The organism is Paeniglutamicibacter quisquiliarum, from assembly GCF_019084045.1.
Taxonomy (GTDB): domain Bacteria; phylum Actinomycetota; class Actinomycetes; order Actinomycetales; family Micrococcaceae; genus Paeniglutamicibacter; species Paeniglutamicibacter quisquiliarum.
Genome location: NZ_JAHRED010000001.1, coordinates 111890 through 227232, shown reverse-complemented (window position 1 = coordinate 227232; position 115343 = coordinate 111890). Strand labels below are relative to the sequence as shown.

At 62.6% G+C, this 115343-nt stretch carries 101 protein-coding genes (2 of these 101 running past the window's edge); 51 read left to right on the top strand and 50 right to left on the bottom strand.

Annotated elements, in window-relative coordinates:
- Together KRR55_RS01030 and KRR55_RS01025 are read right to left on the bottom strand one after the other, a co-directional pair.
- Positions 1-469 carry the beginning of an LLM class flavin-dependent oxidoreductase gene (locus tag KRR55_RS01030; protein WP_217387184.1) on the bottom strand. The gene continues 566 nt to the left of window position 1, outside the view, so 469 of the gene's 1035 nt are visible here — the first part of the coding sequence; the start codon lies at positions 467-469; its stop codon lies off the left edge, out of view.
- Positions 466-1116, bottom strand: coding sequence for an alpha/beta hydrolase (locus KRR55_RS01025; protein WP_217387183.1), 651 nt, complete (start codon positions 1114-1116; stop codon positions 466-468). The genes KRR55_RS01030 and KRR55_RS01025 overlap by 4 nt, the downstream gene beginning before the upstream one ends.
- 522 nt (positions 1117-1638) lie before the next feature.
- Here KRR55_RS01025 and KRR55_RS01020 point away from each other — a divergent pair.
- Positions 1639-2250, top strand: a complete 612-nt coding sequence (locus KRR55_RS01020; RefSeq protein WP_254455722.1) for a cysteine hydrolase family protein — start codon at positions 1639-1641, stop codon at positions 2248-2250.
- Positions 2251-2320: 70 nt separating this feature from the next.
- On the opposite strand, the gene KRR55_RS01015 is transcribed toward KRR55_RS01020, so the two are convergent.
- Positions 2321-2578 (bottom strand): IclR family transcriptional regulator, encoded by a 258-nt coding sequence (locus KRR55_RS01015; RefSeq protein ID WP_217387182.1) that lies wholly within the window; start codon positions 2576-2578, stop codon positions 2321-2323.
- Between the two features lie 279 nt (positions 2579-2857).
- On the opposite strand from KRR55_RS01015, the gene KRR55_RS01010 reads away from it, so the two are divergent.
- Positions 2858-4588 (top strand): nuclease-related domain-containing DEAD/DEAH box helicase, encoded by a 1731-nt coding sequence (locus tag KRR55_RS01010; protein ID WP_217387181.1) that lies wholly within the window; start codon positions 2858-2860, stop codon positions 4586-4588.
- 277 nt (positions 4589-4865) lie between these two features.
- Complete coding sequence (locus tag KRR55_RS01005; RefSeq protein ID WP_217387180.1) at positions 4866-6446, top strand: SIR2 family NAD-dependent protein deacylase; 1581 nt, start codon at positions 4866-4868, stop codon at positions 6444-6446.
- 318 nt (positions 6447-6764) lie between these two features.
- Here the strand turns inward: KRR55_RS01005 and KRR55_RS20715 are convergent, their stop codons facing one another.
- The 5 genes from KRR55_RS20715 to KRR55_RS20710 all read right to left on the bottom strand — a co-directional run bounded on the left by KRR55_RS20715 (position 6765) and on the right by KRR55_RS20710 (position 13836).
- Positions 6765-7106 carry an IclR family transcriptional regulator domain-containing protein gene (locus KRR55_RS20715; protein ID WP_418888819.1) on the bottom strand — a complete coding sequence of 114 codons (342 nt, stop codon included), beginning with the start codon at positions 7104-7106 and terminating at the stop codon, positions 6765-6767.
- 476 nt (positions 7107-7582) lie between these two features.
- Positions 7583-8152: a hypothetical protein gene (locus KRR55_RS00995; protein WP_217387178.1), complete on the bottom strand. Its 570-nt coding sequence runs from the start codon at positions 8150-8152 to the stop codon at positions 7583-7585.
- A 437-nt stretch (positions 8153-8589) separates the two neighbouring features.
- Positions 8590-11742 carry a DEAD/DEAH box helicase gene (locus tag KRR55_RS00990; protein WP_217387177.1) on the bottom strand — a complete coding sequence of 1051 codons (3153 nt, stop codon included), beginning with the start codon at positions 11740-11742 and terminating at the stop codon, positions 8590-8592.
- A gap of 375 nt (positions 11743-12117) precedes the next feature.
- Complete coding sequence (locus KRR55_RS00985) at positions 12118-13311, bottom strand: hypothetical protein (protein WP_217387176.1); 1194 nt, start codon at positions 13309-13311, stop codon at positions 12118-12120.
- Between the two features lie 237 nt (positions 13312-13548).
- A complete protein-coding gene (locus KRR55_RS20710) occupies positions 13549-13836 on the bottom strand; it encodes a DUF262 domain-containing protein (RefSeq protein ID WP_418888823.1) in 288 nt (95 codons plus the stop codon).
- Between the two features lie 293 nt (positions 13837-14129).
- Between KRR55_RS20710 and KRR55_RS00975 the strand changes: the two genes are divergently transcribed.
- The 3 genes from KRR55_RS00975 to KRR55_RS00965 all read left to right on the top strand — a co-directional run bounded on the left by KRR55_RS00975 (position 14130) and on the right by KRR55_RS00965 (position 18550).
- Entirely contained in the window at positions 14130-14951 is an 822-nt protein-coding gene (locus KRR55_RS00975; RefSeq protein ID WP_217387174.1) for a hypothetical protein, read from the top strand.
- A gap of 67 nt (positions 14952-15018) precedes the next feature.
- A complete protein-coding gene (locus KRR55_RS00970; RefSeq protein ID WP_217387173.1) occupies positions 15019-15333 on the top strand; it encodes a hypothetical protein in 315 nt (104 codons plus the stop codon).
- 304 nt (positions 15334-15637) lie between these two features.
- Positions 15638-18550 carry an ATP-dependent helicase gene (locus KRR55_RS00965; RefSeq protein ID WP_217387172.1) on the top strand — a complete coding sequence of 971 codons (2913 nt, stop codon included), beginning with the start codon at positions 15638-15640 and terminating at the stop codon, positions 18548-18550.
- Between the two features lie 28 nt (positions 18551-18578).
- On the opposite strand, the gene KRR55_RS00960 is transcribed toward KRR55_RS00965, so the two are convergent.
- The 10 genes from KRR55_RS00960 to KRR55_RS00915 form a co-directional block, all read right to left on the bottom strand.
- Positions 18579-21170, bottom strand: a complete 2592-nt coding sequence (locus tag KRR55_RS00960) for a DEAD/DEAH box helicase (RefSeq protein ID WP_217387171.1) — start codon at positions 21168-21170, stop codon at positions 18579-18581.
- A complete protein-coding gene (locus tag KRR55_RS00955) occupies positions 21167-23290 on the bottom strand; it encodes a site-specific DNA-methyltransferase (protein ID WP_217387170.1) in 2124 nt (707 codons plus the stop codon). Before KRR55_RS00955 ends, KRR55_RS00960 begins: the two co-directional genes overlap by 4 nt.
- Before the next feature lie 54 nt (positions 23291-23344).
- Complete coding sequence (locus tag KRR55_RS00950; protein ID WP_217387169.1) at positions 23345-24868, bottom strand: AAA family ATPase; 1524 nt, start codon at positions 24866-24868, stop codon at positions 23345-23347.
- Positions 24868-27420, bottom strand: coding sequence for a hypothetical protein (locus tag KRR55_RS00945; RefSeq protein ID WP_217387168.1), 2553 nt, complete (start codon positions 27418-27420; stop codon positions 24868-24870). The genes KRR55_RS00950 and KRR55_RS00945 overlap by 1 nt, the downstream gene beginning before the upstream one ends.
- 445 nt (positions 27421-27865) lie before the next feature.
- Positions 27866-28897 carry an L-idonate 5-dehydrogenase gene (locus KRR55_RS00940; RefSeq protein WP_217387167.1) on the bottom strand — a complete coding sequence of 344 codons (1032 nt, stop codon included), beginning with the start codon at positions 28895-28897 and terminating at the stop codon, positions 27866-27868.
- Positions 28898-28955: 58 nt separating this feature from the next.
- Positions 28956-29915, bottom strand: coding sequence for a sugar kinase (locus KRR55_RS00935; protein ID WP_217387166.1), 960 nt, complete (start codon positions 29913-29915; stop codon positions 28956-28958).
- Complete coding sequence (locus KRR55_RS00930) at positions 29912-30577, bottom strand: bifunctional 4-hydroxy-2-oxoglutarate aldolase/2-dehydro-3-deoxy-phosphogluconate aldolase (RefSeq protein WP_217387165.1); 666 nt, start codon at positions 30575-30577, stop codon at positions 29912-29914. The genes KRR55_RS00935 and KRR55_RS00930 overlap by 4 nt, the downstream gene beginning before the upstream one ends.
- Positions 30574-31350: a glucose 1-dehydrogenase gene (locus tag KRR55_RS00925; protein WP_217387164.1), complete on the bottom strand. Its 777-nt coding sequence runs from the start codon at positions 31348-31350 to the stop codon at positions 30574-30576. The genes KRR55_RS00930 and KRR55_RS00925 overlap by 4 nt, the downstream gene beginning before the upstream one ends.
- A 10-nt stretch (positions 31351-31360) precedes the next feature.
- A complete protein-coding gene (locus KRR55_RS00920) occupies positions 31361-32338 on the bottom strand; it encodes a C-terminal binding protein (RefSeq protein WP_254455720.1) in 978 nt (325 codons plus the stop codon).
- Complete coding sequence (locus tag KRR55_RS00915; protein ID WP_217387163.1) at positions 32335-33714, bottom strand: MFS transporter; 1380 nt, start codon at positions 33712-33714, stop codon at positions 32335-32337. Before KRR55_RS00915 ends, KRR55_RS00920 begins: the two co-directional genes overlap by 4 nt.
- 157 nt (positions 33715-33871) lie before the next feature.
- Here KRR55_RS00915 and KRR55_RS00910 point away from each other — a divergent pair, with 157 nt between their 5' ends.
- The 5 genes from KRR55_RS00910 (at position 33872) to KRR55_RS00890 (ending at position 38647) form a co-directional block, all read left to right on the top strand.
- Positions 33872-34639 carry an IclR family transcriptional regulator gene (locus KRR55_RS00910; protein ID WP_217387162.1) on the top strand — a complete coding sequence of 256 codons (768 nt, stop codon included), beginning with the start codon at positions 33872-33874 and terminating at the stop codon, positions 34637-34639.
- A 523-nt stretch (positions 34640-35162) separates the two neighbouring features.
- Entirely contained in the window at positions 35163-36401 is a 1239-nt protein-coding gene (locus KRR55_RS00905; protein ID WP_217387161.1) for an ammonium transporter, read from the top strand.
- 43 nt (positions 36402-36444) lie between these two features.
- A complete protein-coding gene (locus KRR55_RS00900) occupies positions 36445-36792 on the top strand; it encodes a P-II family nitrogen regulator (RefSeq protein WP_217387160.1) in 348 nt (115 codons plus the stop codon).
- Positions 36793-36927: 135 nt separating this feature from the next.
- Complete coding sequence (locus tag KRR55_RS00895) at positions 36928-38058, top strand: tyramine oxidase subunit B (RefSeq protein WP_217387159.1); 1131 nt, start codon at positions 36928-36930, stop codon at positions 38056-38058.
- A 250-nt stretch (positions 38059-38308) separates the two neighbouring features.
- Complete coding sequence (locus tag KRR55_RS00890; protein WP_254455719.1) at positions 38309-38647, top strand: hypothetical protein; 339 nt, start codon at positions 38309-38311, stop codon at positions 38645-38647.
- Between the two features lie 352 nt (positions 38648-38999).
- Here the strand turns inward: KRR55_RS00890 and KRR55_RS00885 are convergent, their stop codons facing one another.
- Positions 39000-40235 carry an allantoate amidohydrolase gene (locus KRR55_RS00885; protein ID WP_418888818.1) on the bottom strand — a complete coding sequence of 412 codons (1236 nt, stop codon included), beginning with the start codon at positions 40233-40235 and terminating at the stop codon, positions 39000-39002.
- Between the two features lie 53 nt (positions 40236-40288).
- Positions 40289-41458 (bottom strand): FAD-dependent oxidoreductase, encoded by a 1170-nt coding sequence (locus tag KRR55_RS00880; protein WP_217387158.1) that lies wholly within the window; start codon positions 41456-41458, stop codon positions 40289-40291.
- Positions 41459-41586: 128 nt separating this feature from the next.
- On the opposite strand from KRR55_RS00880, the gene KRR55_RS00875 reads away from it, so the two are divergent.
- A complete protein-coding gene (locus tag KRR55_RS00875) occupies positions 41587-42504 on the top strand; it encodes a LysR family transcriptional regulator (RefSeq protein WP_217387157.1) in 918 nt (305 codons plus the stop codon).
- Between the two features lie 59 nt (positions 42505-42563).
- On the opposite strand, the gene KRR55_RS20470 is transcribed toward KRR55_RS00875, so the two are convergent.
- The 6 genes from KRR55_RS20470 to KRR55_RS00850 all read right to left on the bottom strand — a co-directional run bounded on the left by KRR55_RS20470 (position 42564) and on the right by KRR55_RS00850 (position 47498).
- A complete protein-coding gene (locus KRR55_RS20470; protein WP_256449102.1) occupies positions 42564-42695 on the bottom strand; it encodes a hypothetical protein in 132 nt (43 codons plus the stop codon).
- 457 nt (positions 42696-43152) lie between these two features.
- Complete coding sequence (locus tag KRR55_RS00870; protein WP_217387156.1) at positions 43153-44475, bottom strand: flavin monoamine oxidase family protein; 1323 nt, start codon at positions 44473-44475, stop codon at positions 43153-43155.
- 105 nt (positions 44476-44580) lie between these two features.
- Positions 44581-45423, bottom strand: a complete 843-nt coding sequence (locus KRR55_RS00865) for a substrate-binding periplasmic protein (protein WP_217387155.1) — start codon at positions 45421-45423, stop codon at positions 44581-44583.
- Between the two features lie 31 nt (positions 45424-45454).
- Positions 45455-46096, bottom strand: coding sequence for an amino acid ABC transporter permease (locus KRR55_RS00860; protein ID WP_254455784.1), 642 nt, complete (start codon positions 46094-46096; stop codon positions 45455-45457).
- Positions 46097-46098: 2 nt separating this feature from the next.
- The gene (locus tag KRR55_RS00855) at positions 46099-46737 is read right to left on the bottom strand and encodes an amino acid ABC transporter permease (RefSeq protein ID WP_217387153.1); all 639 of its coding nucleotides are present in this window, start codon (positions 46735-46737) and stop codon (positions 46099-46101) included.
- Positions 46734-47498, bottom strand: coding sequence for an amino acid ABC transporter ATP-binding protein (locus KRR55_RS00850; RefSeq protein WP_217387152.1), 765 nt, complete (start codon positions 47496-47498; stop codon positions 46734-46736). The genes KRR55_RS00855 and KRR55_RS00850 overlap by 4 nt, the downstream gene beginning before the upstream one ends.
- A gap of 473 nt (positions 47499-47971) precedes the next feature.
- On the opposite strand from KRR55_RS00850, the gene KRR55_RS00845 reads away from it, so the two are divergent.
- The 6 genes from KRR55_RS00845 to KRR55_RS00820 all read left to right on the top strand — a co-directional run bounded on the left by KRR55_RS00845 (position 47972) and on the right by KRR55_RS00820 (position 54223).
- Positions 47972-48883 (top strand): proline dehydrogenase family protein, encoded by a 912-nt coding sequence (locus tag KRR55_RS00845; protein ID WP_217387151.1) that lies wholly within the window; start codon positions 47972-47974, stop codon positions 48881-48883.
- An 87-nt stretch (positions 48884-48970) separates the two neighbouring features.
- Positions 48971-49645: a GntR family transcriptional regulator gene (locus KRR55_RS00840; RefSeq protein WP_217387150.1), complete on the top strand. Its 675-nt coding sequence runs from the start codon at positions 48971-48973 to the stop codon at positions 49643-49645.
- Positions 49646-49737: 92 nt separating this feature from the next.
- Complete coding sequence (gene pruA, locus KRR55_RS00835) at positions 49738-51384, top strand: L-glutamate gamma-semialdehyde dehydrogenase (RefSeq protein ID WP_336245003.1); 1647 nt, start codon at positions 49738-49740, stop codon at positions 51382-51384.
- A gap of 11 nt (positions 51385-51395) precedes the next feature.
- Positions 51396-51866, top strand: coding sequence for an aconitase X swivel domain-containing protein (locus KRR55_RS00830; RefSeq protein ID WP_217387149.1), 471 nt, complete (start codon positions 51396-51398; stop codon positions 51864-51866).
- Positions 51863-53131 (top strand): aconitase X, encoded by a 1269-nt coding sequence (locus tag KRR55_RS00825; RefSeq protein ID WP_217387148.1) that lies wholly within the window; start codon positions 51863-51865, stop codon positions 53129-53131. The genes KRR55_RS00830 and KRR55_RS00825 overlap by 4 nt, the downstream gene beginning before the upstream one ends.
- A 48-nt stretch (positions 53132-53179) precedes the next feature.
- Positions 53180-54223 (top strand): Ldh family oxidoreductase, encoded by a 1044-nt coding sequence (locus KRR55_RS00820; RefSeq protein WP_217387147.1) that lies wholly within the window; start codon positions 53180-53182, stop codon positions 54221-54223.
- Between the two features lie 24 nt (positions 54224-54247).
- On the opposite strand, the gene KRR55_RS00815 is transcribed toward KRR55_RS00820, so the two are convergent.
- From KRR55_RS00815 to KRR55_RS00800, 4 genes are all read right to left on the bottom strand, one after another.
- Positions 54248-55054, bottom strand: a complete 807-nt coding sequence (locus KRR55_RS00815) for an MBL fold metallo-hydrolase (RefSeq protein ID WP_254455718.1) — start codon at positions 55052-55054, stop codon at positions 54248-54250.
- Positions 55055-55120: 66 nt separating this feature from the next.
- Positions 55121-55984 carry an AraC family transcriptional regulator gene (locus KRR55_RS00810; protein ID WP_217387145.1) on the bottom strand — a complete coding sequence of 288 codons (864 nt, stop codon included), beginning with the start codon at positions 55982-55984 and terminating at the stop codon, positions 55121-55123.
- Positions 55985-56239: 255 nt separating this feature from the next.
- Positions 56240-57313, bottom strand: coding sequence for an alkene reductase (locus KRR55_RS00805; RefSeq protein ID WP_217387144.1), 1074 nt, complete (start codon positions 57311-57313; stop codon positions 56240-56242).
- Positions 57314-57560: 247 nt separating this feature from the next.
- Positions 57561-57755, bottom strand: coding sequence for a VOC family protein (locus KRR55_RS00800; protein ID WP_217387143.1), 195 nt, complete (start codon positions 57753-57755; stop codon positions 57561-57563).
- A 111-nt stretch (positions 57756-57866) separates the two neighbouring features.
- On the opposite strand from KRR55_RS00800, the gene KRR55_RS00795 reads away from it, so the two are divergent.
- On the top strand, positions 57867-59075 hold the full coding sequence (locus KRR55_RS00795) for a Fic family protein (protein ID WP_217387142.1): 1209 nt from the start codon (positions 57867-57869) through the stop codon (positions 59073-59075).
- A 158-nt stretch (positions 59076-59233) separates the two neighbouring features.
- Here the strand turns inward: KRR55_RS00795 and KRR55_RS00790 are convergent, their stop codons facing one another.
- Positions 59234-59623 (bottom strand): VOC family protein, encoded by a 390-nt coding sequence (locus KRR55_RS00790; RefSeq protein WP_217387141.1) that lies wholly within the window; start codon positions 59621-59623, stop codon positions 59234-59236.
- 357 nt (positions 59624-59980) lie between these two features.
- Here KRR55_RS00790 and KRR55_RS00785 point away from each other — a divergent pair, with 357 nt between their 5' ends.
- From KRR55_RS00785 to KRR55_RS00750, 8 genes are read left to right on the top strand one after another with little or no spacing between them, the layout of a single operon-like run.
- Positions 59981-61702 (top strand): hypothetical protein, encoded by a 1722-nt coding sequence (locus KRR55_RS00785; protein WP_217387140.1) that lies wholly within the window; start codon positions 59981-59983, stop codon positions 61700-61702.
- Positions 61702-62460 carry an IclR family transcriptional regulator gene (locus KRR55_RS00780; protein ID WP_217387139.1) on the top strand — a complete coding sequence of 253 codons (759 nt, stop codon included), beginning with the start codon at positions 61702-61704 and terminating at the stop codon, positions 62458-62460. The genes KRR55_RS00785 and KRR55_RS00780 overlap by 1 nt, the downstream gene beginning before the upstream one ends.
- On the top strand, positions 62457-63140 hold the full coding sequence (locus KRR55_RS00775; RefSeq protein WP_217387138.1) for a hypothetical protein: 684 nt from the start codon (positions 62457-62459) through the stop codon (positions 63138-63140). The genes KRR55_RS00780 and KRR55_RS00775 overlap by 4 nt, the downstream gene beginning before the upstream one ends.
- 9 nt (positions 63141-63149) lie before the next feature.
- Positions 63150-64109: a dipeptidase gene (locus tag KRR55_RS00770; RefSeq protein WP_217387137.1), complete on the top strand. Its 960-nt coding sequence runs from the start codon at positions 63150-63152 to the stop codon at positions 64107-64109.
- Positions 64109-64942 (top strand): ABC transporter ATP-binding protein, encoded by an 834-nt coding sequence (locus KRR55_RS00765; RefSeq protein WP_217387136.1) that lies wholly within the window; start codon positions 64109-64111, stop codon positions 64940-64942. Before KRR55_RS00770 ends, KRR55_RS00765 begins: the two co-directional genes overlap by 1 nt.
- Complete coding sequence (locus KRR55_RS00760; RefSeq protein WP_217387135.1) at positions 64939-65790, top strand: ABC transporter permease; 852 nt, start codon at positions 64939-64941, stop codon at positions 65788-65790. Before KRR55_RS00765 ends, KRR55_RS00760 begins: the two co-directional genes overlap by 4 nt.
- Positions 65791-65803: 13 nt before the next feature.
- Positions 65804-66898 (top strand): ABC transporter substrate-binding protein, encoded by a 1095-nt coding sequence (locus tag KRR55_RS00755; RefSeq protein WP_217387134.1) that lies wholly within the window; start codon positions 65804-65806, stop codon positions 66896-66898.
- Positions 66899-66933: 35 nt separating this feature from the next.
- Positions 66934-67245: a RidA family protein gene (locus tag KRR55_RS00750; RefSeq protein WP_217387133.1), complete on the top strand. Its 312-nt coding sequence runs from the start codon at positions 66934-66936 to the stop codon at positions 67243-67245.
- Here the strand turns inward: KRR55_RS00750 and KRR55_RS00745 are convergent.
- The 6 genes from KRR55_RS00745 to KRR55_RS00720 form a co-directional block, all read right to left on the bottom strand.
- A complete protein-coding gene (locus KRR55_RS00745) occupies positions 67242-67850 on the bottom strand; it encodes a histidine phosphatase family protein (protein WP_217387132.1) in 609 nt (202 codons plus the stop codon). The two genes, KRR55_RS00750 and KRR55_RS00745, sit on opposite strands and share 4 nt — an antisense overlap.
- On the bottom strand, positions 67847-68977 hold the full coding sequence (locus KRR55_RS00740) for an ABC transporter ATP-binding protein (RefSeq protein WP_217387131.1): 1131 nt from the start codon (positions 68975-68977) through the stop codon (positions 67847-67849). The genes KRR55_RS00745 and KRR55_RS00740 overlap by 4 nt, the downstream gene beginning before the upstream one ends.
- Before the next feature lie 23 nt (positions 68978-69000).
- Complete coding sequence (locus tag KRR55_RS00735; protein WP_217387130.1) at positions 69001-70734, bottom strand: ABC transporter permease; 1734 nt, start codon at positions 70732-70734, stop codon at positions 69001-69003.
- An 8-nt stretch (positions 70735-70742) separates the two neighbouring features.
- Positions 70743-71753 (bottom strand): ABC transporter substrate-binding protein, encoded by a 1011-nt coding sequence (locus tag KRR55_RS00730; RefSeq protein WP_217387129.1) that lies wholly within the window; start codon positions 71751-71753, stop codon positions 70743-70745.
- 70 nt (positions 71754-71823) lie between these two features.
- Positions 71824-72657 (bottom strand): metallophosphoesterase, encoded by an 834-nt coding sequence (locus KRR55_RS00725; protein ID WP_217387128.1) that lies wholly within the window; start codon positions 72655-72657, stop codon positions 71824-71826.
- The gene (locus KRR55_RS00720; protein ID WP_217387127.1) at positions 72654-73385 is read right to left on the bottom strand and encodes a tyrosine-protein phosphatase; all 732 of its coding nucleotides are present in this window, start codon (positions 73383-73385) and stop codon (positions 72654-72656) included. The genes KRR55_RS00725 and KRR55_RS00720 overlap by 4 nt, the downstream gene beginning before the upstream one ends.
- 233 nt (positions 73386-73618) lie before the next feature.
- Here KRR55_RS00720 and KRR55_RS00715 point away from each other — a divergent pair, with 233 nt between their 5' ends.
- Positions 73619-74566: a CHAD domain-containing protein gene (locus tag KRR55_RS00715; RefSeq protein WP_217387126.1), complete on the top strand. Its 948-nt coding sequence runs from the start codon at positions 73619-73621 to the stop codon at positions 74564-74566.
- 140 nt (positions 74567-74706) lie between these two features.
- Positions 74707-75321, top strand: a complete 615-nt coding sequence (locus KRR55_RS00710; RefSeq protein WP_217387125.1) for a TMEM175 family protein — start codon at positions 74707-74709, stop codon at positions 75319-75321.
- Between the two features lie 11 nt (positions 75322-75332).
- Here KRR55_RS00710 and KRR55_RS00705 read toward each other — a convergent pair whose 3' ends face one another.
- The gene (locus KRR55_RS00705) at positions 75333-76775 is read right to left on the bottom strand and encodes an MFS transporter (protein WP_217387124.1); all 1443 of its coding nucleotides are present in this window, start codon (positions 76773-76775) and stop codon (positions 75333-75335) included.
- A 348-nt stretch (positions 76776-77123) separates the two neighbouring features.
- Here KRR55_RS00705 and KRR55_RS00700 point away from each other — a divergent pair, with 348 nt between their 5' ends.
- The 5 genes from KRR55_RS00700 to KRR55_RS00680 all read left to right on the top strand — a co-directional run bounded on the left by KRR55_RS00700 (position 77124) and on the right by KRR55_RS00680 (position 82344).
- On the top strand, positions 77124-78182 hold the full coding sequence (locus KRR55_RS00700; protein WP_217387123.1) for a LacI family DNA-binding transcriptional regulator: 1059 nt from the start codon (positions 77124-77126) through the stop codon (positions 78180-78182).
- A 114-nt stretch (positions 78183-78296) separates the two neighbouring features.
- Positions 78297-79592 carry an MFS transporter gene (locus KRR55_RS00695; protein ID WP_254455717.1) on the top strand — a complete coding sequence of 432 codons (1296 nt, stop codon included), beginning with the start codon at positions 78297-78299 and terminating at the stop codon, positions 79590-79592.
- A 33-nt stretch (positions 79593-79625) separates the two neighbouring features.
- Positions 79626-80405, top strand: a complete 780-nt coding sequence (locus KRR55_RS00690; RefSeq protein WP_217387121.1) for an SDR family oxidoreductase — start codon at positions 79626-79628, stop codon at positions 80403-80405.
- A gap of 18 nt (positions 80406-80423) precedes the next feature.
- The gene (gene kce, locus KRR55_RS00685) at positions 80424-81356 is read left to right on the top strand and encodes a 3,5-dioxohexanoate:acetyl-CoA acetone transferase (RefSeq protein ID WP_217387120.1); all 933 of its coding nucleotides are present in this window, start codon (positions 80424-80426) and stop codon (positions 81354-81356) included.
- A 10-nt stretch (positions 81357-81366) separates the two neighbouring features.
- Entirely contained in the window at positions 81367-82344 is a 978-nt protein-coding gene (locus KRR55_RS00680) for a glycerate kinase (RefSeq protein WP_217387119.1), read from the top strand.
- A gap of 10 nt (positions 82345-82354) precedes the next feature.
- Here KRR55_RS00680 and KRR55_RS00675 read toward each other — a convergent pair whose 3' ends face one another.
- Positions 82355-83143, bottom strand: coding sequence for an IclR family transcriptional regulator (locus KRR55_RS00675; protein ID WP_418888817.1), 789 nt, complete (start codon positions 83141-83143; stop codon positions 82355-82357).
- A gap of 151 nt (positions 83144-83294) precedes the next feature.
- On the opposite strand from KRR55_RS00675, the gene KRR55_RS00670 reads away from it, so the two are divergent.
- Genes KRR55_RS00670 through KRR55_RS00660 form a run of 3 tightly spaced genes read left to right on the top strand, consistent with a single transcriptional unit; the run spans position 83295 to position 85821 of the window.
- Positions 83295-83999 (top strand): CoA transferase subunit A, encoded by a 705-nt coding sequence (locus tag KRR55_RS00670; protein ID WP_217387117.1) that lies wholly within the window; start codon positions 83295-83297, stop codon positions 83997-83999.
- Positions 84000-84004: 5 nt separating this feature from the next.
- Positions 84005-84655 (top strand): CoA transferase subunit B, encoded by a 651-nt coding sequence (locus tag KRR55_RS00665; protein ID WP_217387116.1) that lies wholly within the window; start codon positions 84005-84007, stop codon positions 84653-84655.
- A complete protein-coding gene (locus KRR55_RS00660; RefSeq protein WP_217387115.1) occupies positions 84652-85821 on the top strand; it encodes an acetyl-CoA C-acyltransferase in 1170 nt (389 codons plus the stop codon). Before KRR55_RS00665 ends, KRR55_RS00660 begins: the two co-directional genes overlap by 4 nt.
- Positions 85822-85951: 130 nt before the next feature.
- Here the strand turns inward: KRR55_RS00660 and KRR55_RS00655 are convergent, their stop codons facing one another.
- From KRR55_RS00655 to KRR55_RS00645, 3 genes are all read right to left on the bottom strand, one after another.
- Positions 85952-87160, bottom strand: a complete 1209-nt coding sequence (locus tag KRR55_RS00655) for an amidohydrolase (protein ID WP_217387114.1) — start codon at positions 87158-87160, stop codon at positions 85952-85954.
- Between the two features lie 66 nt (positions 87161-87226).
- Positions 87227-87949 (bottom strand): hypothetical protein, encoded by a 723-nt coding sequence (locus KRR55_RS00650; RefSeq protein ID WP_217387113.1) that lies wholly within the window; start codon positions 87947-87949, stop codon positions 87227-87229.
- A gap of 36 nt (positions 87950-87985) precedes the next feature.
- On the bottom strand, positions 87986-88708 hold the full coding sequence (locus KRR55_RS00645; RefSeq protein ID WP_254455716.1) for a DUF5058 family protein: 723 nt from the start codon (positions 88706-88708) through the stop codon (positions 87986-87988).
- Between the two features lie 299 nt (positions 88709-89007).
- Between KRR55_RS00645 and KRR55_RS00640 the strand changes: the two genes are divergently transcribed.
- Positions 89008-90432, top strand: a complete 1425-nt coding sequence (locus tag KRR55_RS00640) for an amidase (protein WP_217387651.1) — start codon at positions 89008-89010, stop codon at positions 90430-90432.
- Between the two features lie 141 nt (positions 90433-90573).
- Positions 90574-91536 carry an Lrp/AsnC family transcriptional regulator gene (locus KRR55_RS00635; protein WP_217387111.1) on the top strand — a complete coding sequence of 321 codons (963 nt, stop codon included), beginning with the start codon at positions 90574-90576 and terminating at the stop codon, positions 91534-91536.
- Between the two features lie 80 nt (positions 91537-91616).
- Here KRR55_RS00635 and KRR55_RS00630 read toward each other — a convergent pair whose 3' ends face one another.
- Both KRR55_RS00630 and KRR55_RS00625 read right to left on the bottom strand, forming a co-directional pair.
- Positions 91617-91922: an XRE family transcriptional regulator gene (locus KRR55_RS00630; protein ID WP_217387110.1), complete on the bottom strand. Its 306-nt coding sequence runs from the start codon at positions 91920-91922 to the stop codon at positions 91617-91619.
- A gap of 5 nt (positions 91923-91927) precedes the next feature.
- Complete coding sequence (locus tag KRR55_RS00625; protein WP_254455776.1) at positions 91928-92239, bottom strand: type II toxin-antitoxin system RelE/ParE family toxin; 312 nt, start codon at positions 92237-92239, stop codon at positions 91928-91930.
- Positions 92240-92506: 267 nt separating this feature from the next.
- Here KRR55_RS00625 and KRR55_RS00620 point away from each other — a divergent pair, with 267 nt between their 5' ends.
- Genes KRR55_RS00620 through KRR55_RS00605 form a run of 4 tightly spaced genes read left to right on the top strand, consistent with a single transcriptional unit; the run spans position 92507 to position 97665 of the window.
- Positions 92507-93157 carry a TetR/AcrR family transcriptional regulator gene (locus tag KRR55_RS00620; RefSeq protein WP_217387108.1) on the top strand — a complete coding sequence of 217 codons (651 nt, stop codon included), beginning with the start codon at positions 92507-92509 and terminating at the stop codon, positions 93155-93157.
- Between the two features lie 39 nt (positions 93158-93196).
- Positions 93197-94807, top strand: coding sequence for a carboxyl transferase domain-containing protein (locus KRR55_RS00615; protein ID WP_217387107.1), 1611 nt, complete (start codon positions 93197-93199; stop codon positions 94805-94807).
- 6 nt (positions 94808-94813) lie between these two features.
- On the top strand, positions 94814-96850 hold the full coding sequence (locus tag KRR55_RS00610; RefSeq protein WP_217387106.1) for an acetyl/propionyl/methylcrotonyl-CoA carboxylase subunit alpha: 2037 nt from the start codon (positions 94814-94816) through the stop codon (positions 96848-96850).
- On the top strand, positions 96847-97665 hold the full coding sequence (locus tag KRR55_RS00605) for an HpcH/HpaI aldolase/citrate lyase family protein (RefSeq protein WP_217387105.1): 819 nt from the start codon (positions 96847-96849) through the stop codon (positions 97663-97665). The genes KRR55_RS00610 and KRR55_RS00605 overlap by 4 nt, the downstream gene beginning before the upstream one ends.
- Positions 97666-97732: 67 nt before the next feature.
- Here KRR55_RS00605 and KRR55_RS00600 read toward each other — a convergent pair whose 3' ends face one another.
- Positions 97733-98749: an Lrp/AsnC family transcriptional regulator gene (locus KRR55_RS00600; protein WP_217387104.1), complete on the bottom strand. Its 1017-nt coding sequence runs from the start codon at positions 98747-98749 to the stop codon at positions 97733-97735.
- A gap of 128 nt (positions 98750-98877) precedes the next feature.
- Between KRR55_RS00600 and KRR55_RS00595 the strand changes: the two genes are divergently transcribed.
- The 6 genes from KRR55_RS00595 to KRR55_RS00570 all read left to right on the top strand — a co-directional run bounded on the left by KRR55_RS00595 (position 98878) and on the right by KRR55_RS00570 (position 106999).
- A complete protein-coding gene (locus KRR55_RS00595; protein ID WP_217387103.1) occupies positions 98878-100209 on the top strand; it encodes an MFS transporter in 1332 nt (443 codons plus the stop codon).
- A complete protein-coding gene (locus KRR55_RS20605; protein WP_217387102.1) occupies positions 100206-101699 on the top strand; it encodes a M81 family metallopeptidase in 1494 nt (497 codons plus the stop codon). The genes KRR55_RS00595 and KRR55_RS20605 overlap by 4 nt, the downstream gene beginning before the upstream one ends.
- A 71-nt stretch (positions 101700-101770) precedes the next feature.
- Positions 101771-103144 carry a D-serine ammonia-lyase gene (locus KRR55_RS00585; RefSeq protein WP_254455715.1) on the top strand — a complete coding sequence of 458 codons (1374 nt, stop codon included), beginning with the start codon at positions 101771-101773 and terminating at the stop codon, positions 103142-103144.
- A gap of 29 nt (positions 103145-103173) precedes the next feature.
- Positions 103174-103566 (top strand): VOC family protein, encoded by a 393-nt coding sequence (locus tag KRR55_RS00580; protein ID WP_217387101.1) that lies wholly within the window; start codon positions 103174-103176, stop codon positions 103564-103566.
- Between the two features lie 84 nt (positions 103567-103650).
- Entirely contained in the window at positions 103651-105819 is a 2169-nt protein-coding gene (locus KRR55_RS00575; protein ID WP_217387100.1) for an AAA family ATPase, read from the top strand.
- Between the two features lie 4 nt (positions 105820-105823).
- Entirely contained in the window at positions 105824-106999 is a 1176-nt protein-coding gene (locus KRR55_RS00570; protein WP_217387099.1) for an McrC family protein, read from the top strand.
- A 121-nt stretch (positions 107000-107120) separates the two neighbouring features.
- On the opposite strand, the gene KRR55_RS00565 is transcribed toward KRR55_RS00570, so the two are convergent.
- From KRR55_RS00565 to mmsB, 4 genes are all read right to left on the bottom strand, one after another.
- Complete coding sequence (locus KRR55_RS00565) at positions 107121-108329, bottom strand: glycerophosphodiester phosphodiesterase family protein (RefSeq protein ID WP_217387098.1); 1209 nt, start codon at positions 108327-108329, stop codon at positions 107121-107123.
- A gap of 174 nt (positions 108330-108503) precedes the next feature.
- On the bottom strand, positions 108504-109505 hold the full coding sequence (locus KRR55_RS00560; protein ID WP_217387097.1) for a quinone oxidoreductase family protein: 1002 nt from the start codon (positions 109503-109505) through the stop codon (positions 108504-108506).
- 118 nt (positions 109506-109623) lie between these two features.
- Entirely contained in the window at positions 109624-111132 is a 1509-nt protein-coding gene (locus KRR55_RS00555) for a CoA-acylating methylmalonate-semialdehyde dehydrogenase (protein WP_217387096.1), read from the bottom strand.
- Positions 111133-111134: 2 nt separating this feature from the next.
- Positions 111135-112055 (bottom strand): 3-hydroxyisobutyrate dehydrogenase, encoded by a 921-nt coding sequence (gene mmsB / locus KRR55_RS00550; protein WP_217387095.1) that lies wholly within the window; start codon positions 112053-112055, stop codon positions 111135-111137.
- 132 nt (positions 112056-112187) lie between these two features.
- Between mmsB and KRR55_RS00545 the strand changes: the two genes are divergently transcribed.
- Complete coding sequence (locus tag KRR55_RS00545; RefSeq protein ID WP_217387094.1) at positions 112188-113066, top strand: LysR family transcriptional regulator; 879 nt, start codon at positions 112188-112190, stop codon at positions 113064-113066.
- 83 nt (positions 113067-113149) lie between these two features.
- On the opposite strand, the gene KRR55_RS00540 is transcribed toward KRR55_RS00545, so the two are convergent.
- The gene (locus KRR55_RS00540) at positions 113150-114580 is read right to left on the bottom strand and encodes an MFS transporter (RefSeq protein ID WP_217387649.1); all 1431 of its coding nucleotides are present in this window, start codon (positions 114578-114580) and stop codon (positions 113150-113152) included.
- A gap of 196 nt (positions 114581-114776) precedes the next feature.
- On the opposite strand from KRR55_RS00540, the gene KRR55_RS00535 reads away from it, so the two are divergent.
- Positions 114777-115343 carry the 5' portion of an FAD-dependent oxidoreductase gene (locus tag KRR55_RS00535; protein ID WP_217387093.1) on the top strand. It continues 612 nt past the right edge of the window, so only the first 567 of its 1179 coding nucleotides appear in the window; its start codon is at positions 114777-114779; its stop codon lies off the right edge, out of view.

Below are 115343 nucleotides of genomic sequence, written 5' to 3'. Positions count from 1 at the left end.
TCCACGTGACCGGGTTTTCGTCGCGGATTTTCAGCAGCAGCTCGAGCCGGTCATCGAAGTACTCGTCGTAGTGCTGCAGGTCCTGGCCGAAGAGCGGAAAAGACTCCAGGTAGGCGCCGCGCCCCGCAGTGAGCTCGGCCCGTCCGGAGCTGATCAAATCCAGCGTCGCGAAGTCCTCGAACACGCGCACCGGGTCCGCACTGGAGAGCACCGTGACGGTGCTGGTCAGGCGGATGTTCTTGGTTTGCGCGGCGGCGGCGGCAAGCACGACCGGCGGGGAGGAGACCGCAAAGTCCTCGCGGTGATGCTCCCCCACGCCAAAGACGTCGAGTCCGGCCTCGTCAGCCACCCGGGCCCATTCGAGAATGTCGCGCATGCGCGTGGCGGCGTCGATCGGCTTGCCGGCCGCATCGCGGGTGAGCTCGCCGAAGGTGAAGATTCCGATCTCGAACGGGTTGGCGGAACTCATGCGCCGGAGACCACCTCGGCGCCGATGTGGGCGGTGATGAAGTCGCGGACGTCGTCGAGCTCAGCGGCGTTGATGCCGTGGGCCAGTCCCGGGTAGACCTTCTCAACGAGAGCGGAGTGGGCCGGAAGGAATTCGGTGGTGCGGGTGATCGCGACCGGGGCAATGACCCGATCCTCGGACCCGCGGCCCCAGAACACGGCCGGAAGGTTTTCGCGCAGGTCCTCGTCGCCGGGCTGGGTCGCACCGAGGACGAATCCACCGAGGATCACCGGGGCGATCACGCGCTCGGGGCGGGTGCGCAGCAGTTGGCTGGCCATGAGCCCGCCCTGGGAGAAACCGATCGGCACGATGCGGGTGGCCGGGTCGACGTTTTCATCGATCCAGGCCCAGATGGCGGCGGTTGCCGCCTCTACCGGGGCAGCATCCGGGGCGCCCGGAGTGGTGATCTCGAACCAAGCGGCCCCGCCGTTGCCGAGCTCAAGCGGAGCACGCAAGGAGGCCCAGGGAAGGTCTAGCCCGAGTGCCGGGGCCAGTCCGCTGAGGTCCTGTTCGTTGGAACCGAAGCCGTGCAGAAAGAGCACGACCCCGTCGGGAACGTCGTTGGTGGTCCATCCGGTCGAGCGTACGTCGCGCAGTGTGGTGGTCATTCGGGGATCGGTTCCTTTGGTTGTGGGATCCGGGAGCCAAGTTGTGCCTCGGTTACCCAGCGCATCGGCGGGAGGTATGGAACGGCAGCCACCGATCACAGGGACGGTCGCGGAAAGTTCTCCTGTTCCAGCATACACTTATTGCTTGTAGCTTCAAGTGTTAAATGCGACTCTACCGCACGGGTTCCCGGTTTCCCCCAAGGCAACGAACGCCACCGAGAACGTTGTCGCCGGGGCGTTCCACAGGCAAGCAATGAACTAAGGAACAAACTCCGGAACCCATGCGCCGAAATGCTGGCGCTCCCGAATGACACCCCGCTAATCTTGGTCCCACATGGACTCTCCGGGCGCGATACGGTCATGTTCGGTTATCGCAGTTGAACGTATCAGCCAGACCGCGGCGGAGTACCAAGATGAGCGCGACGCAGTACAGAACGCGAGGAAGAGTCACCGCTCGTCGTTGTATTACCCGGTTTTCAAACTAGCTAAATCCGTCATCTCAACATTGAAGGAAACGCGAAAATGAAACTTGATCCACGCAGAACTGCCTTGATCGCCCTCCACGGCCAGGGTGACATCATCGGCGCAAACGGAGCATTCGCCGACTTCTTCCATGCGGAGATCGTCCGCCGTGGTGTCGTCAACAAGATTTCCGCCCTGCTGACTGTTGCACGGGATGCCGACGCAACGGTCATCTACACCAAAATCGTCTTCAAACCGGATTACAGCGACCTGAATACCAACTCGCCGCTACTCCAGATCGTCCAGCAAAAAGGAAGTCTCCAGGAGGGATCCGATCTCACCGAAATCATTGAAGCGCTGACCCCGGCCGGCAGCGACCTCGTGGTGACCAATCAGCGGGTCGGCGGATTCTCCCCGGAGCTGGTCAGCATCCTTGAGGACCGTGGGATCGATACGCTGCTCATCGCCGGTGTCGCGACCAACATATCCGTGGAGAGCACCGCGCGGGCGGCTTCGGACCACGGATATCGGGTGGTCGTCGTGGAAGACGCGTGTTCCGCGGCCACTCCCGAGGCTCATGCAGCAAGCATCGAATCGCTTGGACTTCTTACTTCCATCACCACCTCCAACGAACTTCACTGGGCACCGGTGGAAGAGCCCATCGAAGCCTAGAACGGTTGGACCATTGGGTGCCCCGGCGTGCCAAATCGCATATGAGGACACTGCGTCCACCGCGAGGCCTTTAGCAGTTGAGCTCGTTGCGAATTCCCCGGCAGGTAGCCAGCAAATTGGAAATCACGTCGGGGCGTTGCAATGCCTCGGCGCGGGATATCGGGGCGCTCAAGGACAGGGCCAGAACACGTGGACGATTCAATTGACCCACCGCCGCGCCGACGGCGCCAAGGTCCGGTTCAGTCAGCCCGAAATTCAAGGCGTAGCCCAGTTCCCGATCCCGCAGCAATCTTCCTTGCACCTTGGCCGCCGGCACGGGCGGCAGCATGCCACCGGCGCGTTGTGTTGCCCGCCCTTGTAAACCTGAACCACCGCCGATTTGTAAAAGTGAGCCAAAGCCGGCTGCCCGCCAGATGACGTGTGGGCCGGCAAGATCGTTCCAGTTCAGTCAACGAGTCGCTATGGCCGCGGACCATCGACCATGACTACTCAAGATTCGGACGCACCTTCGTCATTCGAGTGGGTAACAATGGGCAGAAAGAGACGCACAAGGCCAACGCGATCGTAGGATTCGCTTGTAGCTACTATCCGAAGAAACCTAATCAATATGTCTAGTCTCGAGGGTTCCGTGGTCCATTGCATTCCCGAAGCGCCTGACTTTCCCGAGAAATTGGCTGCAGAACGTGTCGTCTGGGAAAAGCTGCGCGAGTCCCTACCCGATGATGTGGTGCTACTGCACTCCGTTTCGGTTCGCCACGGAAAGTCTGAGCACGAAATAGATCTACTGGTCCTGTGGCCCAATGTCGGCCTAGCCGCGATCGAGGTCAAGGGCGGCCTGGTTAGCTGCGATCAGGCTCAGTGGTACCAATCGGATCGGCAAGGTCCGCATAGGATCCAAAATCCCATGGCTCAGGTCCAGGGAGCGGCGCACGCCTTCCAGGATTGGATTAGCGAGCGCATGGGAACTCGAATTAGCAGCCGGTTCGCTCATATTGTGTGTTTTCCCTATACATCCGTTAACCAAAACTGGGAAATGGCAGGGATCCCCCGTGAACTCGTGATTGATCAGAAGGATCTGTCAACAATTGAGCATCGACTTCGAAGTGCAATTGAGCTTCAGGGCGGCGGCTTCAGCGGTTTGGCTCCGACATTTGTGCAACGCATGCTCCCGCATTTGTCTGGCGATCTTGAAGCCATTCACGTAACGGAAGCCGAAGCCCGTGGTAACGAAGATGTTCAAAATTCCCTTACACAAAGACAAGCAACTCTGCTTTCAGCAACGCGGTCGCTGGATCGCGTCATGTTTGTGGGTGGAGCCGGCAGCGGAAAAACTTGGTTGGCGGTCGAAAAGGCGAAGGGTCTATGCGCTCAAAACAAGCGAGTGGGGCTCTTCTGCTACAACAAAGGACTCGGACAATTCCTCAAGTCTGAGGTCGCTCGTTGGCGTCAAAACAAACCAGTTCATACCGGGGAGTTTCATGAGTATGTACGTTCTCTCGGCATACCCGACGGCAAAGGCCAGACCTACTTTGATGTGGAGATGCCTCACCTGCTCCGAGAGCACGCTGACAAGATGGCCGAACATGAGAAATTCGATGCGATCATTGTCGACGAGGCCCAGGATTTCGCACCAGATTGGTGGGCGTCGCTCCTCGCCTGCACCAAGGACCCTCTGAACGGCCAGGTCTTCGCTTTTATGGATAACCGGCAGGACGTCTACCGACGATGGGACGGAGAACCACTGGGCGGGAGCTATGGGCAGGAATCACCTATGATTCCAATCCACGTTGATGAAAACCTTCGAAATACACGTCGGATCGCAGACACTTTCAAATCGCTGAATGGCGAACATTTCAAATCACGCGGTGGCACAGGCATGCCAGTTCGATTCGTCCAATGCGCCACGGAAGACGCCATCGATACGGCTTCAGACTGCGTTGATGCACTAGTTGATGAGGGCTGGGCCAACAACCAGATCGCACTACTGACCACTCATCGACGTCATCCCATCCATCAGGACGCATACGACAGCGGGACTATTGATACTGAATATTGGCAAGAATTTCATGCAGACAGCTCAGAATTCTACGGGCACGTGCTTGGATTCAAAGGACTGGAACGCTCAGTCATCATCCTGTGTGTCAACGGTTTCAAGGATCTGGACCGCGCCGTGGAATTGCTCTATGTCGGCTTCTCCCGTGCCCGATCCCTGCTCGTCGTTGTAGGTGACGAGAGCTTGATCGCAAAAGCTTGTGGTGACGAATTGAAGTCTGCCCTCGACGGTGCCGAATCTTGGAGACCGGTCATTGCCCTAAATACGACAGTTGACCCAAGATGAGACTAAGTATGTGCCACGATGAAACGTCGATTCGGTGAGAGAGTTCCTCGTTGGAATCGTGTCTCGAGAATCCGATGGATCCGATGGATCCGATACCCACTCTGGATATCTCGAGCCGCTTCATTCCATGAAGTTGCCTCGAATTTCCGGGGATCGGAGGCAGACCGTCGTGACCCCGGATCATCCTCGCGCTGCGCCATCAAAGTAGATAACCCCGCAAGAATGAATTCTGACCTTGCGCGGCCAAAACGCATTAGCACCCCTTATCAGGAGCCTCATGTCCAACAATCTTTCTCGGCCTTCCGGCCACCTTTTCGTCATCATGGGCGACATCCGGAACATCAATTGCGATGCGTGGCTGTTGCCGACGGATAGCATGCTGAACGTTTCCCCCTCGTGGCAAGACGACTCAGATCTAGTAGCGGGTATTCATAAGCTAAGGGGCACAGCATTCGAGCTTGGCGACGTGCTGGCTAAACCTCTTCCCTTACTGGACGGAGATCGCCCCCTTCCCATCGCAACGGCTGTTCCCCTTTATGGGTTGGATGCTCCATCGCAATTGAGGGCGCCATTAGATGCGTTTTTCGACGCTGCCGCCCAACAGCTGGAGACCGCCAACACCCCGTTGAAGTCAGGTAGGTCAAATCGACTACTTGCCGTTCCATTCTTCGGAACCGGCGGCGCCGGCGGGGACATGCAACGAGGCGAAATCATCAAGGTGTTGCTAGAGGGTCTTGCCGCCGGCACCGAGCGACACGGAGTAGACGCCGTCTTGGTGCTCTGGGATCCAGCTGCCTATGGTCTTGCCCAGTCAATGCGGCGCGCATCCGCCGATGCATGGCCAACCTTGGAAGAGCGCTTACAGGAGCAGGTTCGTCGCCTGACGGACATAGGAAGTCTCGGCAAGCTCGTGCCATTCATGGGAGCCGGCACAAGCGTGAGCGGCGGTGGACCGCAGTGGTCAACTCTGCTTAACGATCTTGCCAGCGAAATCGGTCTCGGCGAGCACAGGGAGGCTCTGCAAAAACTCGGTTCGCTAGACCAGGCGTCGTTGATTCAGGAACGATTCGCGGAACGGGCATCAAAAGACGCCGCTCGGTCAAATCAAGATTTTCGAGCAGCCATTGCATCGAAGGTTGCTCTAAAACGATACGGTCTGGCACCTGCACTTTTGGCATCTATCCCCTCGGACGGAGCAATCACCCTCAACTATGACGAGCTATTTGAGACAGCTTCCGCGGACCAAGGCAAGCCCCGATCCATCATCCCTTCGAGCACTGATTCAAACACCCACCAGCGATGGCTGCTCAAGCTCCACGGGACAGTCAGTCTCCCGGATTCGATCGTCTTGACCCGGGACGATTATCTGGGCTTCAAGGCGAACAAGCAAGCCCTCACCGGCTTGGTGCAGGCACACTTGATGACCCACCATATGTTGTTCGTCGGATTCGGCCTGAGCGATCAACACTTCCATGAGATCATCCACGACGTCCGCCGCGCCATTCCCCACACTTCCAATACCCCGCATGCACTGGGAACGGCATTGGTCTTAACGGAAGACGCTTTGCAACGTGGCCTCTGGGAGAAGCACTTAGACATCGTCCACATGTCCCCAGCCGACACGCCCCTTGAAGATGCGGGCAGAACCCTCGAAATATTCTTGGACATGCTCAGCGCTCGTCTGGCTGCCAACCACACATACCTGCTGGCCCATAAATACGAGGGCGCCCTCAGCGACCCCGACCGCCACTTGAGGGACAAATTGCTTGATCTTGCAGCGCATCTCCCCGAGGACGCCTCACCCGGGGCCATGAAGATCGTCCACACCATGATGGCATCGCTCGGGCACGAGCTGTAACCGTAAAATCCTGACCGCGCATCAATTTTGTGATTAGTTGCCCAACTTTGATTCGAGACATAGAACGGTTGGCCCCTTGGGTGACTCGGCGGCCCAGGTTGCACATGAGGGCATTGCGTCCACCGCGAGGCCTTTAGCAGTTGAGCTCGTTGCGAATTCCTCGGCAGGAAGCCAGCAAATTGGAAATCACGTAGGGGCGTTGCAATGCCTCGGCGCGGGATATCGGGACGCTCAATGACAGGGCCAGAACACGTGGACGATTCGCTTGACCTACCGCCGCGCCGACGGCGGCTAGGTCCGGTTCGGTCAGGCCGATGTTCAAGGCGTAGCCGCGTTCCTGCACCCCCCCGCCAGTTCGCCTTGCAGCCTGGCCAGCTCTTCGGCACCAAGCGTGCCGCCGGCGCGTTGGGTGACCCTCCCCTGATAGAGCTGAGCCACCGCAGACGCGGAGAGCAGGGCCAACGCCGCTTGGCCACCAGAGGACGTATGTGTGGGCAGCACCGTTCCGGCACGGTTCCCGATCCGCAACAGCTGCGGCCCTTCGACACTGAACAGAAACCGAGAGCTCGTTCCCACCCGCTCCACCAGGTTCACGGTCTCCCCCACTGCGGCAGCCAACTGCTTAAGACGCGGGCGTACCTGCGCGACGAGTTTGCGCACGGCGCTTTGTGGGTGTCCGGCAACAGGTTCGGTCCGGCGCAATAGCGATGCTGCTCATCCTGCAGCGCAAGGCCTCGGTAGACCAGCTGGATAGCTCGGCACCTACTTCCATGGTCCTACGCGCCGGAGGCCCAATGCTGCTTTGGGGAACCGGCCGGTTCATCCACCCCCTCCCGTCTTGGCATCGTGTGCAGGTCCTGGCTAAAACCCGAAGCCGCGAGTCTCGCGCACCGTGAGCACCGTGAAAGCTCCCACCACCAGCAGTAACACGATGGTGTAGATCCCGAAGTAGTTGTGGCCCGCATCCCCGGATCACGTGGCGAGCCCTGCCTGCAGGTACGCCAATGGTGCGTAGCGGTGCCGTTGCGTGCCCATTCGTTCTTTTACAGCAGGGTCAACCGCCGAAGCGCGTTGTTCACCGACTCGCTCGCTTTGGCAGACTTCTTGAGCCGGTCAGAAAGAAGGACACAAGATCGTTAGCGATCAAAACGAATACGCATTCGTTCCAAAAAGGTCTTCTTGTTGGCAAGGAAAAGGAACTTGACAGAAATGCGCACAACCCTCATCCTGTCAACTTCCAAATATGAAAGTTCTCCGGCATAAACAAACACGATTTGTCCGACGTCAGGAACGATCGGACTACCCGTTCCCCAGAATTCGGAGGGAGACCTTTTATAGAGTTCCCGAAGGCAAATCTGAGCAGTCCCCTCATTTCTAGCAACAGATTCAACTTCGTAAGCAAGGGCCTCGATATGGCTGTCGAAGTAGTTGGGGGTAGTCGCGCCTTTTTCGGCATAACTCCGACGCGCTTCCGCCAGTTTCTTACGACCTACAGAATCCGCAAACCGCACTGGTTCTATCCGGGTCGCCCTAAGCATCAACGCCCTGTCGCGATCAAACCCTGCATCCCGCGCATCTCGTGTATCCGTGCATGGATGTTTGGGCCAGGGCGGTCCAATTTCGTCGAAGTAGACACGACTGCCAAATTCATTCGCATAGAAGTAAACCTTCGCTCCACACACGGGACAGAATGCATTCGGATTCAACCAGCAGGTAAGCCCTGACGACCTAACCACGTTCGATCTTGCGATCGGCCTCGGCATCGCTGCCAGACTTCTTGAAGGCGATGCCACTTGTCGCATCGATTTGGAATAGGTGCGTCCGGTCGTCAGCGAACCAGTTCTAGTCACGAAGTGCTCAGATACCCATACTTGTTGACCATTTGGTCCTCTTCGGTAGTGACCGCGCCGGCGGAACGTAGTCATAAATCAATCCTGACTTAGTTTTCCGTATGAAAATTCCTTATATCACTTTTACTAAAAGTATTCAAGAGCATGCTGACTGATCTGGGCTTCAAGGGGACTCAATGCTCAACGAGGTTCATTCGGTGAATCATGCTAACCACTTATGGGTACCAAAACATAGACTTACAGGTTTGGTTGCCAACCCTTTCCTAGGTTGCCCGAATGGGCAAGAATAGTCATTAGCGTGCCACGGAGTTCGCCGACGTGAATACACCGACCGGCATCTCTCGATGCAGGTTCCAAGTGATGGCGATGGGCTTGGAGCCTTGGTGCTTCACGTAGTCGACTGCGCCCAAGCACGTGAATGGCAAGACGAGGCCATCAATGTCCTTCGAAGCGTCACGGGTAAAGAGCAAGATGTGTGAAGCGTGCTCTTTACGGTTCAAGTAGCGCTGGCCGGTCGGGCTGGTTGGACTGGTAGCGTTCTGCGATTCCCAGTGAAAGAGCCGTGGACTGATCGCATAATCCTTGTAAAGCGTGTTTGGGTTGTGGACCGTTTCATCCTTGTCCAGCGTCACGAAGAGCGCATCGGTGCTCGTCTCCGGACACCATGCCACCCCCTCCCGGTGGTTGACCCCCTTTCCCTGTTCCAAAGAACCGTACTCAAGTGCCGCAAGGACTTCAGACCGCCAGTACGTGGCATGCGAGTAAAGTGGAATCTGTTGCAGCCCAAGAGGAAGTCCCTTCGGCGCATGAGCGCTACGGTCCACACCGCGTGCAAACGCGGCACGCAGCTCTTCAACCAGATACCCATTTGCACGAATCTGATTCAGCCCTTGGTCATAGGAGTCGAATCCACCGCCGTCGTCCCAAAACGTATAGAACAACATGCGCGCAAATATCTGGATCCGCGGCTCCGACTCCGCGTAACGCGGTGCATCTTTGGAAAGCAGCGCCGAATAAGCATCAGCACGCTCGGCGTCGTCAACATGGAGGAAGCGAGTGACCCGCTTGAGCAGATCGCGTTCCTCATCACGCTGGACATCACCGAATACGACAAGACCTTCCTCCCAGGGAGAACGCGATGAGATCAAGCCGGCTCCACGGATCAGATCGGTCCACGAATCCCCCGTCTTGCGGTAGACATCTTTGACGTCTCGGCCGGACTCCTCGAGATAGTCATCCAGTCCGATCAGCCCATGGGACTTGATGTCACGAATCAGCGCACGTTTGTTCAGCTTGAGCTGCGAACGAATATTTTCCAGCACGATATTACGCGCCACCCGATCGAGCATCAGCTGGCAGCCCGAGGGCAACCCGGGCGCACCATCATCGATGATGCGTTCGAGCTTCTTCCGTGGCACATCCAGTAGAGCGCGGTACTTGACGTCGAAGCGGAATTCCCTGCGTTGCTGTCCAATGAAGTCAAGCACGGTGAGCACCGCCTTGTCGTCGGCGCGACGCAGTCCGCGTCCGAGTTGTTGGAGGAAGATCGTCGAGCTCTGCGTGGGACGCAGCAGGAGGATGGTGTCGATCTCCGGTACGTCGAGACCCTCGTTGAAGAGGTCAACGGCAAAGATGCAGTTCAGTTCGCGGGCACGCAGCTTGGCCAGCGCTCCCTCGCGTTCCTCGGTGGTTGATATTCCCGACACGGCCACCGATGGGATTCCCGCCTCGTTGAAGACCTTCGCCATGTAGTGCGCGTGCTGGACCGAGACGCAGAAACCAAGTGCACGCATCATGGACGTGCTGAGCACCTTGTCACGAAGTTCGTTGATGATCTTCAGTGCACGAATGTCATTACCCGTGTACACATTGCTGAGTTGTTCCAGGTCGTAGGAGCCGCGCCTCCATTCGATAGCGGTGAGGTCGACGTCGTCTGCCACACCGAAGTAGTGGAAGGGAACCAACAGGTCGGCGTCCAAGGCATCCCAGAGGCGCAGCTCCGAGGCAATCCTGCCGTCAAAGTAAGTGTCGGCAACATTGATGCCGTCGCCGCGTTCGGGCGTTGCCGTAAGTCCAAGGAGCTCGATAGGATTCAGATGCTCGATGAGCCGGCGGTACGAGGATGCCTCGGCATGGTGGAACTCGTCGATCACCACAATTTCAAAGGTTCGCGGTTCGACCTTGGAGCGCCCGAAGGCGGCCAGAGACTGGACACTGGCGAACACCTGTTTCCAGGCCTCCGGTTTTTGTCCATCCACGAACAGTTCTCCGAAGGAGCCCTTACCCAGGACCTTGCGATACGTTTTGAGCGATTGCTCGAGGATCTCCTTGCGGTGCGCCACGAACAAGAGCGTAAGTTCCCGGCCTGCGGCTTCGCACAGGCGTTTGTAATCCAGCGCTGCGAGCACGGTCTTGCCGGTCCCCGTCGCGGCAACCACCAAGTTCCGATGTTCGTTGCGGTTGGTACGGGCAGCCTCGAGTTCTTCCAGCATTTCCTTTTGGTGCAATAACGGAAGCACTTCGAGCCCGGTGGATCCGAGCATCCGTTCTGCCGTGGTTCCACCTGCCCGCTTCAATGCTGCGTCCAGGCGCTCTGCATCCTTCTCCGGATCGTAGGGAACGAAGGCGTCGTCTTCCCAGTAGCTGTCGAATGTCATCGAGAACTTTTGCAGGAGACCGGGAGTCGCCACGCCAGAGAGCCGGACATTCCATTCGAGCCCGTCAAGCAGTGCCGGACGGCTGAGGTTGGAGCTCCCGACGTAAGCGGTGTCGAATCCGGAATTCCGGTGGAACATCCAGGCCTTGGCGTGGAGCCGGGTCGCATTGGTCTCGTAGTTGATGCGGACTTCTGCGCCGAATCGACGAACTAGTTCGTCAATGGCGTGGCGTTGGGTTGCGCCCATATAGGTCGTGGTGATGACCCGTATCGGGATGCCGTAATCCTTGAGTACCTCGAGCGATTCTGAAAGGAGTCGCAAGCCTTCCCATTTGATGAAAGCGCACAACAGATCAACGCGATCCGCTGAGGAGAGTTCGGCTCGCAGTTCGGCGGCCAATTGCGGATCTTCGCGGCTGTTTGTGAGCAGGGCAGCCGAGCTCAATGAGGTCTGCGGTCGTTTGAACGAGCGAGTACGGACACCATCGTCGCGTTGCAGCTTCATAAGTTTCTGGGGACCTGGAAGCACATCTTCGGTGTGCCCGACAATGGCGAGAAGCTGGTTGGTCAACGCAATCATCTGGTCAGGTTCAAGCGCGCTTAATCGTGCCTCAATCGCATGGCCAAGAAATCGAGCCAATTCACCCGGGGCAGTTTCGGCGTTGACCGATTCCACGAAGCGCGTGTATCCGGTCAAGGATTGCAACCGACCAGCCAGATGATCCGTAATCAGACTCTCGAAAATTCCTTCACCCAAGTCGAAAGCGCTATTTGCTTCACGGTTGTCCATCCTGCCAGGTTACTGGACCGGCCGGACGATTCGTTTCATTCCGAATAGAGACTTCACGATGACGCGGCGACTTCCTGCGGCCGGCAGAACGATCATCGCCTGACAGTTCCGGTACCGTTGCCTGCCCGCAGTTACTGCAAACCTTCTTCGCTGGGAATGATTGTGTCGGTGGTCCCCGCCCGCGCCATCTGGATCAAACCCCGCAGTGGCCACCCGGACATCGAGGGCCGGTCGATCTCAGTTAGTCCTCATTCCGCATGCTCTGCTGCGCGCCCTGAAACAGGATGGACTGGGCATCCTTGCGTAGTCCTCGTTCGATATGGTCTCAGCAGGGGACCCTGTGGCTAATTCCGTTCCTTTTCACGACTGCTGGCGTCACTGACCGTTACAAAGACTTAGCACTCTCATCAGGACGAGCTGAGCTCGTGCATGAATGAAACGCTGGTAATCGTCCCTGAGCCTGACTTTGTCATCTTCTGTGTAGGGCCCTGCCGAGGCCAGCTCGTCATACGGGATCAGGTGGGATGCTAGTCGGTCCCGGATTGCACTCTCGCCAACATCAGAACGGTCGACTCGGTCATTCAGATATTGCAAAGGTGCCTTGTTGGAGATGTTTCTGTTGGTGGACCACGTTATGAGGGCACAGTTGAGCGCACGATATGAAGACTGCTGACCAACGGCTCCGATCTGGTTCAGCAGAGAATCCGGAAAAAGATGATGGTATTCACGATGCACAAGATTGCCGCTATTTACCGTTTGGTCGTCAGCTATGTCCCGTGCTCCCTCGCGCAGGGTGGCCGCAAGGATCCCCCTCGCAATGACGTCCCTATTGCGCGGCCATGAGGCAGACTCGAGATCCATCGACGTCGGCAGCGGGTTCATATCTTCGTCAAAAATCGGGACCGAGGTCCAGTCGGTTTCTTCTCCAAGCAGTAGTCTCCGCAGGCCTCTGAAATCCTGAAGTGCACGAGACGAAGCTGACTGGTCATAACGACGGGTGATGAACGATCGCCAAAGATAGGCTCGCAGCAACCGCCTTACATTGCCTGCTTCATCCAATGAGAGTGGTATGTACTCGGCAAGGGCAGCGAGGACGGGAATCGGTGTGACAGACGGAAGGCGTTGCTTGTCGTAAACACGCTCTGACTCCAAAAACTCAACGACCCACTTGATTCCGTCTACGACCTGTGACCATTCAGCGGCAAGCGTCTCGTAGTTGAGCAGTGAGTAACTTCGTTGTGTTGCGGGTCGATCGGAACGCAAAGCGGCAACATCGAGTACGAGCGATCCGGTTTCGAAGTATCTCGTCACCGCAGGCACCGCTGTTTCCAAATCTTCAACGAGATCGTGCAGGGATTGCCCTGTTGCTTCTTCCAACTGTGCCACTACGATGTCGTAGGCGCTCAGGCGAACCGACGACGTATTCATCTTGATGAAAACGTCCAGTGCTACATCTTTGGGTGTTGTAACCGGCAGGCTCAAATACGGGATGTTGTAGATCGCTACCTCGTGGGCCAGCTCGCTGATCTGTGAATTGAGTTTCCAGGCCCTTGCGTGGTCATCGTTCATTGCCGCAAGCACCCACTCATCTCGTCCGGATGTAGTCAACGGGTTAAGGAGTCGAAGAGGCACGTATCCTCGATCCAAAACATCGGTGGGGTTGTTGCACCAGAGTGGATACCGTGAACCGTTTTTATCCCAGCGGTACTGCGACAGGACACGCGGACCATCAAGTACACCGTCTTCGTCCTCGTCTTCATCCAGCTTGATGAAATATGTACGCGATTCATAATTGTCATGCAGTGCTCACCAAAGGGCGGTGAGTCGCTGCTGTCCGTCCAAGAGGTGTTCCGTGACGCGGGTTCCTGGACTACTTTGCGGTGACGTTGTCAGCCCGCGGCTCAGAAAAGGTTCATCGTTATCTACGCTGAGCGTCAGTAGTGCTCCCGCCGGCAACTTACGAAGCACCGTCTCAACGAGGCTAGACACCTCGTTGTGGGACCATGCCTCGAAGCGCTGAAAACGTGGCAATCGCAGGCGGCCACCTTCAATCGCTTGAAACCAATTCTTGAGATCCCTGTTTAATGCCTCCACAAATTCCCCCAAAAAATCTAGGCTCCTGCCACGGTTCTTGCTCTCCGAGACATTGAATCTTCACATTAGCGCTATTCCGGCCGATTGGGCTTGATACCTCGACAGATGAGAACGAGATTCCCCTAGCGGCAGGAATTTTCCGATAAATTGTCACGGTGCCACTATCAATTCGCGAGCTATTTGCAGCCGCAGATCTAATTCCAACCGGCGTCGTCAAATGGGGCGAACGGACTCTTCCAAACGTTCCAGGCATCTACTGCGTCAGTTGGTCCTCCGACTCGGAGGCCACAAACGTGACCAAAGGTAGCTATATACCTTCGCCCTCGGCCTACGCCGAACTCCTGTCAGTCTGCCCAGCGACATGCATCGACGGCGCTCTCGCAACTCCGAGCACATTGGCCGAACGGATTGGGAGTTTTTGGCTCCCGAACGAACCAGTCCTCTACATCGGCATGGCGGGCACGTCGATTCGCACCCGAGTTGGTCAGTACTACTCCACCAAGCTGGGCGCTCGCGCGCCGCATGCTGGTGGTTGGTGGCTGAAGACTCTTGAAGGTCTTGATCGGTTGTACGTCCACTTTGCGCCGTGCGACGAAGTCTCGACTCGTGAACAATCCATAATCTCTGCATTTGCGACCAGTATCGATCCTGCTCACCGGCGTCAGTTGTTTGATACTGAAAGAGTTGCTCCCTTTGCCAATGTCGACGTGGCAAAAGGCCTCCACAAGCGCCACGGATTGTCGAATTACAAGGTTCCCGCGCAGGCAGTGGCAAACCAATCTGCCACGAAACCCGTCGAACAAACGACCACTGTGCCAAGAACCACCGATTCCTCGGCCGCCGAGTTGAGGGTCCAATCGCAACCAGTGACAGACAAGGATCGGACGCGGAGCTACCTTCGCATCCCGGCTGTGTCCAAACATGCCTTCCCTGATATGGCCGCCCAGCTCAAGGTCGTCCTCGGTGGTGTCATGATCGATGCTCCCTGGCGACCCAACGGCTCTCGTTCCGGGACCCTAGGCGTGGGCGTTGACTACATGCGTGGACTGCGGGAGCGCAACGAGCGCCTTCAGATCAACGTCAGCAATGGGATCTACACCATCTTGCGTAAGTAACTCGAGGGCGGCATCCGCCGCTAGAATATTGCCTTACGCCATATTCCCGATCCTAGGACTGGTCACGTTGCCGCACGATGGACTTTTCGATTTACCCGGCGCCAAGCCCGCCACCGCCGCGAGCCCGGATTCGCCAATCAGTCCACGCCAAATCGAGCAGCTTCGGTCTGCCTTCGAAGGCGCCGCAATCACCTCAATGGACGAACGGCAGCAAATCATCCAAGAGAGCACCGGGCGACAAGTGGAGAACATCCGCCAGTTGTTTTCTCGAGAGGTGATGGCCATTCTCAGCCACATCGACAGAACCGGGCGGCGGGTCGAGACGACACAGAACTCGGCCTGGGATGATCGCGAAGAAGACACCTGGATCGACAAGCTCTAAAACAATCAAATTTCACAGGGCCCGTGTGTACTGGAAGATGACCCATTCCGAGGACCTGACCGTCGTCTTGTGGGCGGCAAGATTAGGCTTCAGTCCAAGATTTCATCAGGATCAGTCGCCCCTATTCCACTGGTATTTGTTGCTCCGATTAGGAAGTCATACGGCTGGCCTCACAGGTTGTCATGCGATCAATAACTGGACCCGTTAGGACGTAATAGTTCCATCCCACCCAGAGAGGTAGAGATCTGGCATTATGAAGTTAGCCGGGGCGATTCGCAGCTTCGGCCTAACGAGGGGGAATGCGATGAAATTCAAGTGGGTCTCGCCAGCAAAGAAATCGACGCAGCAGGTTCCAAAACCGTTCGCAGCGACGCCGGCACCTCCGAAATCGGCACCAGACATCGTTCTCCCGCCCGTTCAAGTAGTTCCGGGCCCGGCTGTTGGCCCTGTTACGCATGGACCAGCAGCAACGGCTGCTGTCATCCCACACCTGGATGGAGACGCTGCGGCGGCCGTCGCCCACCGCGGAAGCCACATCCAGATCATCGCCGCGGCCGGGTCGGGGAAGACCGAGGTTGTCTCGCAACGAGTGGCGTCATTGCTCGCCAGCGGCGAAGCGCCTGAGTCGATCGTGGCGTTCACCTTCACCGAGAAGGCAGCGTCCGAGCTAAAAGAGCGTATCCGTGAGCGGGTGACCGCGCGTATGGGCACCGCTGCGACAGATCAGTTGGGGCGGCTGTTTGTTGGCACGATTCACGCGTACTGCTTCCGCATGTTGCAGACATATGTGCCGAAGTACGAAACTTACACGCCGCTTGACACAAACCAGCTGACGAATTTCGTCTACAAGGAAAGCCGGATCATCGGCATCACTGATCTAGCCCCGACCAACGGTACGTTCAAGGGCATCGCAACGTTTCAGCGCGGCATCGACGTGATCGAGAACGAACTGATCGACGTCGATTCACTGCCAGCGGGCAACCTCAAGACCGCGGTCGAGGCGTACTACGACACGCTGGACCGCCACCAGTTCATGTCGTTTGGAACGCAGATCGTGCGGGCGGTTGAAGCGCTGGACGACCCTTCTGTGCATGCCGCGGTGACAGCTCCTCTGCGTCACCTCATCGTGGATGAGTATCAGGATGTAAACCCCGCGCAGGAGAGGCTCGTCGGGCTGCTCGCGAAGCCGCACGGCACGGCCGACCTCGTAGTCGTGGGTGACGACGACCAAGCGATCTATCAATGGCGTGGTTCATCGGTCAAAAACATCGTCACGTTTGCCGACCGCTACAGCGGGGTCACGCAGTTCAAGCTGCTCACGAACCGTCGTTCGCGCCCCGGCATCGTCGAGGTCGCGAACTTGTTCGCCCAGTCGATTCCAGGCCGCATCGACAAGCAGATGCTGCCGTTCCGCGCGGTCGACGGACCAAGTGTTGCGTTCTCCCGCGACCCGGGCAACGAACACGACTCAGCCGACGACATCGCCCGTCAGATCCTCGATCTCCACGCGAACGGACTACCCTACCGCGACATCGCAATCCTCGTACGCGGACGCTCTGCGTACCCCTCGCTTATGCATGCGCTCGAGAAAGCCGAGATCCCCGTGCAGGCAGGCGGACGGTCTGGTCTGTTCACGCAGGTTGAACCGCTGGTATTCGGAGCGACATACGCATGGATCGGCGACATCGATTGGAAGTCGGCACAGTACGCTCCAGGGCAGCAAATAACACTCGATCAGCTTCTCGACGATTACACCACCGCTTTCAGTCTCCCCGATGTGATGCGGCAAACGTTGTCGTCACATCTCGAAGCCTGGAAGAGGAAGGCGCTCGTTAGCAAGTTCAATGAGAGCCTCGTGCGCGACTTCTATCAACTCATTGAGTTGCTCGGAGTCCAGCACTGGGACGTGTCGGAAGACCTGGTTCGTAACCGTTTGGGAACAATCGCACGGTTCACGAAGGTGCTCGCCGACTACGAAGGTGTCAGTTGGCGATCGCGCAAGGACCGAGATGCACCAGGCGAGCAAGTTGGTGGCCGCAGCGGAGGCGAATGGTTCTACAAGAACCTCGCGATCTTACTGTCGAATTACGCCGTTAGCAGCTATGACGACTTCTCAGGTGAGGACGGCCACCTGGACGAAGGCGTCGCACTTGGCACCGTTCACGGTTCAAAGGGCCTCGAGTGGCCGGTTGTGTTCTTACCTTCGCTCGTAAAGACGCGTTTCCCTTCGAGCATGAACGGCCGAGCCCAGAACTGGCCCGAGGATTTGCAGGGCCGCTTCGATAAGCAGCGCTACGAGGGCACCGATGCTGATGAGCGACGCCTGTTCTACGTCGCGATCACACGCGCGCGAGAAGCAGTGTTGCTGTCGAGCTTCTCCCAGCTGAACGGCGGAAAGAACCGTGCTGCGTCGCCCTACTACGACGAAGTCGTGAAATGCTTTACGAAAGCGGGAGCACCTACCTCGGCTACGAGCAAGGCATCCTCCGCAAACGCAGATTTGGCGATAACGTACAGCGAACTTGCGGCGTTCGAGACGTGCCCACGAAGTTATCTGTTAAAAAACGAGCTCGGGTTCATGCCCGCTATCCAGCAAGAGCTCGGTTACGGCAACGCCGTGCACCATACGATGCGCGTGCTCGCCGAACGTACGCAAGCGGCGGGAGCCGTTCCAACGGTTCAGGAAATCAACCAGCTGCTCGAATCCGAGTTCTTCCTTCCATATGCCAACAAAGCCGGTCACAAGGAGATGCGTGAGAAGGCCCGCAGGCTCGTGCTGCGATACGTGAACGAGAATTCGACCGACCTGTTGAATACCTGGGCTACCGAGCGACCGTTCGAACTCCATCTCGACGGCGCAGTGATCGCAGGCCGCGCCGACGTTATCTACGACAACCAAGAAGGCCAAGTAGGCCGCCTGGCAATCGTGGACTACAAGACGTCGACGGGCGGCCAAATCGACCCGCTCCAACTACAGATCTACACGGAAGCAGGGCGCAGGGAAGGCCTCGACGTGGGAGCCGCGTTCATCCACGATCTCGGCGCGGAGCAGCGCTATGACGTAGAGATCGACAAGAATGCGATCGGCAAGGCTGAGACTCAGATCATCGCGACGATCGACAGCCTCCGCCGCAGGGATTTCGAGCCGAAGCCCGGTCGCAGCAAGTGCCGGGAGTGCGACGTGCGGCGAATCTGCTCGGCTGCCACTAAGTCCTGACGGGGCGGCTACGCCGCCCCGTCAGGACTTAGAAGTCCGCGAATTCGACTGCAAAGTCGGATCTGTAGAACTCGACAGCCGGCTTGTCCTCGTAGAGTACGCCGTCCCGTACGGCGGGAATCGTCATGTCGAGCACCATCATCGAGCTCCCGGCCATGGCTACGGCCTCGATCCGGTGGAAAGCATCCCCGAATTCTTTCGCGAATTCCGCGAGAGCCTTTAACTTGATTACAGCATCGTCGAGATGTGTGCCGTGCGGGTCAACGATCGAGGCCTTCACCTCGCCGCGGACCTCATGGAAGAACACAAAGTCAGGGTGCATGCTGCGCCAGTTACCCTTAGCGTCACGGTAGGCGATACCGAGCGAATCGACAGCCGAACGCGGAGGATTTCGGTACCAGCCGAGGGCTCCGGAGCGCTTGAGCTCGACGTCCACGACCTTGCGCTCCCATGTGTTAAGAGATGACAACGGGAACATCCCCGCTTCGTCCGACATAAGGTGGAGCGTCTCAAGCGGTGCCAGCGCGATTTGGTCGTCAGCGTCAAGAATCTGGTAGTCCTCCATCCGCGAACGCGGTCTTCCCAATTCGCCCTTCTGCGGCTCAATAGTCATGGCCCGAATTTCTTCGTAATCCTGCTGACGAACGTCGGGCAGTGATTTGATCGATACGCGATGTTGTGCAAACCATCGGTCAACCAGTTCGTTCGCCTCGATATCGACCTTCTCGCGGATCTCCTTGATCATACTGAGCGCCGCAGTCTTGACATAGGCTTCCCGCAATCCGTCGTCGTCTTCGTCGTCGGAACCCGCGAGGTGGTTTACATATGACTGGGCGATATCCGCGCCGAACGCCTTCTTCGCCTCCTCGAATGCCGAACGGATCGCCCGGTCGTCAGCGCGCATCGAGAAATCACGGTAGGTGAGCTTGCTAGTCCCCGAATTGCCCATGACCTGCTGCACGTTGACGCGCCAAACATCTTCGATCTGTTTGTCGAGCAGTTGTAGGTAGCGAGCTGAATAACCGTCGAGTACCGCGTGCATCTCCGTTTCTGCGTTGGCCAAGGCGCGGTGTTGGACGCCATCCATCGCGAGAGCCTGAGCGAGAGAGACCATTCGCTTTACTGGGCGTGCCCCGCGTTTCGGAAGGGTTTGCGTTGGAAGTTTGTCCCAGACCGCCCAAACAGCCTCGGGGATGGCCGGATTAGGCCGCAGCTCCCGTCCGTCAAGCAAGATCTTTTTGCCACCATCACCGCCCGGCATCTCCTCTAGCTGCCCGGTCAGGTATCGCACGACCTTGCCGGCGGTGGTGCGGTCGAAGAACGGCAGGATGCACTCCACCGAGTTGAGGACTTCGTCTCCCGGCACACGACGAGCCAGCGGGCTACGGACCATGCGACCCAGGAGCTGCGTGATGTGTGTGCTGTCCTTCGCCGGACGAAACGAGACCATCACTTCGGCGCGGGGGCAGTCCCACCCCGTCGAAATCGCGTCCTTCGCGATGAGCACGCGGATGGAGGGGGTCTCTTGCACGCGCTGCGGCTCGATCCATTCAACGTCCCATCGGCCGAAGTGTTGGCGGGTGTGATCGCCGAATACGTGGCTCACGTTGCCGCTGTACAGCTCTGGCATGACTTCAGCGATCGTATCGAGCGCACGACCGATCTGCTCATGGTCAGGCGTATTCGGTGTCTGCAGGACTAGCAACGGGACGACCAGCTCGGTAAGACCCTGAGTCTTCGCGTACTCAGCCCAGCGCTCTGATGAAGCAGCTAGTTTCTGAGCAGCAAGCTTCACGAGTGTCGTATCGAAGTTACCGGCCTCGTTGGGTATGTCAAGGATGACAACATCCTTGACGAGACCTGACTCCTGTACACGGGCCGGATCAACCATGACTGCAGGGAACGCGCGCCTATCTTTGGAGGCGTCTGCTTCCTTCATCGCTGTGTTGAAGCGCTCGATCGTGGCCGAGATGCCCCACACGATCGGGATGGAAGGGTAGCCAGCGTGGCCCTGTACAAGGCGCCGCACGAGCGTCGTTTTGTCACGACTGGTCGTGGTGTTGAAGCCACGGTGCGCCTCATCGAGCACGAGATAGAGAGTGAGATCTTCGTCTTGGATCGTGTTGGCGATCGTTTCCCAGAGCGTATAGCCCTGCATATCAGGTGTTGCGAGGGTGGAAAAGTCGATCTGGTTCTCGTCAGCGACGTGGCCACGGGTGAGCTTCGAGTTTTTCGACAGCTTCTGCGTGTTGAGGAAGTACACGCGACCAGGGTCCAACTTCGGCTTTGAGAACGGCGGCTCGATGGTGATGAGGTCGGAAGAGGTGAACTTCTCCGACGCATCCATAAGCCGCATGCGCGTCTGATCATTGAGGTTCGGGTCATCCGAGAACCAGATCACTACCGCTCCTTCATCGGGTTCAATGTCGAACTTTTCAGAACCATGGAACAGCGCTTCGATCGCGGCAGCAGCCATCACGGTCTTGCCGGCGCCAGTGGGCGCAGTTAGCGCAAGCGACGAGACGTCTCCGTCGCGCTCCCACGCCGTACGGGCGCGCTCGAGTGCGTTGAGGACGTCCTCGACTGCGTCTTCTTGATAGTCCTTCAGAGTAAATTTCACAGCGCGCTCCGGCCTGTTTCGATCTCGAAGTTGTGCAGGTAGGCCTCGTACATCCGTACTGGCTCGACGTGGTCAGGCAGCTCTCTCACGACAGCCTCGAACAAACGATCTTCATCAGTCACGATGAACGCGGCCCGGATCCCGTCTTTTGCCACGATGGCCTCGACGAACGCCTCAGTCTGGTTCAAGTCGCCGAGCACACCGTACGTATCGGCTACGTCCCAGCCCACCGCGATATCCTCGATCCGCCGCCCTTCCGATCCAGCTCGGAGCCACAACAGGGGCGCGATCTTTGCAAACTCGCGATTAGAAGAGACTCTCAGCGGAGCTTCGTAAGTGAGGGTGAAGAATTCGACATTCTCCTCGAACCCATCGGATATCGGGAACTCATCGGTGAACTTGTAGTCGCCCTTGATGGCGTCGCCGGATGGCGTCCTCCCCGTGATCGCGGCGGCTACCCGTGGTTTCGTAATGTAGTTGCAGATCCCCCACTTCTCCCACTCGGGATCACCTGGCCGGAGGCCCTCGGCGCGGAGTCGCTTCTGCTCGTCGACGCCGACCTCATTGTTGGTGACGCTGATCGACCGGCGTAGCCCCCCATCCTGCTTGTTGAGGCGCATGACGGCATGTGCGGTCGTACCGGAACCTGAAAAGAAGTCGAGAACAACTGCTTCCGGCTTGTCAGCAACGCAGAATCGCACGGCATCCTCAACTCCGTAAAGGGATTTGGGGAAGGGGAAGCGACGCCCCGGGATCAACGCGGTCAGCATAGGCGTGCCATAGTCCGAGGCCGAATGAGACGCACGTTTCCAGTTCGTCATCGGGCGAACCGTCTTTGACTTGGAGTAGATGAATCGGTCGAATCCGTGTTCATCAACTCCATCGCGGAGAATCAGACCCGATTCGATCTCGTCGATCGTCCCCGACTGAAGTACCCGAATGACCATCTTCCCCGCAGTATTACGGTAGTGACGGACATATCCGTTGGAAAGCCTGCTTTCGAAGACCCCACCTTGGACACCCCAAGTCATTTCGGCACCGTCGTCTCGAACCGGAAGTACGGCTACACAGCCTGGAATATGAGGAGCTTCGGTCGTTCCAGGCGGTACCGCACCGCCGAACCCCTCAAATCCGCCGTCCGACTCCCGAAAGTAAAGCGGATAGAAAAGGTTCGGGCGCCGTGCTCTGCGGCCGTTCTCCCCACGGCGCATGAGCGAGTCCCAACGCACTTCGACGGACCCTTCGATGCGCGCTGCGTTCAACATGTCATCGGACGTTTCAACCAGCGCAGCTGAACCGAGAAACACGTAATAGATGTACTCATCACTCCGCGAGAACATGTCGCGCCGCGACGAACCGCTGGGGTTGATCACATCGCTGATCATCTGAATTCGGGTTTCGGGGAAGACCTGTTCGAGCAATAACCCAAGCCTCAGGTACTCCTTCTCATCAATCGTGACGATGAGTACAGAGTCGTCCGGATTGAGCAGCTCCTTGGCGAGCTTGAGACGCCGCTCCATGAACGCGAGCCACTTCGAGTGGCGGTAGAGATCCTCACCCTCCACGTAGTCGTTGTTATACTTCCAGTCCTTCGCACCTGTGTTGTATGGCGGATCGATGTAGATCGCGTCGATTTTCGAGCGATGTGTAAAGAGCAATGTCTGGAGGGCATGGTAGTTCTCGGCGTTGATGACCGCATGATAGGGCTTGTCCCCCCCACGTTCCACCTTGCTCGTCGAGACCAATCCCGGATAGATCGGGTCTCGGAATTCGGCAACCACAACCAGATCTTCGACGAACGCATCGACACTGTCATCTTCTTCACCGATTAGCTCGAGAGATGCAGCGCGGAAGCCTTCAGCGTCTTTCCGAATTGAGACGACTCGCCATAATCTGTCGTCGCTTGCGCTAGCTTTTGCTCCGCGCGGAGGGAGGATGCGCACCTTGTCGCCACGCCTCACGGGACGACCTGGAATTTCAACGGCTTCTGGCGCGTGGCGCTCAAAGTTTAGACCAAACGCGCGGCGTCCAGCGAGTGCGTCGACCTCGCGCTTCAGGTCTTTCGCCAGGGCGGGATCGTTGTTCTCAAGCCGCCTCAGCAGGTCATTTAGCCGGGACACGGCACTCCTTCATGGGGAACGGGATTTAGTTCAATTCTTCCAGTCGGGCGACGATCACTCATCATCCGACACGTCGATTGTGCTGCGCGCAAATGTCGCGAGGATGCGCGCGTGCGTCTGCCGCGGCAGCTGCCTGGTGCCTGGCTCCCCGAACGGTGTGCCCGGGCGGGCGGGTGCCGCTGCCAGCAACTCATCTAGACCCGGCCGTGCCACCATCAAAAGCCCGTGCGTCGCCCGCGTGCAAGCCACGGCAAGACGCCCAAACGCCGAGTTGAACGCGTCCAGATCGGTCGCACCGTTGAGCGGGTGGACTGCGATCGTGATGCCGTTCGTCTGGCCCTGCCACGAGTCGACCGTCGACGCGACAATGTCGCGGTCGGTCAGATCGTGCTTCTTCTGAAGACGCTCCACCGCCTCAATTGCATCGTCAACCGATTGGTTCCGCGTCGCGAGGATGGTGACCACCGGGTCTACTTGATCCCCCCGAAGGCGCGTAGTTTCCCTTAGTCCGGACTGTCGGCCCGGTACGTCGTTGTCATACACCGCCGAGACTAGCGATGCCTCCGCCTCGAAGAACTCGTCCAGCAGCGATTCTACGAATTCCATCAAGGGTAGGTCGATGTCGGCAGCCTCCGGTTCCGGCAGCCCATCGACTTCGAGCAAGGTCGGCACACCTGTACCTACCTGCCGCCAAATCTCGGCCGCGCCTTCATCCATCGATCCGAGGTCGATAGCTCGATCGCCGGGCCCCGCAACGCAGTCGAGCGATGTCCATTCCGGGTAGAAAGCCCGCCACAACGCGAGGTGCCCGGCCGCCGGGCGCCACACGGCCGGCAATTCCCTCGACCAAGTACGCGGGTCCTCGTCGTAGTCGGTCGGCCACGCACGGTAGGGGTTGTACCCAGGGTCGCCGCGCCACGGGTTCTCGCCTATTTCGAGTGGCGGCAGCTGCCCGACGTCGCCCACACCCAGCCAAAGTGGTGCGAGCTTCGTAACTTTGTCGAAGAGGTGGTGTGCGATCTGCCAGGCCTCGTCGACGAACAGCAGGCCAAAGGGAGTGGTTCCGTTCGCCGCCATGCCGAGGTGGTCGCGCAGACGCTTAATCTCGCCCATCGCTCCGAAGCGCGCAACAGTAGCGATCACAACCTTCACAGTGCTAGGCAGATCCTTCGTGGAGGTCACTACCGTCGCAGCATCGAGCACCTCTGTCGGTATCTCCTCGTATGCAGCCTTGCTCGCAAGCAGCGCAACGGAGTCCTTCCCTAGTGATTCCCCCAGGGAGACGGCGAGAGGTCGCACCTGCTTATTCGTGAACGCGGTGATCGCGATGCGCTCGCCGCGCGGATGCTGTGCTGCCTCGACGACGAGGCGCTTGAGCGCGTACGACTTTCCAGCGCCTGCCGCAGCCTTGAGCAACATGCGCTCCATCGGCGATGTACCCGACAACATGTCAGCCAACTCGATACTGGCCTCATCGGCAACGCGGTCGTTAAGGATCGCTGCGCCCTCGTGGTGAACGCCGCTCGTCGCGACGACCAACGGGTCAGCGAAGTGGCTGCTCGCTCCGTGCTCCACCATCACTCCAGATCATCCAACGTCAGGTGCTCCGGCACGGGCATCGGTGCCAGTTCGAAAGGGTTGCCCTCCGCGGAGCCGTCCGCGGCGACCTCGAACCCGTCGCCGTCGCGTACCGGTGGCCACGTCTCGGGGTTCAGTTCGCCCCGCGCCCGTCGCTCTGCCAACAGATCCGAAAACTCGGCCTCGCGATCCTCATGCGGACGGCAGCACCACAGATGCAACTGCGGCTCGTCGCCGTAAGACTCGGGCTGGCAACCGTCCTTTGGCGCCGAGGTCGAGTCTTGTTGCGGCTTTTGCACTGAGAGTATTTTGTTGCCCTTGAGCGCGGAGAACCATGCAAAGTCGGCAATCACCAATTCGTCGCCGGCCGCTACGTGGGGAACGACTTGGGGATCCCAGTGCAGTCGCTTCGGGAAGTCCTCGTCGAATAATTCGAGCGGACCGATCGCCAGACCATCAATCTTAAACGACCCACGCGCACTTGAATCGACTGAAACACCTGGCATTTCAGCGCAGGCCTCGCCATTGTTGGCAAGGAGCACCACTCGTGAATCTGCAGTGATACGGCGTGAGTCCACGTCGATCACCAGCGGATTGACGGACACAACCTTCGCAAAGCTGACAAAACGGTTGCCAGCGTCGGACGCAAGGTCGTGCGCCGCCTGCGGATTCGACAGCGCGAAGAGCTGGGAGGCGCAGGTTCCGTCGCTCTCAATCATCGGCACAAGAGAGTTGCGCCAGGGACGATAGGTACGGCCAAAGCGCACTAGGTCCGAAGCGTGCAGCGTGAGACGCCGACGCCACACCACCTGCGCATCGGACTCGATCGCGCGGTACACCGCACGCAACGTCGAAGCTTGAAAACCATCGAGAGAAGCCAGGGCACGTTCGAGGATCTGCGCCTTGTATTCCAGTTCCTCGGTTACAAGGTCCTTGTACAGCACGGGGTCGGCGACTGGCGCGTCGTTCGCCTTTCCGCTACGCCCCACGAGTGCGTTATGGATCGCATCGGACGCCAGGCTCGTCAGTCTGGCTCCGGAGGTGTGCACAGAATCCTCGATCTGGTCAGCGAATGCACGATGATCAATCGGTGCCGATTCGCGGGCCTCAGCCCACCCAACGAGATAGTCGAGACGACCAGAGTTAATGCTCGGCCCACCAGCGACGATTCGACGCGCAAGCACTTTACGAAGGTCGATGACAGGCAACCGTAGCTGGAAAGCCCGGGCGCGGTCGTCCTCGAGCAGTAACGCGATGGCAGTACGCTCTGCTTCGGAAATACCGCGCGGAACTGTTGCTGGCTCGCCATCGTAGGTCAGCACCGGGCGCCCCTGATCCTTGTCGCGTTTCCAGCGCAATCGGCTCAGTTCGATGCCCGCCAGGTTGTCGGCAATGGAAACAAGTACGTCCGCTGTATCACTGTCAGGGACCACGAGGTGCACAGAATCGGGAATTCCGTTCCCTGCGGACTTGCGTTGATCACGCATGGCATGGTTCAGCGCGGTACCGATACGCCTCACTATAAGGCGGCGCGTTTCGAGCGACTGTGGGTTGTCAAAAGTCGTGTATTCCCACTCAGCTCGTCCATCTATCGTGACGCGCTGTACGCCGATACCGTGGACATCGAGCGGTGCGGAATCCGACTTGGCAATCACAACGTTGACCGTCCCCGGCATCCCGGCCGGGTCAACACGTCGTTGGCCCGTCAACTGCGCGACGCCAGTCAGGGTCGCGGCGATGTTCGCGGCCGTAGACGCCGGTACACGACCGACATCGTTGACGCCGTCAACGAGGCCCAACGCCTGGCCTCGCATGTCACGGCCTACGCCAAGTTCAATCAAGAGGTCAAGAGGGGTTTGCGAATGACGCAATTCGCTGCGGCAGTATGAGAAGAGCGTGCAGCTTGCGCAGGCAGCAGGGTCGAATGTCGCTTCAAGATGTTGAACGAGAGACTCTATGTCTTGGCCTGGTGTGTGACCCGATTCTTTGGCCTCGCGTCGACGCTCTTCGATGCGCAATTTTACTTCTTCTTGGTAATCGTGCAGGTTTTCCACTACCGGTTCAGGCTGGAAGAAGGCATTTTTGGGCACGGCGAGAACACCGAAGGTGTGGACTCCCATGTCTTTGGGAAGGCGCGACCAAGTCCGTGCCGACTCCGCACCAACTGCAACTTGCAAGAATCCCTTGAGCATCCGTTCGTCATCAATGCGAGACCGTACGCGTTCATAGTCTTTTGCATCGCCCATCACCAGCCAGGACGAGTGCTGGTCACCGAAGGCTGGTGCCACGATCGCGAAGTCGGGCATCACGTCGGTCGCGCGCGTCCCCTCGAAGCCCACGAATGGCACCGCCAGCTGGAAAATGAGAGTGGCTGCGCCCGTATTGATTGCACGATCGTGTGCCGCTTCGAGCACTTGCGCCGTCCGGTCGACATTCGAGTGTGCGTCCACAGTGACGACCTCAGTCGGACGACTAAGCGACAGCGCACCGACGGTGCGTGTGGCAATCTGCCCCGCGAATTTTTCGTTGCGAACCATCCGCTCGAACGTCATCGCTCGCATCCATCGCGCCTGCGGAATCGTTCCCACTGTCTCCGCGACCCCCACTGCCTTCGCGAGCTTTCGGCGAGTCATCCCCGTAATTAGTGGATCGGTGCCCCGGAACCGCTCGCACGCCGCATGAGCCGACGAAGCAACAGCGCTGGTGCCGCCTCCGACAACCTCGAGCACTATCCCCCGCCACCTTTCGCTCGCATTGTCCACCGGCAGCACCCCTAGTGGGTGTGCATTTTCCCTAACACCGTGCGAACTAATGGTCTAATTATGTGGCCGCGGATCAAATAAAGAAAATCTTTTCCCCAATTGTTTCGGTAGCTTAATTCGGTTCTCCGGCTTTATGTTTGGTGACCGGGTGTTCAGTACCCCGAAATTGAAGAGTCGGTTTCCAACGGCAGAAAATCGTCTTGCGCGCAACGTGCGATCGAGGTCCCTTCGCCATTTATGCTCTGAGGTCGGCTACTTTGATCAACACTTTCGAAGAGGCTGCCGAGTCCAGCGCCATGGTGAAGGCCGCTGCGGCCTCGTGTAGTGCGTAGTCGTGGCTGATGACCTGGGCCAGGAACGTGTGCTCTGCCAACAATTCCACCGCCTCGTCCAGCTCCGTCTCGAAGCGCTGCGAACCAAAAACCGTCAGCTCGCGCAGCCCGAGTTCCGAGAGCGAGATCGACACGGCGTCGCGGGGCAGTATCCCCAGCTGCACCACCGTTCCGCCGCGGCGGGTCGCATCCAGCACGGTCTGCAGGCTCGCGGCAGCGCCGGCCGCTTCCACACTCACGTCATAGTCGAGCGATTCAGGGCCTTCGCCTTGCAGGATGTTGAAGGTTTCGTCAACGCTCATGGAGCTGGCCACTTCCAGCGCACGGGGCTGCAGGTCCGAGATTGCAACATATGCCGCACCGCGCAGCTTCAGCACCGCCGCGGCCAGCAGGCCGATCGGCCCCGCACCGCTGACGAAGCAGCGTGCACCCTCAATGAGGCCCGCCGCCCGGTCGATCCCGTGCAAGGCAATGGCCAGCGGTTCGGCCAACGCCGCAGTGCGCAGGTCCAGGCTCGCCGGCAGCCGGCGCAGCTGTCGCGCCTGGACGTGCAGCACCTCGACCAGGCCTCCCTGGGTGTGCGGGGTGGTGCTGGCGCTTCCCAAATAGGTGCCTCCTTGGACCAGGTGCATGCCGGTCGGTTTTGCCCCGGGTTCCGGGCACGGAGTTGCCGGGTGAATCGCCACGGCATCCCCGACTCTCCAACCGGTGACACCCTCCCCCAGCTCACGGACCCGGCCGACCACTTCGTGGCCCAAGACCAGCGGCTCCTTGACCTCGAAGGAGCCGTTGCGGCCATGTTGCCAATAGTGCAGGTCGGATCCGCAGATCCCGCCATAGGCGATATCCACGGCCACCTCCCCGGGACCAACCGGCGATTCCTGCACTTCTTCCACGCGCAGGTGCTTGGGCCCGTGCACCACTACTGCCTTCACTACAACTCCTTGAATTCGTTTCTCTCTGGTCTTGCATGCCCTCCGGTTCGGGCCGTTCCTAGCGGGCCACAGGCTCGCTCTGTTCAAGCATCCCGAGCTCGTCGCGGCGCGGCATGCCCTCCCAGTCGCCAGGAACCATGCAGGCAAAGGCCCCGGTGCGCACCGCAGTTTCCAGCCGCTGGAGCGGATCCAGACCCGCCAACAGCTCGGCAATGTAGCCGGCGACGAACGCGTCCCCGGCACCGACGGTGTCAACCACCGGCACCTTGATCGCCTCGCGACGGTATTCATTGCCGTCGATCAGCGCCACGGCGCCCGCATCCCCCAGCTTGATGATGACCTGGCGCGGGCCCAGCTCGGCGATCCGGCGGGCCAACTCCATGGGGTCATCGCTTGGACCCACGGCAATGGCGGCTTCCTCGTCCCCGGCAAAGACCACGTCGACCTTGGGCAGGATGGCCCGGTAGGCCTCCCCCGCTTCTTCCTCGCTCCACAGCCCCGCCCGATAGTTCAGGTCGAAGGAAACCAGCAGCCCGGCGGCGTGGGCGATCTCGATGGCCGCATCCACCGCGCCGGCGGCCTCGGTCGAAAGGGCCGGGGTGATCCCGGTCAGGTGCAGCAACTTGGCGTTCGAGATCAGGGACTGCGGAAGGTCCGCCGCGCACAACTTCGAACCGGCGGAACCGGATCGGTAGTACCAGACCTTTTGGTGGGTCTCGGTGCGGCGTTCCTTGATCATCAGGCCCGTGGGAGCCGACGCGTCGCGCACCACCACGGTGTTTACGTCCTCGGCGCGGATTTCTCGATGAACCAGGTCGCCCAGGCTGTCTGCTCCCAGCCGTCCGATCCAGGACACGGAGGTGCCCAGGCGGCGCAGCGCGATGGCGAAGTTCGACTCCGAGCCTCCCATGCCCAGGCCCAGGGTGGAGGCGTGGGCCAGCGGGCCGGCACTGGTGCCGCGCATCAGCGCCATGGTTTCCCCCAGGGTCACCACGTCGGTGCACTCGTCCTGGCTCATGCCTTTTCCTCGTCCCGGGCGGCCGCGACGGCGGCGACCAGGGCTTTGGCCCGGGCCGTGAGCTCGTCCGGGTTCCCGCCCTTGAAGGCGTCTCCGAGCAGCGGGCCGCCCACGCTCACAGCGAGCGCCCCGGCACGGATCCACTCAACAGCCTCGGCAACGCCGACGCCACCCGAGGGGACGGCCTGGATATCCGGGAAGGGACCGCGCAGGTCCTTGAGGAACCCGGGGCCCACCTGGGAGGCGGGGAAGATCTTCACCGCGGTGGCCCCGGCCCTCCAGCCGGCGAACAGCTCGGTGGGCGTCATGCCGCCCGGGTAGACAGGGATGCCCGCCGCCACCGCAGCGGCAACGATTCTTGTGTCGGTGATCGGAGTGACAATGAAGCCGGCGCCACCCGAAATGGCGGCCTCGGCTTCCTCCACGGTGGTGACGGTGCCGACCCCGACCTCCGCCGCGGTTCCGTAGCGGGCGCGCAGCGCGGGCAGTTCCTCGAAGACGCCGGCGGTGCTGAGCGTCAGCTCGATGCTGGTGATCCCTCCTGCCACCAGCGCGTCGATGACCGGGGCGTATTCGCTGGCATGCTTGGCCCTAAGGACCGCCACGATCGGGGTTTCGCGCAGCAGCGCGCCGGGGGCCGGGCGATTCGTGTTGGTGCTCATCGCGACAGCCACCCGCCGTCCACCGGAAGGACCGTGCCGTGGATGTAGTCGGCCGCGGGGCTTGCCAGGAAGAGGACAGCGCCGGCCAGGTCATCCGGGTTGCCCCAGCGCCCTGCCGGGATGCGCACCAGGATCTGTTCGTTGCGTGCCTCATCGGCCAGCAGCGCCTCGTTCATGTCGGTGGCGATGTAGCCGGGGGCCACCGCGTTCACGTTCACTCCGCGTCCCGCCCATTCGTTGCACAGGGCCTTGGTCAGCTGCGCCACCGCGCCCTTGGAGGCCGCGTAGGCGGGAACCCGGAAGCCGCCCTGGAAGGTGAGCATCGAGGCGAGGTTGATGATCTTGCCGTTCCCGCGTTCCAGCATCGGGGCGCCAAAGAGCTGGCAGAGCTGGAATACGGCACGGGCGTTCACGTTCATCACGGTATCGAAGTCGGTCAGCGGGAACTCGACCGCGTCGTGGCGGATCTGGGTTCCTGCGTTGTTCACCAGGATGTCCACCTGGCCCAGGGCCAGTGCCTGCGTGGCGGCCTGGGCGACCGAGGCCTCGTCGCCCAAATCCACGGCGATCGCGTGGGCGGTTCGCCCGGTTTCCTTCGCCAGCTGCTCGAGCTCGGGCGCCAGCTCGCCGCGCTGCAGGGTGATGACGTTCGCGCCCTGGCGCATGAGGCCCAAGGCTATGTGCAGTCCGATGCCGCGGGAGGCTCCCGTGATCACTGCGGTGCGACCGGAGATGTCGAAGACTCCCCCGGTCTGGGTCGTGTGGGTGGACACGGTAGAGCTCCTAGCGGGCAACAGCGAGTGCTGCCGGGTTGTAGATGTTGCGTGGTTCCTTGCCCTGGCACACGTCAATGACGTTGCCCAGGGCGCGTGACTTCAGTTCGGTGTAGGACTCCTCGGAGTACCAGGCCGCGTGCGGGGTCAACACCGCATTGGGCTCGGTGAGCAGGTCCGAATCCACCGGAAGCGGTTCTTCCTCGAAGACGTCCAGGCCGGCACCGTAGAGCTTGCCCGAGCGCAGGGCGCGCACCACGGCGGCGGATTCCACGACCCCGCCGCGGCAGGTGTTGATGAGCACCGCCCCGTCCTTGGCCTTGGCCAGGAAGTCGTCGTTGACCAGGTGGTGGGTGTGCGCATTGAGCGGTACGTGCAGGGAGATGACATCCGCCTGTTCGAGGACCTGCTCCATGCTGAGCACCTCAATGCCCTCTTCGGTGGTGGTGCCGACCTCGCGGGCCGGGTCCGAGCCGATAACCTTATAGCCCAGGCCCTTGGCCTTCCGCCCGGTGGCGGCGCCGATCAGGCCCAGCCCGATCACGCCGAAGACGCGGCCGCGGATGCGGCGCAGCGGCTTGACCGACTCGAGCGAGAAGTACCCTTCGCGCAGCTCGCGGTCCAGGCGGGTGATCCCGCGGGCCAGGGTGGCGGCCAGGCAGATCGCGTGATCCGAGACGTCCTCGGTGCCGTAGTCCGGGACATTGGAGACCACGATCCCGCGTGCGGTGGCTGCCTCCACGTCCAGGGTGTCAACGCCCACGCCGTAGCGGCCAATGGCCTTGAGCCTGGGCAGGGCGTCCATGACGCGTGCGGTGATCGGCGCGTACTGCACCACGATGCCGTCGAAATCTGCGGCTGCCGCGATGACCTCGTCCTCGGTGTGGCACTGGGCCAGGACCAGTTCGACCCCTGCCGCTGCTGCGACTTCCTGCTCGACGGCGATCGAGTCGTGGTCGCAGTCGGTGATCAAGGTGCGGATGCTCATTTGTGGGCGTCTTCTTCCGTGAGTAGGTCGCGGTCCCGGGTTTCGGGGGCCTTGAGTGCGGCGATGAAGGTGATGGCCATCATCAACATCATGTAGATAGCCACGGGGATCCAGGAGCCCGAGGCCCAGGTGACCAGCGCCGAGCAGATCAGCGGGGCGATGCCGCCGCCGAAGACCGAGGAGAACTCGCGTCCGAGCGCCACGCCGGCGTAGCGGTAGCGGGAGCCGAAGAGCTCCGGGAAGTAGGCTGCCTGCACGCCCACGGTGCCCTGCGCGGCGAAGATGAACCCGAGCACGATGACCACGCCGATCCAGAAGAGGTTGCCGGTGTTCAGCAACATGAAGGCGGGGAACGGGAAGAGCAGCAGGAAACCGGTGATGCCCAGGTAGAGCGGGCGGCGGCCGAACTTGTCCGAGAGGTTGCCGGCGACCCAGGCCGAGACGCAGGCGAACATGGCGCCGATGAACAGCACCTTCGGGATGAAGGTGGAGTCCACGGCCAGGTAGGTGATCAGGTAGGAGCCCATGAAGGTCTGGAAGATGTAGGAGTGCGCGTTGGCGCCCACGTTCATGAAGAAGACGCTGAACAGGCCGCGGCGGCCGTTCTTGAATACGTCGGCGGCAGGGGTCTTCTGGCGTTCGGCCATGCCGACCTCGGCCTTGAGCTCCGCCATGACCGGGGATTCCTTGAGGTTGCGGCGGATCAGCCAGGCCGCGATGGTGACGAAGATCGAGGAGAAGAAGACCAGCCGCCAGCCGTAGGACAGCAGCGCTTCCCGTGGCATGAGCTGCACCAGCATCCAGACGACGGCGCCCATGGCGGTGCCCGCGGCGGCACCGACGAAGACCAGCGAGGCGAAGCGGCCGCGCTTGCCCTTGGCGGCGAGCTCGGTCAGCAGCACCACGCCGCCGGCCTGTTCGGCACCGGCGCCGAATCCCTGCAGGAAGCGGCAGGCCACCAGCAGGATCGGCGCCCAGACACCTGCCTGGGCGTAGGTCGGCAGCAGGCCGATCGCGAAGGTGGCGACGCCCATGAGCATCAGCGTGCAGACCAGCACCCATTTGCGTCCCAGGCGGTCGCCGTAGCGGGAGAAGAACAACCCGCCGAGGGGGCGTGCGCCGAAGCCGACGGCATAGGCGCCGAAGGAGGCGATGATGCCTACCGCTGGGCTGACGTTGGGGAAGAAGATCGTGTTGAAGATGATCGCCGACGCGGTTCCGTAGATCACGAAGTCGTACTGTTCAAGTGCCGTGCCGACCAGGCCCGCCCAGGCGGCGCGTCGGACGTTCTTCTGGTCATGCCGCAGCGTCGTGGCGGCGGGCTGCGCGCCGGCCGTCACTGTTCCGCCGGCGGGAACACCGTTGTTCTCGTTCATAGTCACCAATCCAAAGATTCTTGCCATACCTATTATAGGGATAGCGTCCCACTTTCAATAGTCCAACTATAAGCCACATCACACCCGCGAATGCAACCCCCGTCACACGATCCCACGTTGACGCAGGTGACAGGCGAAGTCATGCAAGACTGATGGCATGGAAAAACCGACCGGAGCCAAGACCCTCGAGCGCGGTCTCGAGCTGCTGGACCACGTGGCGGCCGGCGTCGATCGGCTTGACGACATCGCCGCCGCGGCCGGCCTGAGCCGCTCCTCGACCCACCGGATGCTGACCTCCCTGGTTGCAGGGCGGTACCTCTCCCTGGGTGCGGACAACCGCTACCGGCTCGGACTTAAGCTCATGGAACTCGGCGCCCAGACCCAACGCAGCCTGAACCTTCCCGAGGAAATACAGGCCCGGCTAGCGGAGATCGCCGAGGCCACCCGCGACACCACTCACCTGGGCATCCTCGAGGCGGATGACGTCCTCTACCTTGCCAAGGCCCGCGGCAGCCGGGGCATCGAAATGGCCTCGCGGCCCGGCGGCCGGCTGCGCGCGCAGAACACGGCAATGGGCAAGATGCTGCTCGCCCTGCGGCCACGAGCCGAGGCACTGGCCCGCTTCGATCCCTCCGCAACGATCACGGAGCACTCCATCACCTCCGTGGAGGACTTCGACAAGGAATTGACGGCGATCCGCGAGCGCGGCTATTCCCTGGACAACCAGGAGAACGAGCTCGGCATCATCTGCGTGGCCATCCCGATCCCCGACCTGAGCGGGGAGCCGATCGCCTCGATCTCGGTCTCGGCACCCAGCGTCTACATGACCGAGGAGCGGATTGCCGATCTGGTGGCGCTGCTGAACTCGCACGGCCCGGAAATCACCAGCTGCCTGCCGCCGGGGTTCAAGGACTCCTGGGAGTGATATAGAACTTCTGCACTGTGTGACCTGGATTCCTGCATTCTCCGTGCCACTGGGCCCTTATTTCTCGGGCTTCCTCCTCTGCACCGGAAAGAGCCCGGAAACGCGATTCCCCTGGGCACCCCGTGTGATCAATCAAAGTTCTGGGACGCTGCAGTTCCAAGGGCTTCCCACTCCCCTCGGCTGCCCAGCGTGGCGCAGTTTCCCGGGCTGTGAGTCTATGCCCCAAATAGTCCGCAAGCCGGCCAGCTACGCAATAAGAATCCAGCTGCCGACGGCGTAGCGGCACCTCCATTGTCGCGGTCTGGAATTCCCACCGAGCGTGCCCACAATCCACCAAGGCACCGGCTCGCGTCAAGAAGAAGTCACTGCTTTCACAGGTTTCACGGCGTTTTCATGCGCCGGAAACATCAGGTCAAAAGCGCCTTTTTCATTATTCTCCGCGAAACAAAACAGAAAGCCCCACGGAATCTCGCGCCGATACGTTTGTCCTACTCGCACAAACACATTGGGAAGGGAGCAACACATGGAACCCGCAGATACAGCATGGATACTGGCAGCTTTCGCCTTGGTTCTACTGATGTTCCCGGGCCTCGCCATGCTCTACGGTGGCATGCTCAACGGGCGCAACGTCCTGAACATGGTCCTCATGGTCCTCAGCTCCCTGGCCGTGACGGCAGTGGTGTACGTCGCGGTGGGGCACGGAATGGTGCTGGGCGAATCGGTCGGAGGGGCGGGCATCATCGGCAACCCCTTCGAGTTCTCGTTCTTCTCCACGATGATGGAGGACGACGGAAGCGGCGGTCCGCTCTGGGCAGCTTTCTACATCCTTTTCGCAGGCATCAGTGTCGCCTTAGTTGCCTCCGGAGCAGCGGGCCGCATGAAGTTCGGCGCCTGGCTGGTCTTCGTCGCCGTCTGGGTGTTGCTGGTCTACGCGCCGCTCGGCCACTGGGTCTTCGCCTTTTCCGATGAGGAAACCGGCGTCATCGGCGGCTGGATGCGCAACCGGCTCGGGCTACACGACTTCGCCGGCGGCACCGCAATCCACCTGAACGCCGGCGCCGCGGGGCTGGCCCTGGCATTGGTCCTCGGTCGGCGCCGGGCCGGGGTTAGCCGCCCGCACAACCTGCCGTTGATGCTCGTGGGAGTAGCCCTGCTATGCACTGGCTGGATGGGATTCAACGGCGCCACGGCGGGCGGCGCAAACTTCCTGGCCCAGTACGTGACGCTCACGTCCCTGTTGGCCCTGGCCGGCGGCATGCTGGGATTCATCACGATTGAACGGTTCCGCGACGGCCACGCCACCATGCTGGGCCTGGGCACCGGCGCGATCGCCGGCCTGGTCGGGATCACCCCGGTGGCCGACGCTGTGGGACCCGTTGGCGCGCTGATGGTCGGCTTCGTGGCGGCGTCCGCGGCTGCGTGGGCCATCACCTGGAAGCGCAGGCACCGCATCGACGATGCCCTTGATGTCTTTGCCATCCACGGCATCGCCGGCATCACCGGCTCCCTCTTCGCGGTCTTCTTCGCCAACGCCGCGGCCCCGGCGGGAATCAGCGGCATAGTCTTCGGCGGCGGATTCGACCTGCTCTGGCGCGAAGGTATCGCGCTGCTGGTCACCATGGTCTACAGCTTCGCCATGACCTACGCGATTGCCTGGACCATGAACAAGATCGTTCCGATCCGGGTGAGCGCCGAGGACGAGGAAATTGGGCTTGACCGTTCCGTCCACGCCGAAACGGCCTACGAGGGCCGCACCTTCTAACACCCGCTCGTGGCACACACCAACGCGTGAAAGGCACTTCCACATGAAACTCATAACCGCAGTGATCAAACCGATCCGCGTGGAAACGGTATCCAAGGAATTGGAGAAGGCCGGCTTCAGCGGATTGAGCGTCAGCGAAATCCAGGGCCGCGGCGCCCAGGCAGGACGCACCGAGTATTACCGCGGCCAGGCATTCGCCGTGGAGTTCCGCACCAAGATGTGCATCGAGCTGCTGGTCGACGAGAACGATGTCGACAAGGCCATTGACGTGATCGTCGCGGCCGCCCGCACCGGAGACGACGGCGAGATCGGCGACGGCAAGGTCTGGGTGACACCGGTGGAACGCGTAGTGCGCGTTCGTACCGGTGAGCTCGACGAAGCTGCCATCTAACCCTCCACCCATAATCCTGCTGCGGCGGCGCGCCGGTTCGAAAAGACCGATTGGCCGCCGCAGCAGTACCTGAACTTCCCGATTTTCCGGCCCCGCGCCGAATCACCTAGTTGTCTTGAGAAAGGACCCCCACCCATGACAAACATCGACTTCCGCTACCTGAGCGAAGCAGACATGATCGAAGCCGGCGTCACCGACATTGCACGCTGCGTGGACGTCATGGAGGAAACCCTCGTCTTGATGCGCAAGGGCGATTACGTGATGGCCGGAGAGAACGGCAACTCGCACGGCGCCATGATCACCTTCCCGCAGATCCCGCAGCACGCAGGCATGCCGGCAGATGGTCCTGACCGCCGTTTCATGGCCATGCCCGCCTACCTTGGTGGACGCTTCAACACCACCGGAGTGAAGTGGTACGGCTCCAACGCCGAGAACCGCAAGAAGGGTCTGCCTCGCTCCATCCACCTCTTCACCCTGAACGACACCGAGTCCGGTGCCCCGCTGGCCATCTTGAGCGCCAACCTGCTCTCTGCCTACCGCACCGGTGCGGTTCCGGGTGTTGGCGTGAAGCACCTGGCCAAGGAAGACTCCGAAGTTGTCGCAGTCGTTGGCCCCGGCGTCATCGCTAAGTCCGTCATCGATGCGACCCTGACCCTGCGCCCGGGTATCCACACCGTAAAGATCAAGGGCCGCAGCACCTCCGGCGCCGAAACCTTCGCCGCGTACGTCAAGGACAAGTACCCGCAGATCACCACCATCGAGATCGCCGATTCCATCGAGACCGCGATTGCCAATGCCGACATTGTCATCGCGACCACCACGACCGACATCGCCGGCTCGGATGCCTTCCCGTACTTCCCCAAGCACGCCATCAAGCCCGGCGCCCTGATGCTGCTGCCTGCAGCAGCACGCTTCGACGATGACTTCATCATCAACGACGCCCGCCTGGTGCTCGACGCCCGCGGCCTCTACAACGCCTGGGCCGAAGAATACGAGACGCAGGCCTACCAGCTGCTGGGCATTCCGGGCACCCACTTCCATGACCTGATGCGCGCCGGCAAGCTGCCCGAGTCCAAGCTCGAAGAAATCGCCGACGTTGCCACCGGTGCGATCCCGGCCCGCCGCAACGACGAGGAAATCATCCTCTACTCGGTGGGCGGCATGCCAACCGAAGACGTTGCCTGGGCCACCGAGCTCTACCGCACCGCCGAGGAGAAGGAGATCGGCCAGGTGCTCAACCTCTGGGCAGCGCCGGTCATGGCGTAGTCCCCCGCACGTCTCCAGAGGCCGCGCACCCCACACGGGTGCGCGGCCTCTCGATTTTCAGCCTGCCCCAACCATTTCTTAACATGCAGGCCGCCGAAAGACTGTCCCGTCGCCCTCGACAAAGCACACCCGAGTTTGCTGGGATTTACCTCGTTGTTGGTTGGCCAATTGCTTTATGCGAGGTTCTCGGACATATACCGCGTCATATTTGTAATAGCCGAACAACCACAGATCACTTTGCGTCGGAGGTGTGTGCCAAGATGCGATTCTGAAGAAAATCCTCGCGCCACTCGTTCTCGCTTTTGCACTCACCTTGACCGCTTGCGGCGGAACAACCGCCACTCCGACCATTGTCACGGACTCCAAACCAGCCAAAGAAACACAAAAGATTCCCAATCTGGCTGGCGAATGGAAGCAGAGTAACTCCGCCAGCGAAGATTCCTACCAGCAGGCCACGATCACCGCCGACACGATCACTGTGGAGTGGGTTTCCGATGGCGGCGATACGACCTCTACGTATTGGATTGGTACTTTCAAAGCTCCGACGGACGCGACTGCGCCCTACGTGTGGTCGTCAAACGGGATGTAAAAGCTACCGAGTCAGCACTCCTAGCATCCAGTGACGACACCAAAGAGTTTACATATGAGGGCGACACCATCAGCTATAAGGTTTCCGCACTTGGAACCACTACAAAGGTTAAGCTAAAGAAGTAAGACCACCCCATTAACATGAGACGCCCCCGGCGAGCTTGAGCTTGACGGGGGCGTCGTGCATGCCATGGCATCTGTTGTCGGCGACTGAGCATCCCATTGTCTTCCGGAAATCTCAGGACTCACGGGTAATTCAACCCTCACTTCTATAGAAGGTGAGTAAGCCACAAGAACAAGAGACTTCGGATCAGTCCTCTGTCCTTGCCATAATTGCCGCTGGCGGCCCGAAGTTAATTCAGCATTCCCTCGAGGGCATCGGCGAGCGCCACTGCCCCGATCTCGGCGTCTGCGTCCTCGACGTATTCCTCGGGCGAGTGCGAGATGCCGCTGGGGTTGCGCACGAAGATCATGGCGCTGGGTACGTGGGCTGCAAGTACGCCGGCGTCGTGTCCGGCGCCGGTGTCCAGCACCGGGGCGTTCGCCAGTGCTCCTTGCAGTCGCGAGGTCAGCTTCGCGTCGAAGGTGACGGTGGGGCTCAGCGATTCCTGGTTGAGGGCAAGTGAGCAGCCCTCGGATGCCGCAAGTTCCAGAGAAGTGTCGTGGATGCGTTGGATGAGCGTGGCGGTGATTGCATCGTCCGGGTGGCGGACATCGAGCCAGAAATTCACGGCAGAAGCGATCACGTTGGTTCCGCCAGGTACAGGTTCGATTCGTCCTACGGTTGCCCGAGCGTGGGGCTGGGCCCGAGCGATATCGCGAATGGCCACCACCATTTGGGCTGCGGCCACCATCGGGTCTCGGCGGCCAGCCATAAGCGTGGTTCCGGCGTGGTTCCCCTGTCCGGTGACGCTCAAGCGCCAGCGACCGTGGCCCAGGATCGAACCGCCAATGGCCACCGGGTGATCCAGGTCCCCAAGTCCGAGTCCCTGTTCCACGTGCAACTCAACGAATGCGCCGATTTGGGCCAGACGTTTTGCGTCCGGTCCCATGAGTCGGGTGTCGAGCCCATTGCTTCGTGCCACGTCCGCAAAGGTGGTTCCGTCCTGATCCCTGAGGTTCAGCGCCTTCTCTACTGTTATGGCACCTGTCAGCAGGCGCGTCCCCAGGCAGGCCACACCGAAGCGCGATCCTTCCTCTTCGGGGAAGACCACAATTGCCAGCGCTCTATTGCGTTCCAGCTCCCGGGTCTTGAGCCGGTCCAGCGCCACCAGCGCGCTGGCAACACCGAGCGGCCCGTCGAATGGTCCACCACCGGGAACTGAGTCCAGGTGGCTCCCGGTGACCAGCGCGTCGGTACGGTTCCCAGAAGGTAGGTCCCACCATGCCCAGAGCGCCCCGTTACCGTCTTGCTCTACGCTGAGCCCACGGCTTTCCGCCTGTTCAATGAACCACTGGCGCAGCTCGATCTCCGCGTCCGAGTACACCGGACGGGTGTATCCCCCGCGGATCGCATCCTGTCCGGTTCCCGATATCTGGTTCATGAGCCCGGTGACGGTGCTCATCGCGGTGGTGGTTGACTGCGGCATTGGTTCTCCTGAGTTCGTGATGCTGTGCAAGGTGGAGGCTGCTGAATGTCTAGCTAGAGGAGCAGGCTTGCGGCCTTGGATCCCGGGCGGAAAACCTCCGGCACACCCGCAGTACCTGTGGCCAGATCCGCTGCAAGATCACCGAGCAGCGGGGCGAACTTGGCACCGTGACCCGAGCAAGGGGACATGATGGTGATTCCGTTGGTTTCATCAAGGATGAAGTCTTCGGTGGGCGTACTGGTGAAGATGCAGGTGGTCTCCGCATAGGGCACCGGAATCAGGCCCGGCAGGAACTTCTTCACGTAGTTGATCACGCGCTCGCGGTTGGCGGTGCTGACCAATCCGTCCTGTTCGGAGGCATCCCTCATGATGCGCCCACCCTTGTATTCGGCAACCTTCTGCCCACGGAACTCGGCGTCTCGTCCCCCCGGCAGTCCATAGGACTGGAACTCGGCTGCCTTGTGGATGTATGTGGGCCACGCGCCAACGGACTCCGGATTGGAATCTGCGTAGGGGAAGTGGAAGGCCTGCTCCTGGAAGACTTCAAAGGCTGGAATGCCCGATACGAATCCACTGGGGAGTGACAGGTTGCCCAGCAATTCCGGCAACCAACCACCGGCGGCAACAATGACCTTGGCGCAGTCCTGGGTTCGGCCGTCCTCACAATGGATCCTGTATCCGGTGGCGGTGGACTCGATGCTCTTCACCGGCCAGTTGATCTCCACACGGGCCCCATGATTTTCCGCCTCGGCAACCATCGCCAGCACGGACGCCTCGGCGTCGATGACACCCGCCCCGGGCTGCCACAGAACCTCGGTATCAAAGGCAATGCCGGCAAAGCGCTCGCGTGCCTCTGCAGCACCCATCAGCTCGTGTTCAATGCCCACCTGTTCCAGCACGTTGGCAAGGTTGCGGGGGTTACGGGTGGGTCCGTAGTCGACTGCCCCCACGGGGTTGATCAGTTGAGTACCTACGATCTCTTCAAGTTCATCCCAGCCGGTCTTCGACTGCTTCACCAGATCCGCGTAGAACGGTTCCGGGTAGGCGTAGCGGAAGATGCGGGCGGAGCCGTGTGAGCTGCCGGCGGCGTTGGCTGGTGTGCTGCGTTCCAGGAGCGCTACTTCGTACCCGCGCTGAGCCAGCTTCCATGCTGCCGCGGAACCGGCAAGGCCCGCTCCGATGACTACGTATTCGGATGCTTCGTGTGGTGTCGACTGGCTCATGGAAACTCCTGGGGTCACTGTGCGGTTAGCTAGTTTGCCGCTTCTGTGTTCAAGTAATCCACAAAATTCATATCTGCGTCCAATATTATTTACATGGAGATTATTCGCGATCGTGAAAGAATAGGTTCATGGAACTTCGACAATTGCAGTACTTCCTTGTGGTGGCGGACGAGCTGCACTTCGGCCGAGCGGCAGAGCTACTTTCGATGTCGCAGCCGCCATTGACGGTAGCGGTGAAAAAGTTGGAAAAGGAACTCAAGGTCCTCCTCTTTGACCGCACAACCCGCAGCGTGAAGCTCACCGCGGCAGGGCAAATGTTCCGAGACAGCCTGACCCCAGTGCTCGCCGACCTGGGCCGAGTGGTTTCGGAAATCACGGAAGTCAACACCGGAATCCGCGGCAAGCTCACCGTCGGTTTTGTCAGCTCGGCCAGCTACACGGTCATTCCCGAGGCCGTGCGGCTGTTCCGCGAACGTCGACCGCTGGTGGAACTGGCACTGAGCCCGGTCACCACCGACGAGCAAGTCGACCTGCTGGTCGAAGGTCATCTCGACATCGGCATCCTGAGAGACCCGATGCGCCTTCCCGGCATGAATCTCGAGCAGATCCATACCGAACCTTTGGTCCTGGTGCTGCCCGAAGCTCATCCATTGGCCGCGCTCGCCACCGTTTCAGTAGACGACTTCGCGAGGGAAAACTTCATCCTCTTCCCGTACAAGCACATGAGCGGGTTCTTCTCTGTGGTGAACTCGCTCTTTGACGGGCACGGACAGCCGAACATCGTGGAGCAGGCCATCCACCAGGAGACCATCCTGGGTCTAGTGGCAGCTGGGCTTGGAATGTCGATCCTGCCTGAATCGGTCGCCCGTTTTCAGATGCCGGGCGTGGCATTCAGGCCCATTGCCTCCCGGCCACAAAGCGCCCTGTACATGGCCCGTGGCACCTCCAACCCCGCGGCCGCTGCCTTCATGGAATGCCTGCGCGAGGTTGACAGGGATCGACTACCGGATTGTGCCCCTTCGCCTAGCTGCAAAAAGCCTGTTTGAATGCCGAGCGGAGCATCCGCTCGGCCACGGAAGCTGGCCGGCATCCACTGTTTCCTCAGCTACTGCGCGTTCGTGAAGGGTCTCAGGGAAGAGAACACCGCCCAGGCCCCGGCCGCCCGCTCGATGGTGTCGGGGTCGTCCGGCAGCGTCGTTTCCGATTTGATCGCCACGCCGTGGAAGTAGGTGGGCATCAATTCATCCGGCGCCGCGAGTATCCGGACAGGGGCATCCGGGCCAGCGCCGAGGACATCCTGCGCAGGTCGTACTCGGTCGTCCCTTGCTCACATGCGAAAGCCGCGGCGAGGTTCGCGGCGCTGGTATTTCGCGCGACGAATTATACCAGGGCATTGAGTGACAGAGGTTGTAAACAACCTCATGCGATCAGACCTCCGTATATAGGGTTTAAAGTGTTCCGTTCACAATCGTGGCTGGACACGAGATCCTTTTCCATTTGATTGGGATGGATTGGCAAGCGACCCCTGTTTGGAAAATTTCGCTGGACGATTTTATATCACCGCGGATTTCCGACAAAATATTGGATCTTCAAGATGCAAGGCGTCTATTCGGGCCGGAACGTTTTCGTTGGATTGGCGATGGGAGCGTTCATGTGGTCACTGCCTTTCCACCAACCGACACGGATGCTCCAAGTTACGTTGCCTTAACCGTGGTTCTGATTTGGTCAGCCACTCGTTTTGCTTCGGAAAATGCTCCGTGGGTTCCGGCGGTGGATGAGGTGTAGTCACCTATGAAGTGAAGGGGACCCACATTGCGCTGGAGTTGGGGAAGATTTCCTGCCCGGGATGGCGAGAGCACGGAGAAGCAATGCAACCAGCTATGGGCGGAGACATCAATTATGCGCCCCCGAAGTTCAGGCGCCACTTCGAGAAAATCTTCAATCCAGCCGTCCACCAACTCTGGCGTGGCGGGAAAACTAGGCTGATAGCCGACTGAATTTCCATAGCAAACGAATTGGGCGATGTTCTCATTGAGTATGCCTCCAGGAACAGGATTAATGATGGCATCGAACTTCTTGCCTACCGTCGTTACGAATGACCAGTCTTTGAACTGCGGGAGGCCTTGTATGTCTGCCACGATGCAAAGTGTGCTGCTTCCAGGAGTGTGGGCGGTGTCAAGCGCCCGTAACTTCCAGTCTGGAAGGTCCTTGCAGACATTGGCTACTAAGGGTGCCGGTATCGCAATGACAACTTGTCGTGCGAGTAGGGTGGATTTTCCTCCCGGGCCTTCCGTCTCGATTTTCACTAGTGTCCCGGTTGCGTCTTCCGAAACATCGACGACGGTTGTGGAAAGCATGACAGTATCTTCTGCAAGATGGCGAGACATGGCACGGGGTATCTCCTGCATGCCATCAATCGCGAAAAGTCGATTGTCTTTCTCCCTCGCAACGTAGCTTGCGAAGTACCTGAGCGCATATTTCGCCGAAAGTTCCGAAGTTTTGCCCACGGCACCACCACGGATGGCGGTTTCAATGATCAATCGCACCGTGTCACTCAGGTGAGCAATCCGGCTTGAGACGGTTTGTGCACCAAGCGCGTCAGCATCGGCGGACAGACTCCCGTTTACTGTGTAATCGGTGTACTCATCGAGAACCTCCTGCATGAACGAGCGCAACTCCGCCTTCTCATCCGGAGATATGGGCAGATTCGATACGAGATCGTCATCGTTCGCTGCTATGGATGTCACCCCATCAATATGGATGCCATAAGTCGAGGGCCTGAACGGGACAGCGGACAGTCCCAATTCTTCAACCAGTTCGTGGGTGTCAGTATTTCTGTAAACGAAGAGCGCGCCGGCGTTCGCAACGGTGCCGGCCAGCGCCACTGTTTTGGTCCGCCCACCGACCTCCGAGGCTGCCTCTACCACCCGAACATCGAGTCCTGACTCGCGAAGGAAATACGCTACGCCAATCCCTGCAGGTCCGCCGCCAACAATCACAATATCGTGTGTTTCCAAGGATCATGCCTTTCTTAAAGAGAGGTGAGGAATGCGCCTGGGCACTGTCCACAGCGGCCCCGTGAACTTGGATCACGAGGCCGTCGTGGGCAGAGCGGCAGGGGTCTATTTGGTAGCGACATCCGCGGCACTGCCTGGCAGACCAACCTCTTCCAGTGCAGTCTTCAACGAACCATCATCATGCATTTGCTGAATAACCAGATTCACTGCTTCAATCAATTTGGTGTTTCCCTTCGGGGTGAGCGCAGCCGTCCGGGCCGCTCCCACGGAGGCTTGAACTCGGGGATCAGGCTCCAACTCCACGACCTTCAATTCGGTGTCACTATTGGCCTTCACCGCTTGGGAAGCACCGCCAAAGGTCATTACACCGGCGGCTATTCGACCGGCACGAACGTCCTGGTAGACGGCGTCTTCCGAGGCATAAAGCTTCACGTTCTCAGCTCCGAGCGCATTTTGCAGGTCTTTGACCCACAGGTACCCTTGGGGCGTCCCGACTGCATTGCCTTGCAGGGACTCAATCGTGGATGCACCATCCGTTGTCAGCAGGGCCATTTTGTCGCTGTAGACGGGGTTGCTGACTTCATACAATTCTGCGCGTTCGTCATTGATGTAGGTGTTGCCGGCAGTCATGTCCGCTTTTCCGGTACGAACCGACTCATACAGCGCCGTGAAGCTGGCCGTCTTGGCGTCCGGTGTCAGGCAGAGTTTTTTGGCAACTTCTGTCAGCAGGACGCCGTCGACCCCGGAGAGAGTCCCGCCCTTCAAGGAGACATAGGGCGGGTATTCAGGAACCTGAATGGTTAGTTTGCCCTCGTTGATAGTTGTAACGTCGGCAACGATTGGCGTGCAGTCCGCGCTGACTGCATCAGCAGTGGGGGTGCCTGCACTGCAAGCGGCCAGTGGCAGCATGCAGGTAAGGATGAGTGCGGAAAGTTTGGTGCGATTCACGATAACTCCTAGGTTGGGACGAGACAAGCAATTAGACGCTGGTCCGTGTGTGAACGGTATCTACCAGGCGGGATACGGCGATGGAAAGTACTGCGTAGATTAGGCCCGTCAACGCGAACACACTCAGGAACTGGAAAGATACCGAACCGATTTGGTAGGCACTGTTCAGAAGTTCGGAGAGTGCGATCGCGAAACCGAGGCTGGTAGCTTGGAAAACGATGACGCTATACGACATCAGCGGGGGAACCACGGCCCGGATAGCTTGGGGAAGAACGATGTATCTGGCTTCGTCTATCCAGTTCAGGCCCAAGCTTTGGGCAGCTTCGACGTGGCCGCGCGGCACACTGAGCAGACCGGCGCGGAAGATTTCGCTGGTGTAGGCGCCGGTGTTCAGGGAAATACCTACCACGGCGGCTGCGAGTGAGGAAAGTACCACCCCAGCCGTCGGTAAGCCGAAGTAAACCAGATAGAGGACAACAAGCAAGGGAATTCCCCGGCCGAGCTCAACTAGCCCAATCGTGATATACCGGAGTGTTTTTGATCTATTGATCATGCCAAAGGCGAGAACCAGTCCTAGCGGTAAGCCGAACAACAGGCTAAAACCGGTCACCATCAAGCTAATTTTGAGCCCGGCCATGAGGTCCGGTAGCCAAGAGATCCATTGGTCAATCATGGTCACACCGCGCTTCGGGTTCGAATAAAGCTGTCAGCTCGTCGGGCAAATGCCCCGATTGGTAGGCTGATCAGCAGATAGATGATGCCGGCTGCCAAAAAAATTGGCAAGCCGGGGTTGCCTTGCTGGTTAAGGGTGAGGGCCTGAAAAGTGATGTCACTGACGCCGATCACTGAAGCAACTGCAGACTCTTTGAGCAAGCCAACCGCATACCCGGCGGACGGAGGAAGCGCTACGCCAATTCCTTGGGGGGCGATGATTCGCCAAAAAGTGTCGCGGCTATTGAGTCCGAGCGCGTCTGCGCTTTCCCATTGACCTGCGGCGACCGATTTGATTCCCGCTCTGTAATTTTCCGCCAGGTAGGCGGTGGCAACTGCACCAAGCGAGATGCACGCGGCGAGAAGTGGGGACAGTTTTAGGTAGTGCCCTAGGCCAAAATAAAGCAAAAGCATCCAGGCGATCGGCGGGATACCCCGGACAAGTTCGACATATGCAGTCGCTAGCCAACGAAGTGGAGCAATTGAGGACATCCGAGCCAAAGCAATCGGAACCCCGAATACTGCACCGATCAGGAAAGAGCCGATGGTGATGATAATCGTTGTCGACAATCCCTGAAATAGGAACGAGGCTGCCTCAATCATCGCTCGAGCACCGCCTCAAGGAATTTCTTTGTTCGGTTGTGCTCCGGGGATCCAAACAGTTGGTCAGGGTGGCCCTGCTCCACAATCTTTCCATCGGCCATAAAGACGGTTCGATCCGAAACTTTTCGGGCGAACGACATTTCATGGGTAACCACGAGCATCGTCATGCCCGAAGCGGCTAGCTCCTGCATGACGTTCAGGACCTCCCCGCCCAATTCAGGGTCAAGCGCCGAAGTCGGCTCGTCGAAAAGCATGACACTTGGCTCCAGAGCCATGGCCCTGGCAATGGCTATGCGTTGTTGCTGCCCGCCACTGCATCTAGTGGGTTTGGCATCAGCTTTGTTAGCAAGACCAACCCTCGTCAGTAATTCCATGGCACGGACTTCGGCCTCTTCCCTGGAGCGCCCAAGAACCCGCTCTTGTGCGAGTGCAACGTTGCGCAAAACGCTGATGTGCGGGAACAGATTGAATGACTGGAAAACCATTCCCACTTGTCGGCGCAATGAAGTTAACTCAGCGCGCGTTGGGTTGGAGGCAACGGCCACCGCCGGCTTGCCATCCAAAAGCAACTCGCCAGCCGTTGGCACTTCCAGATAATTCACGCAGCGAAGGAGAGTGCTCTTGCCGGCACCGCTGGGGCCGATAAAAGCGACGACTTCGCCTTTGGCAACATCTAGGGTCACATCAGACAAGACTGTCATTCCGTGGAACTCTTTACGAATACCGCGAAGCCCCACTTGTGGCTGTTGGTTGATTGCCATGAATGTTCCCACTTCCGTGGACGCTAAGTCTTTATTTTCGGACACTTGGACACCTCGTGAAGATTTGTTGTGACTGGGCAGCTCCGAACCGGACCACCTGGCCATGACATGGATGGCGAATTGAGGGGAACAGAGGGAGAAAGAACTTTTGAGTAGTTGTTTCAGCTATTCACGATGATCGCGACCTGTGCTCTATCTCACAGACAACCTATTCTGTGATCACATATCGCGTCAATGGGTTTAGCGGAATATTCTCTCTACCCGCTGTTTACGCGAAATATTGCGGATAGCGGCGAGCTGCAAGTAAATCCACTGCGCCTCTTGTGTGATTTGTGATCACACTATATGTTTGAACTCGTTGCATCACTTCGTGATACGCATCACGTTTTTCTAGTTCATGCTCGTGCGCCATCAGCCGGACATCCCGGCTCTCGAGAACAGCCCCATGCATGTGGGTGCAGTAAGGAAATGCCGTGCCAAATCGTTTGTTGTTGAAAGTGGCGGAAAACAAAAAACTTGAATCCATCGCCACGCGGAATCCTCTGGCACGCCCCCTGGTGGAGCGCTATGTCGCCGGACTTTCCGACGACGATGCTTGGCGAGTCACCGAGAGCCTTAATGCCTCTGGCATTGATGTCAGCTTGGATCTGCTGGGTGAATCCGTCGGTAAATTGGAACAGTCGCAGGCGGCCACGAACGAATACTTGGCAGCCATTGAAGCAATCCCGAGCAGGGCGCCGGGCTCCACGGTGTCCGTGAAACTCTCGCAGCTTGGCATCGTATTCGACAAGCAGCACTGCGCCAACAACCTAAAGACCCTGTTGGAAGCGGCCAAGCTTCATGGTGCGCAGGTCGAAGTCGACATGGAGCACAGCTCCGTGGGCCGTGACACCCTTGGGATTTTCAGGTCGATCCTCACGGAGTACCCTGAGACTCGGGTGGCGATGCAGGCCAACATGCGCATGACAATGCAAGACCTTTTGTCATTCGCCGAAATTAGGCCACGCATCCGACTGGTTAAGGGCGCCTTCGACGAGACTGTAGGCACGGCATTGCGAAATGCCGAGGAAGTAACGGCCCAGTACAACTACCTGGCAGGCTGGGCACTGGAGAACCTCCCGGATCCCGCGTTCGGAACGCACGATGACTCGTGCGTCGATCACATCAAGAAATCGGCGATGGATATCGGTCTAGACAAGAACGACTTCGAGTTCCAGATGCTTTACGGCGTTCGCCGCAAATTGCAGGAAGAACTAGTTCGCGAAGGGTACCGCGTCAGGGTATACCTGCCATATGGTACCCAGTGGTATCCCTATTTGATGCGTCGCATGGCCGAAAAACCGGGGAACTTACTGCTGTTCTTGCGTTCATTGGTGGGGGGATGAAAATTCGAACCGCAGTTGCATTGAGCTCCGCCGACTAAAACGGCCGAGTTCCCTCACACCAGATTCCGCAGAGAAAGTCCTCGAATTATGAGTCCAATCAATCTTGAAGTGAAACCAACGCTTGTTGCAGATCAGGTGTTTGAGGCATTGCAGGGTGCCATATTTTCGGGGGAACTCGCTGCCGGAACGCCACTCCGGGTGCGGGATCTTGCCAAGATGGTCGGGACGAGTGTCATGCCCGTACGTGACGCGATCCGCCGGCTGGAAGAAGCGGGACTTGCATCGAGCACGCCTCACAAAGGCGCTGTCGTGCGCACTTTCACAGCAACGGAACTGATACAGATCTATGACGTTCGAACCCTCTTGGAAGTCGAGGCGGCCCGACGCGGAACTGAACACATCAGCGAAGCCGAGGTCGAGCAGATGTCGGAAGCATGCCAAAAACTATCCGACGATGTGGCAGCAGAAAATTGGCTCGGCGCCCTGCACCACGATGAACTAATGCTGATGGTGCTCTACAGTGCCAGCCGAAATCCAGTTCTTGTCACCCTCATCGACAACCTCTGGAACCAATGCCGGGCCTACAAGGTACTCGGCGCCACGGAGGCGATGGAGAAGCAAGATCCTTCGCTGTGGACCCCGCAGCCACGATTGTTAGCCGCAGTACAGGCAAGGGATGTCGAATCCGTTGCCACGATCACTAGGGAATCGCTAACCAGTGCCAGGCGACGCCTGGAAAAACGGCTGATCGCCCAAACCTAGGCACCAAGAATTGAACCTGGTCGCCACCAACTTCGAGTGGCAGCAACCAGATCATTAAACATTAAAGACTCACTCTAAGACAGGAAAATACTGTGACCCAGCAAGTAGTCAGCATGGCAGGAAACTTCAAGGTGCCGAACCCCGTCAACGAGCCGGCCAGAACATTTGAACCGGGATCCGCTGAAGCCACGTCCGTCAAGTCCGCATTGGCGGATGTAACCTCGGCTGTCCGGGAATTGCCGCACTACATCAATGGTGAGAAGATCATGGACGGTCAGCTCAAGGATGTCGTGGCCCCTCACGAACACTCCTTGGTACTGGGACAGGTCCCCACGGCAGATGAGGACCTCACGAAATCGGCCATCGATGCTGCCCTCGCCGCCCAACACGACTGGTCACGTACCCCGTGGTGGGAGCGTGCCGCGATATTCCTTCGCGTTGCAGACCTCGCCGCTGGCAAGTATCGCGACGAATTGGTCGCCACGACCATGCTTGGTCAATCAAAAACCTTCCATCAAGCTGAAATTGATGCAGCATGCGAGACTGCGGACTTCTTCCGCTACAACCCATTTCTGGCCCAACAAATCTACAACGACCAGCCGACATCACTACAAGGCGAAGCCAACTTCCTCGACCAGCGTCCCTTGGAAGGCTTCGTCACGGCCATTACACCGTTTAACTTCACCGCCATTGGAGCCAACCTCCCTGGCACCCCTGCCCTCATGGGAAACACAGTTGTGTGGAAAGCTTCTGAGAAATCTGCGCTCAGCAGCGATGTAATCATGCGTATGTTCCGAGAAGCAGGACTGCCAGACGGCGTGATCAACTTGGTCCACGGCTCGGGACGGGAAATTTCCGACATAGCCACGGCACATCCAGACTTCGCGGGGCTTAGCTTTACCGGCTCCTCAGATGTGTTCCGCAGCTTGTGGAAGAAGACCGCAAACAACATCGACAAGTACAAGTCATACCCGCGCATCGTCGGTGAAACCGGGGGAAAGAATGCTGTCCTGGCCCACCCATCAGCCGATGTCGACGCCGTAAAAACCGCACTGGTCCGGGGCGCATTCGAATACCAGGGGCAAAAGTGCTCCGCGGCTTCGCGAACCTATATTCCCAAGAGCATGTGGACGCGTTTGAAAGACGATTTGATCGACACTGTCCGCTCACTGACTGTTGGTGATATCACTGAACACGAAACGTTTATGGGTGCCGTCATTGACGAAAATTCCCTGCGCCGCCTTGAGGGAGCGATCGGCCAGGCCAAGAATCTCAGCAGCCACAAACTCCTTGCTGGCGGCACAGTCCGCCCGGAAAAGGGATGGTTCGTTGATCCGACCGTATTCCAGACTGATGATCCCACCTCATTCACCATGTCCGAGGAGTTCTTTGGTCCGCTACTCACTGTCTATGTATACGAAGACAAAGACTGGGAGAGCCTGCTGCCCATCATCGACGGTGCAAGTGAGTACGCGTTGACGTTGTCGATTTTCGCTTCCGACCGCAAGGCCATTTCGCAGGCGCTCAATGCCCTGCGGAACACTGCAGGAATGACCTACGTCAACGACAAACCCTCCGGTGCTCTTATGGGACAGGTCTCCTTCGGTGGTGGCCGGGCATCGGGCACCAATGACAAGACAGGGTCCAGGCTTGCCCTTCAGCGTTGGATCAGCGGTCGATTCATTCACGAGAACATGTCTCCGGCCACGGACTGGACCTACCCCTACATGGGTTCATAGGGAACCGCGTGATGGCGATTCGAAACCGGGTGGGCCCGCACATAACCGGCCAAAAGTTGTCAGCGACAGTACTAGTGTCGGGTTTTGCTAGCGGAGAAGTCCGCGGCACACGGGAAATGATCAGTTTCTGGGGCGGCTACGATCCTGAGACTGGTACGATCATCGATCGCCGTCACGCCCTATTTGGGCATGATCTAACCGGAAAAATCTTCGTCGTCCCCCATGGCAAGGGCTCAAGCACTGGAAGTGCGGTGCTGTTAGATGCCCTCGTTTCGGGACACGCGCCCGCCGGGATCATCCTGAACCGCACCGATGAGATCATCGCCCTTGGTGTTGTTGTCTTTGAGGAGTTTTACGACCGGTGCATCCCCGTTGTAGTGCTGTCAGACGAAGACTTCACAACAGCGCTTGAAGCCAAATGCCTGGACATCCTCCCTGACGGGACAGTTTCAGTTTCTACCGATGATGGGAATGGCAAGTGAACGAGTTGTTACTCTCGGAAAAAGACCAGCAAATGCTCGACGGAAGAATGGGCCTCGGTACGCAAGCAGCAATGCGCATTGTGGTGCGCATTGCGCGCATCCAAAACGCAACTGAACTCATCGACGTATCCCACGTCCATGTGGGCGGAAGCATCTACACCGGTCCGGGCAGCCTAAATGTCATCGAAAGATTGGTTGAGCAGGGCGCCAAAGTCCGGGTGCCCACCACCATAAATGCGATTTCCATCGATCGCAGAAGATGGAAGGACCAAAATATCGACGCCGAATTTGCAGGCTCGGCAGACCGACTGGCTACGGGATTCGAAAACCTGGGTGCGGCCCCCATCTTTTCCTGCACACCGTATGTGTTTCCGACAGCACCTACTTTCGGGCAGGACATCGTATGGGCCGAATCAAATGCCATCGCATACGCCAACAGTGTCATCGGTGCTCGAACCAACCGACATGGTGATTTCTTGGACATCTGCGCGGCCATAACCGGCCGAGCACCCTTGGCAGGGCTTCACATACCGGAAAACAGACACGGCAGTTTTCTAGTCAACGTCCCACCAGTATCCGGCGTCGACGGATCCTTCTACACAGCCTTGGGCTACCTGGTGGGAAAACACGCAGGGGAGTTGGTGCCCGTCATTGACGGGCTAATGGAAGCGCCGTCGCTGGAGGACCTCAAGAACTTCTGCGCGGCCGTTGCAACATCTGGCGCGGTCGGTATGTTTCACATCGTGGGGGTGACACCCGAAGCCCCGACCCTGGAGGCGGCATTGGGCGGGCAGGAGCCACAGAAAACACTGAATGTCAGTCTTGCAGACCTCATGCACACCACTGATGGGCTGTCTACCGGCAGTGGCAATAAATTGGACTTGGTGGTCATGGGTAGTCCGCACTTCACATTGGGGGACTGCGCAGAGTTGGCTGAACTCGTTCGAGGAAAGAAACGCAATGCCAAGGTAGACGTTCTCATTACAACCAACCGGATGGTCCTTGAAGAGGCCACACGCGAGGGTTGGGCGGAAATGATCGCAGCGTTCGGTGGCCGCTTTAGCACTGACAACTGCCTGTGTATGCTCAACTCCGACATGTTCTCCAATGAGATGCAGACTGTCATGACTAATTCGGGGAAGTTCGCCCATTACGGTCCTGGACTGATCAGGCGTGGCGTCTACTTCGGCTCGATGAGTGATTGTGTTGAATCAGCGGTAGCCGGTGCACCCATCGTCACAACGCCGGAGTGGGCGGTAGCCTGACGTGTTGAGTCATTGGGAGCCTTTGAGGTCAAGTGAACTGTGGAGAAGATGATCACCCTCACCCTGGAGGAGGCCACGAAGCTGTGCATCCGGGCGGCAGTTGCACTCGGTGCCAGTAAACAGAGTGCAGTGTCCCTGGCGCAGGCCACAGTCGATGCTGAGGCGGCAGGGGCAGGGTCGTTAGGTTTTTTGCATTTTTTTGATTACTTGGATGCTTTGCGTGACGGGAGGATTGCTGGCTCTGCGGAGCCCACAACCACTCGTCCGGCCAAGGCCATTATTCTGTCCGACGCGGCCGGCGGTATAGCCCACCTTGGCTTTGACAATGCGTTCGAAGATATCGTGGAGACAACTCAAGATTTGGGGGTTGCCGTTTTTAGCCAGCGAAACGCCTATACCTGTGGCGCTCTTGGCTACTTCGTTGACCGTCTAGCTAGACGCGACCTATTGTCGTTCGCAGTGGCAAATGCCCCTGCACAAGTGGTGACACGTGGGGCGCAGGAACCCGTCTACGGTACTAATCCGATGGCATTTGGTGCACCTTTGGGAGTGGGAATCCAACCGCTACTCATTGACCAGTCCTCCAGTGCCACAGCATTTGCCAATATTCGACAGGCGGCCGGGGAGGGGCGGGAACTGCCGAAGGGTTGGGCCGTGGACAAGCATGGTCGCCCTACGACGAATAGTCAGGAGGCCCTTATGGGCGCCCTGCTGACATTCGGTGGGTCCAAGGGTGCAAATATCGCGATGATGGTGGAAATCTTGGCCACTGCATCGGGTGCCTCGTGGTCGTTGGATGCACCTTCGTATTTGGAAGGAGAAACCAGCCCGGCAGTGGGACTCTTCATTCTTGCAATCAAGCCAGAACTGCTCAATGCGGAGTTTGGCAGTAGACTCGCAGCGCATTTGGGGAGACTCCATACGGAGCATGGCGTGCATGTGCCAGGCTCGCGGCAGATCGAGACGCGCGAGCAGGCGAGGGACAACGGGTTGACCCTCGATAAGGATATTCACGAAAGACTACTATCGGTCAATAACCAGAAAACGACTACTGAATTGGGCCCACAGCCTCGGTTCAACCGACACCAATGACGACCATGGTCCGCTGGGCTGACGCTAGCGCAGCTGTGGAAACCCCTGTTCGAAAGCCGACCGTAGCATCCACGTCGGCCATGGAAGCCCCGCGGCGTCCCCAATTTCTGTTCCGGCTGTATGGGCGTCGCGAATGGCATCCGCCACCGCATGAAGGTCAATGGCTTGCCGCGCGGCAAATTCGCGGTCAACCACCCGCCCATGGCCGGGAACCACCACGTCGCCCGGCTGCACCCTGAGCAGAACCTCGTCCAGCGCCGCTGGCCATTCAAGTGGCCAACAGCCCGAGCCGAACATGGGCGGGCCGGATTCCTCGATCGCGTCACCGAGCGCCCAGACTCCGGCATCGGGCACGCATACGACCAGGTCCGTGTCGGTGTGGCCGCGCGAGATCGGAATGAGTTCGATGTCGCGCCCGCTTGCGGTGAGCGTCGTGGACCGTTGGATCAGGACCGTGGGCTGGGTCAACACCACGTGGTCCCACTTTTTGTCGGGTTCGCCAGCCGGGTCGGCTTGCCAGGCGCGCAGCCGGGGCCCCTCGAGGGCGGCGTAGTGGTCGGGAATCCGGTGGTGCCCAATCACCGGAACACCGAGGTCGGCAAAGACTGAGTTGCCGAAGCTGTGGTCGTAGTGTGCATGGGTGTTGACCGCACCAACGATCGGCATGCCGAAGCGTTCGGCCACGTCGTCGACGATCTCCTGCGCTTCCGCCGGTGAGCCTCGCGTGTCGATGACAGTCACTCCCTGGGGCCCGAGGATTGCCACCACGTTGACGTCGCCCGCTTCATATCTCTTGACGAAAACGTCGGCTGCTACTTCGACCCATGACATGTAGTTGATGGTACGCCGGGCGGCGCGATCGGCTGCGGCGGCCGCGCACCGCCCGAACGTCCCGGGTCAGGACTTCTCGACGGGCAACCAAAGTTCGCACGAGGCATAGGTGTCGGTGAGCTCGAGGTAACGCAGCATCGATGGCCCTGGGCGCAGCCGCCACGGATTCGAGGGGAACCACTCCGTCGCCGTCGCGGCCCACAGTTGTTGCAGCGCCTCCGGGAACGGGCCCCGGGAGGAGAACACCGCCCAGGCCCCCGCCTCGAGCCGGATGGTGTCGAGGTCATCGGGCAGCGCGGTTGCCGCATTGACCGCGACCCCGTGGAGGTAGGTGAGCATCGATCCCTCCGGCGCGTCCGGTTCCACCTCCGCGGTGACGGCCAGGATGCCGGCGGGGTCGGTGTCCCCCAGCGCCTTGAGCCGCGCGTGTTCGCCGGGCGCAATGCCGGCAATATGCCGCTGGATGTGCGGGTTGACGCCCTCGTGGATGAGCGGGACCTGCGCCGCGTGTCCTGCGAGAACGAATTCGGGCTTGTGGGTGATGGTGACGTCCATCGGGGTGCTCCCTTCGACGCTCAGGCGGAACCTGAGCATGGGTTGTGTGCTGAGCGGACCGCCATGACGGCGCACCTCGGCCGGGCCGGTGCCGTGCACCGAGCGGAATGCCCGCCCGAACGCCTCCACCGATCCGTAGCCGTAGCGCACAGCGACATCCAGCAGGTTCGGATCCCCCGCCGCGAGGTCGGCACCGGCGAGAGTCATCCGGCGTCGGCGCGCGTATTCCGACAAGGGCATCCGGGCCAGCGCCGAGAACATCCTGCGCAGGTGGTATTCGGTCGTCCCGTGCTTGCGGGCGAAGGCCGCGACGTCGATCGATTCGCTGAGGTTTCGCTCGACGAGGTCTACCAGGGCATTGAGTGTGCCGATCATGTGGTCCTCCTTTCAGAAACAATCCTCTCCCGGCCGAGGCGGGCCGCACCCGATCATCGTGGCCACATTCGATCGGTTGCAAGGGAGACATACCGAGTCTACGAAAGAGTGCCCGACGAGACTCGAGCCCTGGCGATCGCTGAAGCACCGTGGCTCGGTCGAAGGTTGCAACCATGCCCCATGTGGCACCGTTTCCCCGTGGACTGCGGCAGGGCCGCCTGCCCACGGGGAAGCATCATGAGGCGGGCTGCCGCCTTAGTTCTGCCAGAACGGGTAGTCGGTGTAGCCGGCGGCGCCCTCGGTGTAGAAGGTGGAGGCGTCGGGTTCGTTCAGCGGCAGGCCTTCCTGCCAGCGGCGCACCAGGTCGGGGTTGGCGATCGCCGGGCGTCCGACCACCACGGCGTCTCCCCAGCCATTGGCAGCAACCGCGGCGGCGTCGTCGTAGCTGGTGACGGTCTGGAAGCCGGTGTTCAGCAGGACAGGTCCGTTGAAGCGCGAGCGCAGATCCTGGACCAGTTCGCCGGCGGGATCCGCGTGCAGGATGCTCAGCGCGGCAAGACCCAGGGGTGCAATCCCGTCGATGAGGGCCGCATAGGTGGCCGCGACATCTGCCGGATCGCTCTCCACGGCTCCCTGGACGTTGTGCTCGGGGGAAATGCGCAGGCCCGTCCGGCCCGCACCAATGGCGTTGGCCACGGCGGTGACGACCTCGATGACGAAGCGTGCCCGGTTTTCCGGGGACCCGCCGTAGGCATCGGTGCGGGTGTTGGCGCTGGGTGCCAGGAACTCGTGCAGTAGGTAGCCATTGGCACCGTGCAGTTCCACGCCGTCGAAGCCCGCGGCGATTGCATTGCGGGATCCGTTCACAAACTCCTCAACGATGCCCGGCAGCTCATCCGTCTCCAGTGCGTGCGGGACGGGGTAGGCGTGCTTGCCGGTGTAGGTCCGGGAAACGCCGTCCACCGCGATGGCGCTCGGGGCCACGATGTGGTCCTGCCCGGTGGTCTCGGTATGCGTGACCCTGCCGGCGTGCATCACCTGCGCGACGATGAGCCCGCCCTCGGCGTGCACGGCGTCGGTAACGCGCTTCCAGCCGGCGATCTGTTCCTCGGTGGCAAGGCCCGGCTGGCGGACGAACCCCTGCCCTGTCACGCTGGGGTAGACACCTTCGGAGACAATCAGGCCCATCGAGGCGCGCTGGCGGTAATACTCGACGACGTCATCGTTCGGCACGCCGTCCACGCGGGATCGGGAGCGGGTCAGCGGGGCCATCACGAGGCGGTTGGGCAGTTCGAGGTCACCGAGGGTGAGCGGGGAAAACAGGTCCATGCGGCAGTGCTCCAAACGTTGGGGTTGGTTGCCTGGTGCAACCAGCCCCGCGGCAACGGTATTCCTGCCATCCTTCACAGGTGAGGCGGAACACTGTTCTTCCGGCATCCGCCCGGTACGTGCCGGCACCACCCGGGATCCGTTTACCAGAGCGAGGCTCGGCTACCCCAATCAGACACTGGTTCAACCGATCGCGGCACCCGAAAAGGAGTTTCAGGGCCGCTCCCGGCCCGGTGTCACGCGAAAATCAGGAGCGCTGCCCATCCGCAGGCGGGTGCTCGGCCACGCAGAACAGGTTGCCTTCCGGATCGGCGAGCGTGGTCCACTGGACGTGCGAAAATTCTTCCAGGACATCCCACTGGTGCGTGGCGCCGAGCCCAATCAGGCGTTCGACCTCCGTCGCCCGGGAACCCCACGGGACGGTGAGGTCCCAGTGCGCCACCTGGCGCTCGGCGCGAGGCCGGACTCCCGGCTCCTTTAGTGGTTACTCATAAGATCATGTGCAACTATTATGACTAACTGGTTCAAGTCATAAAATTAGGATGACCACTTTATGAGTACTGATACCTCCCAGTCCCGAGGTGCGAGCCATTGGCCCAGCATCACAATGGAACCGCAAATCTGGATGCCGGCCACGGCTGGCCACGGCATATACCAACAATCCCGGTTCAGCCCCAACGAGTCGGCCGTACCGCCCATGATTGCCGATCAAACCCCGGCACCTGACGTCGAGGCGCTCCAGCTGGTCGAACAAGCCACCAACGAGCTAACCAGGCTTGACGCGGAGCTTGGACACAAAGTAGCCAAATTCGCGCCTATACTGCTGCGATCCGAATCGGCGTCGTCCTCCCAAATTGAGAACCTGACCGCCAGCGCCCGAGCCATATTTGGCGCCGAGCTCGGACTCAAGACGAGCCGCAACGCCGAATTGATCGCCGCCAACACCAGGGCAATGACGGCCGCACTGCAACTGGCAGAGAAAATCTCGCCAGATTCCATCCTTCAGATCCACGGCGTGCTCATGGAAAACCAAGGCATCCACCCTGCCGGACAATGGCGCGATGAACCGGTGTGGATCGGTACTCGAAGCGACACCCCCGTCGGCGCCGACTTCGTCGCCCCGCACCACACCAGAGTGCCTGGCCTAGTCGACGATGTTGTCGCCTTCGCCTCCCGTTTTGATGTCCCCGCGCTCGTCTCGGTGGCGGTCGTCCACGCACAGTTCGAGACGATCCACCCGTTCACCGACGGCAATGGCCGCACAGGACGAGCCCTCGCCCAGTCAATCCTCCGGTTCCGTGGCGTAACCAGAAATGTGGCCATCCCCGTGTCAGCCGGACTGCTGGCCGACATCGAGGGCTACCACCAGGCGCTCACTGCGTACCGAGCTGGAGATGTCACCCCGATCGTCCGGGCGTTCGCGAACGCAGCACTCAGTGCCGTGTCCAACACACGTCAGCTTGTCGAGCAGATCGAGGCCATCCAGGAGTCGTGGAAGGGCCGGCTCACCGCGCGCAGGAACAGCAACGCTTGGCGGATCCTGGATCTTGTTGCCCAGCGCCCAGTGATCGACTCGGCCACGGCAGCCTCGGAACTCGGAGTGAAACAACCCAACGTCTATCCACCGCTGAAAACCCTGGTTGATGCTGGAATCCTGAAATCAAAGGCCGAGCACAAGCTTGGACCGTTCTGGCGCACCGACGAAATTTTGGAAGCCCTCGACGATTTTGCCAAACGAGCTGGTCGACGGCAGAAATCCTAAGCCGCCTGGCATGGGACGGCCGGGAACCAGAACAATCGGGCCGATCTGCAAGGAACGCCGAGACATTTTCAATCGGCTCATGTCTGCTGCAACTCGTGCCAATGGAAACCAAATCCAGGCAACTATTGGGAGCGGCTTTGAGGCGAGGCTCGCGGGAGCTATACGCGCTGCTGGTCCACGGGCGGGTGCTCCGCGATGCAGAACAGGTTGCCTTCCGGATCGGCGAGAGTTGTCCACTGGACGTGGGGGAATTCCTCCAGGACATCCCACTGGTGCGTGGCGCCGAACCCGATCAGGCGTTCGACCTCCGCCGCCCGGGAACCCCACGGGACAGTGAGGTCCCAGTGGGCCACCTGGCGTTTGGCCCGTGGCTCGCTTTCCGGCTGGAAGAACATCCCGAATCCTCCGGGGCCGTTTGGCGGCAGGTAGACGCTGTCGCCGCCGGCAGAGGTTTCTGCACCGGTGACAGCCGCCCAGAACTTCGCGAGGGCGACTGGGTTCGCGGCCTCTAAGTTGATGGCTCCGAGCGTGATCTGGTGGTTGGTCATGGGTGCAAGACTAGCGTGCGCGGCCGACACGTCCACGTGAAACCGTTCCCGGCATGGTGGAACCGTATTCCGGCCCGGGGCCAGGACCCAGGCAGGTACGGCCCCCAGTACCCACATCGACAACCCCGGCAATTTCATGGACCGGGCATTGGAGCCACGGCTCCCCCGCAATCCCGCACGTCACCGGGCGGCGGGGCGAAGACCTCCCGGTCCAGCGATTTCGCGTCACACACACGCGATTCAAAATAAACCCTTGTGCGATCCAAATCACAATGCTAGATTCTTGTCGCTTTCCAGAGGATCGAGTCCTTACATGCAGGACAGCCACCGCAATTGGACCTACACACAAGGACGTTCATGAGTACCGTCGCATCACCCCCGAGACCACCACAGCAGATCATGCACCCACGCTGGCTCGGCGCCCTCCAACCGAACAGGCTCAGCGCTGCGCGCAGCTTCGTGGCCAAGATGGTGCGTGAGAGCTGGGACATTGAGCTGCTGAGCACCGATGTCGACGCATCCGGAAACGGCACCATGGTGTACCGAATCAAAACCCCCTCGGGAACCATGTCCTTCGTGGGATTCGTGTCCGAACCACGTTCCGTCAATCGGACCTCTAGGATCATCGGATCGAGCTGGGACATGCTCGGCAGCCTCATGGACGGCGAACCGGATTCGGCGCGGATCGAACAGAACCGGCGCGAGCTGCCCAAGCTGTACGCCGGCCGGGCACCGGCGGGGACCCTCACCTGGTTCCGCGCCAACCAAAGCGTGCGCCTCTTCGAACACGTGCGCGAGCGCCTGGCAGCAGGAAGCCAACCTGAGACGGAACTCGTCGCCGAGGTCGGCTACCTCTTGCGCAACACCGGCCTTGACGGCAACGGCACCTTCGGCACCCGGGATTTCCGGGAGCTCGGTCCCGGGCATCCGCTCGGCGCCCCTTATCACGCCCAAATGCTCTCCGCGTACCTGATGCGCGAGCTCTCCATCGACCTGGTCCAGCACCTGGCCAGGCTCGACAACCATGGAGCCGCCACCCTGTCACCGGCCATCCGCCGCGGCATCGCGATCGGAAATGGCTCGGCCCTGGGCCTGGTGCTCTTTGCCTTCAACCGTCCCCAGTTGATCGGCACCCTCATTGGCCAGTACGAAAAGGCCCTTGCCCATGCGCTGGATCTGCCGCTCACAGCCGACGACCCGGCCTGGGAACGCCTCGACACCCTGGTCAACCGATCCATCCTCTACCGCCAGCAAGACGTGGGGCGGTATGTCACCCTCCCCAACGGGCCACAGATCTCCTCGGATCTCCGATCGGCCAAGCGCCTCATCGATGCCGCGCGCACCAGCGGCTCCCCACGTCCCCTGCGCGTACTTGAGGAATCGATGAACGGGATATTCCTCCCCGAGACCATCGAGACCATCCACGCCATCATGCTGGAACTGGATCCGACGGCAACCGACGGATTCCTGTTCGCCGACGCTGTCGACGAGAGCTTGCTGGCCAACGGCGCGCAGGCCATCGACGCCCTGCGACTGGACATCGAGAAGCACTTCGATTGGGCGCTGGATCTCCAGCTCGCCGCAGACCACGAAGCCAACCGGGTTTGGTACAAGTCCAGGGATTCGGAGGAACCGCGGTGCGGCCCGGCGAGCGAGGTCCCCGAGGGCACCGTCGACCTTGCGTTCGACATTCCACGCGAGATCCAGCGCCTGCTGGGCCGGATCGACAGGGACGCCGGTTTTGAGACCGTCGGCGCCCTGCTGGTCGCCGACCCGACGCTCGAGCAGATCGTCGCCCACGTGCAGAACCTGGCCGATCTCCCCTACGCCATCCCGCGCATGGACATCAAGGACGACTATTTGGTGCCCGTCCACCTCATCCACCTCCTCAACGGCTTCGCGTTTGGACTGGACAAGACGGTGGACAGGCTCGAGCGCATCCTGCGCGGAGTCATCTTCGACGGCGCCCCCTACCGCGACGAACTGGGCGGCCCGGAAGCCGCGGACTGGTACTGGGCACCGCGCCACGACACCTATGCCCTGCCCGTCATCGACGCAGTCCAATGGAGCGATAAATAATGACCATCGAAAAGACAGCGACCGGCGGCACCAACCTGCTGAGCACCGGAGTAAAGATGCTTCAGGTCATCGACGCAGTGGCCGACTACAAGAACGGCGTGGGGGTTTCCGAGCTGGCGCGGGTGCTCGGCTGGTCGCGCAACGTCACCCACCAATACCTGACCACCGGGGTGGCAGCGGACTGGCTGGTCCAGGGCGAGAACCAAAAATACTCGGTGGGTTTCCACGCCGCCGTGGTGGCCAGGAACGCCTCTCCGCACGGCCGGATCCGCTCGCTGCTGCTGGCCGAAATGAACGACCTGGTGCAGATCGTGAATGCGGCGGTGTCCTACGCGGTCCTCGACAAGGAAAGCCCGATCGTCATCGACCGCGTCGAACCCGACCGCGCCATCCAGATACGGAGCGGGCTCGAGTCGCGCTTCTCGCTGCGCACCTCGGCCTCCGGGCAGGTGTTCCTCGCCCACGCGCCAGGACTCATCGAATCCTCAGCGATCGACAGCAACGAGGAGGAGCTGCGGCAAATCGTGCACCGGGTCAAGACCCGCGGCGCCTCGCGGGTCCACTCGCGCTGGCTTGGGGACGAGATCATCGCCGTGGCCAGCCCGGTGTTCCTGCGCGGACATTGCGTCGGTGCGCTCAGCGTCATCATGCCCGCAACACGCAATGATGCGGACGCCGTCGAGGCGGCACTTGTCGACCGGGCGGAATCCATCAATCAGCAAATCCTGAACCAACAGAACGGAATGAGCCAGTGGTGAATCCCATGAACCCGGCCCAGGACCATCACGACATGGTCGACCTGGAGGAAATCGGCGACGAACCGCTGCTGCTCAAGCGCCGCGAGCTCACGCTCATCAGCGAGCGGGTGTTCCAGCACCGGGGAGTGCCCAACGGGGCCTGGGCAGCGGCCCGCAACAACTTTCTCGACGTCGTGGTGCTGCTCAAGGCCGAGGCCGTGGCCGGACTGATGGAGGTCATCGCCTCCCCGCACCCGGTACACCCCGACGGGCTCGGCGTGGACACCTCCAACGGAGGCCACCGGATCGATGCCCGCCACCAGCATTCACTTGTCATCGGCTCCATCGTGGGCAACGCCATCGAATCCCTGCTGGCCCACTCCCGGAGCGTGACGCTCTCGGTGGTCAATGTCGCCAGCCCCCGCTTCCTCGCCGGGGTCGTGCACCGCCTGGCACGCCGCGGCGTTGAAGTGCAGATCGTCGAGGGCGAAAACTCGGCGACCTTTCTTGCCCGGGGTGCCATCCAGGGAACCCGGCCTTCCAGCCACGGCGACCTGGTGGAGGGAATCACCGTCGCCCCTGCTCTCTGGTGGCCCATCTACAACGCCTCGACGCTGGCCCTGAGCCACGTCACCGAGATCTCCCGGTTCCACACCGGCAACACCCCTTCACCCACCGCTCGCCGCCTGGCGATCAAGTAAGGAAACGGCATGTACTTGGATAGCTTGATCTGTTCGCGCCTGGACCGGGCGGGCCTGCAGGACCTGGTCGACGGCGGCGTTCGCTGTGCCACGGTGACCTGCGGCTTCTGGGAGGACGCCACCGAATCCATGGATTCGCTGGTCACCTGGCACCGGCTCATCGCCGACAACGCCGACCTGGCCGGGCTCGGCACCTCGCCGGCCCAAATCGAGGCCATCGCCGCCCAGGGCCGCGTGGCCATCATCCTGGGATTCCAGAACAGCGCATTCCTCCAGGGACGCCTCGGCTACGTCGAGATGTTCCACAGGATGGGAGTGCGCGTGGCCCAACTGACCTACAACATCCAGAACGACATCGGCGGCAGCTGCTACGACCCCGAGGACGCGGGACTGACCCGGTTCGGCGAGGAGGTCGTGGGGGAAATGAACCGCGTCGGCATGGTCGTTGACCTCTCGCACGTCGGAAACCGCACCTCCTTCGAGGCCATCCAGGCCTCCTCAAGGCCCGTCGCGGTGACGCACGCCAATTGCTCGGACCTGGTTGACCACCCCCGCAACAAGCCCGCATACATCCTGAAGGAACTTGCGGCACGCGGCGGCATGGTCGGGCTGACTACCTATCACAACATCACCCGCGGCTACAACGGATCCCCCGACGAGTGGGCAACCATGGTGGCCAGGACCGCAGAGTTGATCGGTGCCGAGAACATCGGCATCGGTACCGACGACAACCAGGGCGGCGACGCCGCTTACCTGGCGTGGATGCGCAAGGGGCGCTGGAGTTTCCGCACGCAACAAGGCGCAAGCGTCGGCCCGGGACTCGCCACCGCCACCAAGACCGAGTGGTACCGGGGGCCCGGTGATTTCCACGTGTTCGGTCCCGCCCTGCGGCGCGTGGGATTCAGCGAAGGGGAAACCGCCGACATCCTCTGGGGAAACTGGAACCGCTACTACAAGGAGGTCATGTAATGTCTGCTGCACTCTCGGAATTGCCGGCCACCCAGGCCACCAGCATCTCCATCCAGTCCGTCACCAAGCGCTACCACCGCGCGGGCAAGACGATCCATGCGCTGGCGGAGACCTCCCTGGAGTTCGAGGCAGGGAAGTTCATCTCGCTCATCGGCCCCAGCGGGTGCGGGAAGTCCACGCTGCTCAAGATCATGGCGGGACTGGAAACCGCCACCTCCGGTCGGGTGGTGATCGACGGCAAGACCCTGGCCGGGCCGCAGGACGGCGTCAGCGTCGCCTTCCAGAAGCCCACCCTGCTGCCCTGGCGCAGCGTCATGGACAACCTGCTGCTGCCGATCCAGATCTCCGGCAAGCGGATCGATTCCGGGGTCAGGGACCGCGCCCAGCAGCTACTCAAGGTCATGGGCCTGGAAGACTTCTCCGGACACTACCCCCGCGAGCTCTCCGGCGGCATGGAACAACGCGCCGCCATCGCCAGGTCCCTGATCTCCCGGCCCAACCTGCTGTTGATGGACGAGCCCTTCGGCGCGCTGGACGAGTTCACCCGGGAGGACCTCAACGACGAGTTGCTCTCCCTCTGGGCCCGCGAACCCAAGACCCTGGTCTTCGTCACGCACAGCATCTCCGAGGCCGTGTTCCTCTCCGACCAGATCGTGGTCATGAAGGCGCGTCCCGGCGCGGTCCACGAGGTGATCGATGTGCCGCTTGCGCGGCCCCGCCACCGGGACATCCGCAACAGCCAAGAGTTCTACGATCTCATCCGCACGGTGCGGCTCAGCCTCGAAGAGGCCAAGTCCGGCCACGACGTGGAACAGAAACGGAAGGCATCATGAGCATCCTCGAGAAGACACAGCAGATCGACAGGCCCGGGGCCGTCACCACGACGTCGCCCGACGAGTTGCCGTGCAGGCTGGCGCTCACCCTGAAATCAACGTCGTTCCGCGCGGGCGTCATCGCCATTGTCTTGCTGGTCGGCGGGTTCATCCTATGGAACGTCGCCACGGACAAGGAATGGGTGTCCCCGCTGGTTGTCGCCCCGCCCGACGAGGTCGGCAAGGCGCTGAAGGACATGTTCGCCACCGGGGCGGTATGGAAGAACCTGGGTGCCACCGCCTACGTCACGCTCATCGGGTTTTTCGTGGCGACGGCGGCCGCGCTCTTGGTCAGCTTCATCTTCGTCTTCTCCGAGTCGCTGCAGAAGGCCATCTACCCGTTCCTGGTCATCATCCAGACCTTCCCCAAGGTCGCCATCGCCCCGTTGATCATTGCGTCCTTCGGTTATGGATTGCTGCCCAAGGTCGTGCTGGCGGCGCTCATGGCCTTCTTCCCGGTATTGGTCAACGCCATGGTCGGCCTCACCAACATCAACGTGGACCAGCTCAACCTGTTCAAGTCGATGCGGGCCAACACCTGGCAGGTGCTCTTCAAGCTCCGGATCCCCAATGCCATCAGCTACATCCTCCCGGCCCTGAACACGGCCCTGGTGCTGTCCCTGATCGGCACCATCGTCGCGGAGTTCGTCTCCGCCCGGCAGGGCCTGGGCTTTGCCATCCAGTCGGCGACCCAGACCGGCAGCGTCGCGACGACCTATGCGTTGCTGATCGTGCTCGGTGTCTTCGGCGCCATGATCTGGGTTGTCATGGCCATCCTCAACCGCGTTTTCAAGAACTACAAGCAGTAGGAAAGGACCACTCATGAAAATCAAGAATCTCGCAGCGTCCTCGGCCGCGCTCGCCCTGGCCATCGGACTCACCGGTTGCGCGGGCTCCTCCTCGGAGGCCGACGGACTGAGCCGTGTCACCTTCGCCGTGGCGGACCAGTCGCTGAGCGCCACCTCTGCCAGCTACGCCACGGTCCCCGGATCCATGGGCTACTTCAAGGAGGCGGGCCTCGAGGTGGAGATGCAGCCGGTCGAATCCGCCTTGGCGGCAATCCAGTCGGTGGCCTCCGGCAACTCCTTCTGCACCTACGCCTCGACCTACAATGCGCTCTCCGCCATCGAGGACGACCCGAACCTGGTCATCGTCGGAACCACCACTGGCAACATCTTCCGCGTCATCGCCCCCGAATCGCTGGGCATCAAGACCTCCGGCGACCTGGCGGGCAAGAGCATCGGCGTTTCCTCGCTGACCTCGATTGCCACCGACATCGCCAGCATCGGCATGCGGTACGACGGTGTGGAGCCCAGCAAGGACCAGTTCCTGTCCGTGGGCTACGGCGCCCAGACGGCTCAGGCCTTCAAGAACAACGACATCCAGGCGTACTCGGGATTCGACGGCCCCAACATGGTCATCGAGTCGCTGCTCGGCGAGCCGGTGGTGGATGTGGCCTCCGAGGCCGACTCGATGACCGGGACCTCCTCGCTGGTGTGCCGAGCCAAGGACGTCTCCGAAAAGCCCGACATGGTGGCGGGACTGTGGACCGCGTTCTTCAAGGCCCTGGTCTTCTCCCAGGAAAACCCGGAGGCCGCGGTGAAGATGCACTGGGAAAAGTTCCCCGCCAGCAAGCCGACCCAGGGCGATGAGGCGGCAAACCTGAAGATGGCCACCGGCCAGTTGGCCTTGCGCATGAAGACCACCGCACAGGTCGGATCCGCCGGACGCTACGGTGAGCAGACCGAGAAGGATATGCAGCGCCTGATCGACGACGGGCTTGAGGGCGGAATCCTCACCGGTTCGGCCTCCGACTTCGCCTTGGACAAGATGTTCAACTACGACCTTGTCGAGAAGTACAACGACTTCGACGCGAAGGCGGTCATCAAGCAGGCCCGCGAATGGCAGGCCAAGTGAGTTCCGGCGCGCCGGTTCCGCCCATGTTCGCACGCGTGGGTGAAGTCGTGTGGACCGGGGGCCACCTGCCCCGGCTCCCCGACGGCGCTGTCCCGGCCGCCTTCTCGGACCAGGTGAAGCTGGTGCTGGAGAAGATCTCCGCAACCCTCGAGTCGGCAGGTTCGGGGCTCGGCAGGCTGGTCAAGGTCAACGCCTACCTGTCCGATATCGACAACCTGCCGGAATTCAACTCCATCTATTATGCGTTTCTGGACGGTCACCCGATTCCGCCGCGGACGTCGGTGGAAGTGACCCGCTTCAGGGATGCGTCGATGCTGGAAATCGAAGTCGTGGCACACACGAGTTAGCGATGGGGGTGGGACAGGGACTGTCGTGGTTCCGGTCCCACCTCGGTCTCTTGCCCTCGATCCGAACCCACCGTTGCAGTCGCGAAGCCACCCTGAAGTTCGATGACCTCACCGTTTTCCACCCGCGGGAAATCACGTCCGTGGATTGCAGAGAGCACCAGCCGAATAAGTGTCCCGTGGCTGACGATGACCAGACGCCGCCCACGGTGGGAGGCGGCCAGCCAAGCCAAGGCCGCGGTGCCTCGCAGCACCACCGATTCCGTGCTTTCCCCGCCGGCCATCAGGTCAGTTTTCGCCTGCTCGTCGATGCCCCCGACGGTTGCGCCCTCCGCCGGGCCGTAGTCGCGCTCCACCAGTGCAGGAACCTCCACCACGGCACCTGCTCCCAGCCGCTTGGCAATGATCCGCGCGGTTTCACGTGCCCGGCCCAAGGTCGAGCTGACCACCAGATCCCAGGGACCCCGAGCCTCCAGTTCCTCGGCCGCGGCCAGGGCCTGCGCCCGGCCGGTGTTGTTCAGCGGGATGTCGGATCGCCCCTGCAGCCGGCCCGTGCGGTTCCATTCGGTTTCACCGTGGCGCACCAGGGCCCAGTTGTACTGGATCATGCCGCCCGCCCCTCGCCGCCACCGGATTCCCCGCAGAACACATGTGCCATCTCGACCACCGGACGGACCAGCTCCCCCTCCTTGGGCACCCAGCCATCCACCAACACGCGCAACCCGGTGCCTGCCCAGTCCAGGCTGGTTTCATATCCATGTCTGCCGTAAAGCGCCGAGGTGACCCGCGCCAACTGGATATCCAGTGGCGCCTTCCGGGCCGCCGGTTCCAGCCGCACCCCCGTGGGCGCCACCGCCGCGACCGCGCGCCGCGGGCGCGCGCCTGCCAACGCCCGTTCCCCGATCACCCGTATGGCGGGGTTCCCGTGCGTGTCGCTTCCGATCCGGAACCTCAGCCCGGGATGGTCGGCATGAAAATGACCGTCGACCACGGTGCCCGGGAAGAGCGTCGCATCCGAGACGAAGGAAGCGACAAAGGCGTTCACGGGATTCTCCAGCAATTCCCGGGGTGTGCCGACCTGTTGGATCTTGCCGCGGTTCAGCACCGCCACCCGGTCGGCCAGGCCCAGGGCCTCGGCGCGGTCGTGGGTTACGTGTACCGCGGTCAGTCCCTCCTCACGGGTCAGGGCCCGCAGCTCCAGCCGGAGCCTTGCCCGCAGGGGTTCGTCCAGTGCGGAGAGCGCCTCGTCAAGCAGCAGCGCCTGCGGTTTGGCCACGATCGCCCGAGCCAACGCCACGCGCTGGCGCTGGCCGCCGGAGAGCGCCGCAGGCTTCCGCTTGGCGTACTCGGAAAGGCCAACCTGGTCCAACACCGCGGCCACGCGCCTGGCGATCTGTATCCGCGGCACACCCTCCAGCTTCAGCGGATAGCCGACGTTGCCTGCGACGTTCAGGTGCGGCCAGATGGCGTGGTCCTGGAAGACCATGCCCAGCTCCCGCTTCTCGGGTGGCAACCACACTCCGTCGCCTGCAACGCTGCGTCCGCCGATGGCGAGGTTCCCCGCCGAGGGACGCAGGAAACCGGCAATGGTGCGCAGGAGGGTCGTCTTGCCCGAACCGGAGGGGCCGAGCAAGGCCAGGAACTCGCCGTCGCGCACGTCCAGTTCGATTCCGTCCAGGCCCACGTGCCCGTTGCCGTAGACATGGCCCAGATTGGTCAGTTCAATGGTTGCCACGGGAAGCTCCTTTCACACAGTTTCTATTTGTCGGCACGGCGATTGGCCAGCGCGGCGGTGGCAGAGAGCCCGAGGATTCCCACCAGGGCAACCAGCAGGGCCAGGGCCGAAGCCCCGCCGTAGTCGCCCGACTGCTGCAGGTTGAAGATGGCCACGCCCAGGGTCTGGCTTCCCGGTGCCACCAGCAGGATGGAGATGGTCAGTTCCCGCACCGCGGTCAGCAGCACCACCACCCCGCCGGTCACCGCGGCCGGGACCGCCAGCCGGGCGGTGACATCGAGCAGGGCGCGCAACGGAGTCGCGCCGGCGGAGCGGGCCGCCTCCTCGAGCGTGGAGGACACGGAGGCCATCGGTGCGCGCACGGCCTGGACCACGAGCGCGAGAAATGCCATGACATAGGCGCCCAGGATCACCCACGAGGTGTTGAAGATTCCCAGCATGGGGGCAATGAGCAGCCACCCCACGGCAATCACCAACCCCGGCAATGCCTGGGGCAGGGTTGCCGCCACATCGAGCGCCGGATTGCTGCGGTGTTTGTCGCGGGTCAACAACAGCGCGATGCCCAATCCCAGGACCGTGCAGCACAACGCCGCTCCCCCGGCCAGCATGATCGAGTTGCCGATCCCGGAGACCGCACCGGGTGAAGTCGATGCGCGAATGATGTTGTCCAGGGTCAGGTTCTCCCACGTCAAGGCGACCCCCGGGGCCGGCAACAGTGCCTGGCTGGCCAAGGCCAGCAACGGCACCAAACAAATGATGGCGGTCCACAGCCACAACAGCACCGCAACAGGAATCCGGGCGCGGCCCAATTCCAGCTCCATGCCGGCGGGACCGGAGCCCAGTTGCGTGCCGGTGGGCAGCCGGCGCTGGGCCAGCACCGTGAGCACGGCGAGCGCCAAAAGCACCAGGCCGATCGCCGAGACCGCGGGCAGCGGGTTGCTGGTGGTGCTGGAGGCCAGGTATCGATACACCAGGGTGGTCAGGGTCGTGTAGCGTTCCGGCAGCCCGATCAGTGCCGGGATGCCGAAGTCTGAAAGGTTGGCCACCAGGGTGAGCACGAATGCCGCGAGCAGCCCGGGGCGCAGCAGCGGAAGCGTCACGGTGCCGAGCACCCGGGCCGTGCCCGCCCCGGAGATGCGCGCCGCTTCCTCCAGGTTCCCCGGGATCCGCCGCAGGGCGGCGGCGATGACCAGGTAGGCCACGGGGTAAGAATGCACTGCCAGCAGGAAGACGACTCCCCAGCCGCCGAAGATGCTCAGCTTGGCATCGATCCCCAGTGACTGCAGCGACTTGTTCACCGGGCCGTTGGCACCAAGCAGCGCCATCCACGCCAAGGCACCAATGAACGGCGGAATCAAGAAGGGCAACAACACCAGCCAGCGCAGCATGCCCTTGGAAGGGACGTTGCCGCGCTCGAGCACCACGGCCAGGAATGCGCCGGCAACGGTGGCCAGCAGTGCCGAGCCGGTGGCGCTGGCCACCGAGTTCAGCGCGGCACTCGCCACGGCCGGGTCCCCGAAGACCACTCGGGCCTCGGGTTGGATTCCCTGAAGCACCAGGGCCGCCAGCGGCACCCCCACCAGGAAGGCCATGGCGACCCACACCACCGTACGCAACATGCCCAGGCCGCCCCAGGCGCGGCCTGGTCTCCGGAACGGCAAGTTCCGGTTGCGCCGGCCGGAACCCGGAACGGGCACGCCGAGGGCGAACTCCCGTCCCTGCTCCGGGACCGTCTTTTCGATGGTGTGGAACGCCATGGGGTCCTTTACTTCAGCAGCGAGTTGAAGAAGTCCACCGCCGCCTTCTGGCCGTCGGCGATCTTGACCTGGTCCGGATCCAGCAGGTTGATCTCACTCAGGGCCGGGGCACCTGCAGGCACGCCGGCATCCCCGCGGACCGGCAGGTAGGACTGCGAGACCGCCAATTCCTGGCCTTCCTTCGAAATCAGGAAGTCAACAAAGTCGTTGGCGACTTCCTGGTTGGCGGAATCGGCAAAGACGCCTGCCGGCTGCGAGACGTAGGGGACGCCGTCACTCGGGTAGCCCACGGCGATGGGTGAGCCCTTGGCGGCGAGCTCGCGGGCCACGTAGTCGACCACGATGCCGACCTCCGAGCTGCCCTCGGCCACGGCCTGGCCGACCGGCCCGTTGCTTTCCAGGACCGTGGGGTCGTTGGCCACGAGCTTTTCCATCCAGCCCTTGCCCAGTTTCGGTTCCTGCAGCCACACCGCGGTGTTGAAGGCCGCGGCACCCGAGACGTCCGGGTTCGGCATCGCGATCTTGCCCTTGTAGGTGTCTTCGGTCAGCGAGGCCCAGCTTGCCGGCGCCTCGCTCACGGCGCCGGTGTTGTAGGCAATGATGGTGGGAATGATGCGGGTGCCCACCCAGTGGCCCTCGGCATCGACGAATTTCTTGTCCAGGTCCGCCCCGTTCTCGATGTCCAGCTTCGCCAGCGAGCCGTCGGCGGCGTAGGACTCGAAGGTCGGGACGTCGGCCGCCAGGACGACGTCCGCGGTGATCTTTCCTGCCTGCTTCTCGGTGGCGATGCGCGTCTTCAGTTCCCCGGTGGCCGCCCGGAACACCTTGACCTCGACGCCCGCGTTGGCCTTCTCGAAGGCCTCGACGACCTGGTCGATCTTGGCCTGCGGCTCCGAAGTGTAGACCGTGAGGGTCTTGGTGGCAGCGGCATCGGCGGGGGTTCCGACACCGGCGCAGGCTGTCAGTCCCAGTACCGGGATCAACATCAACGGTGCAAGTGCCGTGAGGCGGTTCTTCATTTCTTCTCCTTTGGGTGCCGCACACCAGTGGTGCGGCTTGCGAGTGGTTGTTGCCGAACGGAACGGATCATCAGAGCAGCGCCGGTTGGCGGGCGGGAACCGGCACCTCGCGGGCGGGGGCCGCGGCGGGCACCGGCACCTGCACCGGGGTGGCGGAGAATTGCCCGGCACCGACCTTGATGACGCTGAACCAGCTGGGGTCCGTGCCCGGCTTCGAACCTTCGGGTGCGAAGAGGTTGTGGTTGTAGGACACCGCCGGGGAAACCCACACCGGAATGGTTCCCAGGCTTCCGGTGCCGGGCAGGTGGTAGTGGCCGCAGAGAATGCCGCGGACATCGCTGCCTGCAAGCACCGCCGCAAGTTCCCCGGGGCGGGCCAGGCCGCGGCCGGCCAATTCCGGCAACAGGGACTCGATCGGCGGGTGGTGCATGGCCAGCACCGTCCCGCGCGGTGCCGGTGCCTGCAGTACCGCCCGCAGCCAGAGCAGCTGCCGGTCGCTGAGCCTGCCGGCGGCCTCGCGGAAACCGTGGGTCTCCAGCCCGATGATGCGCAGGCCAGCCACCAGGTGCACCGTGTCCGCCGGGTTCGGGCCGCTGGCCAGGCGCCTGCGGTTGAACGCCGCGCCGACCGCGCCCGCCGGATCGTGGTTGCCCGGCACCACGATGACCGGGCAGCCCAGTTCCCTTTCCGCCTGCCCAAACAGCTCGGCCGCACGCGAGTAGACCGGGGCGCCGCGGTCGGAAACATCCCCGGTGACCAGCACCGCGTCGGGGGAAAACCGGGCGGCCGCACCCAGGGCCGCGGTGGTCCGCGCCCAGGTGTCGATTCGCCCCCGCAGCAAGGCGCCGCCTGCCAGCAGGTGGGTGTCGGTCAGTTGCACCAGGGTGGCGCCGCGGGCACTCAAACGTCCGGCCCGGCTTCCTCCGCGGCACCGGGGCCCGCCAATTCCTCGCGGATGACCGTCAGATCCGCCGGATCCAGCCCGTGGGCCAGCAGATAGCAGGCGGCCGAACCGTAGCGCGCCTCGACCATGTCCAGCGCGTCGTCGAGGACCGCGGCCGGGCTGTCCAGGTGCAGGTGCAGCGCCGCCTGCAATTCCGCGCTGTCCCCCAGTGCGCAGGCCAGCTCCAGGTTCACCCGCTCGCGGTAGCTTGCCGGCAGGTCCCTGGCGCTGCGCGCATAGTCGCCAAGCAGGATCTGGCGCGGCACGCCGGCAACCTCCAAGACCAGGGCCACCACCAGGCCGGTGCGGTCCTTGCCCGCGGCGCAGTGCACCAGCACGCCTTCCGGAAGGCCCGCGGCGATGGCTCCCACCGCCTTGGTGATTTCCGTGCCGCGATCGGCGATCAGGTGGCAGTAGACGTCCTCGATGGCGGTGGCCACGGGCAGCGGGCCGAGGTACAGCGGCACCGAAACATGCACGGCGCCCGCCGGGACGTAGCCCCGGCGCTCGGCGACCTCGAAGGGCTCACGCAAGTCCACGACGGTCCGCACGCCGAGGGCATCCAGCTCCCGGATGCCCGCGCGTTCCAGTCCGCTGGGGGCAGCCGACCGAAACAGCCGACCGTCGCCGGCGGAGGGGACCCGGCGCAGGTTCGGCACCGCGGTGGCGGCTTCCATCGAACGGGACATACAGGCTGAATCCTCAAGTGGTTGTCGTGTTTCCCCGACTGGGAATTCCAGTGGCACCCTTGATTCAAGTCCTCCCACGTGGCCGGAGGGTTAATTCCCGTCCACGGGCAGGCGACCTGCTCGTCAAGTCTTCGCCTCCCGCTGCGGCGTCGCGGTCCCGGGGCAGTCCCTGTCCACGTTCACCTCCGGCACCTAGAATCGCGATTGAGGCGATGCGGGAGAGGAGGCACTCCATGGCCAAGATCCGTGGGCACGGGAACCTGCTTCGGCGCCCGGGCACCTCGCGCTCCTCGGCGGCCGGCAAGACGGCCACGGTGCTGTCGGTGGCCATCGCCTACATGGACGGGCAAATCGCCGAACTGGGCACCCAGGAACCCGGGGTCCGTTCCGGGAGCCCCGGGGCCGTCCACGACATGCGTGCCGCGACGCGGCGACTGCGTTCCGCCCTGGACATCTACGGGCATCTCTTCGAGACAAGCCGACGCCGGAGCCTGGGCCACGAGCTGAAATGGCTGGCCAAGGCCCTGGGCCGTTCCCGGGATGCCGAGGTCGTGCGCGAACGACTCGATGACCGCCTCGCGGAACTGCCCGCGAAATGGCGGACCGAGGTTCTCGCGGAGTCCCTCGAACGCGCGTTCGGCGATGCCCGCGACGCCGGTCACCGGCGGGTGGGCAAGGCCTTGAAGTCCAGGCGCTACCGCCGGCTGTTGGAGGACCTCGGGCGTTTCCGGGACGATCCCCCGACCAGGGAACCTGCCCGCCGCCCCGCCGGCACCGAGGTCGCGGCATCGGTCAACGACCAGGCCAGGATCGTTGACCGTTCCCACCGGGCCATGCTGCGCGCCAAACCCGGACACGACCGCGATGTGGCGCTGCACCGGCTGCGCAAGGACACCAAGCGGCTGCTGCACGCCGCGGAATCCGCCGCCGGGATCCACCCGAAACGGGCCGCCGCCCTGGCCCGCCGGTCCCGCCGGCTGCAGAAGATCTTGGGAAACCACCAGGACAGCGTGATGACCCGCGCCTTCCTCGAATCCCTGGCCGCCGACCCTGCCCTGCCGGAGGAAACCCGGCGCGCGTGCGAAAAGATAATCAAGCGGGAGGAAGACATCGCCAGATCCGCGGCACGACAGTACGCCCGGGCACGGCGGACATCGGGCGCGCTGCGGTTGCGCCGCTGAGCGACTCCCGTCGCCGCACACTGCCCGGCGCCTCGAGGATTGTTGCAGGTTAAAACCACGCTTTGGCCCTATCGGTGTGAAAGTATCGTGACCAGCAATTTCACGCAAGAGCAGGTGTTTGGGAAAGGAGGCGGCCGAGCATGCCCACGAGTCGCTTGGAAGCATTCAGCGATGGCGTCTTGGCCATCATCATCACGATCATGGTCCTTGAACTCAAGGTCCCCGAGGGCCACGACCTGGCCTCGCTCCTCCCGGTCCTCGGCTCCAGCCTGCTGACCTACCTGCTGAGCTTCGTCTACATCGGCATCTACTGGAACAACCACCACCACATGTTCCAGGTCACCGAGAAGATCACCGGCGGGGTCCTCTGGGCCAACCTCCACCTGCTCTTCTGGCTATCCCTCCTGCCGTTCACCACCGCCTGGATGGATGAAAGCTCCCTGGCCAAGACGCCCGTCGTCACCTACGGCATCAACCTGTTGGCGGCGGCAGCCGCCTACCTCATCCTGCAGCGCGTGATCATCCGCGGGCAGGGGGCCGACTCGACGCTCAAGCGCGCCATGGGACGGGACCGGAAGGGCAAAGCGTCCCTGGTGCTCTACACCCTCGGGATCTTTGCCGCCCTGCTGGGCGGCGAGCACGACAATGTCTGGGGCTACCTGGGCGTCGCGTTCTTCGTGGCTGTCGCCGTGCTCTGGCTGGTCCCGGACCGCCGGATCGAGCGCAGCCTCGGCGCGGGGCACGGGGCCACGTAGCGTCCTGGATTTCAGTGCCCGTCGTCGGCGGCGGACGCCGCTCCAGGCTCACCGTCCTCGGCCGGTGCGCTCTCCGGCGCCGTCGCGTAGGCAACCGACAGCCGCCGGTACGACCGCGTGGTCAGTGCCGCGAGCCCCAGGAAGATCGACGCGACCCCTGTCACCACGAACACCAATGCGATGCCGCGGGCGTCCCCCTCCCCCAGCAACCAGCCCCAGCCTTGCCTTCCCGGCTCCGAGGCCATGTAGGGGATGATCCAGAACTCGGCCAGCGGGGCGATCATGAACGCGGTGATCGGCGCGGCCGCCGACTCGAAGGTCATGGCGAAGCCGAAGACCCGGCCCTGGACCTTGTAGGGCACCACCTTTTGGATCACCGTCTGTTCGGCTGCCTCGACCGCGGGGATGAGCATCATGTAGATCCAGATGCCCAGGGCGTAGAGCCACCACCATTCGCGGATCGTGAAGGTGGCACCGAGCACGCCGCTGAAGGCGACCAGGATCAGCATTGTGCGGATCGGGTTCTTGCCCAGGCCGAACTTGGCCACCAGCCCGCCGCCGATCAGGAATCCGGTGGCGGTCACCCCGAGCACCACGCCCCAGATCTCCACCGGGAAGATCGTCAGGCCGTAGGGGTCCATGAGCGCCATGAACACCCCGCCGGTCAGGTTGTTGAAGGTGGTGAACAGGATCAGTGCGAAAAGCCCCTGGGTCGCGCGGACCGCCGCGATCCCCGCACGCAATTCGGAGAAGCTCTCGCGATCCGCTGCGCGAACGATCTTGGGCTCCGGGATCCGCAGGAACAACAGGTGTGCCAGCACCGCGCCGCAGGCCACCAGCGCAATGATGATGGTTCCGCCCATGCCCAGCATGCCGATGGACAGGCCGCTGAAGACACTGGTGATCATGAACGCCAGGCCCTGCACCGTGCCCACCAGGCCGTTGGCGTTGGCGCGGCGGTCCGCCGGCACCAGCAGGGTCACGGTGGTGGACAGCGCGATGTTGCGCAGCTGTTCGACCACCGCGCCGATGAGCACCACGAGGGCGAAGAGCCAGAACCAGATGCCGGTCAGGCTGAGCAGCTCGGCTTCTGGCACCAGCATGAACATGGCCGCGGCCAGCCCAAAGCAGGCAACGGTGAACAGCGTGGATCCCACCATCACCGCGTGCTTGCGGTATCTGTCCACCAGCACCCCGAAGAGCAGGCCAAAGAACGCGACCAGCAGCATGTAGGCCCCGCCGATGAGTCCGGTGGCCAGCACCGACCGCGTCTCCAGGTACACCCAGAAGGTCAGTGCGAACCACAGGAAGCTGGTGATCACATTGGCCAGGGCCGTATTGACCAGCACGTGCATGAACGTGCGGTGCCCCGATGCCGTGGGCGCCGTTGGGGTGGCTGTTTGCTGCCTGTCGGTCGTGCCTACGTCCGCGGAGGACTGATCTTCCTGCGACATGCTCCAAGCCTAGAACCGGGGACCGATGCTTCGGTAGGGTTTCGGCCGGCCAGGATGGATCGTTCCCCTGCGGTCCCTCCGGACCACCGCGAAGGCCACGGGCTCCCGGTTCGCCCCGCCGAAGGCTACGGGCGCGCGAAGCGGTAAGCAACATTCAGCAAGTTTCCTGCCCGTCCGATCCCGGGCCTACTCAACCGCCCTTCGATTCCGGCCTGCTTTCTGCATTGGAGGCTTCCTGCTGCTGAGCCCACTCACTTAACGTTGCTTAACGACAAACCGTGGTCTGTAATGGTGATCACACGCCGACGATTTACCGGCCGTGGAACCGACACCGCGAAGGAGGCAAAGATGCCGAGCCATACCGACACCCCGACGGACCGACCCACTCGGGTCTCCGCCGCAGCGGTGGCCCGCGCATCGGGAGTTTCCACGGCCACGGTCAGCTACATCATGAACGGGCGGCCCGGGGCCTCGATGGAAACCCGGCGGCACGTCGTGAAGATCGCCAACGAAATGGGGTTCCGGCCCTCCGGCAACTCGGCCGGCCGCGATCCGCTGCTGACCCGGGTGGTCGGCCTGATCCTTCCGAATATCGTCAACCAGATGTACACCGGGTGGGCGCAGCACATCATCAACGCCACCGCCGCCGAGGGCTTCGAGGTCTTCGTCGCCACCACCCAGGACGATCCCGAATCGCTCGCCCAGGTCGCCGGAACCCTGGCGGCCCGAAACGTGGACGGGGTCATCATCGCCGCCGCGCTGCGCGAGGACTCCCGGGCGCTGCGGACCCTGCGCCAAAAACGCATCCCTTACGTGTGCCTGTCCCGGCGCTCGGACCACCTGCCCGGCGACTTCGTGGGCATCGACGACGATGCCGCCGCGTCCGACCTCATGGGCCACATCCTGGACCACGGCTACACGGAAATCGCCACGGTCATCGGCCCGCGCTTTTCCACCGCGTCTCTGGTCCGGGAACAAGCCTTCGTGCGCACGGCGAGCGCCGCGGGCGTGGCGATCACCGGGGACCGGAAGATCAGCACCAGGCTTAATTCCGACGGCGGACGGGTCGCGGCCGAAAAGCTGCTCGGCTCGCCCAACCCGCCACGGGCCATCGTGTGCGGTTCGGACGAGATCGCCATCGGCGTCATGGAACATGCGCTCTCCCTGGGGCTGCGCATCCCCGCGGACGTGGCGGTGGTCGGCAGCGACGGGCTCCCGCGCAGCCGCTCCCTGCTCATCGGCCTGACCACGATCGTCCAACCGGTCAAGGAAATGGCCGAGCGTTCCTTCGAACTTCTCCTTGACCAGATCACTCGCCCGCGCGGCACCTACAAGCACTCGGTGTGCGCCCACCGGCTGCACATCGGCCGGACCTGCGGCTGCCCTCCGGACACCGGCGCCAAGTAACCCTTCCCCTCTCCCAATACTCCATCACTCCCCCTGGCGCGCCCGCGCCGCCTTCCCCCGCCATGCCCGATCCAGAAAGTCATTGAGATGCCTACAACAGCAAGGACGACCACCATGCGGTCACCCGAAGTCGTCAACAAGATCATTTTCCGGCGCATCATGCCGCTGCTGATTGCCGCGTACGTCATGGCATTCATCGACCGGACGAACATCGGCATGGCCAAGGACCGGATGGAGATCGACCTCGGCATCTCCGCCACCGCCTACGGCATCGGCGCCGGGCTGTTCTTCCTGACCTATGCGCTCTCCGAGATCCCCTCGAACCTGATCATGCACAAGGTCGGCGCCCGCTTCTGGATCATGCGCATCATGATCACCTGGGGCATCCTCTCGGCCTGCATGGCCTTCGTGCAGGGCGAATGGTCCTTCTACATCCTGCGCATGCTGCTGGGCATCGCCGAGGCCGGGCTGTTCCCCGGCGTCATCTACTTCATCACGCAGTGGTTCGTGGTCAAGGACCGCGCCAAGGCAAACGGCATGTTCCTGCTCGGCGTCTCCATCGCCAACATCGTCGGCGCCCCGCTGGGCGGCGTGCTGCTGACCCTTGACGGACTCGGCGGCCTGCACGGTTGGCAGTGGATGTTCATCATCGAGGGCATCCCCGCCTGCTTCCTGGCCTTCGTCGTCTGGAAGGCCCTGCCCAACAAGCCCACCGAATCCAAGTTCCTCACCCGCGAGGAAGCCGAGGACCTCGAGGCCCGCATCTTGGCCGAAGAAACTGCCGGCGCCAAGGCCTCCGGAAACTCGAAGCTGCGCCACGTCCTGAAGGACAAGCAGATCCTGCTGGTCGTGGCCATCTACTTCACGCACCAGATCGCGGTCTACGCTCTGAGCTTCTTCCTTCCCTCGATCATCGGCACCTACGGCACGCTGAACACCATCCAGATCGGCCTGCTGACTTCCATCCCGTGGATCTTCTCCGCCGCCGGCGCCCTCCTGCTGCCGCGCCTGGCCACCAATGCCTCCCGCTCCCGGCTGATCGCCACCTCCACCATGGTCGGCATCGTCGCCGGCTTCACGCTCGGAGCCATCGGCGGACCGATCCTGGGCATGCTCGGCTTCTGCCTGGCCGCGTTCAACTTCTTCGCCCTTCAGCCGATCCTCTTCACCTACCCGGCCACGCGTCTCTCCGGCGCCGCGCTGGCCGGCGGCATCGCCTTCGTGAACACCGTGGGCCTCTTCGGCGGGTTCCTCGGTCCTTACGTCATGGGCTTCATGGAAGAAGCCACCGGAAACAAGCTCTCGGGCCTCTGGTTCATCGTCGCCATGTGCGCCATCGGCGCACTGCTGACCCGCAAGCTCAAGCGCGGCACCGAGGACCCGGCAAAGTCCTCCGTCGCCGCCCACTAGATTCCCTCCCCAACCAGGAAGAAACGCGCCACCATGGACAACAACAGACTCGACTTCACCGACCGCAGGGTGCTGGTCACTGCGGGAGCCGCCGGCATCGGCCTGGCCATCGCCACCGCATTCAAGGAACTCGGCGCTGCAGTATTCGTCACCGACATCAACACGGAGGCCGTCGAGGCGGCCCGGGCGGCCGGCTTCGCCGCGGCGGTAAGCGACGTGTCCGACGAATCCCAGGTCATCGAGCTCGCCGCAGTGGTCCGCACCGAATTGGGCGGGCTGGACGTGCTGGTCAACAACGCCGGAATCGCCGGGCCCACCGGACCCATCGAAACGCTGGAATCCGCGGCGTGGAAGTCCACCTTCGAGGTGAACGTGCACGGACAGTTCTACTGCATCAAGCACCTGCTCCCGCTGCTGCGGGAGGGCAGCGACGCCTCGATCGTCAACCTCTCCTCGGCCGCCGGGCGCCTGGGCATGGCCGGGCGCAGCGCCTACTCGGCATCCAAGTGGGCGGTCATCGGGCTGACCAAGACCCTGGCCATCGAGCTGGGCGACGAACGCATCCGCGTCAACGCCATCTGCCCCGGCGCCGTCAACGGACCGCGCATCGAAGCCGTCATCGAGGCCAAGGCCGCGATGCTCGGCCGCCCGCTTCAGGAGGTCTCCGACCTCTACCACCGCCAGTCCTCGCTGAACCGACTGGTCGAGGCCGGCGACATCGCCGACATGGCAGTCTTCCTGGCCAGCTCCCTGGCCCGCAGCGTCAACGGCCAGGCCATGGCCGTTGACGGCAACACCGAAAAGCTCTACTAAGGATCTGGACCCATCATCATGGCAAGTACACGCAAGGTCATCATCACCTCCGCCGTCACCGGCGCGATCCACACCCCCACCATGTCCCCGCACCTGCCCGTCACGGCCGATGAGATCGCCGATGCCGCGATCGGTGCCGCCGAGGCCGGGGCCTCGATCGTGCACATGCACGCCCGGGACCCGAAGGACGGGCGTCCGTCGCAGGACCCCGCCCACTTCGAACCCATCCTGGCCAAGCTCAAGGCCAACACCGACGCGATCATCAACATCACCACCGGCGGCTCCCCGCACATGAGCGTGGAGGAACGCATGCGCCCGGTGATCGAGTTCGCCCCGGAACTTGCCTCGCTGAACATGGGCTCGATGAACTTCGGCCTCTACCCGATGCTGGATCGCTTCAAGGAATTCGGACACGAGTGGGAACGCGAGGGCCTGGAGAACTCCCGCGACTTGGTCTTCAAGAACACCTTCGCCGACATCCAGAAGATCCTGGAGATCGGCAACGCGAACGACACCCGCTTCGAGTTCGAGTGCTACGACATCTCGCACCTGAACAATCTCGCGCACTTCCAGGCACGCGGGCTGGCCCGGGGCCCGCTCTTCGTCCAGTCGGTCTTCGGGCTGCTCGGCGGCATCGGGGCGCACCCCGAGGACCTGATGCACATGCGCCGCACCGCCGACCGGCTCTTCGGGGACTCGTACGAGTGGTCGATCCTGGGCGCGGGCAAGAACCAAATGCCGCTGGCCACCATCGGGGCGGCCATGGGCTCCCACGTCCGCGTGGGCCTGGAAGACTCGCTGTGGATCGGCCCCGGCCAGCTGGCCGTCTCCAACGCCGAACAGGTCACCCGCATCCGCACCATCCTCGAGGCACTGAACTTCGAGGTTGCCACCCCCGACGAGGCCCGCGAAATGCTGCAGCTCAAGGGCCGCGAAAACGTCGGATTCTAGGAAAGACACCATGAAAATCCTGATTGCCCCCGACAGCTTCAAGGGCACCTATACCGCCGCCCAGGTCGCCGCGGCGATCGCCGGCGGAGCCAGGTCCGCGGGCGCTGAGGCCCTGGAGCTGCCTGTTGCAGATGGCGGGGAAGGCACCGAGGAAATCCTCGGTGCCGCGCTCGGTGCCGAGCAGATCCACGCGGACACCGTGGGGCCGTGGCGGGATCCCGTTCGTGCCGCCTATTCCCTGGGCGTCGATGGCACCGCCTACATCAACCTGGCCGCGGCCAGCGGGATCACCCTGCCGGCTCCGGGTGGACGCAATGCGCTCACCGCCGACACCTACGGCACCGGCCTGCTCATGATTGATGCGGTGAGGCGCGGTGCCCGACGACTTGTGGTGGCAGCGGGCGGGTCGGCGACCACCGACGGCGGTGCGGGTGCGTGCGCGGCGATCACCGAACACGGCGGGCTGCGCGGGGCGGGGGTTGTGGTGCTCAGCGATGTCACCACGCCCTTCGAGGACGCCGCGGTGGTCTTTGGCCCGCAAAAGGGCGCCACCCCACAGGAAGTCCCGGTCTTGACCGCGCGGTTGCACGAGTTGGCGACCACGCTGCCGCGGGACCCCCGCGGCGTGCCGGCGACAGGAGCGGCCGGTGGATTCAGCGGCGGGCTCTGGGCGCGCTTCGGTGCAGAACTGCGCTCCGGCGCCGACTTCGTGCTCGACGCGATCGGCTTCGAGAACGAAGTCGCGCAGGCCGATGCGGTCATCGTGGGCGAAGGTCGCCTGGATTCCCAGACCCCGCAGGGCAAGATCATTTCGGTCATCATGGCCCGATGCGCGGGCATTCCTGTCTACGCCGTGGTCGGTTCGGTCACCGAAGATGCTCCGCGGGACGCCTTCGCCCGGGTTGTGGTGGCCACCGACGAGATGCGCATGCGCGCCGCCGGCGGGCAGATTGCCCGGCAGCTTCTCGCTTCCGCCAGACAGCTTTAGGCTTCCATACTCAGCGAGTTGGCAGCGCCTGCTCCCCGCGCAATTTCTTGGTCAACTCGTGCGCGTGGTGCATCAGGAGCCGGCCCATCTCGGGGCGCCGCTCGGGCGAGAACCGCGATTCGACCCCGGTCAGGCTCAGCGCCCAGGCGGGCTGGCCCGCGGCGTCGAAGACCGCGGCACCCATCCCCCAGCTTCCCTCCACGATCAGTGCGGGGTTCTCCGCCCAGCCGCGCTCCCGCGTCTCGGCAATGCGCCGGCGCAACGGCTCGGGGGCGTGGTCGCTTCCATGTTCCGCGGCCAGGTCCCTGCCTTCCAGATAGCGCTCGATCGCCTTTTCGGGCAGGAACGACAGGATGGCCAGCCCCGCCGAGGCCACCCCGAGCGGGAAGCGCTTGCCCTCGTAGAGCACGAAGGAGCGGATCGGGAAGGCCCCGTCGGCCCGCAGCAGGCAGACTGTCTCATCACCCCGCCGCACGGAGAGAAACGCGCTTTCACCCGTCGCATCGGCCAGGGCGGCAACGTGGTCGCGGGCGATCTCGGTGATGTCGTAGCGCTCGGCCGCAACGGTCCCCATCAGGTACATTTCCGGGCCCAGCAGCCACAGCCCCTCCTGGTTGTCGTGGTCGCAAAACCCCTCGGCAGTTAGCGCAGCGAGCAGCCGGTGGACGGTCGGGCGCGCCAGTCCGGTGCCTCGGGCGACCTCCGCCGTGGAGATGCCCCTGGGCATCGCGGTGCTGACGGCACGCAGCACCGCCGCCATACGGCCCACCACCTGGGCACCGGGGAACGAGGAATTCATGTCCATATTATGGTCGAGATTCACCCAACTAACCACCCATCGAGCAATCCAGGTCACATTGGCCCGGTCTATTGACCGGGATAACGCCGGATCAGTACGGTCAGAGCAGGACATTGAAGCACTCCACATCGTGGACGACACAAGGAGAACCATGGCAACGAAAGTCATCGGCGACGCCGCTGCGGCGTTGGCCGCAACCGTGCGCGATGGAATGACCATTGCGGTCGGCGGATTCGGCCTCAGCGGAATCCCCAGCCGGCTCATCACCGCCCTGCGCGACTCGGGCGCCACCGGGCTGACCATCGTCTCGAACAACATGGGCGTGGACGGCAAGGGACTGGGCGTGCTGCTGGAAAACAAGCAGGTCGCCAAGGTCCTGGCCTCCTACGTGGGCGAGAACAAGCTCTTCGCCCAGCAGTTCCTCGACGGCGAGCTCGAGGTCGAGTTCGTCCCGCAGGGCACGCTGGCCGAGCGCCTGCGGGCAGGCGGCGCGGGCATCCCCGCCTTCTACACCCCCACCGGAGTGGGCACCCCGGTCGCCGAGGGCAAGGAAACCATGGAATTCGACGGCCGCGCCGCGATCCTGGAACGCGGCATCGTCGCGGACATTTCCCTGGTCCGTGCCTTCGAGGCCGACCCGGAAGGCAACCTGCGCTACCGCATGACGGCACGGAACTTCAACCCGCTGGTCGCCGCGGCCGGGCGTGTGACCTTCGCCGAGGCGGAGCTCATCCACGAGGACTACCTGGATCCGTCCCTCGTGGACACCCCGGGCATCTTCGTGCAGCACGTCGTCGCCACCGACGGCGTCAAGGACATCGAACAGCGGACCGTGCGCGTCCGCCAGGAGGCATAAACGGCATGTGGACACGCGATGAAATGGCGGCGATTGCCGCAAGCGAACTGACCGACGGCCAGTACGTGAACCTGGGCATCGGCATCCCGACCCTGGTGGCCAACAACCTGCCCGAGGGCGTGAACGTCACCCTGCAGTCCGAGAACGGACTGCTGGGCATGGGCCCCTTCCCCTACGAGGGCGAAGAGGACGCCGACTTGATCAACGCCGGCAAGCAGACCGTCACCCTGCTGCCCGGCGGCAGCTACTTCGACTCGGCCACCTCCTTCGGGATGATCCGCGGCGGCCACGTGGCAACCGCGATCCTCGGCGCCCTGCAGGTGGCCGCCAACGGCGACCTGGCCAACTGGACCATCCCCGGCAAGCTCGTCAAGGGCATGGGCGGGGCCATGGACCTGGTCGCCGGCACCCCGCGCGTCATCGTGATCACCGACCACGTGGCCAAGGACGGCACCCCGAAGATCGTCGAGACCTGCGACCTGCCGCTGACCGGGGTCGGCGTGGTGGACAGGATCATCACCGACCGCGCGGTGTTCGACGTTCTCGATTCCGCCCTGGTGCTGCGCGCCGTGGCGCCGGGCATCACCGTCGAGTCCCTGCGCGAGTCCACCGGCGCACCATTCACCATTGACCTTGAGGAAGAAGAAGCAGCATGAGCGCATTGATCGCCGGGTACGCCCGCACCCCGTTCGCCCGATTCAACGGGGCACTGGCCGCAATTCCGGGCACGGCCCTTGGCTCCCACGCCGCTGCAGCAGCCCTGGAACGCGCCGGCATCGACCCCTCCGAGGTCCAGCGGGTCTTCGCCGGCCAGGTCCTGCAGGGCGGCGCCGGACAGAACCCCGCACGCCAGTCGGCCGTGGGAGCCGGCATCGGCTACAGCGTGCCGGCCATGACACTGAACGCCGTCTGCCTCTCGGGCACCGAGGCCGTCGTGGCCGCCGCGCGCATGATCGACGCCGGCGAGGCCGACGTGGTGGTTGCCATCGGCCAGGAATCCATGTCGCTGGCACCCCACGCGCAGCGCGCACGCGCCGGCACGAAGTACGGTGCCCTCGAAGTCCTTGACACCATGGAACACGACGGACTCACCGACGCCTTCGAACAACGTTCCATGGGCGCCTCTACCGAAGACGGCAACAGCAAGCATGGCATCAGCCGTGAAGCACAAGACGAGTTCTCCGCCCGTTCGCACCAGCGGGCCGCTGCGGCAGCCGACTTCCACGCCGCAGAGATCGCGCCCTTCACCATTTCCTCGCGCCGCGGCGATGTTGTCATCTCCGCCGACGACGGAATCCGCGCGGACACCACGGCCGAGTCGTTATCCAAGCTCCGTCCTTCCTTCAGCAAGGACGGCACCATCACCGCGGGCAGTGCCTCACAGATCACCGACGGAGCAGCGGCGATCGTATTGGTCAGCAAGGCCGCCGCCGAGCGCCTGGGAATCACGCCGATTGCCGAGGTCGTTTCCCACGCGCTGGTCGCAGGACCTGACGTGCTGCTGCACGAACAGCCGGCCAACGCCATCCTGGCCGCGCTTGAAGGCACCGGGATCTCCGCCGCCGACCTGAAGGCCGTGGAGATCAACGAGGCATTTGCCGCCGTTGGCGTCCAGTCGGTGGCAAAGCTCGGGATCGACGGGAACATCGTGAACACCAAGGGCGGAGCCATTTCCCTGGGCCACCCCATCGGCGCCTCGGGCACCCGGATCGTCGGCACGCTGGCCCGCCAGCTGGCCGAGCTCGGCGCCGGATCCGTGGGCGCCACCGGCATCTGCGGCGGCGGCGGACAGGGCAGCGCAGTGATCCTGCGGGCGCTGTAAAGCCAACTCCCCCGGGCCCCATTCGGCCGAACACGAGCACGGGCGCTCCCACATCTCCTCAAGGTGTGGGAGCGCTCTTGTTTGGACCATGGTTCAGGCGGACTCGTCGCCTTCCACACGCGCCTGGTTTCTAGGCCAGGTAGCCCGAGATCGCTGCCACCGCCGCACGGACCCCGGCCGAAAGGGTCGGCTCCATCGCGGGCAGGAAGTACGGCGAGTGGTTCACCGGCGGATGTTCCTGCCCGGCGGGGAATCCCCCGAAGAACCAGTAGACGGTGGGCACGTCGATGGAGTCCCCGAGCCAGCCCACGTCCTCGCTGCCCATGACCGGCGGGGCCAAGACCACTTGCTCCTCCCCCAGCTCGGCGCGCAACGACGCTATGACCGACTGCGTCTGTGCGGGATCGTTGTAGCAGCGAGGGAAGTCGTAGATGTGCTCGATCTGGGGTGCGGGCGCGTTGGAGGCCTGGGCTTCCGCGTTGATAATCCGGGTGATCGCCTCCAGCACCGTGGCGCGAACCTCGGGAGTCAGCGTCCTGACATTGAGCGTGAACTCCGCCCGGTCGGGAATGATGTTTTCCTTCAGGCCCGCGTGGAACGTCCCGGCCGTCACCACCGCCGGCGTTGTCGGTGCCAGCTCCCGGGAAACGATCCCCTGCAATCTGGCAATGATGTGGGCGCCGAGCAGGATCGGGTCGATGGAGTCCTGCGGCTGTGAGCCGTGGGACTGCTTCCCGCGCAGGGTCACCTTCAGGGCGTCGGCCAGGGCCATCGCGGTGCCGGAGGAAATGTGCACGGATCCGGCCGCGTAGGGAAAGACGTGCTGTCCGAGCACGACGTCGGGCCGCGGCGCCCGCTCCCAGAGTCCGTCCTGGACCATGGCCCGGGCCCCGGCACCGGTTTCCTCCCCGGGCTGGAACACCAGCACGAGGGTCCCGTGCCACGCCGGCTTGTTTTCCGCAAGGAATCGCGCCGCGGCCAGCAGCACCGCGACATGGGTGTCGTGACCGCAGCCGTGCATGACCGGGACCTCGGTGCCGTCGGGCAAATGCGAGGTCGCCGTCGAGGCGTAGTCGGCCCCGGTGTCCTCCTTGATCGGCAGCCCGTCGGTGTCGGCGCGGAAGGCCACGGTCTTGCCCGGGCCGTTGCGCAGGATTCCTACCACGCCCGTGCCGCCGCAGCGGAAGTTCTCGATGCCGAGTTCGGCGAGGCGTGCCTCGATGTAGGCGGCGGTTTCGTGCTCCTGCATGGAGAGTTCGGGATGCCGGTGCAGGTGCAGGTACTGCTCGTGCATCCAGTCGGTGGCGATGCCTGCGAGGTCCAGGGTGGGTGCGGTCATGATGTGCGTGTTTCCTTTCGTTCGGTGTCCGGTGCCGCAGGTGGCGGAGGCCGGCGGAGGGTTGGGTCAGTCGACCTCGGTGGCGACATGGACTTCTTTTCGGTCGCGCAGCACCCAGGACAGGATGATCGAGAGCACCACGACGAGGGCGGTGGCGAAGAGTGCCGTCTTGGGTGCTGCGGGCACGATGACAAATTGGAACAGCAGGGCCAGGGCTACGGCGATGACGGTGGGCCGCAGGCGCTTCATGCTCACGATGGCCTGCACGAGTACGGCACCCATGAGCGCGGGCAGGATGTAGAGGCGGGCGACCTCGATCATGCTGGCGGGGACCATCGAGACCAGCCACGTCCCGAGCAGCCCGACAAAGACCAGCAGGCTGGTCAGGTGGACGGTGGCTGCGCCGCCGATGGCCATCACGGCAGCCAGGTCGCCGCGCCGGGTTCCGGGCCTGGCGTTGATGCTGGACTGGGCAACGATGGCGGCGGGGAGCAGCTTATTGGAGATGTTCCCGATCATGAAGGCCTGGTACATCGCGGCCGATCCCAGGATCGGGAAGTAGGTCAGCGGCTCGACGAACCAGAAGACCCCGAAGGTGGCGGCGACCGCGACGAAGGCGATCCAGACCATGGGTCCGGTGATTTCCAGGCCCGAGAAGAAGACCAGGTAGATGGGTCCGAGCAGCGAGAACACCAGGCCGGCGATCATGGTCAGGGATCCGTAGCGCGTGGTCTCAGATTCGAAACGGGCCATGGAGGCATCGGCGTGTGTGGCGACGGGGGTGGTCATGGTTTTTCTACTTTCTTGCTCGCAGGAAATGGGGGTCTAGGCCGTGTGCATCAGGTAGGCGGCGGCGATGGCAACCATGATGGCGAAGCCCAGCGCCCATTCCTTCAGCCACCGGGCGTTGAGCAGCTTGGCCAGGAAGAGGCACAGGCACATGGTTGCCGCGGAAATCATCAATGTGACGGCGTGGACATTGGACTTGGGCAGCTCGGCGATGGCCAGCATCGAAAAGGCGCCGAGCAATGCGGCGGCCGGAATCAGCGCCATGACCGCCGGGTTGGCCTTCGCCAGTTTCTTGCCGCCGCGCTTGAGCACGGGCGTCAGCACCAGGGTGGAGAGCATCCACATGCCTCCCGACAGGGACATGGCCATGAACGCGACGGCGAAGACCTGCTGCGTGTATTCGGGCCCGCCGAGCACGGTGCCCATGGAAATCGCCGCCAGGGATGCGGAGGCGGTTTCCGTCGAGGCGGAACCGATGAGCCCGATGCGGACCAGCACCGCCGGCGTCCCGAACAGCGCCAAAAGGGCGATGGCCACCAGCACCACTGCCAACGAGGGGCCGATCGAGGCCACTGCCCCGGCCCTGAAGGACTCCTTCAGCTCGCGGGTCGGCATGCCGATGTGCGGCGCCGCGCGGCGGGCGGCCTTGATGTAGAGGAAGGTCTGCACGAAGATCACGGCGAAGACGCCCAGCGCGCAAATCCACAGGATCGGGGTGTTCGCCACGGCCCAGATATCCGTGGATGTCGGGTTTGCCATGAGGGGTCGGATATGCGGCATCGCATTTCTCCTTTGGTCTCGTCGACGCCGCCGCTGCCAGCCACACTCCGGGCTAAACTGTGAGCCACGTCTCTTTTGTTCCAGATTGCGCTGTCGACGGGTCCCTGGCAACCAATGAAGGATTTGGTCAAGGATTTGTCGTTTTCCTGCATCATGGACCAATTTCCCGTCCAGACTATTCACGCGGCGTGAGGCGCGGACAGACTGTGGTCATCAGCAATCTCGGCGCAGGGCCGAGCAACCAAGAGGACGTGGATAACGTGAACGCGATTCAAGACATGGGCGCCCGGGAGATGACCGAAGCAATCAAGCGCCGCGACCTGTCGGCCAGGGAAGCACTCGAGAGCCACATCGACCAGATCCAGAGGGTCAACGGCCCCATCAACGCCGTCGTCACCACCGATTTCGAGCGGGCCCGCGAACTCGCCGCGAAGGCCGATGAGGCAACCGCGCAGGGCAAGCCCACCGGGCTGCTCCACGGCCTGCCGATGACGCACAAGGACACGTTCAACACCGCGGGCCTGCTCACCACCCAGGGATCGCCGGCCCTGAAGGACAACGTCCCGCAGACCGACGACCTGCAAATCGCACGGCTGGCCGCGGCCGGCGCGATCCGCACGGGTAAGACCAACGTTCCCGAGTTCGGGGCCGGCTCGCACACCTTCAACGAGGTCTTTGGAACGACCACCAATCCCTACGACACTGCGCTGAGCGCCGGCGGATCCTCGGGGGGCGTTGCCGCTGCCATCGCCGCCCGCATCCAGCCGCTGGGCGAGGGCTCCGACATGGGCGGCTCGCTGCGGATTCCCGCATCCTTTTGCAACGTGGTGGGTTTCCGCCCTTCCTACGGCGTGATCCCCATGCCGTCTGCCACCAATTCGTGGGCATGGCTGGCACGCAGCGGCCCGATGGCCCGCACCGTCGACGACATTGCCCTGTTCATGGAGGCCACTGCCGGTGACAGCGACAAGGTGTTGACACCAAACACGCTGACCGGCCGTGACTTCGCGAATCTCCCGCCGAATGCACTGCGCGGAATCCGCATCGGCTACAGCAGGGACTTCGGACTGGGCGTCCCCGTCGAGCCGGAGGTCCTGGCCGTTTTGGATGCGCAGATCGCCGTGTTCGAACAGGCAGGCGCCCACGTGGAGGAGGCCAGCATCGACCTTCGCGATGCCGATCTGGTCTTCGGCAACACCCGCGCCTACGACTTTGCCACTGACCTCGGCGACCTGGTGCGCAGCAAACGTGAACTGATCAAGCCCGAGGTGATCTGGAATGTCGAGAAGGGCTGGGCGCTGGACGCCGAGGACCTGATTGCCACCACGGCCGCGCGCACCCGCCTGGAAATCGCCGTTCAGGCATTCTTCGCCCGCTTCGACCTCTTCCTCAGTCCCGCCGCCCAGGTCCTGCCCTTCGATGCGACGTGGCGCTACCCGCAAACCATCGCCGGCACGCCCGCCACCACCTACCTCGACTGGATGCGCTCAGCGTGTCTCATCTCCGGCACTTCCTTGCCGGCGCTTTCCATGCCCGCCGGGTTCACCGCCGACGGTTTGCCCGTGGGCCTGCAGATGACTGCCAACCACTACAAGGACGTGGCTCTGTTGGCCTACGCCCGGGACTTCGAGCAGCGCACGCGCTACGCCGAGCGGGCCCCGGAGTGGATTGCCGCAAGATTGAAGGGACAGGAAATCCGGTGACGGCGCCCAATGCCGGCCGCCGGGCCCCGCACGGGAGTCCGCCGCGGGCAGTGCATTGGATACGCTGTTGCCACGGCGCGTTGCCAAGTGCCAGTCATTGGCCGACCCGCGGCCGGCCAACTTCCACTTGAAGGGGACCCCATGGCCCAAGGCGAGCTCAGCTCACTGCAGCAACGCATCATCGGCGCCCTCCAGGTGGACGGCCGCGCCACCTGGCGCAAGATCGCCCAGGTGCTCGACGAACATGAGCGCACCGTGGCGCGGCAGGGCGCGGAGCTTCTCGCCTCCAAGGTCATCTCCGTTGCGGCCCTACGCACGCGCGAGTCGGCGGTCATCATGCGCCTGGCCTGCACCCCGGGAACGGCCAGGCTCGCCTGCGAATCGCTGGCCCAGCGTCCCGACACCACCTTCAGCTACATGGTGACGGGGGTCGGAGACGTGGTCGCCGAGGTCATCTGCGAGGCGAACGCCTTGAATGAGCTGCTCACCTTGCAGGTGCCCTCGACCCCTGGGCTGATCACCTGCTCGACCTATCCGGTCCTGAAGTACTTCCGCACCATCCGGGGGTGGCGCATCGGGGTGCTCACCGCCGCGGAGGAACTCGCGCTGCACACGGAGCTGACCAGAGACGACACCCGACAGCAAGTCGTCCGCGAAGCAACGGCCAGGCTCACCGAGAACGACGAGTTGATCATCCAGGCCCTGCAGCGCGACGGCCGCGCCAGCGTGGAGGCGATCGCGAGACAGGTCAGGCTCTCCGAGTCCACGGTGTCCCGGCGCATCGACTGGCTGATCCGCAACTCCCACCTGGCGATCCGCACCCTGGTCGAGCCGGAGGCGCTGGGCTTGAACACCGAGGCGCTGCTGTGGATACACACCGCTCCGCACCAGGTCGAGGCACTCGGCACCGCCCTGGCCAAGCGCCCGGAAGTCCGCTACGCCGCCGCGGTGGCAGGCGATTGCCAGCTGGTCGCTGACATCACCGTCGCGACCCCCGCACAGCTCTACGACTTCCTGTCGGATTCTTCCTGGAGCAAGTCGATGACGGATCTGCAGACCACCATGGTGCTGCAGGCGCGCAAGCGCGGCGGGCAATTGCTCTGACCAAGCGTGCGACGTCGCACGGTTCACTTGGTGTGGGTCGAGGTTCACACCTGCGCCAGCGACTCGGAACAACCTTCCGCCTATGCAATCTCCAGGCGTTCGTCACCCAATTCAACTTCAATGCGCAAGCGTCCACCGATTGCTTCGACGTATTTGCGCAATGTATCCACTTGCGTTCGCTCAATGTCGCCGTGTTCGATACGAGAAACCCGATTCTGGCTAACCTGCAAAAGAGTCGCAACTTCGCTTTGGGTTAAATCGGCAGCTTCGCGCATTTCCCGAAGCTTAAAAGCACGGATTTCTTCCAACATTCGATGCTTGTGGGCCTCCACAACGGCCCGATCCACGGGGCGTTTTCTTAACAGTTCCTCTAGGTTCTTCGCCATTTTCCTCACCGTCCGTCTTCGTGCTCAAGGTGCCGCGATAATCGTTCATCAGCAATGGGGAGATTCTTCTTGTACCAACCAGCCCAATCCCCGGACTTGTCGCCAGCCACTAAAAAGATAGCCCGACGCCGGGTATCAAATGCAAAGAGCAGTCTCAGCTCCGTCCGTCCTTTCGAGCCCGGTCGCAACTCTTTCATGTTGCCATGTTCCGATCCGACGATGGAGTCAACCAAAGGCCTACCCAAATGTGGCCCTCTCTCGCCCAGCAGTTCAAGGGCAGCAACGACTTGGCCATAGGAAGAATCATCCAGTCCCATGAGCCAGTCTGCGATGAGTTCAGTGTCAATGACCCACTCCATACCCAACGATACAACACAAGGGTTATATAACTCCAGAGGTTTACGCGGAGATGTCCGACAATTAGGCGCGTGACTACGCTGCTCGAACTCTCGTCATAACTTCACTCATTCACTCACTGCAGAATCAATCAAGTGATTGACAGTGAGCGTCATCACAGGGTTTGCTTGAATCGTGGAACCAATCAATTGATTGGCCAAGGCGCACGTTCGACAACGGAGTCCATAGTGAACATCGGCAAGGTCCAGCAGTCCGCCGTCATGCTCTTTGCCCGGCAGGGCTTCGCCGCCACCGGCATCCGCGAGCTGGGAGCGGCCGCGGGCATCAACTCCGCCACGATCTACCACTACACCGGCAGCAAGGAAGAACTGCTGGTGCAGGTCATGCGCGGATGCCTCGACGCCATGATTGCCTCAGGCTCGGCGGCCCTTCGCATTAGCGCAGAGCCAACCGTCCAATTGGCGGCGCTGGTCTCCGCACACGTCGGCTTCACCGCTACCAATCCGCTGACGGCCCGGGTGGCCGAATACGAGATGCGCGCACTGTCGCCCGAGAACCGAAGCGCGATGCAGAAGCTCCGCGACGACTACGAATCGCTTTTCGCCCAGGTCGTCGAGCGCGGAATCCGCGTCGGCGACTTCTCCGCGGACGACGCCACCATGGCGCGCCTGGCCCTGATGGAAATGGGAACCGGCGTGGCCCACTGGTACCGGCCCGACGGACGGCTGACTCTTGCCGAGGTCCAGCGCAACTTCGTGGCCATGGCCTGCAAGATCCTTTCAGCCGACTCGGCGATGCTCTCGGGGATCGATTTCATCCGCCCTCCGATGCATCTGGCCAGCGAACCTCCGGGCGCACCCCTGGCCACAGCCCGCTGACACAGCACCCCCAACGTTTTCCGCTTCGAAAGAGGATCAATGGAAGCCCTGCCCAGCACGATCGACACCGCCAGCCCCGCCTTCTTGGAGAATGCCGCCGAACAGACGCGGCTGGTCGCCGAACTGCGCGAGCGCCTCGCCACGGCCGCCCGCGGCGGATCCGAGAAGACGCGCCAGCGGCACGTGGACCGCGGCAAGCTGCTGCCCCGCGACCGGGTGGATGCACTGCTGGACGAGGGTTCGCCCTTCCTGGAGATTGCCCCGCTGGCCGCCGAGGACATGTACGGCGGCGACTGCCCCGGCGCCGGGCTGATCACCGGCATCGGCATGGTCCACGGCCGGTACGTGATGGTGGTGTGCAACGACGCCACCGTGAAGGGTGGCACCTACTTCCCCATGACCGTGAAGAAGCACCTGCGTGCCCAGGAAATCGCGCTGGAAAACGGGTTGCCCTGCGTGTACCTGGTCGATTCGGGCGGCGCGTTCCTGCCCATGCAGGACGAGGTCTTCCCCGACCGCGACCACTTCGGGCGCATCTTCTACAACCAGGCCAATCTCTCGGCGGCCAAGATCCCGCAGATTGCCGCAGTGCTCGGATCCTGCACGGCGGGAGGTGCCTACGTCCCGGCCATGAGCGACGAGACGGTCATTGTCCGCAACCAGGGAACCATCTTCCTGGGCGGCCCTCCCCTGGTGAAGGCGGCCATCGGCGAAATCGTCACCGCGGAGGAACTCGGCGGCGGAGACCTGCACGCCTCGACCTCCGGGGTGGTCGACCACCTGGCCGAAAACGATGCCCACGCCCTGTCCATCGTTCGCGACATCATCGACACCCTGCCGCCGACCCCCGATCCCGTCTGGGACCTCATCGGCGACGTTGCCGACCCCTGCGAGGATCCCGCCGAGATCTACGGGGCAGTGCCCACCGACGTGAACGCCTCCTACGACGTCCGCGAGGTCATCTCACGGGTTGCCGACGGCAGCGCGTTCCACGAGTTCAAGGCCAACTACGGCACCACGCTGGTCACCGGCTTTGCCCGCATCCACGGCCACAAGGTGGGGATCATCGCCAACAACGGCGTGCTCTTCTCCGAATCCGCGCTCAAGGGCGCCCACTTCATCGAGCTCTGCGACCAACGCGGCGTGCCGCTGGTGTTCCTGCAGAACCTCTCCGGGTTCATGGTGGGCAGGGACTACGAGGCCGGCGGCATCGCCAAGCACGGGGCGAAGATGGTCACCGCCGTGGCGACCGCCAGGGTCCCCAAGCTGACGGTGATCATCGGCGGGTCATTCGGCGCGGGCAACTACTCCATGTGCGGCCGGGCCTACTCCCCGCGCTTCCTGTGGATGTGGCCGGCCGCGCGGATCTCGGTGATGGGCGGGAACCAGGCATCCTCCGTGCTGGCCACCGTCAAGCGGGACGCCCTCGAGGCCGCCGGTTCCACGTGGAGCCCCGAGGACGAGGAGAGCTTCAAGGCCCCGATCAAGGAGCAGTACGAATCCCAGGGCAACCCCTACTACTCCACGGCCCGGCTCTGGGACGACGGGGTCATCGACCCGCTCGACACCCGCCGGGTGCTGGGGATGGCCCTGGATGTCTGCGCCACCCAACCGCTTCCGGAGACTTCCTTCGGCCTTTTCAGGATGTGATGCACCATGACCACCGAACTCTTTGACACCGTGCTGGTGGCCAACCGCGGGGAAATCGCCGTGCGCGTGATCCGCACGCTCAAGCGCCTGGGCATCAGGTCCGTTGCCGTCTACTCGGATGCGGACGCAGGCGCCCGGCACGTGCGCGAGGCCGATATCGCGCTCCGCGTCGGGGCCGCCCCGGCCGCCGAAAGCTACCTCGACATCGCGTCCATCATTGCGGCCTGCAGGGTCTCCGGCGCCCAGGCCGTGCATCCCGGCTACGGCTTCCTCTCCGAGAACGTTGAGTTCGCCCGGGCGTGCAAGGATGCGGGAATCGCGTTCATCGGACCGGGCGTTGACGCGCTGCTGCTGATGGGCGACAAGATCCGGTCCAAGAACCACGTCTCGGCCCACGACGTCCCGGTCACCCCCGGCATTGCCGAGCCCGAGCTCAGCGACGAGGAACTCATCGACGCGGCCGAGTCGATCGGCTTCCCGGTGCTGATCAAGCCCTCGGCTGGCGGCGGGGGCAAGGGCATGGTCGCCGTCGACTCGGCCCAGAAGCTGCCCGCGGCCCTGGCCAGTGCCAGGCGCACCGCGCTGGGTTCCTTCGGCGACGACACGCTCTTCCTCGAGCGACTGGTGCGCGCGCCCCGGCACATCGAGGTGCAGATCCTGGCCGACACCCAGGGCAACACCGTGCACCTGGGCGAGCGCGAGTGCTCCCTGCAGCGCCGGCACCAGAAGGTCATCGAGGAGGCACCCGCCCCGCTGCTGGAGAACCTCGATGACGGCGAGCGCATCCGCGCCGAGATCGGTGCCGCCGCCGTGGCGGCCGCCCGGTCGGTGAACTACGTGGGCGCAGGCACCGTGGAGTTCCTGGTCTCCGACGAGGCGCCCGGCGAGTTCTTCTTCATGGAGATGAACACCCGGCTGCAGGTCGAGCACCCCGTCACGGAGGAGGTGGTCCGCATTGACGGCGAGCGCATCGACCTGGTCGAGGCGCAGGTGCGCATCGCCGCCGGTGAACCGTTGGGCTTCACCCAGGACCAGGTCTCCCTGCACGGCCACGCCATCGAGGCCCGCGTCTATGCGGAGGACCCCGCCCACGATTTCATGCCCTCAACCGGTAGGCTGCTGCGGGTGCTCGAACCGGCAGGCGCCCACGTGCGCGTTGATTCCTCGCTGGACGAGGGCCTGGAGGTCTCGCCGCACTACGATCCGATGCTGGCCAAGGTCATCGCCTGGGGCAGCAACCGGGACACCGCCTTGGCCCGCCTGGACAGGGCCCTGGCCGACACCGTCATCCTGGGCGTGCTGACCAACATCGAATACCTGCGCCTGCTGCTGGCCGATCCCGACGTTCGCACCGGCACCCTGGACACCACGCTGATCGAGCGAAAGATGCCGGACATGGCCTTCCGCTCCGTCGGGGCAACCGAGCTGGTCCTGGCCGCGGCGCTCGAGGTGGGGCGCCACCCGGCCCGCGGCGGCACCTGGCGGGCCGGGGACTCCTGGCGCCTCGGGACACCGGCCGCGCTGGCCACCACCCTCGAGGTGGATGGCAGGATCTTCACGCTGTCCTCCATTCCCACGGACACCGGCCGCACCTTCACCCTCGAGGGTCGGGACTACGGGGTCACCCGGCTTCCGGGAGGATCCGTTGCCGTCAACGGCGTGCGGCAGCCCCTGGCCACAGCGTTCGGCGACGACTCGACACTCTGGCTCAGCCACGACGGCTGGGTAACCTCGCTGCGGATCCTTGACCGGCAGGAACTGCTGCGCCGGGAACTTGCCAATCGGACACATGTGCCCGGCGAGGCCTCCCCGGACGTCCGCTCCCCCATGCCCGGCACCGTCATCGCCGTGGGTGTCAGCGACGGGCAGTGGGTGGAAGCCGGGGAAATCCTGGTGACCATCGAGGCCATGAAGATGGAGCATCCGATGCTCTCCCCCGGATCCGGCACGGTCAGCATCGGCCGCCTGCGCGTGGGAGACCTCGTGAAGGCCAACCAGGTTGTCGCAACCCTTACCTACGACACGGAGGCAGTCCAGTCATGAGCACCTTCACCATGGGCCCGTCCATCCTTTTCTGCCCGGCGGACCGGCCCGACCGCTATGCCAAGGCGCTGGAACGCGCCGATGCGGTGATCCTGGACCTGGAGGATGCCGTCGCGGCTGACCGGCGCGCCGAGGCACGCCGCGCGCTCGTCGGGAACCCGCTGGACCCGCAACGCACCATCGTGCGGGTTAACCCAGTCAATACTCCGGACTTCGCCGAGGACATGGCAGCCATCGGGCAGACCGCGTACCGCACCATCATGCTGGCCAAGACCGAAGGCGCCGCGGACCTCGCCAAGGCCGCGGATTATGCGGTGGTGGCCCTGTGCGAGACGGCCGTGGGCATCATCAACGCCCCGCAGATTGCCGCCGCGCCCAACGTCGTGGCCCTGATGTGGGGCGCCGAGGACCTCGTCGCCTCCCTGGGCGGTTCCTCCTCCCGCAAGGCCTCGGGCACCTACCGGGATGTGGCGCGCCATGCCCGGTCCCAGGTGCTGCTGGCCGCCGGAGCCTACGGCAAGGTGGCCATCGACTCCGTCTACATCGACATTCCCGATCTTGCTGGGTTGCTCGGGGAATCCGTTGACGCTGCGGCCTCGGGCTTCGGGGCCAAGGCCTCGATCCACCCGAGCCAGATGCCCGTCATCCGACAGGCCTTCGCGCCCTCAGCCGAGGAGGTCGAACGGGCCACGCGCATCCTCGCGGCGGCAGAGCAGGCCTCCGGTGTCTTCACCTTCGAGGGGCAGATGGTGGACGAGCCGCTGCTGCGCCATGCGCGGGCCGTACTCGGTAAAACCGGGCGATCTGATCGATAGCGCTCACCCGCGTGGTGTTTGAACGATCCGCGGGCCATCCGAACACGCTGCCGTCTCGGCCTATTCGCTAACCCTTAAGCGAACGAAACCATGGATCAACCGGCACGATGCCCTTGGACCGCCCAACTTCGTCCAGTAGCCGCCCGTAGACCTTGGTCATGCGGGTCGCCACCCGTTGGTCGACCACCTCGACATCCGGATGTTCCAGGGAGAGCCGTCTGAGAATGCCTTCCGCATCCACCAGATCGTGGAGGCCAACGATCAGGATAATGTTCGCGCTTCCAACGACGGAAGCGCAGAAACGTGTTTCCCGCCAATGTCCTATCAACAGCGATGTCCGTTCAGCATGCAACGCCGGTGCCTTCATCAACAGGATCATGTTCAGGGGCAGGTCAAAATCGGGGCGTGCAACATCGCACCTGAAAACAATCTGGTTACCGGCTTGGAGTTGTTCCAACCGACGAGCAACCGCACCGGGCGAAACGCCGAGTTCGCGAGCCAGCTCAGTCGGCGAGCTTCGTCCATCCCTGCCCAACAACAGAAACAGGTCACGGTCTCGCTCAGTCAGGACTGGCGGGGATTCCTGGGATCTTGATTTGCTGTCGCCGTGCAACTGTCTTTCGTCGGAAGCCGAAAGGATGCCCTGACGCCAATCAACGCCGCCGGTCATCTGACGATAGAGGCTGATCCGAATCTGGTTGGCATCAAACAGTTCCGGAAGCCCACCGTGTACGCAACGTAAGACACCGTCCAAGGATGTGGCAATGGTGAGGCAATACAGGTTATAGTCACCGGTCGTGTATCCGACGGTAATGACGTCGGGGTGCCTCCCGAGTGAAGTGGCGATGGCATCCATCTTTTTGCCTTCACACCGGATCTCGATGAAGGAACCATATGACACGGCCGGGTGGAGGGCGACACCTATCCATGCGAGCCGCCGCGATTCAAGACTCTTCCAACGCCGGGCAACCGTGACTTCGGAAACGCCGATGGCGCGTCCCACGGAGGCCCAAGTCGCCCGCGGGGAAATCTGCAAGGCATCAACGATCTCAAGATCCGTCGCGTGCACTTCCAACGAATCCATCCGTCATTCCATTCTTGACATCATGTTGAATTCAACATCGATCGAGCAATCTTGACTAGTTTCCATCGATCTAAGCGTTCATGTGATCAACATCCTACGCTTGGTATCACCTCAGAAAGGGGTGGAACATGTCGACCACGTCAAACCGCGTCAACAACGGCCACTTGGCCTCCGTCAGCGAACAATCCGTCTTTCGAAAAGTCAACCGGCGCCTCTTGCCGATCCTGCTGCTCTGCTACACCTTCGCTTACCTCGACAGGGTAAATATCGGTTTCGCGAAATTGCACATGCAGGAAGACGTTCCCCTCCTGACCGAGGCGGTCTTCGGCATCGGTGCAGGCTTGTTCTTCTTGGCCTACGCCTGCTTGGAGATCCCGAGCAATCTGCTGATGCACAAGGTCGGAGCCCGCCGCACGATCACCAGGATCATGATCCTGTGGGGCCTGACGTCCTCGTCCATGATGTTCGTGCGCGACGAAACCAGCTTCTACATCCTGCGCATCCTGCTCGGAATCTTCGAGGCCGGCTTCGCTCCAGGCATCATCCTCTATTTGACGTACTGGTACCCGGCGCGACGCATGGCAGCAGTCATGGGCATCTACATGCTCGCCGGACCAATAGGCTCCATCCTTGGCTCGGGCGTTTCCGCAGCCATTATTGCTGCCACGGACAATCTCGGCGGCCTCGCCGGTTGGCAATGGATGTTCGTGATCCAGGGTCTCCCCTGCGTTCTACTGGGCTATATCTTCTGGAAGTCAATGGCTGATCGACCTGCCGACGCCCACTGGCTTACCGACCAGGAAAAGTCCGTTGTGGCCAAGGCCATCGATGAGACTGCAGCAGGGCAGACAACACACAAGTTCATCGACGCGCTGCGCGAGCCCAGCGTGTACGTCATGGCCGCCGCATACTTTGGCATTATGTGCGGCATCTACGCCGTCAGCTTCTGGCTGCCGACGATCCTCAAGGACAACGGGGTCCAAAGCACTTTCGTCATCGGAATGCTCACCGCCATCCCCTACATCCTGACGATTCCGGCGATGATCTTGCTGTCACGCAGCTCCGACCGCCACCAGGAACGCAAATGGCATGCAGTGGTTCCTTCACTGGTTGCAGCTGCAGGGCTGACGGTCGCAGCTTTCACCGCGTCGAATTTCGTCCTGTCGTTCGTCGCGCTGTGCATCGCCGTCTGCGCAGTGTGGGGCGCGTACACCGTCTTCTGGGCGGTCCCGTCCCACCACTTCGGCGGCACGGCCGCCGTTGGCGGCATCGCCTTCATCAACACGATCGGCATTCTGGGCGGCTTCGTCGCGCCGACGATCATGGGCTTTGTGCGCGAGGCAACCGGCAGCACCCAAGGTGGCTTGCTGACCATGGTCGGCCTGCTGTTCATGTCCGTCGCGGCCTTGCTTTTCCTGCCCACAGTCCTTCGCAACCGCAAGATTGAGGTCGCTCCGTGAGCCGCGTACTCGTCGCAGGGTTCCTGCATGAAACCAACACCTTTGCCCGGTCAGCTGCGCGTTGGGAGAATTTCGAGAACGGGGAAGGGTTTCCCCGGATGCACCGCGGTCCGGAGGTATTGAACCTCGCCTCGGTCAATATTCCCCTTGGCGGTTTCGTTCTCGAGGCCGATCCCGCGTGGGAGCTGCTTCCGGTCATCTGGTGTGCGGCCTCTCCCTCGGGTCCCGTTGACTCCGCGGCTTTCGAACGCGTCACGACCATGATCACTGAATCCTGCGCGATGCAGAAGCCCGACGCTGTGTACCTGGATCTCCACGGCGCGATGGTCTCCGAGAACCATCCGGACGGGGACGGGGAGATCCTGCGTCGGGTGCGCGAGGTGGTCGGGGCCGAGGTCCCCATCGTTGTGAGCCTGGACCTGCACGCCAACGTCAGCGACTTGATGCTGCACACCGCGGATGCCATGGTTGCTTACAGAACCTACCCGCACATCGACATGGCTGACACCGGCAGGTCCGCCGCGGCCCTGCTGCGGCGGCTCATCGCGGGCGAGAGTCTGGCGATGAGCGTGCGGCACATCGACTTCCTGATCCCGACCATCTCCGGCAGCACCATGTCGGGTCCCGCGCGCACTGCCTATGAAATGCTCGATTCTGTTGCAGGTGCGGACGCAGTGCTGTCGATCGCCATGGCATTCCCCGCTTCGGACGTCGAGGAATGCCAGCCATGCGTCTTTGGCTATGGCGTCGACGAGGAGGAACTGGGCCACGCCGTGGAACAAATCACCGCCACTCTCCGCGACCTTGAACCCGAATTCAGTCTCGAGGCATTCCCCACCGAGCAGGCCCTGGACGAAGCGCTGTGGTCGGTCACAGCAGGCGCAAGTCCAGTCGTCATAGCCGATACGCAGGACAATCCGGGAGCAGGTGGGGACGCGACGACAACGGGCCTGCTGCGTGAATTGCTCAGCAGGGATGCACCGGGCAGCGCATTGGCGGCCATGTGGGACCCGGAGATCGTGCGTGCAGCAATTGCGGCCGGACGGGGGAATTGCGTCACGGTGACATTCCCCGGTTCTGCATCGCCCGGGGACGGGCCGCTCACCGAAACCTTCGAGGTCGCAGAAATCACCGACGGCAAGGTGCATTTCGACGGCCCCATGATGAATGGAAACGATCTGGCTGTCGGTCCGTCTGCGCTGCTACGCAAGGGAAACGTGAGCGTCGTGGTCAACAACCACAAGGCTCAGGTCATGGACCGCAACCAATTCCGGGCGGCGGGCATCCACCCCGAGGAGCAGAACATCCTGGTGGTCAAGAGCTCCGTGCATTTCCGTGGTGACTACACGGAGATGGCAGGTCGCATACTCGTTGCGCTTGCCCCCGGCCCGTTCCCCGCAGATCCCGCTGCCTTGCCCTGGCGAAACCTGCGCCGGGGCGTGAGGCTTGGTGCCCTGGGGCCGGCCTTCGAACCGACCGCATCGCACTAAATCCATGTAGGGCACCAACTCGCCGGTAAGAGGGCGGTGCCCTACATTGGGTACCTAGCAACCCTGCAACCATGGAGAACACCGCCCCGATGAGCCAGAACCACGACCTCGAGCAACTCCTCACCGACCCCGTCGTCGCGGCACTGGCCCGGGCCGAGGAAACCGCCTGGTTCGCAGCCACGCCGACCGCCACCGTTGCGGGGATCGAGGCCTCGGGCATCGACCCGGCGATCATCGAGGACGCCCGGGCACGCTTCGGCCGCTTCGCGCCCTGGTTCGCCGAGCATTTCCCCGACACCCGCGCCACGCACGGCATCCTCGAATCCCCGCTGGTCGGCATCCCCGCCATGCAGGCGGAACTGGGCAGCCGCCTCGGCCGCGAGCTGCCGGGCAAGCTGTGGCTCAAGCGCGACGATTCCCTGCCGGTCAGCGGGTCGATCAAGGCGCGCGGCGGCATCCACGAGGTTCTCGAGGTCGCCGAGCGCATCGCGATCAAGGCGGGGCTGATGTCCCCTACGGACGACGCCCGGGTGCTGGATGCCCCCGAGGTGCGGGAGGTGCTCTCGGCCCACGGCATCGCCGTGGGATCCACCGGCAACCTGGGCCTGTCCATCGGCATTGTCGCCTCCGAGCTCGGGTTCAACACCACCGTGCACATGTCCATGGACGCCCGGACCTGGAAAAAGGAGCTGCTGCGCTCGCGCGGGGTCACCGTCGTGGAGCACGCGGGCAACTTCTCCGACGCCGTGGCTGCCGGGCGCCGCACCGCCGAAGAGGACCCGAGCGTGTGGTTCGTGGACGACGAGGCCTCGCTGAGCCTCTTCGCCGGCTACTCGGTGGCCGGCGCCCGGCTGGCCGGGCAGTTGGCCGCCCTGCAGGTCACCGTCGATGCGCAGCACCCGCTGATAGTCCACCTGCCCTGCGGGGTGGGCGGCGGACCGGGCGGCGTGACGTTCGGGCTCAAGGAGGCCTTCGGCGACGCGGTGCACTGCGTCTTTGCCGAACCGACCCACGCCCCCTGCATGTCCCTGGGTGTGCGCACCGGGCTGCACGATGCCATTTCCGTGGCGGACATCGGGTTGGACGGGCTCACCGCCGCGGACGGACTGGCCGTGGGCCGCCCCTCCCGCCTGGTCGGCGAGCACCTGCAGCAGCTGATCGACGGCTACGTGACGGTGACCGACGAGCGCATGAAGGCGTTCGTCGGCCTGCTGCACGACACCGAGGGCATCGACGTGGAGCCCTCCGCAGCGGCCGGGTTCGCCGGCCCCTGGCGGATGCTTCAGGACCCCGCATACCTAGGGGCCTTTGGCCTTGACGACGCGGCGCTGGCCAACGCCACGCACGTCATCTGGTCGACCGGCGGGTCCATGGTGCCGCCGGCCGAGATGGCCGGCTACGTGGCCGAGGGGCAGGCACTCATCTACGAGGTTCCCTGGCGCTAGGGACCCCTGCCGCAGGTAGATTGGGGTCCATGGAGATCCTCTCAAGCCGGGTGCTGCTGCGGCCCGTGGACCTGCCCGCGACCCAGGGCTTCTACCGCGAGGTGCTGGGCCTGGCGGTGGCCCGCGAGTTCGGGCCCGCCGGACACCGCGGGGTGGTGTTCTTTTTGGGCAACGGCCTGCTTGAGGTCTCGGGCAGCCGCGGGGCGGACACCGCCTCCACCCTGGTGCTGTGGCTACAGGTCCGCGACGTGGTCGCGGAGTTGGGGCGGCTGGCGGACCTCGGCGTCGGGATCGACCGGGAGGCGCGGACCGAGCCGTGGGGACTGATCGAGGGGTGGATCCGCGACCCCGACGGCACCAGGATCGTGCTGGTGCAGGTCCCGGCGGACCACCCGATCCGGCGTGACATCCGCGAACCCTAAGCAACGCCCGCGCCTTAGGGATCGGCCCACCGTTCAGTGGGCGTGTAGGCGTAACCTGCTAATTAGAAGATTAAGGAGCTCACCATGCCTACCTCTGACAACAATTCGAAACGGGTCCGATTCGTCCTTGAGCGACTCTCCACCAGCCCCGATGGGCGCGCCAAAGCAAACGGGCCAAATTCACTCTCGTCCGAGGTCTTCGACCGGATACCGGCATATGGGGCCGAAGCCGAGAAAAAATCCGATGGAAAGACCCGCGCCGAAATCGATCTCATGTGGTCTTCCGTCGACCTGGTGAAGGCCGGTTGGCTCGAGAAGGACGGCACCGGAATGTGGAGCATCACCGACTCGGGCCGGCAAGCCCTCGAGGAACATGAAAGCGCGATGGATCTGGTGGCAGAAGCACGCCACCGCTACAAGGCATGGAGTGCGCTGAAGTCCGAGGAACGACATGAGCAACTTCGCTCAATCATTGTTGCCAAGAGCAAGGACGAAGAGGCCATTCGCAGCGCCGCCCGGCTCTTCGTGGAGCGGGGACTTCAAAGCAGCGACTCTGTCTTCGCCCCGGGCCGCGAGGTTTGGTCGCGGGGCCCGGTCGATGAGCTGCGTTCGGTCTTCGTTGATGCACCGGATCTCGGATCGGGAGACTTCGTTAACAAACTCAAGGGCCAGATGGCCCGTGTTTCGGACGAAGCACGGCTGTTGATGTCCGAGCTCGTCTGCTGGCAGCTCCTTCCGGTGAACCCGGAAACCATAGGTGAGCGCAAGAAAATGGAACGAGTGCATACGCTCCTGGGGTATATGGACCACCCCGTGCAGGTACCTGTGGAAGTTTCCAAGGCTTTCAAATCAGGCAGCTTCAACCCCGGCCCCGCGATGAACCAAAAAATATATGATGCCATGGTTCTCATCATCCGTTTGCTGCACGACTGGTGTGACAAGTCGGAGGACGAAAAACAGACACTCCTCGTAGATCCTTGGGCCTGGCGCGACTTTGTCCAAGGCCTCCCAGGGGATAGCTTCCCCACCCAACGGCATTCGTTGGCTTACCTGGTCCATCCGCACAAGCTGACTTCCATCGTTTCCCCCCGTTATAAGGAAGCCATTCGTTCGGCCTTCATCGGAGAGCTCGGAGAAAGCACAGGGGACATCGACCAAGATCTGTTCGCGATTGTGCTTCAACTGCAGACTAAGTCGGGTGAAGCCGTCGATTTCAGCGAACAACCCTATATCGATGAATGGAAGACGGTCCCCGATAAGGTACCTGCAGCTGACAAAGAATCCGACCAAGAAACAGACGAGACCGGCCCGGCAAGTAACGTCGAAGGTGCCTTGAGCGAAGCACGTCCATTCCCCCACGCGACGCCTGCACTTGCCCAGCGCCTTTTTATGGAGTCCGCGTGGCTCCAGAAGCAACTGGACCTCATCGAGCGTCGTCGGCAGATCATCCTTTTCGGTCCTCCGGGCACGGGCAAGACGTTCGTAGCTTTGACGCTGGCTGCTCATATAGCTGGAGATGACAGATACACGGAAATCGTGCAGTTCCATCCAAGCTACTCTTACGAAGATTTCTTCCAGGGTTACCGCCCCATCACTTCGACCTCAGGCACGTTGACATATGAGCTCACTGACGGGCCGTTGCGTCGAATCGTGGACCAAGCAGTAAAGAATCCCGAATACAATTACGTCTTGGTCATCGACGAAATAAATCGCGGAAATCTTGCCAAGATTTTTGGGGAGCTCTATTTCTTGCTGGAGTACCGCGACAAGCCGATCAAGTTGCAGTACAGCAAGGACGACGAAGACGCCTTCATTCTGCCGAGAAATCTCTTCCTCATCGGCACAATGAACACCAGCGATCGATCCATTGCATTGCTCGACGCAGCCATGCGCCGGCGCTTCTCGTTCGTCGAACTTCACCCAGAGAAGCAACCAGTCAAGTCAGTTCTCCCCCAGTGGTTGAAGCACCACCAGATGGGACCCGAGCCTGCGGCGCTCTTAAACGAGGTTAATCTCAGGATCAACAACCCCGATTTTCAGCTTGGGCCAAGCTATCTCATGCCCAAGAATGCTACGTTCCTGGATGGCCAGCTGGATGAGATATGGGAATATGACATCCTCCCATTGCTCAGCGAACATCATTTCGGCGAAGAAGTCGACATCGAGGAGAGGTACGGGCTAAAGAGCCTCCGTGCGCACTTGAACAACGAATCCACTGATCGATCCGATCACCTGAATACCGTGGACAGTTAAGGACATGCGGCAGCTCGAGCTACAGGAAAGCAGCCGCCCGGAGCGCCATATCTTGTCCAATGATGCTGCTTCGATGCTCAACCGATTACGTATCGCGACGGTAACTCCGGAGGGTGGGGGCGAATGGACCGTTGCCAACGTCCGCAAAGTCGGCGTTGTTCGCATTGATGGCCAGCAGATCTTGATCCGTCCCAAGGTTCCCATCTCTCGTCTGTTCTTTATGATGCAGTACGCGATATGTCCGAAGTTCTGGCTGTCCGACGAGATCCAACTAGGCAGCGACAAGAACCTGCTGAGCGCCATGGCTGTGGCTTTCCTTCAGCAAATTTCGAATGTCCGGCGGCAGGGATTCGTCCAAGGATACGAAACTTTCGAAGAGGCGCGGCCGATGGTTCGCGGCCGACTCGACATCGCGGCGCAAATCAGTCGCCGCGGAGGGCTGGCACTGCCAGCCCAGGTGGTCTACGACGAATTCACGATCGATGTACCAGAAAACAGACTGCTCTTTTCTGCTCTGCACCGGCTGCTGAAACTTCCAATGCTGGATTCGGCAACCCGGTCCGGCCTGCGCAAACTGACGCAGTCATTTGAAGGCGTCACGCTGCTAGTTCCAGGTCAGGAGCTACCAACTATCCACTACACCAGGCTCAATTCCAGATACCGTCCGGCGTTGTTCCTCTCGGAAATGATTCTCCGAAACTCCTCGGTGGAACACGTCAAGGGCCAGCTGACAGCCAGTGCGTTTCTTTTCGACATGTGGAAGATCTTCGAAGACTTCGTCACTGTCACCTTGGCCAACAACCTTGCCGACATTAGCGGTAAAGCAACACGGCAGGAGACCGGAGCGTTTCTCGATAAAGGAGCAACGCTGGCACTCCGGCCGGACCTCGTTTGGCACGGTGCCGACCAACAACTGGCCATCATCGATGCCAAGTACAAGGCTCCTGAGTCCATGAAATACCCTAATGGCGACATCTACCAGATGCTGGCTTACTGCGTCCGCTTCGGACTTGATGGCGGGCACCTCGTATACGCCCAAGGCCAGGAATACACGCGCGTACATGACATCATTGGTCACCAGACCACCATCCATTGCCATGCTGTGGACCTGGCGTTGCCACCATCCGCCTTACTTCGGCAGATGTCAAAGCTGGCTTCTACGATTGCAGGTTCTGGATAGCTGGAACGTGCTGTGTCCAACGAAAGGTCCGTGGATGTAGGAAACGCACAAGGCAGTGCCCACCCGTAGAGCGATTGGGGTGGGCACTGCCGTCCGGGGGCGGCTTGCGGGGAAGCCGGTACTAGTTGGCGAAGGTGTCCAGCAACCGGCCCTTGGAATCCCAGAGGCCGATCGAGTCGCCGCCGTTGTTCAGGACCGCGGTATCGCCGCCCAGGTAGAACGCCTCGGCGCTGTTGGTTCCCGGTCCCGAGAACACCCGCAGCTCGGCACCCGGCGTGAGCTTGAAGCCCTCGCCGACGCGCAGGATGTTGTTGGCTGCGTCGCGCAGCACGTAGCCGCTGACGTCGATGGTGCGGTTGCCCTCGTTGGCGAGGATGACGTGCTCGCCGGTTTCCGGCTGCAGGTCGTTGCCCGGGACGTCGTTGACAGCACCGGCGACGACGATGCCGTTGTTGGACGGGAACACCTTCTTGCCGTCCAGGTGGCGGTCGACCTGCTGCGGGAAGTCGCCGGTGATGCGCTCGACGCCCAGTTCCAGGGCGGCATCCGCGGCCTGCGTGGAGTTCACCGTGTAGACGCCGAGCCCCAACCCGGCGTCCTTGACCCGTGCGGCACCGGCGGCGTCAAGGGTCCGGTAGCTGGTGCCGAAGGCATCGGCGTAGGTGGCGTAGTCGGCCAGGATTTCCGCGCTCGGGACGGTGCCGGTCAGCTGCTGCAGCGGGACCTCCGGGGCCAGCTCGGCGAAGGCCTTGTTGGAGGTGGCATCGAAGCCCAGGACCTCGATCTTGCCGGCCTTCTCCAGTGCGCTCCACTCGGCGTCGGTGGCCAGCGCATCGGCGACGACCTGCTCGACGCCCGGGGACTTGGCCGGGGACTTGATCTCGATGAAGACGCCGGTTTCGCCGGTGAGCACGTCGGCCACCGCATCGAAGTGCGGGATCTTCTCGCCGGCGAAGTCGGCCGAGAAGTAGGATCCGGCGTCGAGCTGCTGCAGCTCGTTCCAGGTGAAGGACGTGATCGGGTCGTTGACGCGGTCCGGGAAGACGTCGGCGACGTTGGTCGTGCGGGCCGCGGTCTCGTCGTGGAAGATGAACGGGACGCCGTCGCTGGAGAGCTGGATGTCGATCTCGACGAAGTCGGCACCCGACTGGCTGCCGGCCTTGACAGCGGCCAGGGTGTTCTCCGGTGCGACACCAGCGGCACCGCGGTGGCCAATCAGGATGGGCGATGCGGTTTCCTGCTCGGCGGCCGGGGCGGCAACGGCGGGGCTTGCCAGACCGGCGAGCATGCAGGCGGCCAGGGTGCCAAGCGTGAGGGTGCGAAACTTCATGGTGGGGGTTCCTTCGGTGTCGGGGACGGACACCCACCACGCTGCCCTCCCCGGACAACGCTGCGGCCACGAGGAGGTGAACCGCGCATTAAGATCCCGCGTACGACGCCGTCGGACAAGATTGACTGCCCCGGGAGCCGGCCGGATACGGACCCATCCGTCCGGGCACGACGGTTACTCCATGCGGCGGCTGTTTGTCGAGTGCTTGAGGACCAACTTGCCCGTGGTGCTGCGGGATTCCAGCGCCCTGAACGCCTCGGCAACATCGACGATGCCGTACTGCGTCACCTGGGGAACCTTGATGGCCCCCGAAGCGATCCAGTCGAAGATGTCCGAGGCGCGCCCGGCAATTTCCTCCGCCGTGCGCACGTGGTGGACCACGGTCGGCCGCGTGACGAACAGGGAACCAAGGCCGGCCAGCGAGTTCACATCCAAGGTTGGAATCGGCCCGCTGGCGCCGCCGATCGCGACCAGCACGCCGCGTATCCGCAGGGCCCGCAGGCTTTCGTCGAAGGTCTCCTTCCCGACCCCGTCGTAGACGACCGATGCGCCTTCCCCTCCGGTGAGCTCGCGGACCTTGTCGGCAAACCCGTCGTAGCCGATGACCTCATCCGCCCCGTTGGCCAGCGCCACGTTCTGTTTGGCCTTGGTGGAAACCGTCCCAATGACCCGTGCACCCTTGAGCTTTGCGATTTGTGTCAGCCATTGGCCCACTCCCCCGGCTGCCGCATGGATAAGCACGGCGTCGCCTGGGCCGACGGCATAGGTGTCGTGCACCAGGTAGTGGGCAGTGATGCCCTGCATCAGCGCGGCCACGGCCACGGCGTCGTCGATGCTGTCGGGGATCGACACCACCTTGGAGGCATCGACCACCGCGAACTCGGAGAAGCTCCCCTGGCCTCCGGCCAGCCATCCCACGCGCTGTCCGGAGACAAGCCCGGTGACCTCCCCGCCCAGTGCCTCGACGACTCCAACGCCCTCGACCCCTGCAGGGAACGGGGCCTGCAGTGGCGTCGCCCCCTTGCGTTGTGCGACGTCAAGGTAGTTCACCCCGGCGACGGACAACCGCACCAGGACCTGGCCAGCGCCGGGGGCAGGGCGTCCGACCTGCCGGATTTCAAGGCTTTCGGGGCCTCCGTATTCGGCAACCACCACGGAGTTCATGGTCTCGGTCATGTCGCGTCATCCTGTCCTGGGTCAAAACTAATTCTCTGGCTGTGTTCGGCGATCCCCGCGGCAGGATGGGTCGGGAGCCCCTGAGGGGGTCCCGACCCATCCTGCAGCGGAGACGTGGTCAGTGCGTGGGGAATCCCAATTCGATCTGGGATTCGCTCGGATCGGGCCAGCGGCTGGTGACGACCTTGCGCCGGGTGTAGAAGTTGAAGGATTCTGGCCCGTACATGTGGGTGTCGCCGAAGAGCGAGTCCTTCCACCCGCCGAAGCTGAAGGCCCCGATGGGCACCGGGATCGGCACGTTGATGCCCACCATCCCGACCTCGATGTCGAACTCGTATTCCCTGGCGGTCTTGCCGTCGCGGGTGAAGACCGCGGTGCCGTTGGCGAACCGGTTCGAGTTGATCAGCTCCACGGCCGCGGCGTAGTCGTCCACGCGCACCACGGCAAGAACGGGTCCGAAGATCTCCTCGTCGTAGACCCGCATGCCGGGCTTGACGTGGTCAATGAGCGAGACCCCGATGAAGAAGCCGTTCGAATCGAAGTGCTGGTCTCGGCCATCGACCAACACGTCGGCACCTTCTTCCTGGGCAGAGGCGATGAATCCCGCCACCCTCTCACGTGCGGCGGCGGTGATCAGCGGGCCCATCTCTGACTCCGGGTCCGTGCCGTCGCCGACCTTCAGGCCGGGGATGCGCGCGGAGATCTTGGCGACGAGCTCGTCGGCGATCGAGCCGACGGCCACGACGACCGAAACGGCCATGCAGCGTTCCCCGGCCGAGCCATAGGCACCGGAGATCGCCGCATCCGCGGCGGCGTCAAGGTCCGCGTCGGGCATGACGACCATGTGGTTCTTGGCACCCCCCAGTGCCTGGACCCGTTTGCCGTTGGCAGCGGCGGTGGAATACACGTACTTGGCGATCGGCGTGGAGCCCACGAAGGAGACGCCGGTGATCCCGGGGTTTTCCAGGATCTCGTCAACGGCTTCCTTATCCCCGTGCACCACGTTGAGGATGCCCGCCGGCAGGCCCGCCTCCTCGAAGATCGCGGCGATCCAGTTCGCGGCCGAGGGGTTGCGCTCGCTGGGCTTGAGGATCACGGCGTTGCCGGCGGCGATCGCGGTGGTGATCATCCACAGCGGAACCATCGCGGGGAAGTTGAACGGGGTGATGCAGGCGACCACGCCCAGGGGCTGGCGGGTCTGGTGCACGTCCACGCCGGTGGCGACCTGTTCGGCGTATTCGCCCTTGAGGTGGTGCATCAGCCCGGTGCAGAAGTCCACGTTTTCCAGGCCGCGGACGATCTCGCCGTCGGCGTCGGAGAGCACCTTGCCATGCTCGGCGGTGATGATGGCGCCGAGTTCGGCGCGGCGCTCGTCGATGAGCTGGCGCACCTTGAAGAGGATCTGGCTGCGCTTGGCCAGGCCGAGCCGGCGCCAGTCGCGCTGGGCTGCCGCGGCCGTGGTCACCGCGTCGCGCACGGTCTGCGCGCTGGCCAGGGCGACCTGGCCGGTTTGCTCGCCGGTTGCGGGGTTGTAGACAGGGCCGAAGCGTTCGGAGTCGGTGACGGACGTGCCGCCGATGCGGTGGCCGATGGTGGTCACGGCCAGCTGTTCAAGGGTCTGCGACATGGTTACTTCTTCTCCTGGGTGTAGCCGGCAACGGTGCCGTCGGGTGAAACGTTCTTGACGATCAGCGAGCAGTCCTTCCCCCCGAGCCCCTCGGCAATCAGTGCATCAAAGTGCTCGCGCGCCAGGGTCGCGGCGGGGAGCTTGACCCCGGTCATCTCCCCGGCGTCCAGGGCCAGGCCCACGTCCTTGCGGGCCAGGTCCACCCGGAAGGTGGCGTCAAAGTTGTTGTTGGCCGCAGCGCTGTCGATGACCCCCGGCACCGGGTACCAGGTCTGCTGCGCCCACGAGCGTCCGGAGGAGACCGAGGCGATCTCCCAGAAGACCTTCGGATCCAGCCCAAGCTTTTCGGCCAGCTGGGAACCCTCGGCCGAGGCCATCAGGTCGATGAAGAGCATCATGTTGTTGCAGATCTTCGCGGCGATGCCCGCCGTCGCGGCGCCCGCGACGATGGTCTTGCCCGCCATCGGCTCGATGTGCCCGACGGCCTCGGCGGTGTGCTCCTCCAGTCCCCCGACCATGAAGGCCAGGGTCGCCGCGGCGGCTCCGGAGATCCCGCCGGAGACCGGGGCGTCGACGAACTTCAGCCCGCGGGCGCTGGAGCCCTCGTGGCAGAAGCGCGAGGTCTCGATGTCGACCGTCGAGCTGTCCAGCAGCAGGGTGTCGGCACCGGCGTGGGCCCAGATCCCGTTCTCGCCCTCGTACACGGCGCGCACGTGTTCGCCCTTGGGCAGCATGGTGAAGACCGCGTCGGATCCCTGCACCGCCTCGGCGATGCTGCCCGCGATCTCGACGCCGCGTTCCTTGGCCGCGATGCAGGCATCCGGGTTCAGGTCGTAGCCCTTGACCTGGTGCCCGGCCGCCACGAGATTCGCGGTCATCGGGCCTCCCATGTTTCCGAGTCCGATCCAGCCGTAAACTGCCATGATTCCTCCTGTGCCGTTCCCTGCCCGCTCGGGCCGTGATAGGCACCACACTAGGGGCGAATATCCTCGCGTTCAACGCACATCGCGGGCCCAGGTTTGCACCACTCATGTGCATCAATGCACAATGAGTGCATGGAACGCAGCATCGACCACCACCACCTCGAATCCCTGATCACCTTTCTCTCGGTGGCGCGCCTGGGCCGCTACACGGCGGCCGCCGACGTGCTGGGGGTGAACCACTCCACGGTGTCCCGCCGCATCGCGGCGCTGGAGAAGGCCATGGGCGGCCGCGTGCTCACGCGCACCCCGGCCGGCTGGGAGGTCACCGACCTGGGGAGGCGCGCCCTGGGCGCGGCCGAGGAGATCGAACGGGCGGTCGCGGGCCTCACCGAGACACGGACCGGAGGCGAACTCGCCGGCACGGTGCGCATCGGGGTGCCCGACGCCTTTGCCGCGCACTTTGCCACCCCGGCCATGGCCGCGCTGCAACGCCAGCACCCGCGGCTTGCAGTCGAACTCATGAGCGCCACCCAGCGCGCCCGGCAGACCCGCTCGGGCGTCGACCTGGAAGTCGTCGTGGGCAAGCCCCACGTGCACAAGGCCGTGGCGACCGAGCTGCTCACCTACCACCTGGGGCTCTACGCCTCCCGCGAGTACCTTGCCCTGCACGGGGAGCCGCAGGCCATCGCCGAGCTCGTTTCGCACCGGCTGAACTACTACGTGGAATCCGCGCTGACCATCGACGAGCTGGACAGCGCGACCGAAGCGCTGCCGCCGATGCCCCGGGGCATCACCTCCACCAGCGTGTTCTCGCACATCGCGGCGACCAAGGCCGCGGCCGGGATCGGGATCCTGCCCGACTTCCTCGCCGACCTCGAGGACGATTTGGTCCGCCTGTTGCCCGGCGACTACGCGCATGCCGCCACATATTGGGTGGTGGGACGCGAGGAGGCGCTGCGCAATCCCGCGGTCCTGGCGGCGGTTGCCGCGATGGCGCAGGCCGCGGCCTAGGGCCCGGGCACGCACCTGCCCGGGGAGGCGGCGATCGCCGCTCCCCCGGGCATGGTTGCATCGCGGCCCCTTCGCCGGTGCGGCTACTTCACGCTGTCGCGTGCGGCGGCCTCGGAAGCCTCGGTGTTGATCACGACCGTCCTGGCCCGGTCGGCCTCGTCGATGTCGTGCAGCGAGATGCCGTTGGTTTCACGCATGGAGTACACGACGGCCAGGGTGATGATCGCGGCGATGCCGATGTAGATGGCCACCGGCACCCACGACCCGTAGATGCTCAGCAGGAAGGTGGCGATGATCGGGGCCATGGAACCGGCCACGATCGAGGTCACCTGGTAGCCCAGCGAGACCCCGGAGTAGCGCATGCGGGTCGGGAACATCTCCGCCATGATGGCCGGCTGCCCGGCGTACATCAGGCCGTGGACCAGCAGGCCGGCCACGACCACCAGCAGGATCACGAAGTCGTTTTGCGTGTTGAACAGCGGGAAGGCAACGAATCCCCACACCAGCATGAGCGAGGCGCCCAGCGCGTACACCGGCCGGCGGCCCAGCTTGTCCGTGTAGCGTCCGATCACCGGAACCACGGCAAAGTGGATCGCGTGCGCCACCAGCATCAGCATCAGGATGGTCGAGGTGTCCATCTTCAATTGCGTCTTCAGGTAGGTGATCGAGAACGTCACCACCATGTAGTAGAGGATGTTCTCGCCCAGCCGCAGCCCCATGGCGGTGAACACGCCGCGCGGGTAGCGGCGGAAGACCTCGGCCACGCCGTAGCCGGCCTCCGCGTTCTGCTCCAGCTCGGCCTTGGCCTCCTGGAAGATCGGCGCGTCGGAAATCCGGGTGCGGACGTAGTAGCCCACGGCCACGATGACCACCGAGAGCCAGAAGCCGATGCGCCAGCCCCAGGCCAGGAACGCCTCCTCGGAAAGGGTTGAGGAGAGCACGAGCAGCACGACGGTGGCGAGCAGGTTGCCTGCCGGCACCGCGGCCTGCGGCCACGATGCCCAGAACCCGCGTTCCTTGTCCGGCGCGTGCTCGGCGACCAGCAGCACCGCCCCGCCCCATTCGCCGCCGACCGCGAAGCCCTGGAAGAAGCGCAGGACCACCAGCAGGATCGGCGCCGCATAGCCAATGGCGTCGAAGGTCGGCAGGCAGCCCATCAGGAAGGTGGTGACGCCCACCAGGATGATGGCAACCTGCAGCAGGTGCTTGCGGCCGTACTTGTCGCCGAAGTGGCCAAAGACGATGCCGCCGATCGGACGGGCAATGAAGCCCACGGCGTAGGTCAGGAACGCCTTGATGATGTTGTCCAGCTCATTGGCGGCCTCGGGGAAGAAGATCTTGTTGAAGACCAGCGTTGCAGCCGTTGCGTACAGGAAGAATTCGTACCATTCCACGACCGTCCCGGCCATCGAGGCGACGACCACGCGCTTAAGTCCCTTGCGCTCCTGGATACTGGCACTGCTGGGGCGAGATGAAGCCACTTCCAACCTCCGAAGGTTCCACGGATGGCACATGGGCAATTGCCGCTTGCCGATCACGCCTCCGAGTATGGCCCAGATCACAGTGAAGTTGGAAGCGGTTGCACCCGGCATGACGTGGCCCGTTTGGGCACATGTGCCGTGCGGCAATGCACAGGGCGTGCGCCGCGGCGAACGGCAGCACCTTCCCTTGCATAGACTGGTCGACGGTCTGACGGAAGGAACACGCGACATGGTTGCGCGCTTGGATACGGTTGTTGTTGGCGGCGGGGCCATGGGCTCGGCCACCGCGTGGGCGCTGGCGACACGCGACCGCGAGGTCACACTGCTGGAGCAGTTCGCCCCCGGCCACACCCTTGGCGCGTCGCACGGGAGCACCCGGAACCTGAACCTCGGGTATGCGGATCCGGTCTACGTGTCCATGCTCGCCGAATCACTCAAGCTCTGGGAACTGCTCGGCGAACAAAGCGGCCAGGCACAGGTGACGCGGACGGGAATCGTCAACCATGGCGCCCCGCGGGAACAGGCCAGGGTGCTGGCGTCCCTGACGGCTGCGGGCATCGCGGCGGAGGAGCTTTCGGCCGCGGAGGCCGGTGAGCGCTGGAACGGCCTTCGGTTCACGGGTCCGGCGCTGCACATGCCCGACGGCGGGCAGCTCAACCCCGACGTGGCCCTGCCGGGCTTCCAGCGGGTGGCAACGCAGCATGGCGCCCGCATCCGCCACGGGGTGCGGGTCATCGAGATGAAGATCGTCGGAGACCAACAAGCCCTCCTGACCCTGGAAACCGCGGAAGGCCGT

Bases quoted from the DNA above. Each gene is read 5' to 3' on its own strand.
- KRR55_RS01025 (WP_217387183.1), bottom strand. From the start codon at position 1,116: ATGACCACCACACTGCGCGACGTACGCTCGACCGGATGGACCACCAAC.
- KRR55_RS01020 (WP_254455722.1), top strand. From the start codon at position 1,639: ATGAAACTTGATCCACGCAGAACTGCCTTGATCGCCCTCCACGGCCAG.
- KRR55_RS01015 (WP_217387182.1), bottom strand. From the start codon at position 2,578: ATGCTGCCGCCCGTGCCGGCGGCCAAGGTGCAAGGAAGATTGCTGCGG.
- KRR55_RS01010 (WP_217387181.1), top strand. From the start codon at position 2,858: ATGTCTAGTCTCGAGGGTTCCGTGGTCCATTGCATTCCCGAAGCGCCT.
- KRR55_RS01005 (WP_217387180.1), top strand. From the start codon at position 4,866: ATGTCCAACAATCTTTCTCGGCCTTCCGGCCACCTTTTCGTCATCATG.
- KRR55_RS00990 (WP_217387177.1), bottom strand. From the start codon at position 11,742: ATGGACAACCGTGAAGCAAATAGCGCTTTCGACTTGGGTGAAGGAATT.
- KRR55_RS00985 (WP_217387176.1), bottom strand. From the start codon at position 13,311: ATGAACGATGACCACGCAAGGGCCTGGAAACTCAATTCACAGATCAGC.
- KRR55_RS00965 (WP_217387172.1), top strand. From the start codon at position 15,638: ATGAAATTCAAGTGGGTCTCGCCAGCAAAGAAATCGACGCAGCAGGTT.
- KRR55_RS00950 (WP_217387169.1), bottom strand. From the start codon at position 24,868: ATGGTGGAGCACGGAGCGAGCAGCCACTTCGCTGACCCGTTGGTCGTC.
- KRR55_RS00945 (WP_217387168.1), bottom strand. From the start codon at position 27,420: ATGACGTTCGAGCGGATGGTTCGCAACGAAAAATTCGCGGGGCAGATT.
- KRR55_RS00935 (WP_217387166.1), bottom strand. From the start codon at position 29,915: ATGAGCCAGGACGAGTGCACCGACGTGGTGACCCTGGGGGAAACCATG.
- KRR55_RS00930 (WP_217387165.1), bottom strand. From the start codon at position 30,577: ATGAGCACCAACACGAATCGCCCGGCCCCCGGCGCGCTGCTGCGCGAA.
- KRR55_RS00920 (WP_254455720.1), bottom strand. From the start codon at position 32,338: ATGAGCATCCGCACCTTGATCACCGACTGCGACCACGACTCGATCGCC.
- KRR55_RS00915 (WP_217387163.1), bottom strand. From the start codon at position 33,714: ATGAACGAGAACAACGGTGTTCCCGCCGGCGGAACAGTGACGGCCGGC.
- KRR55_RS00910 (WP_217387162.1), top strand. From the start codon at position 33,872: ATGGAAAAACCGACCGGAGCCAAGACCCTCGAGCGCGGTCTCGAGCTG.
- KRR55_RS00905 (WP_217387161.1), top strand. From the start codon at position 35,163: ATGGAACCCGCAGATACAGCATGGATACTGGCAGCTTTCGCCTTGGTT.
- KRR55_RS00900 (WP_217387160.1), top strand. From the start codon at position 36,445: ATGAAACTCATAACCGCAGTGATCAAACCGATCCGCGTGGAAACGGTA.
- KRR55_RS00895 (WP_217387159.1), top strand. From the start codon at position 36,928: ATGACAAACATCGACTTCCGCTACCTGAGCGAAGCAGACATGATCGAA.
- KRR55_RS00885 (WP_418888818.1), bottom strand. From the start codon at position 40,235: ATGCCGCAGTCAACCACCACCGCGATGAGCACCGTCACCGGGCTCATG.
- KRR55_RS00880 (WP_217387158.1), bottom strand. From the start codon at position 41,458: ATGAGCCAGTCGACACCACACGAAGCATCCGAATACGTAGTCATCGGA.
- KRR55_RS00875 (WP_217387157.1), top strand. From the start codon at position 41,587: ATGGAACTTCGACAATTGCAGTACTTCCTTGTGGTGGCGGACGAGCTG.
- KRR55_RS20470 (WP_256449102.1), bottom strand. From the start codon at position 42,695: ATGCCCACCTACTTCCACGGCGTGGCGATCAAATCGGAAACGACGCTG.
- KRR55_RS00860 (WP_254455784.1), bottom strand. From the start codon at position 46,096: ATGATTGACCAATGGATCTCTTGGCTACCGGACCTCATGGCCGGGCTC.
- KRR55_RS00855 (WP_217387153.1), bottom strand. From the start codon at position 46,737: ATGATTGAGGCAGCCTCGTTCCTATTTCAGGGATTGTCGACAACGATT.
- KRR55_RS00850 (WP_217387152.1), bottom strand. From the start codon at position 47,498: ATGGCAATCAACCAACAGCCACAAGTGGGGCTTCGCGGTATTCGTAAA.
- KRR55_RS00840 (WP_217387150.1), top strand. From the start codon at position 48,971: ATGAGTCCAATCAATCTTGAAGTGAAACCAACGCTTGTTGCAGATCAG.
- KRR55_RS00830 (WP_217387149.1), top strand. From the start codon at position 51,396: ATGGCGATTCGAAACCGGGTGGGCCCGCACATAACCGGCCAAAAGTTG.
- KRR55_RS00820 (WP_217387147.1), top strand. From the start codon at position 53,180: ATGATCACCCTCACCCTGGAGGAGGCCACGAAGCTGTGCATCCGGGCG.
- KRR55_RS00815 (WP_254455718.1), bottom strand. From the start codon at position 55,054: ATGTCATGGGTCGAAGTAGCAGCCGACGTTTTCGTCAAGAGATATGAA.
- KRR55_RS00810 (WP_217387145.1), bottom strand. From the start codon at position 55,984: ATGATCGGCACACTCAATGCCCTGGTAGACCTCGTCGAGCGAAACCTC.
- KRR55_RS00805 (WP_217387144.1), bottom strand. From the start codon at position 57,313: ATGGACCTGTTTTCCCCGCTCACCCTCGGTGACCTCGAACTGCCCAAC.
- KRR55_RS00795 (WP_217387142.1), top strand. From the start codon at position 57,867: ATGAGTACTGATACCTCCCAGTCCCGAGGTGCGAGCCATTGGCCCAGC.
- KRR55_RS00790 (WP_217387141.1), bottom strand. From the start codon at position 59,623: ATGACCAACCACCAGATCACGCTCGGAGCCATCAACTTAGAGGCCGCG.
- KRR55_RS00785 (WP_217387140.1), top strand. From the start codon at position 59,981: ATGAGTACCGTCGCATCACCCCCGAGACCACCACAGCAGATCATGCAC.
- KRR55_RS00780 (WP_217387139.1), top strand. From the start codon at position 61,702: ATGACCATCGAAAAGACAGCGACCGGCGGCACCAACCTGCTGAGCACC.
- KRR55_RS00770 (WP_217387137.1), top strand. From the start codon at position 63,150: ATGTACTTGGATAGCTTGATCTGTTCGCGCCTGGACCGGGCGGGCCTG.
- KRR55_RS00765 (WP_217387136.1), top strand. From the start codon at position 64,109: ATGTCTGCTGCACTCTCGGAATTGCCGGCCACCCAGGCCACCAGCATC.
- KRR55_RS00760 (WP_217387135.1), top strand. From the start codon at position 64,939: ATGAGCATCCTCGAGAAGACACAGCAGATCGACAGGCCCGGGGCCGTC.
- KRR55_RS00755 (WP_217387134.1), top strand. From the start codon at position 65,804: ATGAAAATCAAGAATCTCGCAGCGTCCTCGGCCGCGCTCGCCCTGGCC.
- KRR55_RS00745 (WP_217387132.1), bottom strand. From the start codon at position 67,850: ATGATCCAGTACAACTGGGCCCTGGTGCGCCACGGTGAAACCGAATGG.
- KRR55_RS00735 (WP_217387130.1), bottom strand. From the start codon at position 70,734: ATGGCGTTCCACACCATCGAAAAGACGGTCCCGGAGCAGGGACGGGAG.
- KRR55_RS00730 (WP_217387129.1), bottom strand. From the start codon at position 71,753: ATGAAGAACCGCCTCACGGCACTTGCACCGTTGATGTTGATCCCGGTA.
- KRR55_RS00720 (WP_217387127.1), bottom strand. From the start codon at position 73,385: ATGTCCCGTTCGATGGAAGCCGCCACCGCGGTGCCGAACCTGCGCCGG.
- KRR55_RS00715 (WP_217387126.1), top strand. From the start codon at position 73,619: ATGGCCAAGATCCGTGGGCACGGGAACCTGCTTCGGCGCCCGGGCACC.
- KRR55_RS00710 (WP_217387125.1), top strand. From the start codon at position 74,707: ATGCCCACGAGTCGCTTGGAAGCATTCAGCGATGGCGTCTTGGCCATC.
- KRR55_RS00705 (WP_217387124.1), bottom strand. From the start codon at position 76,775: ATGTCGCAGGAAGATCAGTCCTCCGCGGACGTAGGCACGACCGACAGG.
- KRR55_RS00700 (WP_217387123.1), top strand. From the start codon at position 77,124: ATGCCGAGCCATACCGACACCCCGACGGACCGACCCACTCGGGTCTCC.
- KRR55_RS00695 (WP_254455717.1), top strand. From the start codon at position 78,297: ATGCGGTCACCCGAAGTCGTCAACAAGATCATTTTCCGGCGCATCATG.
- KRR55_RS00690 (WP_217387121.1), top strand. From the start codon at position 79,626: ATGGACAACAACAGACTCGACTTCACCGACCGCAGGGTGCTGGTCACT.
- kce (WP_217387120.1), top strand. From the start codon at position 80,424: ATGGCAAGTACACGCAAGGTCATCATCACCTCCGCCGTCACCGGCGCG.
- KRR55_RS00680 (WP_217387119.1), top strand. From the start codon at position 81,367: ATGAAAATCCTGATTGCCCCCGACAGCTTCAAGGGCACCTATACCGCC.
- KRR55_RS00675 (WP_418888817.1), bottom strand. From the start codon at position 83,143: ATGAATTCCTCGTTCCCCGGTGCCCAGGTGGTGGGCCGTATGGCGGCG.
- KRR55_RS00670 (WP_217387117.1), top strand. From the start codon at position 83,295: ATGGCAACGAAAGTCATCGGCGACGCCGCTGCGGCGTTGGCCGCAACC.
- KRR55_RS00665 (WP_217387116.1), top strand. From the start codon at position 84,005: ATGTGGACACGCGATGAAATGGCGGCGATTGCCGCAAGCGAACTGACC.
- KRR55_RS00660 (WP_217387115.1), top strand. From the start codon at position 84,652: ATGAGCGCATTGATCGCCGGGTACGCCCGCACCCCGTTCGCCCGATTC.
- KRR55_RS00655 (WP_217387114.1), bottom strand. From the start codon at position 87,160: ATGACCGCACCCACCCTGGACCTCGCAGGCATCGCCACCGACTGGATG.
- KRR55_RS00650 (WP_217387113.1), bottom strand. From the start codon at position 87,949: ATGACCACCCCCGTCGCCACACACGCCGATGCCTCCATGGCCCGTTTC.
- KRR55_RS00645 (WP_254455716.1), bottom strand. From the start codon at position 88,708: ATGGCAAACCCGACATCCACGGATATCTGGGCCGTGGCGAACACCCCG.
- KRR55_RS00640 (WP_217387651.1), top strand. From the start codon at position 89,008: ATGGGCGCCCGGGAGATGACCGAAGCAATCAAGCGCCGCGACCTGTCG.
- KRR55_RS00635 (WP_217387111.1), top strand. From the start codon at position 90,574: ATGGCCCAAGGCGAGCTCAGCTCACTGCAGCAACGCATCATCGGCGCC.
- KRR55_RS00630 (WP_217387110.1), bottom strand. From the start codon at position 91,922: ATGGCGAAGAACCTAGAGGAACTGTTAAGAAAACGCCCCGTGGATCGG.
- KRR55_RS00625 (WP_254455776.1), bottom strand. From the start codon at position 92,239: ATGGGACTGGATGATTCTTCCTATGGCCAAGTCGTTGCTGCCCTTGAA.
- KRR55_RS00615 (WP_217387107.1), top strand. From the start codon at position 93,197: ATGGAAGCCCTGCCCAGCACGATCGACACCGCCAGCCCCGCCTTCTTG.
- KRR55_RS00610 (WP_217387106.1), top strand. From the start codon at position 94,814: ATGACCACCGAACTCTTTGACACCGTGCTGGTGGCCAACCGCGGGGAA.
- KRR55_RS00605 (WP_217387105.1), top strand. From the start codon at position 96,847: ATGAGCACCTTCACCATGGGCCCGTCCATCCTTTTCTGCCCGGCGGAC.
- KRR55_RS00600 (WP_217387104.1), bottom strand. From the start codon at position 98,749: ATGGATTCGTTGGAAGTGCACGCGACGGATCTTGAGATCGTTGATGCC.
- KRR55_RS00595 (WP_217387103.1), top strand. From the start codon at position 98,878: ATGTCGACCACGTCAAACCGCGTCAACAACGGCCACTTGGCCTCCGTC.
- KRR55_RS00585 (WP_254455715.1), top strand. From the start codon at position 101,771: ATGGAGAACACCGCCCCGATGAGCCAGAACCACGACCTCGAGCAACTC.
- KRR55_RS00580 (WP_217387101.1), top strand. From the start codon at position 103,174: ATGGAGATCCTCTCAAGCCGGGTGCTGCTGCGGCCCGTGGACCTGCCC.
- KRR55_RS00575 (WP_217387100.1), top strand. From the start codon at position 103,651: ATGCCTACCTCTGACAACAATTCGAAACGGGTCCGATTCGTCCTTGAG.
- KRR55_RS00570 (WP_217387099.1), top strand. From the start codon at position 105,824: ATGCGGCAGCTCGAGCTACAGGAAAGCAGCCGCCCGGAGCGCCATATC.
- KRR55_RS00565 (WP_217387098.1), bottom strand. From the start codon at position 108,329: ATGAAGTTTCGCACCCTCACGCTTGGCACCCTGGCCGCCTGCATGCTC.
- KRR55_RS00560 (WP_217387097.1), bottom strand. From the start codon at position 109,505: ATGACCGAGACCATGAACTCCGTGGTGGTTGCCGAATACGGAGGCCCC.
- KRR55_RS00555 (WP_217387096.1), bottom strand. From the start codon at position 111,132: ATGTCGCAGACCCTTGAACAGCTGGCCGTGACCACCATCGGCCACCGC.
- mmsB (WP_217387095.1), bottom strand. From the start codon at position 112,055: ATGGCAGTTTACGGCTGGATCGGACTCGGAAACATGGGAGGCCCGATG.
- KRR55_RS00545 (WP_217387094.1), top strand. From the start codon at position 112,188: ATGGAACGCAGCATCGACCACCACCACCTCGAATCCCTGATCACCTTT.
- KRR55_RS00540 (WP_217387649.1), bottom strand. From the start codon at position 114,580: ATGTGCCATCCGTGGAACCTTCGGAGGTTGGAAGTGGCTTCATCTCGC.